Annotated in this window: 106 protein-coding genes (1 of these 106 only partly in view); 46 read left to right on the forward strand and 60 right to left on the reverse strand. The window is 56.4% G+C overall.

The annotated features are described in order from the left end of the window. Positions 1-8: the 3' portion of an aminopeptidase N gene (gene pepN, locus OSH09_RS06410; protein WP_266120473.1), read on the forward strand. 2,671 nt of this gene lie to the left of the window's left edge; only the last 8 of its 2,679 coding nucleotides appear in the window; its start codon lies beyond the left edge, outside the window; its stop codon occupies positions 6-8. Further along, entirely contained in the window at positions 5-1,030 is a 1,026-nt protein-coding gene (locus OSH09_RS06415) for a class 1 fructose-bisphosphatase (protein ID WP_266120474.1), read from the forward strand. Before pepN ends, OSH09_RS06415 begins: the two co-directional genes overlap by 4 nt. 147 nt (positions 1,031-1,177) lie before the next feature. Here the strand turns inward: OSH09_RS06415 and OSH09_RS06420 are convergent, their stop codons facing one another. Next, on the reverse strand, positions 1,178-2,164 hold the full coding sequence (locus tag OSH09_RS06420) for a quinone oxidoreductase family protein (RefSeq protein WP_266120475.1): 987 nt from the start codon (positions 2,162-2,164) through the stop codon (positions 1,178-1,180). A gap of 148 nt (positions 2,165-2,312) precedes the next feature. Between OSH09_RS06420 and OSH09_RS06425 the strand changes: the two genes are divergently transcribed. Beyond that, a complete protein-coding gene (locus tag OSH09_RS06425; RefSeq protein ID WP_266120476.1) occupies positions 2,313-3,173 on the forward strand; it encodes a DMT family transporter in 861 nt (286 codons plus the stop codon). Positions 3,174-3,177: 4 nt separating this feature from the next. Here the strand turns inward: OSH09_RS06425 and OSH09_RS06430 are convergent, their stop codons facing one another. From OSH09_RS06430 to OSH09_RS06440, 3 genes are all read right to left on the reverse strand, one after another. After that, complete coding sequence (locus tag OSH09_RS06430) at positions 3,178-4,248, reverse strand: tartrate dehydrogenase (protein WP_266120477.1); 1,071 nt, start codon at positions 4,246-4,248, stop codon at positions 3,178-3,180. 129 nt (positions 4,249-4,377) lie between these two features. Next, the gene (locus OSH09_RS06435; protein WP_207875300.1) at positions 4,378-5,316 is read right to left on the reverse strand and encodes a 2-hydroxyacid dehydrogenase; all 939 of its coding nucleotides are present in this window, start codon (positions 5,314-5,316) and stop codon (positions 4,378-4,380) included. Next, a complete protein-coding gene (locus OSH09_RS06440; protein WP_266120478.1) occupies positions 5,316-6,821 on the reverse strand; it encodes a helicase HerA-like C-terminal domain-containing protein in 1,506 nt (501 codons plus the stop codon). Before OSH09_RS06440 ends, OSH09_RS06435 begins: the two co-directional genes overlap by 1 nt. A gap of 139 nt (positions 6,822-6,960) precedes the next feature. Here OSH09_RS06440 and OSH09_RS06445 point away from each other — a divergent pair, with 139 nt between their 5' ends. The 10 genes from OSH09_RS06445 to OSH09_RS06490 all read left to right on the forward strand — a co-directional run bounded on the left by OSH09_RS06445 (position 6,961) and on the right by OSH09_RS06490 (position 14,382). Then, positions 6,961-7,692, forward strand: coding sequence for a YebC/PmpR family DNA-binding transcriptional regulator (locus OSH09_RS06445; protein WP_207875302.1), 732 nt, complete (start codon positions 6,961-6,963; stop codon positions 7,690-7,692). 47 nt (positions 7,693-7,739) lie between these two features. Then, a complete protein-coding gene (gene purD / locus OSH09_RS06450) occupies positions 7,740-9,029 on the forward strand; it encodes a phosphoribosylamine--glycine ligase (RefSeq protein WP_207875303.1) in 1,290 nt (429 codons plus the stop codon). A gap of 21 nt (positions 9,030-9,050) precedes the next feature. Beyond that, the gene (hemF, locus tag OSH09_RS06455) at positions 9,051-9,956 is read left to right on the forward strand and encodes an oxygen-dependent coproporphyrinogen oxidase (RefSeq protein WP_266120479.1); all 906 of its coding nucleotides are present in this window, start codon (positions 9,051-9,053) and stop codon (positions 9,954-9,956) included. Next, positions 9,947-10,564, forward strand: a complete 618-nt coding sequence (gene nadD, locus OSH09_RS06460) for a nicotinate (nicotinamide) nucleotide adenylyltransferase (protein ID WP_266120480.1) — start codon at positions 9,947-9,949, stop codon at positions 10,562-10,564. The genes hemF and nadD overlap by 10 nt, the downstream gene beginning before the upstream one ends. Positions 10,565-10,572: 8 nt before the next feature. Next, positions 10,573-10,977 carry a ribosome silencing factor gene (gene rsfS / locus OSH09_RS06465; RefSeq protein WP_207875306.1) on the forward strand — a complete coding sequence of 135 codons (405 nt, stop codon included), beginning with the start codon at positions 10,573-10,575 and terminating at the stop codon, positions 10,975-10,977. 147 nt (positions 10,978-11,124) lie between these two features. After that, positions 11,125-11,595, forward strand: coding sequence for a 23S rRNA (pseudouridine(1915)-N(3))-methyltransferase RlmH (rlmH, locus tag OSH09_RS06470; RefSeq protein WP_009456141.1), 471 nt, complete (start codon positions 11,125-11,127; stop codon positions 11,593-11,595). Between the two features lie 25 nt (positions 11,596-11,620). Then, on the forward strand, positions 11,621-12,232 hold the full coding sequence (locus tag OSH09_RS06475; protein ID WP_266120481.1) for a Maf family protein: 612 nt from the start codon (positions 11,621-11,623) through the stop codon (positions 12,230-12,232). Positions 12,233-12,382: 150 nt separating this feature from the next. Then, on the forward strand, positions 12,383-13,156 hold the full coding sequence (dsbG, locus tag OSH09_RS06480) for a thiol:disulfide interchange protein DsbG (protein WP_266120482.1): 774 nt from the start codon (positions 12,383-12,385) through the stop codon (positions 13,154-13,156). A gap of 20 nt (positions 13,157-13,176) precedes the next feature. Next, a complete protein-coding gene (locus OSH09_RS06485; RefSeq protein WP_266120483.1) occupies positions 13,177-13,479 on the forward strand; it encodes a DsrE family protein in 303 nt (100 codons plus the stop codon). Positions 13,480-13,611: 132 nt separating this feature from the next. Next, a complete protein-coding gene (locus OSH09_RS06490) occupies positions 13,612-14,382 on the forward strand; it encodes a MipA/OmpV family protein (RefSeq protein ID WP_266120484.1) in 771 nt (256 codons plus the stop codon). 3 nt (positions 14,383-14,385) lie between these two features. On the opposite strand, the gene OSH09_RS06495 is transcribed toward OSH09_RS06490, so the two are convergent. The 6 genes from OSH09_RS06495 to OSH09_RS06520 form a co-directional block, all read right to left on the reverse strand. Next, complete coding sequence (locus OSH09_RS06495; RefSeq protein ID WP_266120485.1) at positions 14,386-14,763, reverse strand: SUI1 family translation initiation factor; 378 nt, start codon at positions 14,761-14,763, stop codon at positions 14,386-14,388. A gap of 74 nt (positions 14,764-14,837) precedes the next feature. Beyond that, a complete protein-coding gene (locus OSH09_RS06500; protein ID WP_266120486.1) occupies positions 14,838-16,292 on the reverse strand; it encodes a YdgA family protein in 1,455 nt (484 codons plus the stop codon). Positions 16,293-16,370: 78 nt separating this feature from the next. Next, on the reverse strand, positions 16,371-17,246 hold the full coding sequence (locus OSH09_RS06505) for an NAD(P)-dependent oxidoreductase (protein WP_266120487.1): 876 nt from the start codon (positions 17,244-17,246) through the stop codon (positions 16,371-16,373). Between the two features lie 116 nt (positions 17,247-17,362). After that, positions 17,363-18,010: a maleylacetoacetate isomerase gene (gene maiA, locus OSH09_RS06510; protein WP_207875314.1), complete on the reverse strand. Its 648-nt coding sequence runs from the start codon at positions 18,008-18,010 to the stop codon at positions 17,363-17,365. A gap of 34 nt (positions 18,011-18,044) precedes the next feature. Then, positions 18,045-19,016 carry a 4-hydroxy-3-methylbut-2-enyl diphosphate reductase gene (gene ispH / locus OSH09_RS06515; RefSeq protein ID WP_266120488.1) on the reverse strand — a complete coding sequence of 324 codons (972 nt, stop codon included), beginning with the start codon at positions 19,014-19,016 and terminating at the stop codon, positions 18,045-18,047. Continuing rightward, complete coding sequence (locus OSH09_RS06520) at positions 19,016-19,492, reverse strand: FKBP-type peptidyl-prolyl cis-trans isomerase (RefSeq protein ID WP_222666961.1); 477 nt, start codon at positions 19,490-19,492, stop codon at positions 19,016-19,018. The genes ispH and OSH09_RS06520 overlap by 1 nt, the downstream gene beginning before the upstream one ends. 49 nt (positions 19,493-19,541) lie before the next feature. Here OSH09_RS06520 and radC point away from each other — a divergent pair, with 49 nt between their 5' ends. The 8 genes from radC to OSH09_RS06560 all read left to right on the forward strand — a co-directional run bounded on the left by radC (position 19,542) and on the right by OSH09_RS06560 (position 28,938). Next, complete coding sequence (gene radC, locus OSH09_RS06525; RefSeq protein WP_266120489.1) at positions 19,542-20,213, forward strand: RadC family protein; 672 nt, start codon at positions 19,542-19,544, stop codon at positions 20,211-20,213. A gap of 86 nt (positions 20,214-20,299) precedes the next feature. Continuing rightward, complete coding sequence (locus OSH09_RS06530; RefSeq protein ID WP_266120490.1) at positions 20,300-21,142, forward strand: MurR/RpiR family transcriptional regulator; 843 nt, start codon at positions 20,300-20,302, stop codon at positions 21,140-21,142. 311 nt (positions 21,143-21,453) lie between these two features. Next, positions 21,454-22,872, forward strand: a complete 1,419-nt coding sequence (locus tag OSH09_RS06535) for an MFS transporter (RefSeq protein ID WP_266120491.1) — start codon at positions 21,454-21,456, stop codon at positions 22,870-22,872. A gap of 38 nt (positions 22,873-22,910) precedes the next feature. Further along, a complete protein-coding gene (locus OSH09_RS06540; RefSeq protein WP_266120492.1) occupies positions 22,911-23,588 on the forward strand; it encodes an aspartate/glutamate racemase family protein in 678 nt (225 codons plus the stop codon). A gap of 34 nt (positions 23,589-23,622) precedes the next feature. Further along, on the forward strand, positions 23,623-24,948 hold the full coding sequence (locus tag OSH09_RS06545; RefSeq protein WP_207875320.1) for an MFS transporter: 1,326 nt from the start codon (positions 23,623-23,625) through the stop codon (positions 24,946-24,948). 408 nt (positions 24,949-25,356) lie between these two features. Further along, positions 25,357-25,623, forward strand: a complete 267-nt coding sequence (locus tag OSH09_RS06550; protein ID WP_003802796.1) for a type B 50S ribosomal protein L31 — start codon at positions 25,357-25,359, stop codon at positions 25,621-25,623. A 135-nt stretch (positions 25,624-25,758) separates the two neighbouring features. Then, positions 25,759-27,519: an ArnT family glycosyltransferase gene (locus tag OSH09_RS06555; RefSeq protein ID WP_266120493.1), complete on the forward strand. Its 1,761-nt coding sequence runs from the start codon at positions 25,759-25,761 to the stop codon at positions 27,517-27,519. Positions 27,520-27,528: 9 nt separating this feature from the next. After that, on the forward strand, positions 27,529-28,938 hold the full coding sequence (locus OSH09_RS06560; protein WP_266120494.1) for an MATE family efflux transporter: 1,410 nt from the start codon (positions 27,529-27,531) through the stop codon (positions 28,936-28,938). Between the two features lie 295 nt (positions 28,939-29,233). On the opposite strand, the gene OSH09_RS06565 is transcribed toward OSH09_RS06560, so the two are convergent. The 3 genes from OSH09_RS06565 to OSH09_RS06575 form a co-directional block, all read right to left on the reverse strand. Continuing rightward, a complete protein-coding gene (locus tag OSH09_RS06565) occupies positions 29,234-30,511 on the reverse strand; it encodes a quaternary amine ABC transporter ATP-binding protein (RefSeq protein ID WP_266120495.1) in 1,278 nt (425 codons plus the stop codon). Further along, positions 30,508-31,365 carry an ABC transporter permease gene (locus OSH09_RS06570; protein ID WP_207875324.1) on the reverse strand — a complete coding sequence of 286 codons (858 nt, stop codon included), beginning with the start codon at positions 31,363-31,365 and terminating at the stop codon, positions 30,508-30,510. Before OSH09_RS06570 ends, OSH09_RS06565 begins: the two co-directional genes overlap by 4 nt. A gap of 164 nt (positions 31,366-31,529) precedes the next feature. After that, positions 31,530-32,573 (reverse strand): ABC transporter substrate-binding protein, encoded by a 1,044-nt coding sequence (locus OSH09_RS06575; protein WP_222666954.1) that lies wholly within the window; start codon positions 32,571-32,573, stop codon positions 31,530-31,532. Between the two features lie 185 nt (positions 32,574-32,758). Here OSH09_RS06575 and OSH09_RS06580 point away from each other — a divergent pair, with 185 nt between their 5' ends. Continuing rightward, positions 32,759-33,016: a hypothetical protein gene (locus OSH09_RS06580; RefSeq protein ID WP_266120496.1), complete on the forward strand. Its 258-nt coding sequence runs from the start codon at positions 32,759-32,761 to the stop codon at positions 33,014-33,016. Between the two features lie 95 nt (positions 33,017-33,111). On the opposite strand, the gene OSH09_RS06585 is transcribed toward OSH09_RS06580, so the two are convergent. Continuing rightward, entirely contained in the window at positions 33,112-34,350 is a 1,239-nt protein-coding gene (locus OSH09_RS06585; RefSeq protein ID WP_376912137.1) for a class I SAM-dependent methyltransferase, read from the reverse strand. A 350-nt stretch (positions 34,351-34,700) separates the two neighbouring features. On the opposite strand from OSH09_RS06585, the gene OSH09_RS06590 reads away from it, so the two are divergent. The 3 genes from OSH09_RS06590 (at position 34,701) to rpmG (ending at position 36,427) form a co-directional block, all read left to right on the forward strand. Continuing rightward, positions 34,701-35,849 (forward strand): Bcr/CflA family multidrug efflux MFS transporter, encoded by a 1,149-nt coding sequence (locus tag OSH09_RS06590; RefSeq protein ID WP_266120498.1) that lies wholly within the window; start codon positions 34,701-34,703, stop codon positions 35,847-35,849. A 138-nt stretch (positions 35,850-35,987) separates the two neighbouring features. Then, positions 35,988-36,224 carry a 50S ribosomal protein L28 gene (gene rpmB, locus OSH09_RS06595; protein ID WP_121739234.1) on the forward strand — a complete coding sequence of 79 codons (237 nt, stop codon included), beginning with the start codon at positions 35,988-35,990 and terminating at the stop codon, positions 36,222-36,224. Positions 36,225-36,259: 35 nt separating this feature from the next. After that, positions 36,260-36,427 carry a 50S ribosomal protein L33 gene (rpmG, locus tag OSH09_RS06600; protein WP_003802781.1) on the forward strand — a complete coding sequence of 56 codons (168 nt, stop codon included), beginning with the start codon at positions 36,260-36,262 and terminating at the stop codon, positions 36,425-36,427. 76 nt (positions 36,428-36,503) lie between these two features. On the opposite strand, the gene OSH09_RS06605 is transcribed toward rpmG, so the two are convergent. From OSH09_RS06605 to OSH09_RS06615, 3 genes are all read right to left on the reverse strand, one after another. Further along, complete coding sequence (locus tag OSH09_RS06605; protein ID WP_243430296.1) at positions 36,504-37,070, reverse strand: DinB family protein; 567 nt, start codon at positions 37,068-37,070, stop codon at positions 36,504-36,506. Positions 37,071-37,184: 114 nt separating this feature from the next. Continuing rightward, the gene (locus OSH09_RS06610; RefSeq protein WP_266120499.1) at positions 37,185-37,814 is read right to left on the reverse strand and encodes a LysE family translocator; all 630 of its coding nucleotides are present in this window, start codon (positions 37,812-37,814) and stop codon (positions 37,185-37,187) included. Between the two features lie 45 nt (positions 37,815-37,859). After that, complete coding sequence (locus OSH09_RS06615) at positions 37,860-38,264, reverse strand: VOC family protein (RefSeq protein WP_207875329.1); 405 nt, start codon at positions 38,262-38,264, stop codon at positions 37,860-37,862. A gap of 264 nt (positions 38,265-38,528) precedes the next feature. On the opposite strand from OSH09_RS06615, the gene leuS reads away from it, so the two are divergent. The 9 genes from leuS (at position 38,529) to OSH09_RS06660 (ending at position 50,139) form a co-directional block, all read left to right on the forward strand. Then, entirely contained in the window at positions 38,529-41,186 is a 2,658-nt protein-coding gene (gene leuS, locus OSH09_RS06620) for a leucine--tRNA ligase (RefSeq protein WP_266120500.1), read from the forward strand. Between the two features lie 2 nt (positions 41,187-41,188). Further along, positions 41,189-41,821 carry an LPS-assembly lipoprotein LptE gene (locus OSH09_RS06625; protein WP_243430297.1) on the forward strand — a complete coding sequence of 211 codons (633 nt, stop codon included), beginning with the start codon at positions 41,189-41,191 and terminating at the stop codon, positions 41,819-41,821. Positions 41,822-41,823: 2 nt separating this feature from the next. Further along, complete coding sequence (holA, locus tag OSH09_RS06630; RefSeq protein ID WP_266120501.1) at positions 41,824-42,885, forward strand: DNA polymerase III subunit delta; 1,062 nt, start codon at positions 41,824-41,826, stop codon at positions 42,883-42,885. 67 nt (positions 42,886-42,952) lie between these two features. Continuing rightward, a complete protein-coding gene (locus tag OSH09_RS06635) occupies positions 42,953-44,248 on the forward strand; it encodes a glutamate-5-semialdehyde dehydrogenase (protein WP_266120502.1) in 1,296 nt (431 codons plus the stop codon). Between the two features lie 3 nt (positions 44,249-44,251). Then, positions 44,252-44,668 carry a CopD family protein gene (locus OSH09_RS06640; protein WP_035272539.1) on the forward strand — a complete coding sequence of 139 codons (417 nt, stop codon included), beginning with the start codon at positions 44,252-44,254 and terminating at the stop codon, positions 44,666-44,668. 1,585 nt (positions 44,669-46,253) lie between these two features. After that, the gene (locus tag OSH09_RS18340) at positions 46,254-47,603 is read left to right on the forward strand and encodes a THUMP domain-containing class I SAM-dependent RNA methyltransferase (RefSeq protein ID WP_407653290.1); all 1,350 of its coding nucleotides are present in this window, start codon (positions 46,254-46,256) and stop codon (positions 47,601-47,603) included. A 150-nt stretch (positions 47,604-47,753) separates the two neighbouring features. Continuing rightward, positions 47,754-48,272 carry an RDD family protein gene (locus OSH09_RS06650; protein ID WP_266120504.1) on the forward strand — a complete coding sequence of 173 codons (519 nt, stop codon included), beginning with the start codon at positions 47,754-47,756 and terminating at the stop codon, positions 48,270-48,272. Between the two features lie 43 nt (positions 48,273-48,315). Continuing rightward, entirely contained in the window at positions 48,316-49,227 is a 912-nt protein-coding gene (gene hslO / locus OSH09_RS06655) for an Hsp33 family molecular chaperone HslO (RefSeq protein WP_266120505.1), read from the forward strand. Positions 49,228-49,305: 78 nt separating this feature from the next. Further along, positions 49,306-50,139, forward strand: a complete 834-nt coding sequence (locus OSH09_RS06660) for a hypothetical protein (protein WP_266120506.1) — start codon at positions 49,306-49,308, stop codon at positions 50,137-50,139. Between the two features lie 129 nt (positions 50,140-50,268). On the opposite strand, the gene ftsB is transcribed toward OSH09_RS06660, so the two are convergent. The 4 genes from ftsB to OSH09_RS06680 all read right to left on the reverse strand — a co-directional run bounded on the left by ftsB (position 50,269) and on the right by OSH09_RS06680 (position 54,278). After that, the gene (gene ftsB, locus OSH09_RS06665; protein WP_094197272.1) at positions 50,269-50,574 is read right to left on the reverse strand and encodes a cell division protein FtsB; all 306 of its coding nucleotides are present in this window, start codon (positions 50,572-50,574) and stop codon (positions 50,269-50,271) included. Between the two features lie 45 nt (positions 50,575-50,619). Next, entirely contained in the window at positions 50,620-51,906 is a 1,287-nt protein-coding gene (eno, locus tag OSH09_RS06670) for a phosphopyruvate hydratase (protein WP_207875337.1), read from the reverse strand. A 354-nt stretch (positions 51,907-52,260) separates the two neighbouring features. Further along, positions 52,261-52,707 carry a MarR family winged helix-turn-helix transcriptional regulator gene (locus OSH09_RS06675; protein ID WP_207875338.1) on the reverse strand — a complete coding sequence of 149 codons (447 nt, stop codon included), beginning with the start codon at positions 52,705-52,707 and terminating at the stop codon, positions 52,261-52,263. Between the two features lie 2 nt (positions 52,708-52,709). Beyond that, positions 52,710-54,278, reverse strand: coding sequence for an MDR family MFS transporter (locus OSH09_RS06680; protein ID WP_266120507.1), 1,569 nt, complete (start codon positions 54,276-54,278; stop codon positions 52,710-52,712). 163 nt (positions 54,279-54,441) lie between these two features. On the opposite strand from OSH09_RS06680, the gene OSH09_RS06685 reads away from it, so the two are divergent. Continuing rightward, positions 54,442-55,167 (forward strand): SDR family NAD(P)-dependent oxidoreductase, encoded by a 726-nt coding sequence (locus OSH09_RS06685; RefSeq protein ID WP_266120508.1) that lies wholly within the window; start codon positions 54,442-54,444, stop codon positions 55,165-55,167. A gap of 132 nt (positions 55,168-55,299) precedes the next feature. Here the strand turns inward: OSH09_RS06685 and OSH09_RS06690 are convergent, their stop codons facing one another. The 8 genes from OSH09_RS06690 to OSH09_RS06725 all read right to left on the reverse strand — a co-directional run bounded on the left by OSH09_RS06690 (position 55,300) and on the right by OSH09_RS06725 (position 62,588). Next, positions 55,300-55,584, reverse strand: a complete 285-nt coding sequence (locus tag OSH09_RS06690) for a DUF1330 domain-containing protein (protein WP_153230618.1) — start codon at positions 55,582-55,584, stop codon at positions 55,300-55,302. An 18-nt stretch (positions 55,585-55,602) separates the two neighbouring features. Then, the gene (kdsA, locus tag OSH09_RS06695; protein ID WP_207875341.1) at positions 55,603-56,454 is read right to left on the reverse strand and encodes a 3-deoxy-8-phosphooctulonate synthase; all 852 of its coding nucleotides are present in this window, start codon (positions 56,452-56,454) and stop codon (positions 55,603-55,605) included. 76 nt (positions 56,455-56,530) lie between these two features. After that, positions 56,531-56,911, reverse strand: coding sequence for a VOC family protein (locus tag OSH09_RS06700; RefSeq protein ID WP_266120509.1), 381 nt, complete (start codon positions 56,909-56,911; stop codon positions 56,531-56,533). Positions 56,912-56,999: 88 nt separating this feature from the next. Next, entirely contained in the window at positions 57,000-58,646 is a 1,647-nt protein-coding gene (locus OSH09_RS06705) for a CTP synthase (RefSeq protein ID WP_207875343.1), read from the reverse strand. Between the two features lie 147 nt (positions 58,647-58,793). Beyond that, positions 58,794-60,578, reverse strand: a complete 1,785-nt coding sequence (locus tag OSH09_RS06710) for an aminopeptidase P family protein (protein ID WP_266120510.1) — start codon at positions 60,576-60,578, stop codon at positions 58,794-58,796. Positions 60,579-60,671: 93 nt separating this feature from the next. Beyond that, positions 60,672-61,325, reverse strand: a complete 654-nt coding sequence (locus OSH09_RS06715) for a CoA transferase subunit B (RefSeq protein WP_153230622.1) — start codon at positions 61,323-61,325, stop codon at positions 60,672-60,674. 19 nt (positions 61,326-61,344) lie between these two features. Further along, the gene (locus OSH09_RS06720; protein WP_207875345.1) at positions 61,345-62,043 is read right to left on the reverse strand and encodes a CoA transferase subunit A; all 699 of its coding nucleotides are present in this window, start codon (positions 62,041-62,043) and stop codon (positions 61,345-61,347) included. A gap of 122 nt (positions 62,044-62,165) precedes the next feature. After that, positions 62,166-62,588, reverse strand: coding sequence for an acyl-CoA thioesterase (locus OSH09_RS06725; protein WP_207875346.1), 423 nt, complete (start codon positions 62,586-62,588; stop codon positions 62,166-62,168). 182 nt (positions 62,589-62,770) lie between these two features. On the opposite strand from OSH09_RS06725, the gene OSH09_RS06730 reads away from it, so the two are divergent. Continuing rightward, entirely contained in the window at positions 62,771-64,417 is a 1,647-nt protein-coding gene (locus OSH09_RS06730; protein WP_207875347.1) for an electron transfer flavoprotein-ubiquinone oxidoreductase, read from the forward strand. 80 nt (positions 64,418-64,497) lie between these two features. On the opposite strand, the gene OSH09_RS06735 is transcribed toward OSH09_RS06730, so the two are convergent. From OSH09_RS06735 to OSH09_RS06745, 3 genes are all read right to left on the reverse strand, one after another. Next, positions 64,498-65,388 (reverse strand): DMT family transporter, encoded by an 891-nt coding sequence (locus OSH09_RS06735; protein ID WP_243430299.1) that lies wholly within the window; start codon positions 65,386-65,388, stop codon positions 64,498-64,500. A gap of 163 nt (positions 65,389-65,551) precedes the next feature. Next, the gene (acs, locus tag OSH09_RS06740; protein WP_207875348.1) at positions 65,552-67,537 is read right to left on the reverse strand and encodes an acetate--CoA ligase; all 1,986 of its coding nucleotides are present in this window, start codon (positions 67,535-67,537) and stop codon (positions 65,552-65,554) included. A 98-nt stretch (positions 67,538-67,635) separates the two neighbouring features. After that, a complete protein-coding gene (locus OSH09_RS06745; protein WP_207875349.1) occupies positions 67,636-68,940 on the reverse strand; it encodes an MFS transporter in 1,305 nt (434 codons plus the stop codon). 308 nt (positions 68,941-69,248) lie between these two features. Between OSH09_RS06745 and OSH09_RS06750 the strand changes: the two genes are divergently transcribed. Continuing rightward, positions 69,249-70,007 carry a C40 family peptidase gene (locus tag OSH09_RS06750; protein ID WP_407653289.1) on the forward strand — a complete coding sequence of 253 codons (759 nt, stop codon included), beginning with the start codon at positions 69,249-69,251 and terminating at the stop codon, positions 70,005-70,007. Between the two features lie 111 nt (positions 70,008-70,118). Here the strand turns inward: OSH09_RS06750 and OSH09_RS06755 are convergent, their stop codons facing one another. The 3 genes from OSH09_RS06755 to OSH09_RS06765 all read right to left on the reverse strand — a co-directional run bounded on the left by OSH09_RS06755 (position 70,119) and on the right by OSH09_RS06765 (position 73,199). Then, positions 70,119-70,454, reverse strand: coding sequence for a DUF2325 domain-containing protein (locus OSH09_RS06755; RefSeq protein ID WP_266120511.1), 336 nt, complete (start codon positions 70,452-70,454; stop codon positions 70,119-70,121). Positions 70,455-70,668: 214 nt separating this feature from the next. After that, positions 70,669-71,619, reverse strand: a complete 951-nt coding sequence (locus tag OSH09_RS06760; RefSeq protein ID WP_207875351.1) for a CysB family HTH-type transcriptional regulator — start codon at positions 71,617-71,619, stop codon at positions 70,669-70,671. Between the two features lie 86 nt (positions 71,620-71,705). Then, positions 71,706-73,199 carry a CoA-acylating methylmalonate-semialdehyde dehydrogenase gene (locus tag OSH09_RS06765; RefSeq protein ID WP_222666931.1) on the reverse strand — a complete coding sequence of 498 codons (1,494 nt, stop codon included), beginning with the start codon at positions 73,197-73,199 and terminating at the stop codon, positions 71,706-71,708. Between the two features lie 165 nt (positions 73,200-73,364). Here OSH09_RS06765 and OSH09_RS06770 point away from each other — a divergent pair, with 165 nt between their 5' ends. Next, complete coding sequence (locus tag OSH09_RS06770; RefSeq protein ID WP_266120512.1) at positions 73,365-74,258, forward strand: LysR family transcriptional regulator; 894 nt, start codon at positions 73,365-73,367, stop codon at positions 74,256-74,258. A gap of 66 nt (positions 74,259-74,324) precedes the next feature. On the opposite strand, the gene lptF is transcribed toward OSH09_RS06770, so the two are convergent. Then, positions 74,325-75,434 (reverse strand): LPS export ABC transporter permease LptF, encoded by a 1,110-nt coding sequence (lptF, locus tag OSH09_RS06775; RefSeq protein WP_207875354.1) that lies wholly within the window; start codon positions 75,432-75,434, stop codon positions 74,325-74,327. Between the two features lie 56 nt (positions 75,435-75,490). Here lptF and OSH09_RS06780 point away from each other — a divergent pair, with 56 nt between their 5' ends. From OSH09_RS06780 to epsC, 4 genes are all read left to right on the forward strand, one after another. Further along, the gene (locus OSH09_RS06780) at positions 75,491-76,984 is read left to right on the forward strand and encodes a leucyl aminopeptidase (RefSeq protein WP_266120513.1); all 1,494 of its coding nucleotides are present in this window, start codon (positions 75,491-75,493) and stop codon (positions 76,982-76,984) included. A gap of 2 nt (positions 76,985-76,986) precedes the next feature. Next, positions 76,987-77,412 carry a DNA polymerase III subunit chi gene (locus OSH09_RS06785; protein ID WP_207875356.1) on the forward strand — a complete coding sequence of 142 codons (426 nt, stop codon included), beginning with the start codon at positions 76,987-76,989 and terminating at the stop codon, positions 77,410-77,412. 81 nt (positions 77,413-77,493) lie between these two features. Further along, complete coding sequence (locus OSH09_RS06790) at positions 77,494-78,204, forward strand: Bax inhibitor-1/YccA family protein (RefSeq protein ID WP_207875357.1); 711 nt, start codon at positions 77,494-77,496, stop codon at positions 78,202-78,204. A 277-nt stretch (positions 78,205-78,481) separates the two neighbouring features. Continuing rightward, on the forward strand, positions 78,482-79,411 hold the full coding sequence (gene epsC / locus OSH09_RS06795) for a serine O-acetyltransferase EpsC (protein WP_207875358.1): 930 nt from the start codon (positions 78,482-78,484) through the stop codon (positions 79,409-79,411). A 230-nt stretch (positions 79,412-79,641) separates the two neighbouring features. Here the strand turns inward: epsC and rarD are convergent, their stop codons facing one another. From rarD to OSH09_RS06895, 20 genes are all read right to left on the reverse strand, one after another. Continuing rightward, the gene (rarD, locus tag OSH09_RS06800) at positions 79,642-80,547 is read right to left on the reverse strand and encodes an EamA family transporter RarD (protein ID WP_222666928.1); all 906 of its coding nucleotides are present in this window, start codon (positions 80,545-80,547) and stop codon (positions 79,642-79,644) included. Beyond that, entirely contained in the window at positions 80,544-81,149 is a 606-nt protein-coding gene (locus OSH09_RS06805; protein WP_266120514.1) for a PIN domain-containing protein, read from the reverse strand. Before OSH09_RS06805 ends, rarD begins: the two co-directional genes overlap by 4 nt. A 1-nt stretch (position 81,150) precedes the next feature. Beyond that, the gene (gene recO / locus OSH09_RS06810) at positions 81,151-81,741 is read right to left on the reverse strand and encodes a DNA repair protein RecO (protein ID WP_207875361.1); all 591 of its coding nucleotides are present in this window, start codon (positions 81,739-81,741) and stop codon (positions 81,151-81,153) included. Further along, positions 81,734-82,624, reverse strand: a complete 891-nt coding sequence (gene era / locus OSH09_RS06815) for a GTPase Era (RefSeq protein ID WP_207875362.1) — start codon at positions 82,622-82,624, stop codon at positions 81,734-81,736. Before era ends, recO begins: the two co-directional genes overlap by 8 nt. Then, complete coding sequence (gene rnc, locus OSH09_RS06820) at positions 82,621-83,379, reverse strand: ribonuclease III (protein ID WP_009456563.1); 759 nt, start codon at positions 83,377-83,379, stop codon at positions 82,621-82,623. The genes era and rnc overlap by 4 nt, the downstream gene beginning before the upstream one ends. Beyond that, positions 83,379-84,263, reverse strand: coding sequence for a signal peptidase I (gene lepB / locus OSH09_RS06825; protein WP_222666926.1), 885 nt, complete (start codon positions 84,261-84,263; stop codon positions 83,379-83,381). Before lepB ends, rnc begins: the two co-directional genes overlap by 1 nt. A gap of 64 nt (positions 84,264-84,327) precedes the next feature. Next, entirely contained in the window at positions 84,328-86,121 is a 1,794-nt protein-coding gene (gene lepA, locus OSH09_RS06830) for a translation elongation factor 4 (RefSeq protein WP_207875364.1), read from the reverse strand. 243 nt (positions 86,122-86,364) lie between these two features. Beyond that, positions 86,365-87,873 carry a DegQ family serine endoprotease gene (locus tag OSH09_RS06835; protein WP_207875365.1) on the reverse strand — a complete coding sequence of 503 codons (1,509 nt, stop codon included), beginning with the start codon at positions 87,871-87,873 and terminating at the stop codon, positions 86,365-86,367. Positions 87,874-87,899: 26 nt separating this feature from the next. Beyond that, entirely contained in the window at positions 87,900-88,925 is a 1,026-nt protein-coding gene (locus tag OSH09_RS06840; RefSeq protein WP_222666923.1) for a MucB/RseB C-terminal domain-containing protein, read from the reverse strand. Further along, complete coding sequence (locus OSH09_RS06845) at positions 88,922-89,416, reverse strand: sigma-E factor negative regulatory protein (protein ID WP_266120515.1); 495 nt, start codon at positions 89,414-89,416, stop codon at positions 88,922-88,924. The genes OSH09_RS06840 and OSH09_RS06845 overlap by 4 nt, the downstream gene beginning before the upstream one ends. 9 nt (positions 89,417-89,425) lie before the next feature. Continuing rightward, a complete protein-coding gene (rpoE, locus tag OSH09_RS06850; RefSeq protein WP_207875367.1) occupies positions 89,426-90,028 on the reverse strand; it encodes an RNA polymerase sigma factor RpoE in 603 nt (200 codons plus the stop codon). Next, complete coding sequence (locus tag OSH09_RS06855) at positions 90,028-90,435, reverse strand: hypothetical protein (protein WP_266120516.1); 408 nt, start codon at positions 90,433-90,435, stop codon at positions 90,028-90,030. The genes rpoE and OSH09_RS06855 overlap by 1 nt, the downstream gene beginning before the upstream one ends. Before the next feature lie 55 nt (positions 90,436-90,490). Continuing rightward, positions 90,491-91,723 (reverse strand): beta-ketoacyl-ACP synthase II, encoded by a 1,233-nt coding sequence (gene fabF, locus OSH09_RS06860; RefSeq protein ID WP_207875369.1) that lies wholly within the window; start codon positions 91,721-91,723, stop codon positions 90,491-90,493. 140 nt (positions 91,724-91,863) lie between these two features. Further along, entirely contained in the window at positions 91,864-92,103 is a 240-nt protein-coding gene (gene acpP, locus OSH09_RS06865; RefSeq protein ID WP_003800961.1) for an acyl carrier protein, read from the reverse strand. A gap of 184 nt (positions 92,104-92,287) precedes the next feature. Beyond that, a complete protein-coding gene (gene fabG / locus OSH09_RS06870; protein ID WP_207875370.1) occupies positions 92,288-93,031 on the reverse strand; it encodes a 3-oxoacyl-ACP reductase FabG in 744 nt (247 codons plus the stop codon). Next, the gene (fabD, locus tag OSH09_RS06875) at positions 93,032-93,967 is read right to left on the reverse strand and encodes an ACP S-malonyltransferase (protein WP_207875371.1); all 936 of its coding nucleotides are present in this window, start codon (positions 93,965-93,967) and stop codon (positions 93,032-93,034) included. Positions 93,968-94,013: 46 nt separating this feature from the next. Further along, positions 94,014-94,991 carry a beta-ketoacyl-ACP synthase III gene (locus tag OSH09_RS06880; protein ID WP_207875372.1) on the reverse strand — a complete coding sequence of 326 codons (978 nt, stop codon included), beginning with the start codon at positions 94,989-94,991 and terminating at the stop codon, positions 94,014-94,016. A 25-nt stretch (positions 94,992-95,016) separates the two neighbouring features. Next, entirely contained in the window at positions 95,017-96,105 is a 1,089-nt protein-coding gene (gene plsX, locus OSH09_RS06885; RefSeq protein WP_207875373.1) for a phosphate acyltransferase PlsX, read from the reverse strand. A gap of 41 nt (positions 96,106-96,146) precedes the next feature. Further along, positions 96,147-96,329: a 50S ribosomal protein L32 gene (rpmF, locus tag OSH09_RS06890; protein WP_003800968.1), complete on the reverse strand. Its 183-nt coding sequence runs from the start codon at positions 96,327-96,329 to the stop codon at positions 96,147-96,149. Positions 96,330-96,403: 74 nt separating this feature from the next. Further along, complete coding sequence (locus OSH09_RS06895) at positions 96,404-96,925, reverse strand: YceD family protein (protein ID WP_207875374.1); 522 nt, start codon at positions 96,923-96,925, stop codon at positions 96,404-96,406. A 275-nt stretch (positions 96,926-97,200) separates the two neighbouring features. Here OSH09_RS06895 and OSH09_RS06900 point away from each other — a divergent pair, with 275 nt between their 5' ends. The 3 genes from OSH09_RS06900 to OSH09_RS06910 are packed head-to-tail and all read left to right on the forward strand — an operon-like array spanning position 97,201 to position 99,344. Next, positions 97,201-97,797, forward strand: coding sequence for a Maf family nucleotide pyrophosphatase (locus OSH09_RS06900; RefSeq protein WP_207875375.1), 597 nt, complete (start codon positions 97,201-97,203; stop codon positions 97,795-97,797). 13 nt (positions 97,798-97,810) lie between these two features. Next, entirely contained in the window at positions 97,811-98,533 is a 723-nt protein-coding gene (locus tag OSH09_RS06905) for an SAM-dependent methyltransferase (protein WP_266120517.1), read from the forward strand. A gap of 1 nt (position 98,534) precedes the next feature. Continuing rightward, positions 98,535-99,344: a peptidoglycan recognition protein family protein gene (locus OSH09_RS06910; RefSeq protein ID WP_207875377.1), complete on the forward strand. Its 810-nt coding sequence runs from the start codon at positions 98,535-98,537 to the stop codon at positions 99,342-99,344. Between the two features lie 41 nt (positions 99,345-99,385). On the opposite strand, the gene OSH09_RS06915 is transcribed toward OSH09_RS06910, so the two are convergent. Genes OSH09_RS06915 through OSH09_RS06930 form a run of 4 tightly spaced genes read right to left on the reverse strand, consistent with a single transcriptional unit; the run spans position 99,386 to position 102,626 of the window. Further along, positions 99,386-99,994, reverse strand: coding sequence for a protein-methionine-sulfoxide reductase heme-binding subunit MsrQ (locus OSH09_RS06915; RefSeq protein ID WP_266120518.1), 609 nt, complete (start codon positions 99,992-99,994; stop codon positions 99,386-99,388). A gap of 1 nt (position 99,995) precedes the next feature. Next, on the reverse strand, positions 99,996-100,949 hold the full coding sequence (gene msrP, locus OSH09_RS06920; RefSeq protein ID WP_266120519.1) for a protein-methionine-sulfoxide reductase catalytic subunit MsrP: 954 nt from the start codon (positions 100,947-100,949) through the stop codon (positions 99,996-99,998). Between the two features lie 58 nt (positions 100,950-101,007). Beyond that, positions 101,008-101,661: an HAD-IA family hydrolase gene (locus OSH09_RS06925; protein WP_207875380.1), complete on the reverse strand. Its 654-nt coding sequence runs from the start codon at positions 101,659-101,661 to the stop codon at positions 101,008-101,010. Further along, a complete protein-coding gene (locus tag OSH09_RS06930) occupies positions 101,658-102,626 on the reverse strand; it encodes an RluA family pseudouridine synthase (protein ID WP_376912087.1) in 969 nt (322 codons plus the stop codon). Before OSH09_RS06930 ends, OSH09_RS06925 begins: the two co-directional genes overlap by 4 nt. A gap of 488 nt (positions 102,627-103,114) precedes the next feature. Between OSH09_RS06930 and OSH09_RS06935 the strand changes: the two genes are divergently transcribed. Beyond that, on the forward strand, positions 103,115-106,426 hold the full coding sequence (locus tag OSH09_RS06935; RefSeq protein ID WP_266120520.1) for an Rne/Rng family ribonuclease: 3,312 nt from the start codon (positions 103,115-103,117) through the stop codon (positions 106,424-106,426). The last annotated feature ends 89 nt before the right edge of the window (positions 106,427-106,515 follow it).

A 106,515-nucleotide genomic window follows, 5' to 3' on the forward strand; every position in this document is an offset into this window, starting at 1 on the left:
CTCTTTGACCTCGGAGTCTGTCTTGAAGAAAAACCTTACTCAGTATCTGGTGGAGCAACAGCGCCAGAAGAAAACGGTCACCGCCGACGTACGCTTGCTGCTGGAAACCGTAGCACGCGCATGTAAGGCCATTGGCCATGCCGTCAGCAAAGGAGCGCTGGGCGGCGTTCTGGGTTCCCTGGATTCCGAGAACGTACAGGGCGAAGTTCAGAAAAAACTGGACGTGCTGTCCAACGAGATCCTGCTGGAAGCCAATGAATGGGGCGGCAACCTGGCCGCCATGGCTTCCGAGGAAATGGACACCCTGCACCGCATCCCGGACTACTACCCCAAAGGCGAAAACCTGCTCTTGTTTGATCCGCTGGATGGTTCGTCCAACATTGACGTGAACGTATCCATTGGCACGATCTTCTCGGTACTGAGCGTGCCGCCTGAAGCTCGCGACCGCGTCATTGAAGAGCAGGACTTTCTGCAACCTGGCGTGCGTCAGGTTGCGGCCGGTTATGCCATTTATGGCCCGCAAACCATGCTGGTGCTGACCGTGGGTGACGGCGTGGCCGCCTTCACGCTGGACAAGGAAATGGGCTCCTGGGTACTGACCACCGAGCGCATCACCATTCCTGAGGACACCGCGGAGTTCGCCATCAATATGTCCAATATGCGTCACTGGGAAGCCCCGGTAAAACGCTATATTGACGATTGCCTGGCTGGCCCTGAAGGCCCCTTGGGCAAAAACTACAATATGCGCTGGATTGCCTCCATGGTGGCCGATGTACACCGCATCCTGACACGTGGTGGCCTGTTCATGTACCCCCGCGACTCCCGTGCTTCTGGCCGTAAAGGCAAGCTGCGTTTGATGTACGAAGCCAATCCCATGAGCTTCCTGGTCGAACAAGCCGGTGGCATGTCGATTGACGGCACGCAGCGCATTCTGGACGTACAACCGACTGAGCTGCACCAGCGCATTGGTGTGATTCTGGGTTCGCGCAATGAAGTCGAGCGCGTGCGTCAGTACCACGAGCAAGGCTGATTGCTGCCTGCCCAGTTCGGGTAGATAAAGCACTGCGAAATAAAAATGGCCTCCTTGTCGGAGGCCATTTTTATAAGACAAACTATTCGGGCTTAGTGCTGAACAAAGGCTATCTGCCCATCACGCGTCACCGCCCGACAATCCGTATTAATCCAGCGTCAAAACCGTAGAACCTGTCGTGCGACGACCGGCCAGATCTTCATGCGCCTTGGCAACCTGATCCAGCGGGAAGCGCTGACCAATCAAAGGCTTGATCTTGCCTTGCAGCACCAGATCAAACATCTCGTCTGCCGCTTGCTGCATGGTTTCTTGAGTAGGCACATATGCCCCCAGCACAGGGCGAGTCACATACAAAGAACCTTTAGATGCCAGGGTCGCCAGATTCACACCCGTTACCGGGCCGGAAGCATTCCCGAAGCTGACCATCAAACCACGCGGCTGCAAGCAATCCAGCGAGCGCTCCCAGGTATCCTTACCCACGCCGTCATATACAACGGGCACTTTCTGGCCATTGGTCAATTCCAGCACGCGCTTCACCACATCTTCGTGGGAGTAATCAATCACTTCCCAGGCGCCATTCTGTTTTGCCAGCGCCGCTTTTTCAGGGCTGGAAACCGTACCGATCAATTTCACGCCCAAGGCACGCGCCCATTGGCAAGCGTACAGGCCCACACCACCGGCGGCTGCATGGAACAAAATCGTCTGGCCTTCATGCACGCGATAAGTCTGGCGCAACAAGTACCAGCAGGTCAGACCCTTGAGCATCATGGCCGCGGCCTGCTCAAACGAGATGCCATCAGGAATACGCACCACACGATCCGCAGGCACGTTACGCGCCTCAGCATACGCCCCCAAAGGGCTTTGGCCGTAAGCGACCCGGTCGCCCACTTTCAGATGCGTAACGCCCGAACCCACCGCTTCCACAATGCCAGACGCTTCAAAGCCCAAGCCGTGCGGCAAAGGATTGCTGTAGAGGCCATTACGGAAATAGATGTCGATAAAGTTCAAGCCCACCGCTTTTTGGCGTATGGTGACTTCCTTCTCCTGAGGAGCAGGCAACTCTACCGAAGCCCACTGCAATACCTCGGGGCCACCATTACGTTCAATCCGTATCGCCTTAACCGTCTGCGTCATTGTTTTACTCCTTTGATGAGGGGCCCGTAGCAATGTCTTAGAATGATGCCTTACGCGTATTGCCTGCCCGACCCCGCTGCCCTATCGCTGGCTGATATAAAGCACCAGAATAGCCTAAATTTGACTCTTTTTTCTCGGATCGCTTTCCATGACGCATGGACGTGCTCTGGCTGCCATTCATGTGGCCGCCGTTCTGTTCGGACTGACCGGCATTTTTGGTGAATTGATCCAGGTCGGCGCCATGCTGATCACGGCTGGCCGGGCCAGCTTTGCAGTCCTGGCCTTGTTCATCAGCATTCGCTCTCAAGGACGCAGCTTGCGCCAAGGCATGAAGGCAGCGGACTTTCGCACTCTGCTTCTGGCCTCCATCATGCTGGCCATTCACTGGGCCACTTTCTTTGTGGCCGTCAAAGTGGGCGGTGTGGCCATTGCCACCTTGGGTTTTGCCAGCTTCCCGGCCTTCATTACCTTGTGCGAATGGGCTGTGCTGCGCGAGCGCGTCACCGTCTCTGAATGGATCATTCTGGCACTGGTGACTTTTGGCTTGCTGCTGGTCACCCCTTCCTTCGACTTTCAGGATCAGTCCACCATTGGCCTGGCCTGGGCGATTGCCTCGGGCTTTACCTTTGCCATGTTCACACTGATCAATCGACGTGCAGCCAAACACCTGTCGGCGCAGCAAGTTGCCTGGTGGGAAAACCTGTTTGTGGCCCTGATGTGCTGGCCTTTTGCCCTGCCGCTGCTGGGCGATAGCACACTGGTGGACTGGGTCTGGATTGCACTGCTGGGGGTGTTTTGCACTGCCTTGTCGCACTACCTGCTGGTCTCTGCACTCAGCGTTCTGAATGCGCGCAGTGCCGGGATTGTGATCGCGCTTGAACCTGTCTATGCCATTGCCTTTGCGGCCCTGCTCTTTGCCCAATACCCCAGCAGCCGAGCGCTGCTGGGAGGGGCCATCATGATCGGCGCCATCACATGGGCGGGCCTGCGCCCACCCAAATCAAGCTAAGCGCTTAGGCCATCGCCTCCAGCACTTGGGCGATGGCTGCACCCACTTCTGTTGTGCTGGCCTGGCCGCCCAGGTCTGGTGTGCGTGGGCCATTGGCCAGAACCTGCTCAATGGCTTGCACCACTTCTGCGGCGGCTTGCGGGTAGCCCAGGAAATCCAGCATCAAAGCACCACTCCAGATCTGACCGACGGGGTTGGCAATGCCTTTGCCGTAGATATCCGGTGCCGAGCCGTGCACAGGCTCAAACAGGGATGGGAAGACTCGTTCCGGGTTCAGGTTGGCCGACGGTGCAATACCGATGGTGCCGGTGCAGGCCGGGCCCAGGTCAGACAGAATATCTCCGAACAAGTTGGAAGCCACCACCACATCGAACCAGTCCGGGTGCTGCACAAAGTGCGCGCACAGAATGTCGATGTGATATTTGTCCCACTTCACATCAGGATATTGCTCGCCCATTGCGGCCACGCGGGAATCCCACCAGGGCATGGAGATGGAAATACCGTTGGATTTGGTCGCAGCCGTGACGTGCTTGCCGCGCTTTTTAGCCAGCTCAAACGCAAACTTCAAGACACGATCAGTGCCAGTACGGGTGAAGACGCTTTCCTGAATGACCACTTCGCGCTGCGTGCCTTCAAACATGATGCCGCCGCTATTGGAGTACTCACCTTCGGTGTTCTCGCGCACGATGAAGAAATCAATATCACCTGGCTCACGACCTGCCAATGGCGAGCGCACGCCGGGCATCAAACGCACAGGGCGCAAGTTGATGTACTGATCGAATTCACGACGGAATTTGAACAGGGACTCCCACAGCGATACATGATCAGGCACCAGATCAGGCCAGCCCATCGCACCGAAGAGAATGGCCTCAGTATCCATCAATTGGGCTTTCCAGTCCGAGGGCATCATGGTGCCGTTTTTCTGGTAGTAATCCGAGCTCCAGTCCAGCACTTTCCAATCAAAATTGATGGCGTGACGACGAGCGGCCACTTCCAGAATACGCAGCCCCTCGGGCATGACTTCCTTGCCAATCCCGTCTCCCGCGATCACGGCAATACGATGCACTTTACTCATTCCTCTTTCCTTGTGGTTTTACATGGCCGCAACGGCCTTATTCTGACAAGACGCTGTTCCGCTCTCGAAACAGCAATTAGCCTGCCAGCTCCCCTCGGTGCTGGCAGGCGGGTTCAAACTTGAAAACGATTAATAACCCTGGCTGTGATTGACCCGTCCGGTCGCCGGTTTGCCTTCTTGCAAAAGCTCGATACGCGAACCAATTTGCTCCAGCGCCAGTTCACGCACGGTAATACCCGAGATATGAGGCGTAATCATCACTGAAGGGATACCCCAATAGGGGTGATCTGCTGGTAGCGGCTCTTGCGTAAAGGCATCCAGTAAAGCGCCTGACAGGTGGCCGCTCTTGAGGGCGTCCAGCACATCCGCATCGACCAGGTGACCACCACGAGCCACGTTGATCAAATAGCCACCAGGCTGCAAATTCGCAAGCACATCACGGTTGATCAAGCCTTCAGTCTGTGGTGTCAGCGGCAAGGCGTTGACCAGGATACGGCTGGCAGAGACGCACTCTTTCAAGCCCTCTTCACCGGCATAGCACGGGAAATCGGCTTCATGCAGACGACGCGACCAGCCGTGTACGGGATAGCCCAGACTGGCGATGACATTGGCAATCTTGCTACCAATCGCCCCCAGACCCAACACGGCAACCGGCCACTGACGGCGATCAATCGGGCGATAGGCTTTCCACTTGCCTTCGCGCGACTGCTCTTCATATGGCTGAAAACGGCCCACGGCACGCAGCACACCATACAAGGCATATTCGGCCATTTGCTCGGCCATGCCCGCGTCTTCCAGACGGTACAAAGGCATCTCGGCCGGGATGGTGCCCGCTACCGCGTCCACGCCTGCCCCTAGATTGAAGGTAGCGCGCAGCTTGGGTTCCTGCTTGAACAAGACCGTATCCGGCTGCCATACCACGGCGTAGGTCGCCCCTGTGCTGGGCTGACCCGGTACAAATTCGTCAACTGTCCAATCGGGATAGGCTTTGCGGAATTCGTCCGCCCAACGTGTCGTTTCTGATGGTCGTGCTGTGGCAACAATCAAATGAGGCAGTTGCGTGGGCATTAACGTTTTCCTCCAAATAAAGAACCCAATACCCCACGCAGCACTTTGGTGGCCGCCCGTTTGGTCTCGGTTTTAATCATGCTTTGCACCAGGCCATCTTTCTTGCCACCCCGCGGTCCTGTTGATCCAAAAAGAAAATCATTCACCACTCCCATCAGACCGTCATCTTTGCCAGCAGCAGCCGCTCCGGGCTGGGTAGCCCCTGCCGCACCGTTGGCAGCCGCATCTGTGGCTTTTTTAGCCAGCACCTCGTAGGCCGATTCGCGGTCAATGGACTGGTCGTACTTCAAGCCAAACAAGGAGGCTTGTCGCACCGCCTGTCGCTCCGCATCCGTCGCAGGGCCGATCCGGCTACCGGGAGCGACCAGCCAGGCACGTTCGGTAGGCGTCGGAATCCCTTTGGCATCCAGCATGGATACCAGGGCCTCGCCCACGCCCAGCTCGGTAATGGCGGCTTCAATATCCAGGCCCGGATTAGGGCGCATGGTTTGCGCGGCTGTCTTGACCGCTTTCTGATCGCGCGGTGTAAAGGCACGCAAGGCATGCTGCACACGGTTACCCAATTGACCCAGAACAGTGTCAGGAATATCCAGCGGGTTCTGCGTCACAAAGTAAATACCCACGCCTTTGGAGCGGATCAGGCGAACGACCTGCTCAACTTTCTCCAGCAAGGCTTTTGGTGCACCCGTAAACAATAAGTGGGCTTCATCAAAGAAGAAGACCAGACGGGGTTTATCCAGATCCCCCACCTCCGGCAGGCGTTCGTACAGATCAGCCAGCATCCACAACAAGAACACCGCATACAAACGGGGCGATTGCATCAGCTTGTCCGCGGCCAGCACGTTAATCGAGCCACGACCAGAAGCATCTGTGCGAATCCAGTCCATCACATCCAGAGCCGGTTCACCAAAAAAACGGTCCGCCCCCTGGGTTTCCAGACGTAGCAAGGCGCGTTGGATGGCCCCCACACTGGCTGCCGCAATATTGCCGTACTGATTCCGCAACTCGGCGGCACGGTCCGATACGTCTTGCAGCACGGCGCGCAAATCTTTCAGGTCCAGAATCAGTTGGCCTTCATCGTCCGCCAGGCGAAAGACAATATTCAGAATCCCTTCCTGCGTGTCGTTCAATTCCAGAATCTGGGACAGCAGCAAAGGCCCCATATCGGAGATAGTGGCGCGGACAGGATGGCCTTGTTCACCAAAAACGTCCCAGAAAGTAACTGGGTTCGCACCCCAGACCGGCTCGGGCAGGCCCAGTTTTTGCAGACGTTCCTGCAATTTGGGATTGGGCTGTGCTGCCTGGGAAATCCCGCTCAGATCCCCTTTGGCATCGGCCAGGAACACGGGCGTGCCCTGACGAGAGAAGGCTTCGGCCAGCACCTGTAAAGTGACGGTTTTACCCGTTCCTGTGGCACCCGTAATACACCCATGCCGGTTGGCCAGAGCAGGCAACAGGTAAATGGGAGTATTGCTGTTCTGAGCAAGCAAAATTGGATCGGCCATGATTGTTTGTTCTCTTCCAGATAGAATGCCAAGTGCCTAGATTCTAGCGACTTTCGCCCAAGCTCGGGCCTTGTCGTCCAGACAGGTTAAAATAGATCTGTTTTTCTTTGAACGTAGTCTACTGAATTGGTAATACTTTATGGCCGGACATAGTAAATGGGCGAATATTCAGCACCGTAAAGGTCGTCAAGACGCAAAACGGGGCAAACTTTGGACCAAGATCATTCGTGAGGTCACCGTGGCCGCACGTGCCGGAGGCCCTGACCCCGAGTCCAACCCACGTTTGCGCATGGCCTGGGACAAGGCAACCGCTGCCAATATGCCCAAAGACAACATTACCCGTGCCATCCAGCGCGGTGCAGGCGGTACCGACGATGCCAACTACGAAGAGATTCGCTATGAAGGCTATGGCGTGAACGGAGCAGCCGTGATCGTGGACTGCATGACCGATAACCGTCAGCGCACAGTCTCGGATGTACGACATGCCTTTACAAAAAATGGCGGCAATCTGGGTCTAGACGGCTCGGTGGTGTTTCAATTCCGCCACTGTGGGCAGTTCCTGTTCGCTCCGGGCACCTCGGAAGACACGATTATGGAAGTGGGCCTGGAAGCCGGTGCTGACGATATCGTCACCGATGAAGAAGGCCTGATCGAAGTCTTGTGCACACCCAGCGATTACCCCGCTGTACAAGCGGCGTTCCAGGCGGCCGGATTGACCCCTGAAGTGGAAGGCGTGGTCATGAAAGCCCTGAACGAGACCGAATTGAGCGGCGACGATGCCGTCAAAATGCAAAAACTTCTGGACGCACTGGAAGGCCTGGACGATGTCCAAGAGGTCTACACCACCGCCGTCATGGACGAAGCCGAATAACCTGTTTCTGAAAACTCCTCTTTGCGGGCCCTGCCCGACTCATCACTATGAAGCTACTTGTTGTCGGCAGCGGCGGCCGTGAACACGCCTTGGCATGGCGCCTGGCCCAATCTGCACGGGTGCAAACTGTTTATGTTGCCCCTGGCAATGGCGGTACAGCCCGTGCTGAACGCATTGAAAACCTGGCTATCACCGATATCCAGGAACTGATTGCCTTTGTGAAGCAAGAAAAAATTGCCTTCACCATTGTGGGCCCCGAAGCCCCTCTGGCCGCAGGCATTGTGGACGCCTTCCGTGCGGCCGGTCTGAAAATCTTTGGCCCTACCCAGGCAGCAGCACAACTGGAAAGCTCCAAAGACTACGCCAAAGCCTTTATGGTGCGTCACAACATCCCAACGGCGGCCTACGCCACCTTTACCGATCCGGACGCTGCCAAGGATTACATCCGTCAGCAAGGCGCGCCGATTGTGGTCAAGGCCGACGGTCTGGCAGCAGGCAAGGGTGTGATTGTGGCCACCACGCTGGAAGAAGCGCTGGGCGCCATTGACGACATTCTGGGTGATGGCCGCTTTGGTGCTGCCGGTGCCCGCGTGGTCGTGGAAGAATGCCTGACCGGCGAAGAAGCCAGCTTCATCGTCATGTGTGATGGCAAGAATGTTCTGCCCATGGCAACCAGCCAGGATCACAAACGCCTGAAAGACGGCGACCAGGGCCCGAACACAGGTGGCATGGGTGCCTACTCCCCCGCCCCTATCGTCAGCCCCACGCTGCACAACCGCATCATGCGCGAAGTCATTCACCCCACCATGCAAGGCATGGCCAAAGAAGGCTTGCCTTACTCGGGCTTTCTGTATGCTGGCGTGATGATTGACGACGGCCCGGACGCCACGCGCCCCATCAAGGTGCTGGAATTCAATTGCCGTATGGGCGACCCTGAAACCCAGCCCATCATGATGCGCATCAAAAGCGATCTGACCGAGACTTTCGAGCTGGCATTAGCTGGCAAGCTGGACGAGGCCACCATCGAATGGGATCGTCGCACCGCGATTGGCGTGGTACTGGCCGCAGCCAACTACCCCGAAGAGCCTCGTACCGGTGATGCCATCACGCAGTTTGCGAAAGACACCGACGAATGCATCACCTTCCATGCAGGCACTCAGATGAAAGAGGGCACCGTGGTAACCACAGGGGGTCGTGTACTGTGTGTCACCGCCATGGCCGACTCCATCCGTCGCGCTCAGGAAGCCGCTTACGAGGCCATTTCCCAAACGCACTTCGACGGCAAGCAGTTCCGCACCGATATTGGCTGGCGCGCTCTGCCCAGCAGTGAATCCTGATTGTCGCAGCAAGGTCTTTTCATGTCTTTACCCATTGATACCGTCCAGGCTTATTTCCGTCAGTTGCAAAGCCACATCGTGGACACACTTGAGCAACTGGATGGCACGCCTTTCGAGTCGGACCAGTGGGATCGTCCAGAAGGCGGTGGCGGTCTGTCCCGCCTGCTGGAGAACGGCCCCGTGTTCGAGCGGGCTGCCGTCCTGTTCAGCCATGTCAAAGGCAACACCCTGCCTCCTTCGGCCAGCGCTCACCGTCCTGAACTGGCCGGTCGCCCCTGGGAGGCCATGGGTGTTTCGCTGGTGATTCACCCGCGCAATCCCTTTGTACCCACCACGCACATGAACGTGCGCATGTTTGTGGCTCAAGCCCAAAAAGCCGACCAGGAAGATGTGTTCTGGTTTGGTGGCGGTCTGGACTTGACCCCTTACTACCTGGACGAAGCCGATGCCCGCCATTTCCACCAGGTTTGCCACGATGCTTTGGCTGCACACGGCGCAGATTACTACCCGCGCTACAAGCGCTGGTGCGACGAGTACTTCTACCTGAAGCATCGCAATGAAACCCGTGGCATTGGCGGTATTTTCTACGACGACCTGAACGAACCCGGCTTTGACGCCAGCTTTGCCCTGACCCGTTCGGTAGGCAACTCCTTTACCGATGCGTACGCACCGATTGTGCGCGCCCGCATGGACCAGGAGTACACCCAGGCGCATCGGGACTTCCAGGCTATTCGCCGTGGCCGCTATGTCGAGTTCAATCTGGTCTTTGATCGCGGCACCCTGTTTGGCCTGCAGTCGGGTGGGCGGACTGAATCCATTCTGTTGTCCATGCCCCCTCAGGCCAACTGGCGTTATAACTGGTCGCCCGAAACAGGCACACCCGAAGCGGCCTTGGCGCAATACCTGGTACCACGCGAATGGATTTAAAGCGTGTGGGGCTACTGGGTGGCAGTTTCGACCCTATCCACAAAGCCCATGTAGCGCTGGCCGTGGCCGCGTTTGAACAGCTCAAGCTGGACCAGGTGCAATTATTGCCCGCGGCCCAGCCCTGGCAGCGCAATACGCTGGGTGCCAGTACCGAGGACAGGCTCGCCATGGCAGAGCTGGCCGCCCAAAGCCACCCTGCCCTGGTGGTCAACCCGGTAGAAATCCTGCGCGGGGGACCCACCTACACCATAGACACGGTGCGCACCTTGCCTGCCGGGTCTCAGTACTACTGGATTTTAGGCAGCGACCAATTGCATAATTTTTGCAGTTGGAACGACTGGCAGGAAATCCTTGAATACGTCGAACTGGCTGTTGCCCAGCGTCCAGGCAATCCTCTGGAAACGCCCGCCGCCTTGCAACAGGAACTGCATCGACTTGAGCGCCGTTTACATCAGATCGACTTTCTGCCCATGGACATCTCGGCGACCCAAATTCGGGAGCGAGTGCAGCGCGGTGACAACATCACCCCCCTGGTCCCGGAAAAAGTCGCTCAATACATTGACAAAAACCGGCTCTATCTTTCCCACCCACAGGCGCGCCCTGTATAGTTCTTTTTATGAATATAGAAACACTTCAACGACTCGTCATCGATGCTCTCGAAGACGTCAAAGCTCAAGACATCAAGGTCTTTAGCACTACCCACATGACCGGCCTGTTCGATCGTGTGGTCATCGCCAGTGGTACATCCAACCGGCAAACCCGCGCTCTGGCCCAGAACGTGTTTGATAAGGCACGTCAACAGAAAGTCGAAGTCCTGGCCCATGAAGGCGAGGATACCGGCGAATGGGTCTTGCTGGATCTGGGCGATATCGTGGTGCATTGCATGCAGCCCGCTATCCGCCAGTACTACAACCTGGAAGAGCTGTGGGGCGAGCGCCCCGTCGACGTCGAACTGCTGCCGCAATCGCGTCAGGTTCCACCTGCAGGCTTTTTCGCCAGCGCCGACGAAGACGAAGACTAAGCGCTTTCTCTGCCCTGTCGGCAACACCCGGGCCGCCGCTTGTGATGCGGCCTTTTTTTTACCGCCGGGCCGCCCCAAGGTAAAAACGCCCCCCTGGGGGGCAGCAAGCCGAAGGCGCAGCGTGGAGGCTTTTTTTAGCGTTTTTTCATGAAACTCATTGTCATCGCGGTAGGTCAGCGCATGCCCGACTGGGTGGAACAAGGCTGGCAGGAATACGCACGCCGCATGCCCCAGGATTGCGCCATTGAGCTGCGCGAAATCAAGGCTGAACCCCGTACCAGCGGCAAGACGCCTGCCCAGATGATGCAGGCCGAAGCCAAGCGCATTGAAGCGGCGATTCCCGCCCAGGCGATGCGCATTGCCCTGGACGAACGCGGCAAGGACCTGACCACCGTCAAGCTGGCCCAGGAACTGGAACGCTGGCGTAGTAGCGGCCAGGACATTGCAATTTTGGTCGGTGGCCCGGACGGACTGGATGCCGCCTTGAAGCAAAGCTGCCACGGCATGCTGCGCCTGTCTTCCCTGACGCTGCCCCACCCCTTGGTCCGCATTTTTCTGGCCGAACAGCTTTACCGTGCCTGGTCCGTCATGACCGGACATCCGTATCACCGCGCCTGAACCCTTTTTGCCAGTCCTGTTTCTCATGTCTTTTCAGCCTATCTATCTGGCCTCCGCCAGCCCTCGACGCCACGATCTGCTCAACAGCATTCAAATCAGCCACGAGGTGCTGAATGTCCCCAGCCCTCCCGGCGAGGACGAGCCCCGTCTGGAACAGGAGGCCGTGCTGGACTATGTACGCCGCACTGCCCGTGACAAGCTGCTGCGCGCGCTGGAATGGCGTGCCCAGAACAGCAGCCTGGATCAGGAGCGCGCTATTTTGAGTGCAGATACAACCGTCTGCATGGGCGAAGACATTTTTGGCAAACCTGCGGATCAAGAAGACGCCGCACGCATCTTGCGTGAGCTCTCGGGTCGCCGTCACAAAGTCATGACGGCCTTGTCCTTGGGCGTAGGCGGGGTGGAATTTGAAAGCATCAGCATTAGCGAAGTCAGCTTCAAGACTCTGAACGAGCAGGAAATCGCAGAATACTGCGCCAGCGGTGAACCGATGGGCAAAGCCGGTGCTTATGGTATTCAAGGTTTGGGCGGGGCGTTTATCAGCCACTTGAGTGGCAGTTATACCGGTGTGATGGGTTTGCCTGTGCATGAAACCTACCGCTTGCTGGAACTGGCGAATCTGAAGATCCGCGCATAAGGCCAGTCCCAAGCGGAGAAACAGCCCGACCTGTACAAGAATGGGGAACTATCCGGTCACGGCCCAGTCCCATTCTTTTATTTCGTTTGGATCTTAGTATATATTTTCTGGATATATACACTTACCGACTGTTTTGCAGGATTAACCACCATGCCGCTTTCCTCTATTTCGATTCGTCTTGCCCTGGCCGGTTTACTGTGTGCCAGCACCCTGGCACAAGCCGCCGACCGCCCTGCTGCCCTGAAGGCGCTGGAAGAACAAGGGCTGTCTATTGTGGGCGAGTTCGATGCGCCCGGTGGCTTGAAAGCCTGGGGCGCCTATAGCGGCAATCGCGCCTTGGCCGTCTACAGCCTGCCCGACGGGCAACACATGATGGTCGGCACACTAATCGATGCCAAGGGCGAAGAAGTCCGCCCGGCCGGTCTGGACAAGCTGGTTCAACCCGCCATCGCCAAAGACATGCTGGGCAAGCTGGAACAATCCCGCTGGATCAAGGATGGCGACGACAAAGCCCCCCGCGTGGTCTACGTCTTTACGGACCCGAACTGCCCCTACTGCATGCAGTTCTGGCAAATGGCCCGCCCCTGGGTGGAGTCGGGCAAGGTACAACTGCGCCACATCATGGTGGGTATTCTGGCCCCCAGCAGCAGCCTTAAATCCGCTGCAATCCTGGCCGCCAAGAATCCTACCCAAGCCTTGAACGAACACTCCCTGGCCATGTTGAAAGATCGTAGTGCAGGCGTAAAAGGTCTGGACAGTGTGCCCAGCGACATCGAGGCCGACCTGACCCGCAACGAAGACCTGATGATGGGTTGGGATCTGCGCGCTACGCCCGCCATGGTCTGGCAGGACGAGCAAGGTCACATTCAAATGCAGACCGGCGCCTCGCCCGACATTACCGAACGCGTATTCGGCCCGCGCTAATTTCACCAGGAACACTATCCATGAGCCACTGCGTTCTCTTGCACGCCCCCACCCCTGATGCCCTGGACCGGGCCCGCAGCAATGCTCGCAATTTGCTCAAGGATATGCCTGATGCCCAGATCCGTATCATCGTCAATGCGCAGGCCGTCAAAGCCTGCGTAGAAGGCGCTGAACACGATTGTGACGGCTATACCTATCTGTGCCCCAATACGCTGCGCAATCAATCACTAAATGCGCCTGAACGCTTCCAGACACTGGAGCAAGGCGCCATCACGGCACTGGTGCAACTTCAGGCCGAAAACTGGATTTATATCCGCGCCTGATAGGGTGTAGGGTCAGAACAACAGACCATACTGGCCGGTCATGATTCTGCCTGCCCTGACCCAAACCTTGATACGATAGCTGGGCCCGCGACAAGCGGGCCTATTTCTACCCCGTATCACAAGGAATCTGTCATGCCCACCCTCTCCCGCGCTGCTCTGCGTCCCTGCTTATTGCTGGCTTTGTGTGCTTTAGGAAGCAGCCAGGCACTGGCACAGCAAACTACGATTGGTGTGGGTGTGGGCTTTGCTCCCAAATACGAAGGCGCTGACAGCTACGATGGCCGTTTCTACCCGCTGCTCTCGCACCGCAATGGCCATTTCTTCCTAGCCCCTAAAGCGGGCATGCCTGCCATTGGCCTGCAAACCAACCTGACCGACAACTGGACTATCGGCACCTACGCCGCCCTGGCCCGAGCCCGTAAATCCGGTGATGCTGACCGCTTGTACGGCACCGACGATATTGATCGTCACGGTAATCTGGGCGTCTTTACCGCCTACCAATTGGGCAATGCCAAGATCGAAGGCAGCTACTACCAAGCCCTGAAAAGCGGTTACGGTGCCACCGCCGTGCTGGATCTGAGCTACCGCCTCTGGAACAATCAGGACAGCAGCTTCTCCCTGGGCGCTGAACTGAAATGGTCCAACGAAAAAGCCATGCGCACCTACTTTGGTGTGAATTCGCACGAAGCAGCATCCAGCAATGGCCAACTACGCAGCTACCGTCCTGATTCCGGTCTGCGCTCCTACGCCCTGTACGGTCAATACACTCACAAACTGAGCGAGAGCTGGTCTCTGCAAGGTCTGCTGGGTGTGAACACGCTGGGGGAAGAAGCCAAGGACAGCCCGCTGGTCGAGAAAAATAGCAGCGTCTTTGGTGGCGTAGGCTTGGGCTACAGCTTCTAAAGCCTAGGGTCTGCCAACCCGCTTGACCGTCAAGCCGTTGTGTTCCAGGCGTGCCTGCACAACGGCTCGATGATCACCCTGGATCTCCAGCGTTCCTTCTTTTAGCGTCCCGCCCGCTCCACAGGCGTTTTTCAGCTCCTTGACCAAAGCCTTGAGCTGCTCTTCCGGCATGACCAGCCCCGCAACGACGGTCACCCCCTTCCCCTTGCGCCCCTTGGTTTCCAAGCTCAGACGCACTGGCCCTTGAACCTGGGACAAGCTTTCCTGACGGCGATTTTCCTCGCAACGGCATTGGTTCTGCGACTGCCCACAATCCGGGCACATACGCCCTTGCTCGGTGCTGTAGACCAATCGAGACAATTGATCCGATAAGCTGGCCATGGAATCTGGCTCCTTGAATAATAAAAAAGCCCACCGAACTCGGTGGGCTTTACGCTGGACAAAGCCCAGACGAATTACATCATGCCCATCAGGACCAGACCAAGCAATTGCTCGGAGGTAAAGCGCTGGCCGTTGATGTCGAATACACGGTCCTTGCCGTCGTACTTGATGGCAGTCGACACACCGTTTTCGTCATTCTTGAGCATCTTGGACTCAGCGTAAGGAGCCACAGCCGCATCCAGAATCATGTCCAGCATGGCGGCATTGCCTGCCTCAGCCGACGTACCTTCAGCCTTGTCCATTTCGGTAGCCAGGTCACGCAGCATGGGCTTGGAGATCAGCACATCCAGTTGAGCGGCAGGAATCGCTTCCACCCACAACTCTGGGCTTTCTTTCAGCTCTTGAAGGCTGGCGTTAGGTTTCTGGAAATCCATACGCAAGGTCGCTTTGGACTCACCAGCCGCGGTGTACCAGCGCAGTGGCTCAACGCGCAGAACAGGCTTGTTCTCCAGTGCTTGCAGAACCAGTTCCATCATTTTATCGGCGGTGGCCGAGTCTACGGAATCCAGATCGTTTTGCAGATTGGAATCAGACACCAGCTTGGACAGAGCAGAAATGGCAGGAGCAGACACGCGGTCAAAGCTCATGACCAGCTCGGCCGAACCCAGCTTGATCTTGTCTTCAAACACCAAATCGGACAATTGGTAGCTGATCTTGGTATCGCTGATGGAATCTTTGGTGACAGCGTCAGAGTTCAGTGCAATCTGCTTGAAGGTAATGCCATCGGTTTCAGCGGTTTGCATCTTGATGTTATCAACGCTCAGCTTGCCCACTTGGGTGCCGTTCACATTGATGTCACCGTTTTGCTTGAAGTCCACCATAAAGTTGGAGGCTTCCAGCTTCAAGGGATCTTCGCTGATGTCATCCACAAACAGCTTGGGGAAGCTGCCTGTCACAACAATATCTTTGCTCTTGCCACCGGCTTTGGTGCGCAACTGACCACCGCTGAAATCCACCTTGATTTCGTCGCCCTGGTGCTTGATGGCTTCAAAATGCATATTGGAATCGACGGCACCATCAAAACCCACCAGGCTGTCAGCCCACAGAGGGGTCTTGTCGCCGGTCAGCTTGAACCAGCCTTCCGTGTCCTTGGTCTTGACCAGAGTGCTGTGCGACAAAGCGGCAACGGGGGTGAAGTTACCCAGTGCCAATGCCGACATGGGCAGTGGACCGTGGCTGATCTTGTCCTCGAAGGTCAACTCCAGAGGTTTCTCTTGAGCGTCAGCCGGTTTAACGGTGATAGTGTAGCGAGCGGTAGAGGAAAATACGCCACGTTGGTAGTCAACCACGTTCATGACGACCGACTCGTTCATTCCCATTTGCTGCAATTGTTCTGCGGCCAAGGTATTGAACTCGGCCACTTTACCGGACACCAGCGCTTCTGTTTTCTTGCCGGTGTACCAGGTTGAACCACCATATACGGCCGCTAACACGACAACCAGTGTGACTAGCCCTGTACTTTTCTTCATGACTTCCCTTTTGTAGACCTACAGTCCCAACTTCAAATAGCCGACATAATACCGAAACTAAGTTTGACTGATGGTAGTTTATTCCCCGTAATTGTAACTATTCACATGCGTAATGCGAGCGACATCTTGTTCACCCAAGCCCAAACGATGGGCAGCACGATAGGTTTGCTGCGCGGCATGGGCCACCGGCATACTGGTATGGCTGACACTGGCCAGCTCGGCCACGGTGTTCAAATCCTTCAACATCGTGTCTACCGACGCCTTGACTTGATTGTCTTGCCCGGTCATGCGGGGCACGAACAATTGCAGCAGAACCGAATCGGCCCAGCCACCACCCAGGGCTTCATTGATTTTGGACGCATCCACACCATTGTCATTGGCCAGGCTCAGCGCCTCGGCAATCGCGGTCAAGGTCGTCGCCACAATCGTCTGATTGCATAACTTTGTTACTTGGCCGGCCCCTACCGCGCCCATCAAGGTGACGCGTTGCGAATACGCTGCCAGTACCGGGCGGACCTGATCCAACTGCGCCGCCTGCCCACCGACCATGATGGCCAGAGTACCCTGTTCGGCTCCACCTACCCCACCTGATACAGGCGCATCCAGCCAATGGGCTCCACACCGTTGTTGCAGTTGCGCCGCCATATCGCGAGTCGCCTGCGGCGGGATGGATGAATGGTCCACCACAATACGCAAGGCTCCCGGCACACTGGCCAGACCTTGTTCGCCCAAAACAGTATCGTGCACCGCCTGAGCATCGAACACGCACAGGAATACGGCTTCACATTGCTGGGCCATTTGCGCTGGAGTATCACACCAGCTTGCTCCTGCCTCTACTAGTGCAAGTGCCTTGTCTTTGGAGCGATTCCAGATACTGACCTGATGACCCGCCCCCAACAAGCGACGCACCATCGGTTGACCCATACGACCCAAGCCACAAAAACCAATCTTCATGTTTTGTCCTTTACGCCTCCAGGCCGCCACTTGAGCGACGACGAGGCAAGAAAAACCCGCCTGTCAGGCGGGTGGATTCCGGCTAGCCCCACTTCGGGCCGCCTTCACGCTTGGCGTCAGGCTGCATCAGGCTGGCGGTCGGGAGCGGCTTCTTGAAACGCAGAGAGCTCCAGACATTTTTCTTCCACCGCCAACAGACGAGGAAAAGCCGTCAGGTCGATCTCAAAGCGACGCGCATTGAACATCTGGGGAATCAGGCAGATCTCGGCAATACCGGGCGTATCACCAAAGATAAAATGCTGATCTCTCTTGCCATGACGCTGCACCAACGCTTCCAAGCCTTCCAGCCCCACCTTGACCCAGTGGCGATACCACTGGTTGCGGGCGTCTTCCTCAGCATGCAATTCGTTCTTCAAATACTGCAAGACACGCAGATTATTCAAAGGATGAATATCACACGCCACGGTTTGCGCCATGGAGCGTGCCCAGGCACGTTCAGCCGAGGCTTTGGGCAACAAAGGCAGCTCGGGATAGCGTTCGTCCAGATACTCCAGAATGGCCAGGGACTGGGTGATGATCAAACCATCATCATCCAGAGCGGGAAGCAATTGCACGGGATTGACCTGTACATACTCTGGCTGATGCTGCTGGCCGCCGTCTTTCAGCAGATGGACGGGTTTGATCTGATAGTCCAGACCCTTGAGGTTCAAACCAATCCGCACCCGGTAAGCGGCGGAACTGCGAAAGTAGCTATACAGAATCATCTTGTCTCCTGTCCACCCTGCAAAAATCGTTTTTTTATTTGTTCAGGCTTTCAATTTTGCGCGACAGCTCTCGGGGCAGCGGGAAGGCAATGTTTTCTTCCACACCATCCAGGGCTCGCACACGACCCACACCCAGTTCCTGCAAGCGTTGAATCACCTGATTGACCAGAACTTCCGGTGCCGAAGCACCTGCCGTCACGCCAACACGCTTTTTACCCACCAGCCAGGCCGGATCAATCATTTCCGGCTTATCCAGCAAATAGGCTTCCGCCCCCTTGCGTTCGGCTACTTCGCGCAAGCGATTGGAGTTGGAGCTATTGGTACTGCCCACCACCAGAACCAGATCACACTGTGGAGCCATGATCTTGACCGCATCCTGACGGTTCTGTGTGGCGTAACAGATATCGCTTTTCTTGGGTTCCACGATAGTGGGAAAGCGCTCGCGCAAGGCCTGGGCCACCACTGCGGCATCATCCACGGACAACGTGGTTTGCGTCACAAAAGCCAGCTTGTCCGGGTCTACAACAGTCAGCCTGGCCACATCTTCCGGCGTTTCCACCAGATACATGCCGCCATCGGCCTGCCCCAGGGTACCCTCGACTTCAGGATGCCCCACGTGACCGATCATGATGATTTCCCGGCCTTCGGCACGCATACGCGAGACTTCAATATGCACTTTGGTGACCAGCGGGCAGGTTGCATCGAACACTTGCAAACCACGCTGTGCGGCATCATCACGCACCTGACGCGACACGCCATGCGCCGAGAAAATCACAATGGCACCCGAGGGGGCTTCGTCCAGCTCTTTAATGAAGATCGCCCCCTTGTTGCGCAGGTCTTCGACCACGTAACGGTTATGAACGATCTCGTGACGCACATAAATCGGTGCGCCATGCAATTCCAAGGCACGCTCGACAATATCAATCGCGCGATCAACCCCAGCACAGAATCCACGGGGCTGGGCCAGAACAACCTCAGCGTTCTGAACAGGAGTAACTTGGCTCATTACAGAATCCCCAAAATATGAACATCCAGGCGCAAGGCCACACCCGCCAAGGGGTGGTTGAAATCAAACAAGGCAGTCTTGTCGTCAATTTCCTTGAGCACGCCCGAGTAACGGCTGCCATTCGGGGCGGCAAACTCCACCATATCACCGGGTACGAATTCCACGCCTTCAGCAGCGTTGGACGCCAGCATTTCGCGAGTGATGCGCTGCAAGAGGTCCGGGTTACGGGCGCCGTAGGCATCCTCCGGGGTGATGTCGAGCTGAAAGCGCTCGTCTTCACGGTGACCCAGCAATTTCTCTTCCATGCCAGGGGCCCACTGACCATTACCCATTTGCAAGGTCGCAGGACGGCCCGTAAAGGTATCCGCAAACACAGAGCCTGCCGCCGGGCCACTGGCCAGCTCTATACGATAGTGCAAAGTCAGGTAGGAATCCTGACGGACAATTCCAAGCTCGGAACTAGCAGAGTTACTCACGATCGCTCACTATAGAAAATCATTCAATTACCGCATTTTAGCGTTTCTTATGGCCACATCCACATTACGCCGCCAAGGGCCCCGTGAGCGCATGTTGGCGCACGGCCCCGCTTGTCTGACCACCCCTGAACTGCTGGGGATTGTGCTGCGCACCGGTACGCGTGGGCGCAATGCTGTCGAGCTGGGCCAGATGCTGCTGGAACATTTTAACGGACTCAAGGGATTATTATCGGCCGATGCGTCTGCCCTGCGTCAGCTAGACGGAATCGGCCCGGCCAAATGCACGGAACTGTTGGTTATCCGGGAACTGCAACGACGCTGTGCCCTGGAATCACTGACCGGCCTGCCTGTCCTGAATCAGGCCGACAAGGTTCGCGAATACTGCCTGGCCCATATCGGACATTTGCCAGTAGAACACTGTCTGGCCCTGTTTCTGGATAATCAACTGCGCTTGATCTGCGCGGAAGAAATCAGCCGGGGAACGGTGAATCAGGCCTCGGTCTACCCGCGGGAGATTTTGCGCGCGGCCCTGCGCCACCATAGCTGCGCCATTATTCTGGCCCATAACCATCCTTCCGGGGCCGCCCATCCCAGCGCGTCCGACATACGGCTGACCCGCCATATCCGTCAGGCTCTGGCTTTGGTGGATATTCGTTTGCTTGATCACATCATCGTCACGCCCAGCGAAACTGTCTCCATGGCCGAACGCGGTGATCTGTAAGCCAGAAGGGCCAGCCGGTTTTTTGATACAGTTCGGTGAGCTTCCCCGTAAAATCCAGAACACACTCAAGCCGAGCACGGAGCGCCATGTCTGATACCGCCGTGAAGTCCTTTGTTGGACGCGTACGCGATATTCTTCACGATCTATCCCCCTCAGAACGACGTCTGGCGGAGTTCGCCCTGGACTTCCCGGGCGATCTGGCGGGCTATACCGCTTCCGAACTGTCTACCCTGGCCAATGTCTCCAACGCCACGGTTACCCGTTTCATCCGGCGTCTGGGCTATGCCAACTACGAAGCTGCCCGCAAGCAAGTACGTTCTGAAAAAAATGCGGGTTCGCCACTGCTCCTGGCGGCTACCGAGACCGAGGCCGGGCGCTCACTGACCACACACCTGCAGCAAAGCCAGAATAATCTGGCCTCAACCTACCGGCGCATCCCCGAAGCACTGCTACAGGAAATTGCCCAGGCTATTTTGGGCGCACGCAAAGTCTGGGTGCTCGGGTTTCGATCCAGCCACGCGCTGGCCAGCTACTTTCGCTGGCAAATGCTGCAAATCGTGCCCGAAGCCCAACTTATCCCCGGCCCCGGGGAGACCATGGGCGAGCATCTGGCAGGCATACAGGCAGACGATGTCGTGGTGATCTTTGCGCTGCGCCGTCGCGTACGCAGCATGGATCAGCTCATCGAGCAAATAGCCCAGCTCAACCCGAATGTGCTGCATATCAGCGATCAGCTTAGCCCGGAAAAAAGCGCCTGCCGCTGGACCTTGCGCTGTGATGTCCAATCGCCCGGCGTGCTGGATAACCACGTGGCCGTTATTGGTCTGTGCCATTTGATCCTCAGCCAGGTCATGGACCAGGCCGGTCCTGCCGGACGCCGCCATCTGGGTATGGTAGAAGCCTTTCACGACAGCTTTCTGGAGCTGTAGGTCGCCCTACGGGCCCCACAAGACCGCGCAAACAACAAGCGCAAGGGCAAGGAAACACGCTGGGGACAACATCCGGAGCAAGAACAATCGCCGCCCATTCAAGGAATCAAATAAGGATCATACGCAAAACGCGATGATCCTTATTTTATTAAAAAACCTTAAATATCAATAACCTGAAAAGCACATCACCAACACTGAAAAATCTTTCTCGTTTACCCTAGTATTGAAAATATTTTTTCATATCAATAATTACTGAAAAAATAATGTTGGGAGACGGACGTGCCATACACGTCCTGAAACGAGGAGAAACCATGTCTAGCACCCGTCAAACCTTGCCTGCTGATGCAGAGCAGGCGCAGGCCAGTTCTACGGCCAACCATCATACGGTTCAGCAGCAATTGGAAAATTCGCTGGAAACCATTGGTGTCACCCATTCGCACCGCAAGGTGCTGGCCCTGATTTTGCTGGGCGTGCTGTTTGACGTGCTGGAGCAAAATGCCGTGGGTCTGGTCGGCCCCCTCCTGCAGGAACACTGGGGCCTGACGCCTCGCGATGTCGGGTTTCTGAACACCCTGACCTTCGCTGCCGCTGCTCTGGGACGTCTGCTGTCCGGCTATATCGCGGATCACTATGGCCGACGCGTGATGCTGACTATCAATCTGGCTCTGTTTACCTTGGGTGCACTGATCTGCGCCCTGGCCCCCAGCTACGGGATTCTGGGCCTGGGCCGTGTGATTGTGGGCTTTGGCCTGGGGGGCGAGATTTCCATTGCCGTCACCATGCTGGCCGAGTTCTGCTCCTCTCGTTTTCGCGGCACCGCCGTGGGCACGATTAACGTGGCAGGCGGCGGTTTGGGCAATATGCTGGCTCCCGCTTTCGGGCTACTGGTTTTTACACTCTTTCCTGGCCCGGAAAGCTGGCGCTGGGTATTTGGCCTGCTGGTCATGCCCGCCTTCATGGTCTTGTTCTATCGCCGCTACATTCCCGAAACACCACGCTTTCTGGTGTCCCAGGGGCGTATTGAGGAAGCCAATCAGGTTCTGAATATCCTGGCCTCGGGCAAGTTGGGCCGCCATGTCGCCAATCCCTATCCGTATTTGCACAGCGGACCACAAGCACAGAAAGCAGAGCGCGTACGCTTAAGCGAGATCTTCCAAGGTCCTCTGGCCATGCGCACTCTGGTTACCGGCATTGCGGTCTGCATGACCTACGGCGCACAACTGACGGTTCTGACGCTGATGCCGACTCTGCTGGTAGAGCAAGGGCACTCTTTGGTGAAAAGCTATACCTTCACCATCCTGATGCAGTCCGGCAGTTTGCTGGGCGCCTTTACCGCCTCTTATCTGGGTTCCCGTGTTCCCCGCAAGCGTGTGTTCACCATCGGTGCCTTGCTGGCCTGCGCCAGTGGTCTGGCCTTCGGCTTTCTCAGTTTCAACATCTATTTAGTGCTGCTGTTTGGCGCAGCCTTCCAGTTCTGCGTGCTGCTGCTGAATACGACGATCTGGATTTTCTCCCCCGAGCTCTATCCCACCCGTGTCCGCGCCTTTGGGACCGCCTTCATTCTGGCACTGGGAACGCTGGCGGGTGCATTTGTGCCCACCCTGAGCGGCTGGGTACTGGAAGGCTACGGCGTGGCAGGCATGTTCACTTTAATGGCGGGTATGTATGTCACCTTTGCCGCCGTTTTGCAGCTAGCGCCCGAAACCTTTGGCCGCCCGCTGGATACCTGATTTCACTTGATAAGCCGTGTTTCTGCGGCCCTGTATTTATGTCTCATACCGTACTGCTCATCAATCCCAATACTTCCCGTCCCACTACGGACATGATGGTCGCGCTTGCCCAGGCCTGCTTCACCAGCCTGAAGCGCGACGATATCCGGGTCCGGGGGCTAACCGCCCCCGAAGGACCAGCCATGTTGACCGAAATGGATGAACTGGAACAGGCCGCTGCCATCGCTGAACACCCACTGGTATTGGCCCAGGCGCGGGACTCGGATGGCGTCATCGTCGGCGCTTTTGGTGATCCAGGCCTGCAGACTCTGGCAGAGCGGGTTTCTGTCCCTGTGATAGGCATAGGCCAGGCTTCCATGATGCAGGCCGCCAGCGCTGGCTCCCCTTTTGGCATTGCCACCACCACGCCCGGCCTGGAGCCATCCATTCTGGAACAGGTCCAGCGTTACGGCTGGGCCGAGCAATTCTCGGGCCTGCGTCTGACGGCGACAGCCCCGCTGGATCTGGCCCAAGCCCCCCGGCGTCAGGATCAGGAGCTGGAAGACAGTGTGCTGGCCTGTATCCAGAAAGACGGAGCCCGAGCCGTGATCATCGGTGGCGGCCCCCTGGCGCAAAGCGCCCAAGCCTTGCAAAGCAAGCTGGCTGTTCCCGTCATCAACCCCATTATTGCTGCCTGCGAGCTGATGGCCGACCGCCTGCCCCCAGATCAGCCTTAAGACGCTGTACCCACAACAAAAAAGGAGAAGCCCCATGACAAGCAGTATCCCCGTGGACGATGCCCGTGCCTCGCCCGCCAGCAAAAAAGAACTGGATCAGATCTACAAGAAAGTGATGTGGCGCATTTTGCCCTTCATCTTTTTGCTATGGATGCTGGCCTGGATCGACAGGCTCAATATTGGTTTTGCCAAACTGCAAATGCAGCCCGAGCTGGGCTTTTCCGAAACGGTTTACGGCATAGGCGCCGGTATTTTCTTTCTGGGTTACTTCTTTTTTGAAGTCCCCAGCAACTGGCTGCTGCTGCGTATTGGCGCACGCAAGACACTGGCCCGTATCGCCTTTGGCTGGGGCCTGATCTGCGTGCTGATGATGTTCACCAAAACAGCCGCCTATTTTTATGTCATGCGCTTTTTGCTGGGCGCCTTTGAAGCCGGTTTTCAGCCCGGCGTGCTGCTGTTCCTGACCTTCTGGTTTCCGGCCCATCGCCGCGCCAAGGCCTTTGCGGTGTTCATTTCCGCCTCCGCGGTTGCCTCTGTCATTGGTGCCCCACTGGCGGGCTTGATCATGACCCGCCTGCATGGCGTCAATGACTGGTCCGGTTGGCAATGGTTGTTCCTGCTGGAAGGTCTGCCCACAATTTTTGCAGGCATTCTGGCTGTGATCTTCATTGTGGATAGCCCGGAAAAAGCCAGTTGGCTCAGCCAGCGGGAAAAAGACCTGATCAAAGAAGAGCTGGCCCTGGATGCCAAGGCCGCAGGCCCACGCGAACACAGTTTCAAGAAAGCCTTGGGCAATCGTGATCTGTGGACACTGACCATGATGTTCTTTGGCATTGTGGCCGCCAACTCCACCCTGGCCTTTTTTGCGCCTACGCTGGTACGCTCGCTGGGCCCAAGCGATCCACTGCACGTCGGGCTATTGGTGGGGCTGGTCTATGTGTTTGGAGCCATTTTCCAACTGGCACTGGGCTTTAGCGCCGACCGTCGCCGCGAAGCACGCTTGCATACGGGCATTCCGGTCATCATCGGGGCCATTGGTCTGGCCGGTGTGGGCCTGTTCCTGGGCAATAACACGCCTATGGCCTTCATCAGCCTGATTATTGCCGTGTCTGGCACCATGGGTTGTATCCCGGTGTACTGGCAATTGCCTAATGCGGTGCTGGCGGGTTCGGCAGCCGCGATTGGCGTGGCCTTCATCAACTCGGTCGCCAACCTGGCAGGCTTTGGGGCGCCCTTTATGTTAGGTGCGCTGAAAGACTCCAGCGGCAATTTCCAAAGTGGTCTGTGGATTATTGCTGCACTGGAACTGGCGGTAGGTATCTGGATTCTGTCTTTCCGCAAGCGCAATGTAGCGGGCTGATTTTCCAGGAGCCCGCACTTGAGTCACACCCTGAAACCTGATCAAGACCCAGGTTTCAGGGTGTTTTCTTATTGTCGAAAATGCCGGACGTGCTACGGTTTCCCACGCTTTGTAGCGTGGCATCACGGTCTTTACCCCCGTCCTGTTGCACTTGTGCACCGCTTTTACGGAGTTTTCTTTGAAAAGCGGTGGCTCGATGCTAAAATCTCAGGCTTCATCGGATACGTGGCAAAAAGTCTTTAGGCATTATTCAATCGGGCAGGATGTAAAAACCCAAACCCGGTTAAAAAAACAGCCCTCTAGCTTTTTAGTGCCGGTATTTACAAGATTTGAAATCTGCGTGTGCAGCTTTGTTTTTGTAAATACATGCCTTGCTGGCGGTCCTTATTTGTCAAAACAGGAATCATCATGAAAGAAGGCATTCACCCAGAATACCGTGACGTGGTGTTTCTGGACCTGCAAACGGGCAACTCCTTTATCACCCGTTCCACTGTCCAGACTCGCGAAACCACCGAAAAAGACGGTAAGACCTACCCACTGTTCAAGTGTGACGTGACGTCCGAGTCGCACCCCTTCTACACGGGCGCTCAAACCCGTATCGTGGAAACTGGCCGCGTTGAAAAATTCCGCGCCCGTTTTGCCCGTACGGCTGGTACCGTCAAGAAAGGCGAATAAGCTCTCTTTCTCGGCATACCGCGTTCAGCGCAAAAAAGGCAGCTTCGGCTGCCTTTTTTTTAGCGTACATTTCCCGGCCAAGGCGCCCCCTTTGCATTAAGATAGGGCGAATCAACAGACTGTTTTACCCTAGACGTGTCATCCAGCCTCATACCCACCTCCACCCCTGCCCGCCTGACTGCTACCGCTGCTGTCAAACTTCCCCGACTTGTCCTGCTTGTCGTAGGGACCATTTACATTCTTGCGGGTCTGTTTTTCCGTGATCCCTGGAAGGCAGACGATGTCATCGGGCTAGCCACCATGCTGACCGCCTTGTCTGATCCCAGCGGTCAGGCTTTGCTGTTGCCGCAAGTGGGCGATCTAGCGCATGCCCAGGATGGGCCGCTGACAACCTGGCTGGGTGCCCTGTTCATTACGCTGTTTGCCCCCGCCCTGAAACTGTTTACCTCCGAGCTGAACGCCAATATTGTGGCGTCCCGCCTGCCCAATCTGCTGTGGTTCAGCATGCTGGCGGCCTCGGTCTGGCATAGCGCCTACTGGCTGGCCCGTCGCCCGGAAGCCCAACCCTTACGTCTGCCCTTTGGGGGCGAGCCCTCGCCCACGGCCTATGGGCGCATGATTGCCGACGCCACCTTGCTGCTGACGGTAGCCACGGTCGGCATTATCTGGCGCATGCACGAGACCTCGGAAGTGCCTGCCATCATTGCCTTCCAGGCACTGGCCCTGTACAGCCTGGTGCGCATGTTTGACCGCCCGGCTTCAGGTGCAATCCTGCTGGGCCTGTCTCTGGGTGCCTGCTTTCTGACCCGTGGCTGGCTGGGCGCTGGCCCCATCATGCTGGCCACTGCGCTGTGTTTTATTCCACGCGGTCCCTTGCGCCAGCACAGCCAATGGCTGGCCTTGAGCGCCGTGCTGACACTGGCCATCATCATGGCCTGGTGGATTCCGGCCAAACGCGTCAGCGTGTACTGGACCGAACAATGGCGTCTGTGGCATCTGGCCGCCTGGGGCTGGGCCGGTTTCAAAGAACAACTGGATAATCTGCGCGACCTGCTGTGGTTCTTGTGGCCCACCTGGCCCCTGGCCCTGCTGGCGCTGTGGCAATGGCGTAGCTGGTTCAAGGCACCCCATATTTATGTACCGGCCATCAGCTTTATCGTGCCCTTGATCAGCCTGCTGTTCATGCGCGATGCCTTCGAGCCAGAATACGCGTTGCTGGTCGTGCCTTGCGCTATCCTGGCCGCTTTCTCGCTGCCTACGCTGCGCCGTGGCGTCATCAATACGCTGGACTGGTTTGCCATCATGTGCTTTTCGCTGACGGCCACCACCGTCTGGCTGGGCTGGATTGCCCAGCAAACAGGCTGGCCACGTCAGATCTCGCACAATATTGCTCGCCAGACTCAGGGTTACGACACCTTTATTTCCTGGCCGGTCATGATTATTGCGGTGCTGGGCACGCTAGCCTGGATCTCGCTGGTGCGCTGGCGTCTGTCCACCAACCCTCCCGGCTTGCTGCGTGGCACTGTCTTGTCGGCGGGCGGCCTGATTACGACCTGGCTTTTGCTGGTCACGCTGTGGATGCCCTCGCTGGACTACGTGCGTAGTTACCGCGACGTCTCTGGCGAGTTGTCCGCCGCCCTGCGCGAACACAAGCAGCCCGGCGAATGCCTGCGCTCCTGGGGCCTGGGCTCGGGTCAACGCGCTTCCTTCCTGGTGTTCAACAACATCAATATCAATTTCGACAACCGCTGCTCTTTGGTGCTGGAACAGTTCTCCCTGCGCGACCTGCAAGATGGCAAGGCCCCCATTCCCGACAATGCGGTCCAGCTCTGGCAAGGCAAACGTGGGCCAGATCGTCACGAGGCTTTCCGTCTGCTGCGAGTACAAGCTCAGTAAGTTTCAATCATGTCCTCCGCGTTTCATCACAACTGGAAAAGCCAGGCAGGCCGAATCCTGCGCCAGGCTTGGCCTGTGCTGGTCGGCTCCTGGGCCGGTATCGCCTTCGGTGTCCTGGACACCGTCATGGTCGGCCACAGCAGCCCGATCGACCTGCAGGCCATGGGCCTGGGCGTTTCCATCTACATCACCGTCTTTATTGGCTTGATGGGCGTTATCCATGCCCTGATTCCTATCATTGCGCAGCAATTTGGCGCGCGCCGCCTGACTGAAGTGGGCCGCTGGTGGGGGCAAGGCGTATGGCTGGCCCTTTTGCTGACCCTGATCGGCACCCTGGCGCTGGCTTTTCCCAATATATGGCTAAGCTGGTCGGGCGACTTAAGCCCTGAGGTTCATGACCGGGTTACCTGGTATTTGCGCAGCCTGATTCTGGCCCTGCCCGCCGCCTTGGTATTCCGAACGATTTATTGCCTGGGCACGGCGACCTCTCGCCCCAAGGCCGTGATGCTGATCAATCTGTTCAGCGTGGCTTTCAAAGCCCTGTTCAACTGGGTGCTGATTTTCGGGAAATTCGGTTTACCTGCCATGGGCGCCGTGGGCTCGGGCCTGGCGACCACCCTGGTGTCCTGGCTGATGCTGGCCGCAGGCTTGTGGCTGCTGCGCGCCGACCGCTACTACAAACCGTTTACGCTGCGACTGGGCCTGCCTAACTGGGCGGCACAGAAAGAACTGCTGCGTCTGGGGCTACCTATGGGCGGCTCCTACCTGATCGAGATCTGCGCCTTCAGCTTCATGGCCTTGCTGGTTGCCCGTGAGGGGGTCTTTGCTTCCGGGGCTCACCAGATCATGGCCAATCTGGCTGCGGTCTGCTTTATGGTGCCGATGGCCGTGGGGGTTGCTGCCGCGTCGGTGAGTGCACAGGCGATTGGTGCGGGGCAATATCATCGCGCCCGGCAGGTAGGGATGTTGAGCCTGGCTATTGTGCTGGCAGGGGTCACCCTGACCATCACCCTGCTGGTTCTGCTGCGCCCGACCCTGGCCAATGCCTATACCGACGATGCTGATGTTGCACTGCGGGCTTTACTCTTGCTGCAACTGCTGCCCTTCTTCCACTTTTTTGATGCCTTCCAGTGTCTGATTTCTTATTTGCTGCGGGCTTATAAAGTGGCTTTTGTCCCTATGCTGCTGCAATTTTTTGCCTTGAGCGTGCTGGGTCTGGGCGGCGGCTGGTGGCTAGGCTTTGGACCTGCCGCCGGATCGCTGGAAGGTGTGATTCAGTGGCTGGCACCGGGAGCACCTGTGGGCGCTGCCAGCTTGTGGACCATGTCCAGCCTGGGACTGGGAGCTTCGGCCTTGCTGCTGCTGTTCTGGTACAGCCACATTCTGCGTATCTACAATCCAGCAAGGCGCAAGACTTAGCAATAAGCAAGACCAAGGCACTGGCATTCGCTCAGTTCAGGGCAGACTCAAATGTCCAGATGCTGACCACCCTGTGCCCTTTTGCTCTTTGCCCTTTTGCTCTTTGCCCTTTGCCCTTTGCTCTTTGCTCTTTGCTCTTTGCTCTTTGCTCTTTGCTCTTTGCTCTTTGCTCAGCAAAGCATCAAGAGCCTAAGAGCAAAATAGGGCAAACCCTCAAAGTGTAAACATATAAAAAAACGGGACCAGTTGAATAACTGGTCCCGTTTTCTTTATCGCCTTATCAAGACAAGTAAGCTCAGGCAGCAGGTTTACTGCCTTCAATCGCTTCCAGGACCTTGGCGGTATCCTCCGGAGCCGACTCTGCAGCCGCATCCGGCGACTGCTCAACCGCATCAATCAGCGGGCTGACCAGGTCCACCACCTTGCTGCGTGAGAGCAAGCCCAGGAACTCATCGTTCTCACCCGTCACGGCCAAAGGCTCGCTGCTGCGCAGCAATTGCCCCAGGATTTCATCCAGGCCCATGGTGGCGGGAACCGAACTCATTTCATCCACAAAACCGGAAATATCCCGAGCGCCTTGTTGCACCGCTTCTTGAGCGCTCGAACGCATCAGCACACCGGCCAGCCGCTTGCCATCGAGCACAGGCGCATAACGCACACCCCGCTCGCTCAAGCGCTCCAGCGCATGGACAGCGCGGGTACGCATGGTGAACGTCAGCGTCTTGCTGGAATCGCGCACCGCATGGGCTGCATTCAACACTTTGCTACGGTTCACATCCTGCAAGAAGGCCTGCACATAATCACTAGCGGGCGACAGCAGAATATCTTCGGGCGAACCTTCCTGGATCAGCTCGCCATCCTTCAAGATGGCAATCCGGTTACCCAGACGCAAGGCTTCATCCAGATCATGCGTAATAAACACGATGGTCTTGTTCAGACGGGCTTGCAACTCCAGCAACTGATCCTGCATTTCACGTCGAATCAGCGGGTCCAGGGCGGAGAAGGCCTCATCCATCAAGAGGATGTCCGCATCGGTCGCCAAGGCTCGCGCCAGGCCCACACGCTGCTGCATACCGCCAGACAGTTGATGAGGATACTGATTCTCGAAGCCTTGCAGGCCCACCTGCTCCAGCCAGTACGTGGCTTTTTCCTCGCGGGCCGCACGGCCCATGCCCTGTACTTGCAAGCCATACGCGGCGTTTTCCAGTACGGTCCGATGCGGGAACAAGCCAAAGCGCTGAAAGACCATGCTGATTTTTTGCTGACGAAACTGCATCAAGGCCTTGCAGTCCAGGCTCATGACGTCCACATCATCAACCAGAATTTGCCCTGCCGTCGGTTCAATCAGACGGTTGAAGTGGCGAATCAAGGTGGACTTGCCCGAACCGGACAAACCCATGATGACGTAGATACTGCCATGCTCGATGGACAGGCTGATGTCACGCAGGCCCAGCGTATGACCGCTTTTTGCCAGCAGTTCATCCTTGCGCACACCGTTGCGGGCCTCTTCCAGCCAGCGCTCGGGTTGCGAACCAAAGATCTTGTAGATATTGCGGACTTCAATCTTGCTCATGCGGCCTCCCGGGTCTGAAAGCGACGACCGAATTCTTGCGTGATACGGTCAAACAAGATGGCCAACAGCACAATCCCCAAACCAGCCATCAGACCACGGCCTACTTGCAGGCGGTTAATGCCTTGCAACACTTCGTAGCCCAGACCCCGCACACCGATCATGGAGGCGATCACCACCATAGCCAGTGCCATCATGGTTGTCTGGTTGATACCGGCCATGATGTTGGGCATGGCCAAAGGCAATTGAACGCCGTAGAGCTGCTGCCAACGGTTGGAACCGAAGGAGCGCGAGGCTTCCAGCACTTCACTGTCGACCAGGCGTATACCCAGATCGGTCAGACGAATCACCGGGGCAATGGCGTAGATAATGGTGGCAATCAGGGCGGCGATCTTGCCCAGATTGAACAGCATCACTACCGGGATCAAATACACAAAGCTGGGCATAGTTTGCATCACGTCCAGGATCGGCATCATGATGCGGCGCAGCCAGTTGAAGCTGGCCATCAGCAGACCTAGCGGTATGCCTATCAGGACAGACAAGAAGACGGCCACGATCATCAGAGCCAGGGTCTGCATGGCAGCATCCCACAGGCCGATCAAGCCGATGACAAACAACATGGCACCCATGGCTACGGAAAACAGGACGCGGCGGCTGGCAGCCCAGCCCAGCACGACCACCACCAGCACGACGGCCCACCAAGGGCTGCTGCGCAGGATGGACTCCATGAACACCAGCATATCCAGCAAAGGCTGGGTCATCGCCCGCAAGGTACTGGAATAGTTGGCAACAAGATCACCCACGAACTGATCGATGGGCAAACGTAAGGCGCGCGGATCAATCAACTCAGGAAACATAAAAAACACTCCGTAAAACTCGTGCATGCAGCGCGGGCTTGTGGCCCGGCCATGATCCTGCCGACCACACAGTGGCCAGGCAGAAAAGCGAGGTACGGCTCAGTGCCCGCACCCTCACGGGGTGCAGTCATCGAGACCGGCCTCGCCCTACAACAACACGAATACTAAAGAGCGGCTTTTACGCGCTGAGCCACATCCAGCGGCACCCACTTGGACCAGGTGTCCTCGTGCTCTTTCAGGAACCATTGCGCCACATCCTCGGGCTCACCTTCGGTTTTTTCCATATGAGCCATGGTGTCGTTCATCAGCTCCAGAGGCATGCTGACATTAGCCAGGAAAGCCGTCAGCTCAGGAGCCGTTTTGGAGAACTCCGTATTCACGGCAGTAAACACCGGATTTTCGGGGTAATCGCTAGGCTCGGGATTGGCGCAATTGGGGTCAGTCAAACACCCGTGCTTTTTCTCGTCATAAGCGGGCAGTTCCAGCTTGACCAGATCCATGGAGCCCACCAGCGGTGTGGGGTACCAGTAATAGAACACCACGTTTTCCTTGCGCTGGTAGGCAGACGTCAAGGCAGCCTTTTGTGTGGCACCCGTACCGGGCGAGAACAGGGTGTAGGTATCACCCAGTTTCAGGGCATTGAACAGATTGCCGCTGACCACTTCACACCCCCAACCAGCCGGGCAACCATAGAAGCGGCCTTTACCGGGTTCTTCGGGGTCTTTGAATTCATCTTTGAACTTGGGCAAGTCCGCAGCGGACTTCAGTTCAGGCAGGCGCTCGGCGGTGTAGCGTGGAATGAACCAGGCTTCGCCACCCATATAAATATCGCCAATACGTTTTACATTTCCCTTGGCTTCAGCCTGTTTCCAGGGATCAGCCACACTGTTGAGCCAGATTTCAGTGTTGACATCCAGGTCGCCTCGCTCCAATGCGGCCAGAGCCGGAAGCGTCTCGACCGAGATGACCTCAGTCTTGCAGCCATAACCCTTGTCAGCGATAAAACGCTCGACTTCAGTCAGGACCAGATTCGATTCCCAATTCATGCCGCCAAAGCGGACAGTGCGGTCCAGTTCGCAGGCAACCGGCGTGGCGGCTTGTGCAGCGGACGACAAACCCAGCAAAACGCTGGTCAGCACAGAGGCTTGAATCAGGGGAAAGCGGTGCAAGCGCGACTTGGCACCGGCGTGAGGGAAGTATGAAGACATGATGCTCCTCCTTGAGTTACTGGGACGCGTCCTGCATGATCAGTCGGCGCCAAGGCTAAAGGGGTGTGCGGAAGACGATGCTCTTATCGCCAATACATACCTACGTAGAGAGCGAGTGCCAGGCACTCACAAGAAACCCGGGACGATGTAGATGGGCAAAACCCTTTTTTATACCGTCCTGTGCCTTGACCGAAACAAAACGGCTGGGGCTGGGCTACACCGCGCGGGGCGATGATTTGGTGCGAAGAGAACACGCTGTTCAAGCGGTTCCGGATCGAATTGATGAATCAGACAAGGAGGCCATTCTACGGCGCTTTGCAATCAAAAACAAATTATTACCGAGCAAAACCAGTGGAAATCAGAAATATGTCAATGGTGAAAACACAACAAAACCCTTGTTTGGCGTGGTTTTAGCGATTTTACGAACTTTATTTTGTTACTAATTAATTCTCGATGAATCGGCGTAATTAAAAATCAGCCCAGAAAAGACAAATGACAAGGCATAAAAACCTTGTCATTTGTCCTTGGGCCGGGCCGATCAGGATTGGTACATATAGTCCCGCCGCCATGGGTAAACCAGGTCTGGCGCGTAATCCAGCTCCTGCGCCCGCCCAGCACTTTGTGCCTGAGCCAGAACCTGATGCAAGGCAATCCAGCCGTGCTCAAAGCCCATCGCGCAACCCGCCAGATACACCCGGTAAGCACGCAGAGATTTCTGCCCTTGCTCGGAATCCAGCGTTGCCTCGGCCTTGTCCAACTGACTCTCCAAAGCATCACTCCAGGCCCACAGAGTACGCGCGTAGTGAGGGCGCAGATTTTCAATATCCAGGCCTTCCAGACCGCCCTCGGCCAAATGCCGCAGCACATGGCTAATATGAGTCAGCTCCCCACCAGGGAAAATGTACTTTTCGATAAAGTCGCCCATGCCCGCACCGAGCTGGCTATTGTCCACACCCCCGGCGGTAATACCGTGGTTCAGGATCAAGCCACCCGGCTTGACCAGACGACGCAGCTTGTCAAAGTAAGCGCTAAGCTGAGCGCGGCCTACATGCTCGAACATCCCGACCGAGGCCAGCTTGTCATAAGGCTTGAGTTCGTCCAGCTCACGATAGTCCAGCAGCATCATGCGAGCCCGGCCCGTCAGGCCCTTTTGCTCGATCAGTCCGTTTACATAAGCGTGCTGGTTGCGTGACAAGGTAATACCTGTCACGTCTACATCGTAATTTTCAGCCGCCCACATCAAGAGACCACCCCACCCTGCCCCCACATCCAGAAAACGCTCGCCTGGCTGCAAACGCAGCTTGCGACAAATGTGGTCCAGCTTGGCTTCCTGAGCCTGGGCCAGCGTCATGTCCGGCTCCCGATAATAGGCGCAGGAATAGACCCGACGCGGGTCCAGCCACAAGGCATAGAAGTCGTCCGACAAGTCGTAGTGAAACTGGATCTGCTTGGCATCCTTCTCCTGGGAGTGACGCCAGACGGAGGTCAGGTGTTTGACAATGGAAGTCAGCCAGCCCGCCTGAGCCGCATCCACCGGGGAGCCCGGCAGGATGTCTGCGGCCAAGTGCATCAAATCCCGCATGGAGCCCTCAAAATCCATGCGCCCTTCTACGTAGGCCTCACCCAACTGCCCGGATTGCCCGGCAGCCAGTTGTGCCAATGTGGCGTTGTCTTTGATGGTCAGATGAACCGAGGCATTGGCCGCCCCGACTTGCTCGCCGTTGGGCAAAGTCAGCCGAATCGGAACACTGAGCTGATCTAATTTGGCCTGAACCATTGATGAAATTGAACTCAACTTCGCCTCCTTGTATGTAAACAAACAAAGATGACAATGTGTCCTGCACATCGACACACTGCCCGTAAGCTGTCAATCCTGTAGCCTACTGCATTCAAGCCCTCAATCCGTTGCGTCAAAGTCACGAATCATGTGCTTCATACCTAAAGCACATAGACCGGAATTGACATTACCCCATGCTAAACTGCCTGCCTTTGGCCCTTTGCATCGGTTTGCATTGATGCGCGGCGCGGGGTAGTCGGTCTAGGCTCACAGTCAGGATCTGCCCCACCTTAATACTTGGCCCGATGACACGCAACCACTCCCCTGCATTTCCTCCCTGGCTCGTTTTGATGGGGCTGCTGACCGCCCTGGGGCCCCTGGCCATCGACATGTACCTGCCCGCCTTCCCGGCAATGGCAGACAGCCTGAACACTTCAGCGGGCATGGTCGAACGCACACTGGCTGGTTTCTTGTTGGGTGTGGGCCTTGCCCAGTTGGTCTATGGCCCCATGGCCGACCGCTTTGGTCGCAAGCCGCCGCTCCTGCTGGGCGTTCTTATTTTCACCGTGGCTTCCTTTTTCTGTGCCCGTGCCAGCGATATTGACGAGCTGACCGTCTGGCGTATCGTGCAAGCCTTTGGTGGTGCCGCAGGCATGGCCATCCCCCGTGCCGTTATCCGCGATCGCTTTGAGACTCGCGAAGCGGCACGCGCCCTGTCCATGCTGATGCTGATCATGGGCGTCATGCCCATTCTGGCACCCCTGATCGGCGGGCAGATTCTGCTCTTTAGCGACTGGCGTGGCATCTTCTTCTTCATGGCAGCTTGCGGTGTGCTGCTGTGGCTGCTGACTTTTTTCACCATGAAAGAGTCCCTGGCCCCGGAACGGGTCTTGCCCTTGCAGCCCAAACTGATTGCACACAATTACAGTGCTCTGCTGCGCGACCGGCCCTTTATGTTTTATTCGCTGGCCGCTGGTTTCAGTTCCGCAGGCATGTTTGCCTATATCGCCGGATCCCCACGCGTCTTTATTGAATTATTTGCCGTGGACCCACGCCATTTCGGTTTTTATTTCGGCGCCAATGCGGCCTGTCTGATTGTGTTCTCCCAAGTCAGCGCCCGTTTACTGAATACCTACAGCCCGCCCACCTTGTTGCGTATCGCACAAGGGCTGCAAGTTATCTTTACTGTGCTGGGTGCCATCCTGACGCTGGTTGGCGTGCTGGACCTGACCTGGCTGATGGTGACTCTGATGGGCTTTATGGCTTGCCAGGGCTTTGTGAACCCCAACTCTGCTGCCCTGGCTCTGTCCGAGCAGGGGCATCGTCTGGGAACAGCATCGGCCCTGATGGGAGCATTGCAAATGCTGTGCGGTGCGCTGGCCGGTTTTGCTGTCAGTAGTTGGGCGGCTTCCGATGCTTTGCCATTGACGGCTGTATTAGCCTGTTGCGCTGTCTTATCGTGGCTGTTTGGCCGCAATGCAGCGACAAAAGCACGGTAAAACTTGATCTAAGTGATTTTTCCATATTAGAATAATCTTCTTTCGACCCCAGCTTGGGGTTAACACGATCCTAATTTTACAATCGCCCGCGGCTTTTTCGTTTAGCGGAGGCAGATTTAGATCTCAAGGGGTATGACCATGGCACGCGTATGCCAAGTGACCGGAAAAGGCCCAATGTCGGGCAACAATGTTTCGCACGCCAACAATAAAACAAAGCGTCGCTTCCTGCCAAACCTGCAGTCCCGTCGTTTCTGGGTTGAAAGTGAAAACCGTTGGGTTCGCCTGCGTGTTTCCGCTAATGCTATCCGCACCATCGACAAGAACGGTATCGAATCCGTTCTGGCCGAAATGCGCTCCCGCGGCGAAAAGTTCTAAGCTGCGCTTCTTAAACATTTAACCAGGAGCTCATCATGGCAAAAGGTATACGCGAAAAAATCAAACTCGAATCGTCCGCCGGTACGGGTCACTTCTACACCACCACCAAAAACAAGCGCAACATGCCTGAAAAGATGGTGATCAAGAAATTTGACCCCGTCGTTCGCAAGCACGTCGAGTACAAAGAAACCAAGCTGCGTTAATCCGCAAACCCGCTGCTACAGCGGACTGGTTTTAAAAAAGCCTCTGCCCTGCAGAGGCTTTTTTATTGCCTGCTCTTTAGCAAGCTTGATCTCGCAGGAACACCGGCAAATCATTGGACTCCGGTGTAAATGGCACTTGATACATCATGTCGCTGACAAAACCTCGGTGATACGTGCTGTGGTTCACGACATGCAGAATGATTTGTTCGCGCGTCATGGCCCCTTGCCCACCACCCACAAATTCAAAATGAATGACTTTCGCCAAGTCCTGACAGGGCCAGGCCTCCACACAGTCCATGTACCAGCGGTCCATCTCCTGCACAGCCTCCCATAAGTCCGCCAAAGCAGGCGTCTGATCGGTATTGCGCGATGTGTACGCGTGCTTTTTCCCCTGCAGGTGGTGCCTGAAAATATCATCGACCACGTAAATGTGATTCAGGGTGTGCACCATATTGCCAAAGCGGGTAGGTCTAGGCTTTAAGGCTTCGCCTGCAGGCAGCTCCATCACATTCTTGAAGGTCAGGGTATTGGCCCACTGCTTGTAACGCAGCAGCATTCTCAAGGTGTTTGCTACTGACGAGGAAGACCCGGCTTGATCGTCCGTCTGCTTGAGAAGAGAGGGGTCATGAGAAACGGTATTCATGCTTTATTCCTGGTCTGTTATCAAGATTCCCTGCCATTCGCCCATTGCACGCGGGGACCTTCCCCCGAGCAACGCTGACAGGCGCACCGACGAGTGCCACAGTAGAGAGCGCGCTTAGTCCGGCGAGCTCAGTAGCTTCAATCCTGCCGCCGCAAATGTTACCGACAGCACACCCTCGATCCAGCGGCGCGCTCTTGCATAGAGCGTAATCATCATGGCTGTTGAAAAGGCAATGGCATAGCTGCTGAACACCATGATGCCCAGCAAGACACAGCCGCCCACAATCATGGCCAAGCCTGCGCCTGCGGTCTCCTGGCCAACTCCCAGCGAGATAATCGCTACCCAGGCCATCAAGGCTTTAGGATTGCCCATATGCATGAGCACACCCTGCCGATACAGTGCGCGGTAGCGCGGCGTCTTGTGCCCCTGACTTTTCCCCACCAGACCAGAGACGGGGCTCATTGCCGACTTGCCCGCCCGAAAAGCCAGGTACAGAAGGTACAGGCCGCCTGCCATCTTCAGAAAGACCAAGGCTTGAACATGCGTCGCCAGCAAAGCAGAAACCCCGCTGGCCGCCAGAATCGCCCAGAACATCGAGCCGGTCACCACCCCGGCGGCCAAAGCCAGCGCAGAGCGACGGCCATCACGCATGGCTGTGCCCATAATGGCCATATTGCTGGGCCCTGGACTGGCGGTGGCAATCAGATAGGTTCCGTAAACAAGTGCAAGCTGGCTGGCGATCATAAGGGCAGACTCCGGAAATCCAACAAATCGTTTGCAAGCGCCACGCTAGGGCAAAAGGTCAGCACGATAAACAAGATGAATCTTGTTGCCATCCGGGTCACGCAGGTAGGCACCGTAATAGCCATTGCCATAATGGGGACGCGGGCCTGGGGCACCCTCATCACGACCACCATGAGCCATACCGCCTTCATAAGCCGTGTGGACGGCTTCTTGCGAAGGAGCCAGAAAGGCCACCATGCTGCCATTACCCACACTGGCCAACTCCCCATCCAGGGGGCTGTAAACGTAAAAACGCGGCAAAACGGCTTGCGTACCCACCCAGCACAAGGCGGCTGGCCCGCCATCGGGCGTGACCATTCGGCGTTTCAAGCCAAGCGGAATCAGGACCGCATCATAAAACTGAGCAGCGCGCTCCAGATCACGCGATCCGACGGTAATGTGGCTAAACATCAAGCTCTCCTGCCTGGCCGTCATCCCGACCAGGTCTCTTGCGCCAAGGAACTGCCGTTAAGTGGCATAAATTCTAACGGTATACCAATTTCGAGCGGCTGGCTGACTGAATTTTCAGAGACTTTCCACACTCGCCTCGCGGCCCGAACATCGGCCTGATTCTTCTACTGACGACACAGCCCACCTTGCAAGCGTCCACATCGACATTTGCCCCGTATAATGGCGGATACTCCTTTACTTCTGTCTAAAACGGTATTGCCACTCATGCAGGAACGTTACAACCCCAGCGAGGTTGAACAACTCGCTCAGCAAAACTGGACCGATCGGGACGCCTATCGTGCCGTCGAAAACGCCACCGCTCCCGATGGCTCGCTCAAACCCAAGTTTTACGCATGCTCCATGCTGCCCTATCCTAGCGGCAAGCTACACATGGGTCACGTGCGCAACTACACCATCAACGACATGATGGCGCGCCAGCTACGCATGCGCGGTTTCAACGTTCTCATGCCCATGGGCTGGGATGCTTTTGGCATGCCCGCTGAAAACGCCGCCATCAAATCGCAAGTCCCACCCGCCAAGTGGACCTACGACAACATCGCTTACATGAAAAAGCAGATGCAGGCGATGGGTCTGGCAATCGACTGGTCGCGCGAAATGTGCGCCTGCGATCCCGAATACTACAAATGGAACCAGTGGCTGTTCCTGAAAATGCTGGAAAAAGGCATTGCCTACCGCAAGACCCAGACCGTGAACTGGGACCCGGTAGACCAAACCGTTCTGGCCAACGAACAGGTTATTGAAGGCCGTGGCTGGCGCTCTGGCGCGCTGGTTGAAAAGCGCGAAATTCCTGGCTACTACCTGCGCATTACCGATTACGCCGAAGAGCTGCTGGACACCGTAAAAACCGGCTTGCCCGGCTGGCCCGAGCGTGTGCGTCTGATGCAGGAAAACTGGATAGGCAAGAGTCAGGGCGTACGCTTTGCCTTCCCTCACGATATTCGTGACGAGCAAGGCCAACTGATTCAGGACGGTCGCCTGTACGTGTTCACCACCCGCGTGGACACCATCATGGGCGTGACCTTCTGTGCTGTTGCCCCTGAACACCCGCTGGCTGCTCTGGCTGCCCGCAGCAATCCCGAGCTGACGGCCTTTATTGAAGAATGCAAGAAAGGCGGCACCACGGAAGCCGATATGGCTACCCGTGAAAAAGAAGGCTTGCCTACCGGCCTGACCGTCAAGCACCCACTGACTGGCGCGGACGTTCCTGTCTGGGTCGGTAACTACGTCTTGATGAGCTACGGCGACGGTGCCGTCATGGGCGTGCCTGCCCACGACGAACGCGACTTCGCCTTTGCGCTGAAATACCAATTGCCTATTCAGCAAGTCATTGGCGTTGAAGGCAAAGACTACGACGCCACCCAATGGCAAGACTGGTACGGCGACAAGCAGCAAGGCCAAACCATCAATTCCGGCAAGTACGACGGCCTGGCACACGTCGCTGCCGTGGATACGATTGCCGCCGACCTGAACGCCAAAGAACTGGGCGAAAAACAAACCACCTTCCGTCTGCGCGATTGGGGTATTTCCCGTCAGCGCTACTGGGGCACCCCTATCCCTATCATTCATTGCGATGATTGCGGCCCAGTTCCTGTTCCAGAAAAAGACCTGCCCGTGGTTCTGCCTGAAGAGCTGATTCCCGATGGCAGCGGTAACCCGCTGAACAAGCACGACGCCTTCCTGAAGTGCGCCTGCCCTTCTTGCGGCAAACCTGCGCGTCGTGAAACCGACACCATGGACACCTTTGTGGACTCGTCCTGGTACTTCCTGCGCTACACCACGCCTGCGCTGAACGACTCCATGACTGATCCACGCACCGATTACTGGATGCCTATGGATCAGTACATCGGTGGTATCGAGCACGCTGTGCTGCACTTGCTGTATGCACGCTTCTGGACCAAAGTCATGCGCGACATGGGCCTGGTCAAGATTGACGAGCCCTTTACCCGCCTGCTGTGCCAGGGCATGGTGCTGAACCACAGCTATACCCGTCGCACGCCACAAGGCGGCATCGAATACTTCTGGCCTGAAAACGTCGAAAACATTTACGACGAAAAAGGCGCGATTGTCGGTGCCCGCTTGAAGAGCGATGGTTTGCCCGTGCAGTACAACGGCATTGGCACCATGTCCAAGTCCAAGAACAACGGCGTGGATCCTCAGTCGTTGATCGACTCGATGGGCGCCGACACCGCCCGCTTGTTCATCATGTTCGCCAGCCCACCCGAGCAAACTCTGGAGTGGTCAGATTCGGGCGTGGACGGAGCCAACCGTTTCCTGCGCCGCCTGTGGTCCTTCTGCTACAACCACGCCGACGCCCTGCGCGCCGGTAATGCCCAGGCGACCGACTGGAGCGATCTGGACGCGGCTGCCAAGCGTACCCGTCTGGAAATCCATTCGCTGCTCAAGCAAGCCAATTACGATTACGAGCGTATTCAGTACAACACCGTTGTCTCGGCTTGCATGAAGATGCTCAACACCCTGGAGCAGACTCAGTGGGAAGATACGCCTGCTGCGCAACGCGCCCTGGCTGAAACCACCTCCATCCTGTTGCGTGTGCTCTACCCTGTGGTGCCGCACATCACCTGGCAGTTGTGGCGTGAGCTGGGCTGGGCCGACGGTCTGGGCGATATGCTGGATGCCCAATGGCCTGAAGTCGATGAGCAAGCCCTGATTGCCGACGAAGTCGAACTGATGCTGCAAGTCAATGGCAAGCTGCGTGGTTCGCTGGTCGTACCTCAGGGAGCGGAAAAAGCCGCCATTGAACAAGCTGCCGCCGAACACGCGGCTGTGCTCAAGTATCTGGAAGGCCGCCCCGCCAAGCGCATCATTGTGGTGCCTGGCAAACTCGTTAACGTCGTAGGTTAATCATGCATTTAGCCCGCCTGTTTCCTTCTGCCTCTCTGTCTGTTCCTGTACTCGGGCCCTGGCGACTGGCGGGCCTGATCATCCTGCTCAGCTTCGTGTTGACGGCCTGCGGCTTTCACCTGAAAGGGGTGGCTCCGCTGCCGTTCAGCACGATCTACACCAATATTTCGGACAACAGCGCCTTTGGTGCGAACCTGCGTCGAACCTTGTCGGCCAGCTCACCCCAAACTCGCTTTGTTGAACGCTCGCAAGATGCACAAGCCATTTTGCAGCAGTTGTCCCACAGCCGTAACCAACGCGAAATCTCCATCAACGCCAAAGGCCAGGTGGAAGAATACGAACTGCAACTGAGCTTTGTCTTTGAACTGCTGGATGCCAAGGGCCGGGTTGTTTTACCGCCCACGACGCTGAACGTGATTCGTGAGGTCCCTTACGACGCCGAAGCTGTCCAGGCCAAAGACAGCGAAATTGAAATGATTTTCCGTGACATGGAACAGTCGCTGATCAATCGCATTGTGCGTCGCTTGAGCTCGCCTGATGTAACCAGCGCCTACCATTTCATGAGCAGCCAGCCCGACGCCAGTTCTCTGGAAGACATGGAACTGCTGCCCACTCGACAGCAGGCCCCACTGTAAACATGGGACGCAGGGCCGACCACGACACCTTGCTGCGCGAACTGGCCACGCCATCCGCAGCTTTCCAACCGCTTTATGTGGTGTCCGGTGACGAGCCCCTTTTGCTGGTTGAAGCCGCCGATGCCGTGCGCGCCCGCGCCCGCCAGGACGGCTTTACCGAACGCAGCAGCTTTACTCTGGATGCCCGCGCAGACTGGTCGCAATTGTTTGCTGTCGCCCAGAACATTTCCTTGTTTGGCGATCAAAAACTGGTTGATGTGAGCATCCCCAGCGGCAAACCCGGCAAACCGGGTGGCGATGCCCTGCAAAAGCTCTGCGAGCTCATCAGCGGCGGGCAAATGGACGGCACCAGCTTTCTGATTCAGCTTCCTCGCCTGGATAAAGCCACGCGCAATAGCAAATGGTGCCAGGCCCTGGAGCAGGCGGCCTACTGGGTCGAGATTCAGCCCATCAACCGCAATTCGCTGGGCGGCTGGATTGCCCAGCGATTGAAAGCCCAGGACCAAAGCCTGGAACGCAACAGCCTGGAATGGATGGCCGACAAAGTAGAAGGCAACCTCCTGGCCGCACATCAGGAAATCCAGAAACTGGCCCTGATCTACCCTCCTGGCCAACTCAGCCAGGAAGAACTGGAAAACGCCGTCCTGAACGTGGCACGCTACAGCGTGTTTGATCTGCGCGACTCCATGCTGGCCGGTCAAAGCCAACGCGCCCTGACCGTACTCGATGGCTTGCAGGCAGAAGGCGAAGCCCTGCCCCTGGTCTTGTGGGCCGTAGGCGAAGAAGTTCGTACCTTGGCTCGCCTGTCGCAGGCGCGTCAGCAAGGACAGGATCTGTCCAACCTGTTTCGCCAGTACCGTATCTTCGGCCCGCGCGAAAAACTGGTACGCCAGGCGCTGGACCGCATCCCACCTCAGAGCTGGCCCGCGTCGGTGCTACATGCCCACGATATAGACCGCCTGATCAAGGGTCTGCACCCCAACGGACGCCAGCAGGACCCGTGGGAAGAAATGCGCCGCCTGACCATGCGTATCGCGGTCGCGACACAAGCACCTCGCCGCTAAGCGTCCGATACCCCTTAACTCTTAATTGTTGCGATAATGCTCTCTTGAACCGGAGAGTTACACGGCTATGAACGATATCACCCAGTCCTCTGTCGCCACCCAGGTCGGCGATCTGTCTTCCATGATGCAAGATTTGGGCAAGCGTGCTCAGCTTGCCGCTCGTCGCATGCGCGCCGCTACTGGCAAAGCCAAGGCCGACGCCCTGCGCTATATGGCTGATGCCCTGATTGAGCAAAAAGCCCAATTGCAAGCGGCCAACGAGCTGGACTTGCAAGCAGCGCGTGAACGCCAGATTGCCCCGGCCATGATCGAGCGTCTGGCTTTGTCAGACCGCGCCCTGGAAATCATGACCACAGGCTTGCGTCAAATTGCAGATATGGACGATCCGGTCGGCCAGATCGGTGCCTCGCGCACCCGCCCTAACGGCATGCGTGTGGCCCAGATGCGCGTCCCTTTGGGTGTCATCGGCATCATTTACGAATCCCGCCCCAACGTCACCATTGACGCAGCGGCCCTGTGCCTGAAGTCCGGTAACGCCACCATTTTGCGTGGCGGCAGCGAGGCATTTCACTCCAATCAGGCCTTGGCACAGATTATTTCCAGCAGCCTGGAAAAAGCAGGTTTGCCCAAGGACGCCGTGCAAGTGGTGCCCACCACGGACCGCGATGCTGTTGGTCTGCTGGTTACCATGAACGACTACGTGGACGTCATTGTCCCTCGTGGTGGCAAGAGCCTGATCCAACGTCTGAGCGCCGAAGCCACCGTGCCGCTGATCAAGCACCTGGATGGCAACTGCCATATCTATGTGGATGAGTTTGCCGATCTGGAAAAAGCCACACGCATCACCTTTAATGCCAAGACGTATCGTTACGGCATTTGCGGTGCCATGGAAACCTTGTTGGTTCATCGCAGCATTGCTCCCGCCTTTCTGCCTGAAATTACCCGCCAATTGCAAGAAAAAGGCGTGGAACTACGCGGTTGTGAGCAGACCCGTGCTCTAATCGCCAACGTGGCACCTGCAAGCGAGGAAGATTGGGAAACCGAATTTGCAGCGGCCATCCTGGCGATCCGCATTGTGGACTCCATGGAGCAAGCCATGGACCATATTGCCCAGTACAGTTCCGAGCACACGGAATCCATCGTGACAGAAAACCTGAGCCTGGCCGAACGCTTCCAGCGTGAAGTGGACTCCAGCTCCGTCATGGTGAACCTGCCTACCTGTTTTGCTGATGGCTTCGAGTACGGCCTGGGTGCAGAAATCGGTATTTCCACCAACCGTCTTCACGCCCGAGGCCCAGTGGGTCTGGAAGGTTTGACGACCTACAAATGGGTCTTGCATGGCAATGGCCAAATGCGTGGTTAAATCATGCTTTGGCTAAAAACATTTCACATCTTGTTTGTGACCTCCTGGTTTGCGGGGCTGTTCTACCTGCCTCGCATCTATGTGAATCTAGCCCAGGAGCAAGATGCCAAGACCTATGAAACGCTCTTGGGCATGGCCCGGCGCCTGTATCGCTTTATGGCCCCTTTGGCCATTTTGACTTTGCTGACAGGCCTGGGATTGTTTTTGTATTACGGCATAGGCAAAGGACAGGGTTGGATGCACGCCAAACTGACCCTGGTTTTGATCCTGTTTGCCTTTCACGGTGTGTGCGGACGCTATCTGCGGCAGTTCCAGCAAGGGCAACAAAGCCGCTCACACGTATTCTTCCGCTGGTTCAATGAAATTCCGGTCATCGTTCTGCTGCTGGTCCTCATCCTGGTGGTTATAAAACCCTTCTAATACCTAATTCATGTCAGACCAATCTGAACGCAAGACCCTAAGCCTGGCTACAGGCCCTAAAAAGAAATCCAGCAATGCGGAACCCCGCGTGCGCTCGGGTGCGCGCGCACGTGCGGCCAGCCTGCAGCAAGACCGCCAAGGCGGCCCAAAACGCGAATCCCGCCCCTACGCAGAAAAGCGTGACCAGGACCGCCGTGAGCGTCCCGCATTCGACCGCAACCGCGAAGGCGGTCGTCCTCAATCGGGCGAGCGTCGTGAGTTCTCCGGTGAACGCCGTGAACGTCCAGCGTTTGACCGCAATCGCGAAGGCCGCCCTCAAGGCGACCGTCCAGCGTTCTCCGGTGAGCGCCGTGAACGTCCAGCGTTTGACCGCAATCGCGAAGGCCGCCCTCAAGGCGACCGTCCAGCGTTCTCCGGTGAGCGCCGTGAACGCCCAGCATTTGACCGCAATCGCGAAGGCCGCCCTCAAGGCGACCGTCCAGCGTTCTCCGGCGAGCGTCGCGAACGTCCGGCATTCGACCGCAACCGCGAAGGCCGCCCTCAAGGCGACCGTCCAGCGTTCTCCGGTGAGCGTCGCGAACGTCCGGCATTCGACCGCAATCGTGAAGGCCGCCCTCAAGGCGATCGTCCAGCGTTCTCCAGCGAGCGTCGCGAACGCCCCGCATTCGACCGCAACCGCGAAGGCCGCCCTCAAGGCGACCGTCCAGCGTTCTCCGGCGAGCGCCGTGAACGTCCCGCATTCGACCGCAACCGCGAAGGCCGCCCTCAAGGCGACCGTCCTGCATTCTCCGGTGAGCGTCGCGAACGTCCCGCATTCGACCGCAACCGTGAAGGCGGCCGTCCACAATCGGGCGAACGTCGTGAATTCTCCGGTGAACGTCGTGAGCGTCCCGCATTCGACCGCAACCGTGAAGGCGGCCGTCCGCAATCCGGCGAGCGTCGCGAATTCTCTGGTGAACGTCGTGAGCGTCCCGCATTCGACCGCAATCGTGAAGGCGGCCGTCCACAATCGGGCGAACGTCGTGAATTCTCCGGTGAACGTCGTGAGCGTCCTGCATTCGACCGCAACCGCGAAGGTGGCCGTCCGCAATCCGGCGAGCGTCGTGAGTTCTCCGGTGAACGTCGTGAGCGTCCCGCATTCGACCGCAATCGTGAAGGTGGCCGTCCACAATCCGGTGAGCGTCGCGAATTCTCCGGCGAACGCCGTGAGCGTCCCGCTTTCGACCGCAACCGTGAAGGTGGCCGTCCACAATCGGGCGAACGTCGCGAATTCTCCGGTGAGCGTCGCGAGCGTCCTGCATTCGACCGCAACCGCGAAGGCGGCCGCCCACAATCGGGCGAGCGTCGCGAATTCTCCGGCGAACGCCGTGAGCGTCCCGCTTTCGACCGCAACCGCGAAGGCGGCCGTCCGCAATCCGGCGACCGTCGCGAGTTCTCCAGCGAACGCCGTGAGCGCCCTAGCTTTGATCGCAACCGCGACAGCCGCCCTCAAACCGGAGAACGCCGTAATTTCTCTGGTGAGCGACGCGAACGCCCTGCGTTCAAAGGTGACAGCGAATCTTCGGACCGTACCCCTGCCGGAAAAATGCCTAGTGGCTTGTTCAAGCCCGCCGGTGACTCGGATGCATTTCCGCAATACGTGTCTCCTATCCAGCGTGTAGACAGTCCCCAGGCCCCCAAGCCTGGGCAGCGCCTGCCCGACAGCACGATCGAGGAAAACGAGCGTGTTCAGGTCAAGGCCTTGCAAGGCGAGCGCTACCGTCTGTTTGCTCCCTGCCCTCAAGGGCTGGAGGAAGCACTGTCTTTGGAACTGCAAGCTCTGGGTTACGAAAACGTGCAAACAGGCCGTGCTGGCTGCCACTTTGACGCAGACTGGATCGGCGTCATGCGTGCCAACCTGTCCTCGCGACTGGCCACACGCATTTTGCTGGAAGTCTCACACGCACCAGTGACCAACGAAGAAGACATTCTGGCCCTGGCCCGTGTCACTCCGTGGGAACGCTGGTTTGGCCCTGAGCAAACACTGCGTGTCGATACATCGGCCGTACGCAGCCCGATGCAAAGCCTGCAGTACTGCAATCTGCGTGCCAAAGACGGGATTTGTGATCGCCTGCGCGATCTGGAAGGCGCTCGTCCTTCTATCGATACCGTGCGCCCTGACGCCAAAGTCCATCTGTTCCTGGACGAGACCAGTGCTACCTTCTATCTGGACACCAGTGGCGAGTCTCTGTTCAAGCGCGGCTGGCGTCACGACAAGGGCGATGCGCCTTTGCGTGAAAACCTGGCGGCTGGCCTGCTGGCCCTGTCCGGCTGGGACCCGACCAAGCCTTTGATCGATCCTTTCTGCGGTAGCGGCACCATTCTGATCGAAGCGGCCTGGATGGCACTGGGAGCTCCTCCCGGTATCTGGCGTCCATTTCACTTTGAGCGCCTGCGCTGCCACGATCAGCGTTTGTGGCGCGATATCAAAGACGAAGCGCGTTCATTGATCGCCCCACGTCTGGATACACCTCTGATCGGTTACGACATCAACCCCGCCGTTCTGGATGCCGCTCGTTCCAACCTGGAGCGCTCGCACCTGACGCTGGAGACGATTCGTTTTGAGCAAGGCGACGCGCTGAAGATTCGCCCCGAAACAGAAGCGGGCTGGATTGTGACCAACCCGCCCTACGGCGAGCGTCTGGAACATCAGGACGAGGACTTCTGGCCAAGCTGGGCCAGCAACCTCAAGCAAAACTTCGCCAACTGGAGTGTGAATATGATCAGCAGCGATCTGGAGCTGCCACGTCATATGCGCCTCAAGCCCAAGCGTCGTTTCCCGCTGTACAACGGTGCGCTGGATTGCCGCCTGTTCTGCTTTGACATGGTTCCAGCCAGTTATCGCAATAACGAAGCGGCCCCGGACGCCAGCGAAGACGCTACCAGCGCCGAATAAGCGTTAAACAGTCTTGCGCATGCCCACAAGGGCCAAGTCCATCTCAATGGCTTGGCCCTTGTTTATTGGGATAGGCACCCCATATAAGCAGCATTCCGTTAGGCAGCGATATACGCGATAATGGAAGTCTTCCCTGTCTCAAGACGCACAATGACACCCTCTTTCACTACTCCTGGCCGCTGGCGACGCTTTGCCTGCATGATGTACGAATCCATCCTGCTGTTCGGCGTTATTTTTACCACCGGCTATCTGTTTGATACCTTGACCCAAAGCCGTAGCGGCCTGGATCTGCGTCATGTGCGTCAGGTCGTTCTGTTTATTGCGCTGGGGATTTATTTTGTGCTGTGCTGGCGTAAAGTCGGCCAGACCTTGCCCATGAAGACCTGGCACATGCGTCTGGTTAATGAGCAAGGCCAGATTCCTGCCCTGCGCACCTTGCTGCTGCGTTATATTTTGCTATGGCCCTTGCCCTTGATGGGTGCCTTGCTGGTTCAGCTTCTGTCTGGCTACACAGGCTATGCGTCCACGGACCTTCTTATCGTGTTTACGCCTTTTCTGAACTTTATCTGGACCTGGTTCGACAAAGACCAGCAGTTCCTGCACGACCGTCTTAGCAAGACTCGTCTGATCGATGCACGCCCTACTCGTGTTACGTCGGCAGCCACCTGAACAGACACGCTGCCTCTTCATTTTTTAGTAGTACAACAAAGTCATGACCGACATTTTAAAAAAATACCTGTTTGCCGACCAAAGCACACGAGCCCAGATGGTTCACCTGGAGCAAGCCTGGCAAATGGGGCTGGAACACCAGCACTACCCAGCCTGCATCCGCGACTTGTTGGGCGAACTGGTTGCTGCCTCCGTGCTGCTGGCGGGCAACCTTAAATTTGACGGCTCCCTGATTCTGCAAATTCAAGGCGATGGCCCCATCGCCTTGCTGGTCGTGGAATGCACATCGGACATGGATATACGCGCAACCGTTTCTCTGCGTGAAAACCATCCTGTGCCCCAAACCGGCACACTTCAAACCCTGCTGAACCCACAAGGCCAAGGTCGCTTTACCGTGGTGTTGGCTCCACGCCAAAGTAGCAAGGACTTCCGCCCCTATCAGGGCGTGGTTCCACTAGAAGGCGAAACCGTGGCCGAAGTTCTGCAAACCTATATGCGCACCTCTGAGCAGCTAGACACCCATCTGTGGCTGGCCGCGGACGAGAACCGCTGCGCAGGCCTGCTGCTGCAACGCATCCCGCCACAAGGTGGTCACAATCTGGCGCAGAACCTGGATACCTGGGAACGTGCCTTGGCCCTGGGCTCCACCGTTCAAAGCCAGGAGCTGCTGCAACTGGATAGCGACACCCTGATTCACCGCCTGTTCTGGGAAGAAGACCTGCAAGTCTTTGAACCTCAGGCTGTGCGCTGGCATTGCCCCTGTTCCCGTCAACGAGTCAGCAATATGCTACGCATGCTGGGCCGGGAAGAAATTGAGCAAATGCTGACAGAGCAAGACACGGTCAATGTGTCCTGCAACTTCTGCGGCAAGCCTTATCAGTACGATGCCATTGACTGCGCCTCTCTTTTCGTCGACAAGGGCGATACCCAGCCCGGTGACGACACACTGCACTAAGTCAATTAGCTAAGGGCAAATACGCGAGTACAAGCCCTTCTATCCGCCTGATCCGCACACAGCCATGATGGAGACATCATGGCTGATTTTTCTGGTACTCCCCATCTGCAATCTGGCTTGGCAGGCTCCCATATTCTGGGGGCTCTGCTGGCTATCCTCCTGCTGAGCTTTCTGGCGCTGGATGTGCTCACTCTGTACTCACTACGGGTACGCCTGCAGCACAGTTTGCTGCAGGCCGCCCGTCAGGCCAGCGTGCATCAGGCACGACCTGAAACCATCGCCCAGACATTCAGCCAGGGCTTGGCTGCCGCCAAAGTGCCGCGCCACGATCAATGGCAAATACAGATTGTGTCGCCCTCCTCCCAGGCCTTTGCCTGGCATGGCAGGCCCTCGTCTCAGCACGAAGGACGGCCCGCCATTACCCAGGGCTGGCAAGCCTTGCAAGCCGAGCAGGCAGACCGCAACAGCCCCAGCATCTACCAGGCGAACACGCTACATCTGTACCTGGTGTATGCCCATCAGGCTGGACCACTATCCTTGATGCGTTTGATGCCCCAGCTTCCGGCTAGCGTAGCGAATCCCCTGAACTCTGCAGTCGTTTGGCTACGCCTGGAAATCAAGCACCCCATGCAGTCCGATGCCGTGCAATGGGATGATTTACCGGATGGCCGGGTGATCTATGCCCGGCAGACAGAAGATCAGGCTGCCCTGGCTGTCTCTCAAGCAGATTGGCCTGCTCCCCTGGACTCTCCGGACCTGCCTTCCCCAAGTGGAAACGACCCCCTTCCAACCTGGGATGGCAAGACACAAGAACCACAGGACGGCTTGGTGCCACCCAACCCCGCTGACACTGGTTCAGGTGAAGGAAATGGCACCCCAGACTCCTATGCCCCTAATCCAGCCTGCTACTGAGGCCAAGTACTAGCCTCAGAAAACAACAGGCACGGACAAGCCTGGATAATTCATCCATCAATAAAAAGGGGGGAAATCAGAAATGAACCGGCTAGCTTGCCGTTTCCATAGCGCCTTGCGCGCTACTTCTTAACGTGGACTGGCTGTGGTGGCAGCCGAACCACCGGGAGGCACAATCTGCACGAAGATCTCGCCTTCACGCATCATGCCGAACTCGCTACGAGCGCGCTCTTCAACGGCGTGAGTCCCTGAACGCAAATCCTGAACTTCGGCCAGCAAGGCGTTGTTACGCGCCGTCAGGGCTTCATTGGTTTCTTTTTGCGCGACCAGCTTGGTCTGCATTTGCCGTACATCCAGCCAACCGCCTTTGCCCCACCATAAAGCGTAATGGGTTACCAGGGTCAAACAGAGCAGGAGCAGGACGATAAGGCGCATGGTGGCGTAAGAACCGGGTCTCTCGACCCGGTTCATCAAACAGAATTAGCGCAGATTATAGAACGCTTCGCGACCTGGGAAGGTAGCAACTTCTGCCAATTCTTCTTCAATACGCAACAACTGGTTGTACTTGGCCATACGATCGGAGCGGGACAGGGAGCCCGTTTTGATCTGCATGGCGTTCGTCGCCACAGCGATGTCCGCAATAGTGGAGTCTTCGGTTTCGCCCGAACGGTGCGAAATCACAGCGGTGTAACCGGCACGTTTGGCCATTTCGATGGCAGCAAAGGTTTCGGTCAGGGTGCCGATCTGGTTGATCTTGATCAGAATGGAGTTACCGATACCCAGTTCGATACCCTTCTTCAGGATCTTGGTGTTGGTCACAAACAAATCGTCACCAACCAACTGGATCTTGTCGCCCAGTTGCTGGCTCAGAATGCGCCAGCCGTCCCAATCGTCTTCGGCCATGCCGTCTTCGATGGAGATGATGGGGTACTTGTCGCACCAGTTAGCCAACAGATTGGCAAAGTCTTGCGAGCTCAGGGACACGCCACCTTCGCCAGCCAGGTGGTATTTACCGTCGCGGTAGAACTCGGAAGCCGCGCAGTCCAGGGCCAGAGCAATCTGGGTGCCGGGCTCGTAGCCAGCTTGTTCGATAGCGCGCAGGATCAGTTCGATAGCCGCTTCGTGGTTGGCCACGTTAGGAGCAAAACCACCCTCGTCGCCCACAGCGGTGGACATGCCTTGATCGTGAATCAGGCCTTTCAGGGTGTGGAACACTTCTGCACCCATACGCAGCGATTCGCGAAAGCTCTTGGCGCCCACGGGCATGATCATGAACTCTTGCAGATCCAGGGTGTTGTTGGCGTGTGCACCACCGTTGATGACGTTCATCATCGGTACAGGCATGGCCATGGCACCACTGCCACCGAAGTAGCGGTACAGGGACAGACCCGAATCATCAGCAGCGGCACGGGCCACAGCCATACTGGCAGCCAGCATGGCGTTAGCGCCCAGGCGGCTCTTGTCTTCGGTACCGTCCAGCTCGATCAGGGTGCGATCGATAAAGGTTTGTTCTTGAGCATCCAAGCCCATCAAGGCTTCGGAGATTTCGGTGTTCAGGTTTTCGACCGCGCGCAGCACACCTTTGCCCAGGTAACGGCTCTTGTCACCATCACGCAGTTCCAACGCTTCGCGAGCGCCAGTGGATGCACCAGATGGAACGGATGCACGCCCCATAGCGCCCGATTCGAGCAATACATCACACTCCACCGTTGGATTACCACGGGAGTCCAGAATCTCGCGGCCAATAATATCTACGATTGCACTCATGATTTTGACAGTCCTGCCTGAAGTAGCATTAAGCTAGATAAGTTAAACAATCCTGCTGCCGGGCGTATCACCGTAAACCGGTCTGAAGACGGGCTTGAAAAGGTGCTTGGCCTGGAAGTCGAAAAGATCAGCAAGCGCGACAGCTATAGTGCAATCAGCGCCCCCTGCCCTCCTGCTAAAACAGGATTGTACCTGCCCATGACACAGCCGTGCCATGTCTGGTTTCGAAAGCTGGAAAAAAGCCTGGATTCAAGCCCTTGCCCCCTTCCTGATCGAAACCGGCACGTCTTTATTATCACCAGAAATTCCGAGACTAGGCGGCGTCTCTGTAAATACAAAAAGTACCGATACGTCTCAAAGTAAATCTTTGTCGCCTGCCTTTAACAGCGCACTTTCCCAATTGCCCAGCAAGGTAATCAACTGCGACAAGTCCTGATCGGAGAAGTCCTGCAACATGGCCTCGACCAGACGGCGACGGCGCGGCAAGGTGGCCTCGACCAGCTCACGACCCGCAGGGCTCAGGCGCACATTGGTCAGCCGGTTGTCCTGCTCATCGGTGAAGCGTTCGATCAAGCCCAAAGACTCGATGCTTTTAAGCTGGCGCGTCACCGCAGCCGGATCAATGCGCAATAAACGCACCAACTGCTTTTGAGACAGGCAGCCATCCTCTTGATGCAAACAGATCAGGACACGCCAGCGCGGTAAGGGCATGCCCAATTGCTGGTCAAACGCCGCCATCAAGCTGCGATACGTGCGCCCCAACTGCTGAGCCGCTTGAAGTTGTGGAAATTCATTCATCATGTTCAAGACTGTTCTTGACGATTAAATCGTATGGGCGGCACTTTGCGTACCCAATAAAAACACCAGACTATCAACAGCAAGGTAATGGCCATACCCATATTGACAGCATGCGCCAGGGCGTCGCGGGCCAGGCCCAGATACATCTGCCCATCTTGTCCCGCCTGCTCCAGAAACTGCGTCTGCTGACTCACACTCATCAGCACTTGCGGGTCTTGCAGGGAATGGACCAGAGTAGAGGGCAAGGCCGTTAATTGCGTGCGGATGGCTTCACCGTACTGGTAGTTGATCAGGGTGCCAACGACCGCGGTACCCAACATGCCACCCACCATGCGCATGGACTGTAGCATGGCCGTGGCAATACCCAGCATGGAGCGCTCTACAATTTCCTGCGCAAAAACGGTCAGATTCGGCATGATGCAGCCTATGCCCGTCCCGGCCAGCGTGGCATACATCACAAAGTGCCAATACGGATCAGTTTTCTTGATGAACACCATGCCCAGGCAGGCAATACCCAGCAGTATCAGCCCCAGATACAACATGCGATTGGGGTGGCGCAGTCGCGTAATAGTACGGCCATTAATAATACTGCCCACGGTAATGAATACCACCAGGGGCGTAATCAATAAACCGGCTGTTTGCGGGCGCAGACCATAGCCACCTTGCAGCAACAAAGGCGCATAGAACAACAGCCCAAACAGAATAAAGCCCAAGCCAGCCGACAGAATCAACAAGGACAACTGGGCAGGACTGCTAAACAGAACCAGCGGCAAGAGCGGCTCGTCGACACGGCGCTCCCAGGCCACCAGCAGAACAAAAGCTCCCAGACTGCACAGTCCGAGCAAAACCATCACATAGCTGCCACCGTATTGAGGCAACAACTCTACCAAGAGCTGAATACACGCCAGGCCCACCATGAGCAAAAAGGCACCCAGCCAATCCAGACGCACCTTAGTCTGACGAAAATGGCGAATCTGCGGCAAGTAACGATAGACAAAATACAGGCTCAGCAAACCAACGGGCAAATTCACATAGAACACCGAGCGCCAGCCGTAGTGTTCCGTCAGAATCCCACCCAGAAACGGCCCCACGCCATTGGCGATACCAAATGAAGCACTGAGCATGACCTGCCAGCGCAAGCGCACACGTGGATCAGGAAACAGATCGGGCACACAGGCAAAAGCCGTGCCTACCAGCATGCCCCCGGCGATCCCTTGCAAAGCGCGGGCCAGAACCAGTTGCAACATGCTTTGCGACATGCCGCAAAGCACAGACGCCAAGGTAAACAAGACAATGGACACCAGCACAAAACGGCGGCGGCCATAGAAATCTCCCAGACGGCCGAAGATAGGCACAGTAATCACCGAGGTCAGCAAATACGCGGTTGCGACCCAGGCATACAGTTCAAAGCCGTGAAGCTCGGACACAATCGTGGGCAAGGCGGTCCCCACCACTGTCTGATCGATCGCCACCAACATCACCACAAAGCACAAACCCATCATCGCCAGAATGGATTCTGTGACGGATAAAACGCGCCCCGGTGTCTTTTGTGATGTTTCTGAGAGGTTTACCATTTTCGTTGACCATGCAATTATTGCCTAGTCAATCATTTTACGAGAGCGATAAAAACCTGACAAGCACTGCCTGAATCAAACCCTGCCCCGCTATCCCGGTACACAATAGCGATCATCCAGAAAGCATGGCTTTCCAAACGAATCTGCCCCACAGGAAAAACGTATGAATATCATGATTGTTGGTGCCAGCATGGGTCTGGGACGCGCCTTGATGGACGGCTTGGCCCAGGATGGCAACACACTGTATGGCGTGGCCAGACGGCCACCTAGCTCCTTGGGCAGCTCTCTAAGACCGGATCCCAGCTCCAATCAGCACTGGATATGCGCCGATTTGTCCCAGCCGGACACCGCCAGCCAATTGGCAGCCGCCTGCCCGGACTCGCTGGACGTACTGGTCTACAACCTGGGGATTTGGGAAGACACGGCATTCAGTGATGAATACGATTTTCTGTCACAAAGCGATCAGGCCATTCGCCGTCTGGTCGACGTGAATCTGACTGGGGCCTTGTTGGTCATACGTCACTTGCTGCCCCATTTATTGCGCAGCAAACAGCCTCGCTTGATTCTGACGGGGTCGACCTCGGGTCTGCGTCAAAGCGGACGACCAGAAGTCGCTTTTGGCGCGACGAAATTTGCCTTGAATGGTTTGGCTGACAGCCTACGCGAAGGCTATAGAGATCAAGGGCTGGCAGTAAGCTGCCTGCAACTGGGCTATCTGAATACGGAAGATGGCCTGGATGTTCCCTTGCGCACGGCGGCTGAGCGGGATCAGGGCGAGACCATCCCGGTCCATGACGTGCTCACCATTGTGCGCAGCCTGCTGCAACTGTCTGCGGCCAGTTTTATACGCGAGCTGATCCTGCCTGCCCTGCGTGATCCACGCTTCTAAACATCAAAACAAGCGGATCCCGTTCCTGAGATATTGAACAAAAAGCTTGGACTCTATACCTGGGCCCCATAAAAAAAGGGAGTGTTTTCACACTCCCTTTTTTCTGCCTGACTGCGTGGCATAGCCCGCTTTTTACAGACCTTGCACCACGTACATGGTCATTTTGGCAGCGCCTTCACGTGCTTTACGGGCACGACGGTATTCCTCGGAATCGTGGAAAGCCTGAGCCTGTTCCAATGTGTCGAACTCCATCACCACGGTACGCAAAGGCGCATTGCCTTCCAGAGTGACCGTTTCACCGCCACGCACCAACACTTTCACGTTGTGGGTTTTCATGGCGATGCTGGAAAACTCCTGGTACTGCTTGTACTGCTCGGGGTTGGTAACTTCGACATTAGCAATCAAAAATGCGGACATAGTGTCTCCAAACTACGTTTAATAGCCGTGCTGCAAGGCACCGCTGTTTTTAACAATCGAATCGATCTGTTGCAGTGTCCGCAGCAAATCTGCCATCTGCGACAGAGGGACAGCATTCGGGCCGTCAGACAAGGCCTTGTCCGGATCAGGGTGGGTTTCCATGAACACGCCCGACACACCCGCTGCGACAGCAGCACGCGCCAGAACAGGCACAAATTCACGCTGACCACCCGATGTCGTGCCCTGCCCGCCTGGCAACTGCACCGAGTGCGTGGCATCAAACACGACCGGGCAATCCGTTGCACGCATGATCGCCAAGGAGCGCATGTCGGACACCAGATTGTTGTAGCCAAAGGAAGCACCACGCTCACACACCATGATGGTGGAGCCATCCCCGCCCATTTCCATCGCCGCTGCACGGGCCTTTGCCACCACCTGCACCATATCCTGAGGAGCCAGGAACTGGCCCTTCTTGATATTCACGGGTTTCAGGGTAGCGGCACAAGCCTGGATAAAGTCGGTCTGACGGCACAGAAAAGCGGGTGTTTGCAGCACATCCACGACGGCAGCCACATCATCAACCTGATCTTTATCATGCACATCGGTCAGAACCGGCACTTTGTAGTGCGAGCGCACATCCGCCAGAATTTGCAGACCTTCCGCCATGCCGGGACCTCGGTACGACTTGTCCGAACTCCGGTTGGCCTTGTCAAACGAGCTTTTGTAGATAAAGGGGATACCCAGGGCCGAGGTAATCTCGGCAAGTTGACCCGCTGTATCAAACGCCATTTGACGCGATTCAATCACACAAGGGCCAGCGATCAGAAAAAAGGGCCGATCCAGGCCAACGTCGTAACCGCATAAATCCATAATAGACCTCGTTTCAGTATTGCTGCATTCTCCCACATTCCTGACGGCGATGCTGCACTGCAGTGCAGCATGCCTGTCAGCCCAATCGTTCGGAGATTTCGATCAGGTTCAAGTCCGGGTCGCGCACATAGACAGAGCGAATCGGGCCAGTAGCCCCCGTACGCTGCACCGGCCCTTCAATAATGGGCCAGCCTTGTGACTGCAAATGCTCGATTACCTGCTCCAGCGGAATGCTGGCGATAAAACACAGATCCAGCGCCCCCGGCACCGGTAAATGCGCCTTGGGCTCGAACTCCTGCCCGCGCACATGCAAATTGATCTTTTGCGAGCCAAAGCTGAAAGCAATCCGCCCTTGCCCAAAGACTTCCTGCTTCATGCCCAACACGTGCGTATAGAAATGGGTGGTGGCTTGCGGGTCGGTACAGGTCAGCACCAAATGATCCAACTGTTCGATCATGCTTACTCCCAGGAAGGCGGGCAACACATTCTGTCACCCGGAATGAAAAAGCCCGCATAGCGCGGGCCTTTCCAGTCATACCAAATTATCAAGCCGACTTTTTCTGGCGTTCCAGAGCCGCTTTGATATAGCTGGTAAACAGCGGATGGCCATCACGCGGGGTGGAGGTGAATTCCGGATGGAACTGCACGCCCATGAACCAGGGGTGATCTGGCAATTCCATGATTTCTGGCAGGTTCTCGGTAGGAGTACGAGCCGAAATCACCATGCCCACTTCTTCCAGACGTGGCACGTACAAGGTGTTGACCTCGAAACGGTGACGGTGACGTTCGTTCACTTCAGGGCCATAAATGGCTTCAGCACGCGAACCGGGTTTCACCGGGCAACGCTGGGCACCTTTACGCATGGTGCCGCCCAGATCGGAGGAACCGTCACGATGCTCAACCTTGCCTTCGCGGTCAGCCCATTCCGTAATCAGAGCGACAACGGGGTGCACGGCAGAGGGATCGAACTCGGTGGAGTTCGCACCCACCAGATTACCCACATTGCGGGCAAACTCGACTACGGCCAACTGCATGCCCAGGCAGATACCCAGGAATGGCACGCCGTTTTCACGAGCGTATTGAATGGCGCGAATCTTGCCTTCGGTACCACGTTTACCAAAGCCGCCCGGCACCAGAATGGCGTCCAGACCTTTCAGGCAATCCGTACCTTCGTTCTCGATAACCTCGGAATCCAGGTACTCGATATTGATACGGGTACGGGTGTGGATACCGGCGTGAACCAGGGCTTCGCTCAGCGACTTGTAGGACTCCGTCAGGTCTACGTACTTGCCGACCATACCGATACGCACTTCGTGCTCCGGATTTTCCAAGGCTTGTACCAGACGATCCCACATGGACAGATCCGCTGGTGGAGGCGACAGCGCCAGTGCATCACACACCAGGCTATCCAGACCTTGCTTGTGCAGCATGGCCGGAATCTTGTAGATGGAATCCGCATCCCAAACCGAGATCACGGCGTCCATGGGCACGTTGGAGAACAGCGAAATCTTGGCCAGTTCGTCATCAGGAATGATGCGATCAGCACGGCACAGCAAAGCGTGGGGGTGGATACCGATTTCACGCAGTTTCTGTACGGAGTGCTGAGTAGGCTTGGTCTTGAGTTCACCGGCCGATGCAATGAACGGCACCAGTGTCAGGTGAACAAAAGCGGTGTTGTTGCGGCCCAGGCGCAGATTCATCTGGCGGGCAGCTTCCAGGAACGGTTGAGATTCAATATCACCCACTGTGCCGCCAATCTCGACGATGGCAACATCGGCTTCGCCATTGTAAGCAGCCTTGGCGCCACGAATGATGAAGTCCTGGATTTCGTTGGTGATGTGCGGGATAACCTGCACGGTCTTGCCCAGATAGTCGCCGCGACGCTCTTTGCGCAGCACGGATTCGTAAATCTGGCCCGTGGTGAAGTTGTTGACCTTGCGCATGCGAGCGGAAATAAAGCGCTCGTAGTGGCCCAGGTCCAGGTCGGTTTCCGCACCATCCTCAGTAACAAACACTTCACCGTGCTGGAAGGGGCTCATGGTGCCCGGATCTACGTTGATGTAGGGATCCAGCTTGAGCATGGTCACGCGCAGGCCGCGGGACTCCAGGATGGCAGCCAGGGATGCAGCCGCAATACCTTTGCCCAGGGAGGACACAACGCCTCCCGTTACGAATACATATTTGGTGGTCATTATAAAAGGCGCCTGAGGTCAAATCAGGCGATAGCGGGAAATTTGGATTATAACGGCAAGCGCCCATGCTTGGCGACCTGACAAGTGGCATTTCACAGCGGAAATACCACTTGCCTTGCAACTATTGACAACAGAGAGAGCTGGCGATCAGATCGCTTGCGTCCTTTGCTCAAGCCACTTGCGTGCATCACCCTGAACACGCGGCAAGAGGCGTTCACGCACTTGTTGATGATATTCATTGAGCCACTTGCGCTCGGCCACCGTCAGTAGTGCGGCATCTATACAACGCGTATCGATAGGACACAGGGTCAGGGTTTCAAAACGCAGAAACTGCCCGTACTCGCTACGCATGGCCGGGACAGCAGCGACCAGATTTTCGATCCGTATGCCCCACTGACCGGGACGGTACAGCCCGGGCTCATTGGACGTAATCATGCCAGCACGCATGGCGGAATGAGGCCCGATGCGACCGCGCCAGGAAATGGACTGCGGGCCTTCGTGCACATTCATGAAGTAACCCACGCCGTGGCCGGTGCCGTGACCAAAGTCCAGGCCCTGCTCCCACAAAGGCTGACGAGCCAGCACATCAATTTGCTGACCGGCAATGCCTTCGGGAAACACCAGCATGGACAAGGACGCCATGCCTTTGAGCACCAGCGTGAAATCACGAATCTGCTCGACAGATACCTGACCTACCGGCACCACACGGGTAATGTCGGTCGTCCCACCCTGATACTGCCCACCCGAATCGATCAACAGCAAACCATTGCCATCAATGCGGGCATGCGACTGCTGGGTAGCCTGATAGTGCGGCATGGCACCATTGGCGTTATAGGCGGCAATCGTGCCAAAACTGGGGCTGACAAAACCTTCCTGACGGGCACGGGCGGCGCAGATATGTTCATCCACGTCCAGCTCATTCACTTCGCTTTGCTGTTCAAACCAGGCAAAGAACTCGCACAAGGCAGCGCCATCTTTTTCCATGGTTTCACGCACATGATCCAGCTCCGCTTCCGTCTTGCAGGACTTGAGCAATTGAGCGGGGTTGATGTATTCGACCACATTCAAATGCGCTGCCAATTGCGCCACCCAAGCTGTGGTCCGCGCCATATCCAGCAGGATAGGCATGGACGCTGGTAAAGCACGCATGAAGGAGGACAACTCTGCGTAGCCTTGAACCTGGACGCCGTCCAGAGCCAGTGCTTCCTGAATGCCTGCCGACAGCTTGTTGCTATCAACAAACAGGAACGCCTGATCCGGGCCAATCAACAAGTACGACAAAAACACCGGGTTATAAGATACATCGCTGCCGCGCAGATTCAAGGTCCAGGCAATATCATCCAGCGCGCTGAGCAAATGCCAGTGAGTGCCCTGCTCCTGCATGGCAGCTCGAGTACTGTTCAGGTTTTCCTGACGAGTGCGGCAAGCAAAAGGAGGTAAATGCTCCACCACCTGGCCGACAGGCGCTGCAGGTCGGTCTGCCCAGATTGGACTGAGCAGATCGGCTTCCAGGACCCATTCCAGTTCCTGCTCTTGCGTGGCTGTTTTCCAGGCCAGCAAGCTTTGCGCCGAGACCGACTGACTATCCAGGGCCACACGCGACTGGGCGGGCAGATTATTCGCCAGCCAGTCAGCCGGTTCAGGTACACCGGCATCACCCGCACGTTGCAATTGAATGCCACTGCCTTCCAATTCCTTGGCCGCCTGCTCCCAGTAGCGGCTATCGGTCCACAAACCGGCCCAATCTGCCGTCACTACCAAAAGGCCCGCCGAGCCCACAAAACCACTGAGCCATTGACGGCTCTTCCAGCGATCTGGCAGATATTCAGACAGATGGGGATCTGATGTAGGCCAAATGCTGGCCTGCACCGACTGAAATTGCATTTGTTCGCGCAGCGCCTGCAAGCGTGCGGTAACGGGGGTATGGGCCATGCCAACTTCCTTTACATAGACAGCGTTCACGCACCGATCAAACATAAAAAAAGCTCCGACTCGCGCCGAAGCTTTTTTAGCCAGAGAAACCGATCAGGCCACAGCGCTGACGTCCAGCGGGACGCCTGTCTTGGACTGAATGTACTCAAGGCTGACTTCTGGTGCCAACTCAAGCAACTTTAAACCATTTTCCGTCACTTCCATCACTCCCAGATCGGTAATGATGAGGTCAACCACACCCACGCCCGTCAGGGGCAAGGTGCAAGCAGGCAGAATTTTCAGGTCTTCAGTACCGTCTTTCTTGGTGGCTACGTGCTCCATCAGAACCACGACGCGGCCAACGCCAGCGACCAGGTCCATGGCACCGCCCATGCCCTTGATCATCTTGCCGGGAATCATCCAGTTGGCCAGATCGCCCTTTTCCGACACCTGCATGGCGCCCAGAATCGCGATATTGATCTTACCGCCACGAATCATGGCAAACGAATCTGCCGAGGAAAAAATGGACGAGCCGGGCAAGGTGGTGATGGTTTGCTTGCCAGCGTTGATCAGGTCAGCATCAATCTTGTCCTCAGTTGGGAACGGGCCGATACCCAGCAAACCGTTTTCCGACTGCAGCCAGACCTCAATACCCGCAGGCACGTGGTTGGCAACCAGCGTAGGCAAACCGATACCCAGGTTGACGTAAAAGCCGTCCTGAAGCTCCAGAGCGGCGCGTGCCGCCATTTGATCTCTATTCCAAGCCATTATTATCTTGCCTCGCTAATCAGGAAGAACGAACGGTACGCTGTTCAATGCGCTTTTCGGGCTGGGCATTGAGCACGATACGGTGCACGTAAATGCCGGGCAAATGCACATCATCGGGGTCCAGGCTGCCGGTCTCGACAATTTCCTCGACTTCGACAATGGTGATTTTTCCTGCCATCGCCACGTTCGGGTTGAAGTTGCGTGCTGTTTTGCGGAACACCAGGTTGCCACTACGATCGGCCTTGTAGGCTTTGACCAGCGATACGTCCGGCACCAGCGCCTCTTCCATCACATATTGTTGACCGTTGAACTCTCTGATTTCCTTGCCATCGGCCACGATGGTGCCCACACCCGTTGCGGTGAAAAAGGCCGGGATGCCCGCACCGCCAGCACGCAGCTTTTCAGCCAGCGTACCCTGGGGGGTGAAATCCAGTTCCAGTTCGCCCGCCAGATACTGGCGCTCAAACTCTTTGTTCTCGCCCACGTAGGAGGAAATCATCTTGCGGATCTGGCGCGTTTCCAGCAATTGCCCCAAACCAAAGCCATCCACCCCGGCATTATTGCTAATGCAGGTCAGGTTTTTGACTCCACTATCGCGCAGCGCAGCAATCAGCGCTTCGGGGATTCCGCACAGGCCGAAACCACCCACTGCGACTGTCTGTCCGTCGGCAACGACTCCCTGCAACGCCTCCTTGGCGCTTGGATAGACTTTATTCAATTGACTCTCCAATGACTCTTTAATTGGCCTAAACAGCAAACTTTGTCCAATAATGCCGCTGCGCACCATTGGGCGCTATCAGGCATTCTACGACTTGACTATGCTTTCCGTATACGTAAAGCTTAACCCTGAAAAACCGAGTGTATCTGTTTACGCTCATCTTCGGTCCAAGGTTGTGAACCGCCTTGGGGGTTAATGGACACCAGCACGCAACGACCGCGCGCATAAATGACATCGGCTTGATTTGCATCACATACAAAGACTTCCAGCTCAATGCTGCTACCACCGACCTTCAGCAATTTGTGCACAATCCGCACAGTGGCCGGATACAGGATCGAGCGCTGGAAATCCAGGCTGGCATGGGCCAGCACCCCGGTACGTGGCGAAGGTGGCACCATGCCCAGCTTCATCATTAACTGAACACGGGCTTCCTCGATATAGCGGAAGTAAACCGTATTGTTAACATGATTCATGGCGTCCAGATCACCCCAGCGCACGGCAATATCAAAAGTGGCTCCAGCACCAGAATCTACAACTTGTGTCATTACATGCTCTCCTTACTGATATTTACTGATGAACCCAGAGGCAGCCAGATACCGGCTTTTGCCGCTGAACTCAAAACGGGATTGCTCAGACTACAATACAATCGACCGTACGCACAGTACACGAATTTCACCCGCCAACAATCAAGAACAAAGCGCTAAGCCGTAATAGGAGATCAGCAGCAATGTCTGAACGTGAATCGATGGAATATGACGTTATTATCGTCGGCGCTGGCCCTGCAGGCCTGGCTACCGCGATACGTCTGAAACAGCTCGCCCAAGAAAAAGAACAAGAAATCAGCGTCTGTATCCTGGAAAAAGGCGCTGAAGTAGGCGCCCATATCCTGTCTGGCGCCGTGATGGATACGCGCGCCCTGGATGAACTGCTGCCCGACTGGAAAGCGCAAGGCGCTCCCATCTCGGTAGAAGTCACCGAGGACAAATTCCTTTTCCTGACCGAAAAAGGCGCACGCAGCACGCCCATGTGGTTGCTGCCTGACTGCTTTAAAAACCATGGCAATTACATTGTCCGCCTGGGCAATGTCGTGCAATGGATGGGTGAACAGGCCGAGGCCCTGGGCGTGGATATTTTCCCCGGCTTTGCCGCTGCCCACATTCTGTATGACGACAACGGTGCGGTACGCGGCGTCTTGACGGGCGATATGGGTGTGGCCCGTGATGGCACCCACACCGCCCACTACCAGCCCGGCATGGAATTGCTGGCGTCCTACACGATTTTTGCTGAAGGTTCACGCGGCCACCTGGGCCGTCAGTTGACTGAACGCTTCAAGCTGGACGAATCCCGCAATGCCCAAAGCTACGGCATTGGCATTAAAGAGCTGTGGGAAGTGGACCCGTCCCAATCGCAGCCTGGCCTGGTGATTCACACCGCTGGCTGGCCGCTGGATTCGGATACCTACGGTGGCTCCTTCCTGTACCACCTGGATAACAATCTGGTCATGGTCGGTATGGTTGTAGGCCTGGATTACGCCAACCCCTGGTTGTCTCCCTTCGAGGAATTCCAGCGCTACAAAACTCACCCTGCCCTGCGTGCCACCTTTGAAGGCGGCAAGCGCATTGCTTACGGGGCTCGCTCCCTGACAGCGGGTGGTCTGCTGGCTCTGCCCAAGCTCAGTTTCCCCGGTGGCGCTCTGGTCGGTTGTGATGCCGGTTTCCTGAATGCCTCGCGCATCAAGGGCAGCCACGCCGCCATCAAATCCGGCTCCCTGGCCGCTGAAGCAGCCTTCGAGGCTTTGCAGGCTGGCCGCAAGCAAGACGAGTTGTCCCAATATGCAGAGGCATTCAAACAGTCCTGGCTGCATGCCGAACTGGACAAGGCCCGCAACTTCAAACAGTGGTTCAAGAAAGGTCGCTCGATTGCATCGGTCATGACCTTTGTGGAGCAAGGTCTGCTCAAAGGCAAAATGCCCTGGACCCTGCGTAATAACAAACCCGATCACGCCTGTTTGCAGCCTGCCGCCGAGTGCGCACGTATCGACTATCCAAAACCCGATGGCAAGATCACCTTCGATCGTCTGAGTTCCGTGTTTATTTCAAACACCAACCACGAAGAAGATGAACCTGTTCACCTGACGCTGAAAGATCCGTCCGTACCTGTGGCGGTGAACCTGGCTCGTTACGGTGGCCCGGAAGCCCGCTTCTGCCCCGCTGGCGTGTACGAGTTCATCAAGACGGAAACCGGCGACGACAAACTGCAGATCAATGCGCAGAACTGCGTACACTGCAAAACCTGTGACATTAAAGACCCGACCCAGAATATTGTCTGGGTGCCCCCTCAGGGTGGCGAAGGTCCGGTGTACAGCGGCATGTAAAAACAAATCTGGCCTTGGTGCAATCGCCAAGGCCAGATGTTTTTTTGCTGATAAAGAGCCACCCCAAACGGGTGGTTTTTTTATGCCTTGCGACGGGAGCGTGTCGGCCAGTTCACGACAAACAAGCCCAGAAGAATCAAGCCTGTACCCATCAGTTCCAACTGCGTTGGCCACTCATCCAGAATCAGCCAGGCCAACAGAACGGTCAAAGCAGGCACGCCCAGACTGGACATTCCAGCCAGGGTTGCACTGACCCGGCTGACCACCGCCATCCATAGCAGCCAACCCACTCCGGTGGCGATAATCCCCAAATACAGCACACCGCTGAACATCTGCCATTCCATCACAATGGGACGCTGGGGAATCAGGAAACTCAAAGGCAGCACAATCACAATACCCAAAAGGCACTGCCACACTGTGGCATTTAGCAGCTCCACTCGGTGACGCTCAAATAGCTGCTTGGAGAAAACCGCCCCCAAGGCCCAGCTCACGCCACTCAAGGTCGCCAGAACGGAACCGAGTATGCCGCCCATCCCTTCCCAAGGCGCGATCAGGAGCATCAACCCCAGGATGGCAGGCACCATGCCCATAATGTGGCGTTTTTGGGGACGTTGGCCCAACATGGGCCAGGACAAGAGCAAAATCCAGATCGGCATAGTGTAGGCCAGAGCCACCATTTTCCCTGCTCCACCCGCCTGCAAGGAAAACTGGCTCAGCAATTGGAAACCAGTGGTCTGAAAAATAGCGACGCCCAGACTCAGCTTCCAGGGCGTAGGCCGTAAATGCCCGCCTTTAAGACGCAGCACCAGCCATAAAAAAACGAATGCCACCGCATAGCGGGCTGCAATCAGATCGACTGGCCCAATGTAGACGGTCATCGCCTTCATCACGACCCAGCTCATGCCCCAGGTCAGTACCACCAAGCCCATCAGCGCCAAAGCGCCCCTGTCTGCCTGCTGTTCCCCGCTCAAACCTTTCCCCTTTTTTTGAATTCTTGGACCGATGTTTTGACCATGGACTCAATGCTAGGCTAATTCCACATCGAGCAGGTTTTCAGTAACAAAATAATCAAAGGAAATAAAAAAACCCTGGCTCCGAAAAGAAACCAGGGTCAAACAGGAACTACCAAAAAATTTAGTGTGCTTCGGACAACTGATCCAGAATGGCTGGATTTTCCAGTGTGGAAACGTCTTGGGTGATAGGTTCGTTATTGGCGACAAAGCGCAGCAAACGACGCATGATCTTGCCCGAACGTGTCTTGGGCAGGTTTTCACCAAAGCGGATTTCACGTGGTTTGGCGATAGGACCAATTTCCTTGCCCACCCAGTTACGCAGCTCGGCGGCAATCTTGTCGGCTTCTGCGCCCGAGGGCAGATCACCATTCAGCACCACAAAGGCCACAATAGCTTCACCAGTGGTCGGATCTGGCTTGCCGACAACAGCGGCCTCCGCCACCAGCGGGTGTGCCACCAGGGCCGATTCCACTTCCATGGTGCCCAAGCGGTGACCGGATACGTTCAGCACGTCATCGATACGGCCCATGACCCAGAAGTAGCCATCCGCATCACGCTGTGCACCGTCACCAGCCAGGTAATAGCCTTTCAGCTCTGGTGGGAAGTAGCTTTTCACGAAACGGTCGGGATCGCCCCAGATGGTGCGAATCATATTGGGCCACGGTTTGCGAATGACCAGGAAACCACCATTGCCACGTTCAGCTTCGCCACCCACTTCGTCCACAATGGCCACGTCCATGCCGGGGAACGGCAGACCGCAAGAACCGGGTTTCAGGGGTGTTGCACCAGGCAGAGGGGTAATAACGTGACCGCCGGTTTCTGTCTGCCACCAGGTATCCACAATGGGGCAACGCTCGCGACCCACGTTCTTGTAGTACCACATCCAGGCTTCGGGGTTGATAGGCTCACCCACCGAACCAATGATGCGCAAGGTATCCAGATTGTATTGCTTGGGGTGAATGGCCTCGTCCGCTTCGGCCGCCTTGGTCAGCGAACGAATAGCGGTCGGTGCGGTGTAGAACACCGTTACGCCGTGACGCTCAATCATGTTCCAGAAACGGCCTGCATCCGGGTAAGTGGGCACGCCTTCAAACACGACTTGCGTCACGCCAGCAGCCAGAGGGCCGTAGGTGATGAAGGTGTGGCCGGTTACCCAACCGATGTCGGCGGTACACCAGAACACATCGCTGTCTTTGGCGTCGAAGGTCCACTGCACGCTCAGCATGGCACCCAGCAGATAACCTGCCGAGGAGTGCTGCACGCCTTTGGGTTTGCCGGTGGAGCCAGAGGTGTACAGAACAAACAGAGGGTGTTCTGCATTCACGGACACGGCGGGGCAATCGCTGCTTTGACCCTTGACGGCATCTTCCCACCACAGGTCACGACCTTCGTGCCAGGCAACGGGACCGCCTGTGCGCTTGTACACGATCACGTGACGCACGGCTTCGCAGTCGCCGCCGCTCAGGGCTTCGTCAACCGCATTTTTCAGAGGAATGGCACGGCCACCACGACGCTGTTCGTCAGCCGTAATAACCAGGCTGGCGCCTACGTCCACAGCGCGCTCGTGCAAGCTCTTGGCCGAGAAACCACCAAACACGACGGAGTGGGTAATACCCAAACGGGCACATGCCTGCATGGCCACAATGGCTTGCACCGACATGGGCATATAGATCAGGGCGCGTTCGCCGGTTTTGTAGCCCAGGGCTTTCAAACCATTGGCAAACTGACAAACTTGTTCGTACAGCTCGCGGAAGGTCACTTTAGTGACTTCACCACCGTCGGCTTCAAAAATCAGCGCGGTTTTGTTTTCGGTGGGAGTGCCCAGGTGCTTGTCCAGACAGTTGGCCGAGACGTTCAGCTCGCCATCATGGAACCACTTGTAAAACGGGGGCTTGCTGTCGTCCAGAACCTGAGTGAAAGGCTTGGTCCAGACCAAACGATCGCGGGCCAACTCCGCCCAGAAGCCGGGATTGTCCTGCTCGGCTTTCTGGCAAAGTTCCTGGTAGGCCGCCATGCCAGCAATGCTTGCTTCGCGTTCCAGCTTGGGGAACACGGGAAAGACTCGGCTTTCCGACAGGACGGATTCAATAGACGTTGGACCGCTCATGGTGTTGGCTCCTTTATTTTCCAGATTTGGTGTTTTTTATGGGCTGTGCATAGGACAACCCAGCTTAATTTTATATAAACGTAACGCGCCTTACTTACTCAATCCTGACAACTGAGATTGGCTTGATTCTTGGCCAAAATGCCACGTTCAAAATTCAAACGCGACAGGATCAGCAGACCGGCCAGAAAGAACAAACCAGTGCATGCCAAGGCCAAACGATGGTTGCCTCCACTGAGCCAGGTCACCAGACCGTAAGACAGCGGACCACATACAGCGGCCAGTTGAATTGCGAAGGTCCACAAGGCAAAAAACTCGGCCAGACGGCTTTTCGGTGCTAGCAAGCCCACCATTGCCCGGCCCGCACTTTGGCTACTTCCTATACACAAGCCCGCAACGGCAGCCGCCGCCCAGAAACCCGCCAGTGATCGTGTGCTGACTGCAATGGTCACCATCACCAGCCAGGCACATAAGGTCAGCGCCAGCGCTCGGCGATGGCCGATGCGATCTTGAATATGTCCAAACAGCAAAGCCCCCACTGCTGCCGCAATATTCACGGTAAAAATCAGCGTCATGGTTTGCGCCATCGTGAAACCCATGGCCTCTGTCGCATAGACGGCGGACAAAGTAATAATGACGGCAATCCCGGCCTGATAGGCAGCACCGCACAGCAATAAGGTGCGGAAGTCGGGAAAATGCTGATGCACATCGCGCGCCGACGCAATCAAACGGGACAGCATCCCTTGCTGCTTTGCCCCGCTAGGCGCGCTGCGCTCCCGCAAAAACAGAAAAGATGGCAAGGCGGACAAGGCAAACAGAGTGGCGGTAATCAGGGCAATACCCGGCACGTACTCCTGAGCCGTCCAACCCTGCGAGGTCGCCCAGGTCAGAAAAGCCAAAGACAGGCCCAGGGCCAACATGCCACCAAAATAGCCAAAACCCCAGCCCCAACCCGAGACCCGACCCAAGGCTTCAGGCCGGGCGATTTCCGGCAAGAAAGCGCCGATGATGGACTCGCCTATGCAGTAGCAATAATTGGATAAAGCGATGAAAACCAGGGCCCAGACAATGTCATTGGGACCGGCCCAATACAGCATCACCGTAGCCAATACACAACCTATGGTGCTGCTAAACAAAAGCCGCCTTTTGCCTTGACGTGCATCGGCTTTTGCACCGAGCCCAGGCATGGTCAACATGATGCTCAAATAAGAAGCAGATAAAGCCAAGGTCCACGCCAAGGTAGCCCAACTGCGGCCTTCAGCGATAACGCCCACAAAATACGCGCTATAGACACTGGTCAAAATGACGGTGGTGTAGCCAGAGTTTGCGAAATCATACATAGCCCAGGCCCACAACTCGCGCAGCCGAACTCCCTCGTTTAGGGCTTTCCCTAGGGCTTGTCCCATAAATCGCATCATTCAATCCCTATAAATAGTAAAACTTCGCTCTATTTCGCTTATTTTCCGGCAAATCATCAACAAGAGCACTGAACCCATGTACAGAGCCTGAAAACCGCTCCCGACCGCACTTTGAAACAGTATGATTCAATCGCAAAATACCCTGCCACAATGCTTTACGGTGCAATTATCCTCCGGTACACTGCCTAACAATTCAACGTACAGCAACGCCCGGCAAGGTATGCGCTTTTAGCCATACTTACAGCCCTGATACCCATCAATTGCTGCTAATTTCAGCAAAAATAGGCATCAAGGTTGTGCTGCTGCCCACCAAGTCCTTGAAAAAGCCCTGGTTCATGCCGCCACATTACCTGAATCCACCTGCACTTTTGCACATTACCTATCGCAGCGCCAAGTATCTTTTGTTAGCTGGCGCGCTAGCCCTGACAGGGTGTGCCACCACTGGAACTCAACAGTCCAGCCAGGACAAAGATCGTGCGGAACTGGATCACGGCTATTACGCCGATTACGAATTCCAGACCGAGTCCGACCCGCTGGGTACTTATCTGGCCAACCGCGCTCGTAACGACATCAATATTGCTTACAGCAGCGATCGTCGCCAGGGGCGTACCGAAAGCCGCAGTAGCCAAGGTTCTTCCTCTACCCATGGCCTTGCCAACGCCGCCCTTAACTTTCTGGGCGTGAAGTACAGTTTTGGTGGCGACGCCCCCAGCACTGGCTTCGATTGCAGCGGCCTGGTGTCCTACGTGGCTGAAAAATCCCTGGGTTTGAAACTGCCCCGCCAATCCAAAGATATTGCCAAAGAAGGCACCTCGGTTAACCGTAGCGAGCTGCGCAAAGGCGACCTGGTCTTCTTCAATACTCGTGGCGCTCGCTTCTCTCACGTAGGCATTTACTTGGGCGATGACAAATTTGTCCACGCTCCTCGCACGGGTGCCGTTGTACGCGTCGAGAACATGGAAGTCGGTTACTGGAAAAAACGCTATAACGGCGCACGCCGTCTGGCCGCTGCTGATACGCAGCAGTCCGAAACGCGTCTGCGCAGCGTCAAGTAAGACTGCCCTGCTGCCATTTAGGCAGCCCACAAAAAAGCCACTGTTATGAAACAGTGGCTTTTTTTTAATCGGTAAAGATTCCTTCTTGCCCCAGTAAGTCATGCAGCCAGTCTAGTGGCCCTTGGTCTTACCGAGAGGACAAGACTCACAATAACCGCACTGGGTTAAAGCTTGCTTCATGCTACAAACCGAGCGACGGCAGGCGACCACACGAATACCGGACTTCAAGGCAGCAGCACGGAATGTTTTCATGACGTTGTGACCGAGGAAGTCAGTCAGCAAAATCAGCAAATCGGTGCCGGAAGGCAACTGCAGGGTTTTTTTCTGATGAGCAGGATCACGCCCGCTAATATGGTGTTTGATCGAGATATTGTGGATCTTGAGCAAGTCGGGAATATTACCCAGACGGTCTGCTCCAACCACGACAGCACTGACATATTGAGACACGGGAAGCTCCATTGGCTAAGAAAGTTGGATAATGATAATCATTCTTATTATCATAGTCAATTGAGTCGATAGCTTGTTTCAATTTTTACTTATAGCCTTTCTCAATAAGTCCTCCAGCGCTCAAGAAAGGCACTCCAAACGCCCCAACAACAAGGGCCACCGTGATACCACGGTGGCCCTTGTTTCTACCCAAACAGGTGCTGTGAATACCGCCTTACAGCGAGCCACTACCCTGTTTTTCGTCCAGAGCGCTTAGCACGACATCCCGGGTCAATTCCGGTGCCAGCATCTCCAGCAATTCAAAAATATAGTCACGCAGGAAGGCACCGGCTTTCACCGCCACCTTGGTATGGTGAGCACCGAACAAATGCCCCGCTGGCAAGCCCACCAGGCCCTTGTCACGGCGTGGATCAAACGCAATCCCCGCGATGATGCCAATCCCCAGGCCTACGTCCACATAGGTCTTGATCACGTCAGCATCAATGGCCTCCAGCACGATGTCCGGAGTGATCCCGTGTTTGGCAAAGGCCTCATCAATCGAACCTCGACCCGAGAATGCGTGGTCATAGGTGACGATGGGATATTGCGCCAGGGTTTCAATGGATAGCTGTTTGTTGGCAGGCAGATCCGCCAGGGGGTGATCAGGTTTGACCACCACCGTGTGTTCCCAGGTGTAGACCGGCAAAGCCACCAGGCCCGGCGTCAAGGCCAGGGTCTCGGTAGCAATCGCCACGTCAGCCTGTTCATGAATCACCATCTGGGCCAGCACCGGCGGGCTGCCTTCGGCCAAGGACATATGTACCTTGGGAAAGCGGCGGCGGAACTCGGGGATCACCTTGGGCAGCAAATATCGTGCCTGGGCGTGCGTACAAGCAATCACCAAGGTGCCTTCATCGCGGCGGGCGAAGTCGTCGCTGACACGCTTGAGGTTGTCGATCTCGCGCATGATGCGGTCAATCACCTCGGCGACGGCTTCTCCCGGTCGGGTCAGGCCCTTGATGCGTTTACCATGACGTTCAAAAATCTTGATGCCCAGCTCATCTTCAAACTCGATGATCGCTTTGGATACTCCCGGCTGGGAGGTATACAAGGAACGAGCGGCTTCAGTCAGATTGAAGTTACGTCGGATGGTCTCTCGGACAAAGCGGAATTGTTGAATATTCATATGTTAATAGCCCCAGGTACAGGGCTATTATATGTAATAAGAAACGCTTCGCTTATTGCATTAAGTTATATATTTAGATTGAACGATTACGTCATGCTGATTGTTGTATTCATCGTATTGGCATGAGCCTGCCAGCGAGCCGTCACGGTTTTGGTCTGTGTCCAGAACTGAACGGCTTGTTTGCCGTTTGGACCCAGATCGCCCAGCTTGGAAGCACGCGAGCCCGTGAAGCTGAACCAGGCCACAGGCACAGGGATGGGGATGTTGATGCCAATCTGGCCCACATCAATACGGTTCTGGAAGTAACGTGCATGGCCACCATCCTGCGTAAAGATGGACACACCATTGCCGTTGGGGTTGCGGTTGATGAACTGCACCGCTTCTTCCAGGGTGTTGACGCGCACAATGCAGAGCACAGGTCCGAAGATTTCTTCTTCGTAAATGCGCATCTCGGCTTTCACATCGCTAAAGACGGTAGGACCGACGAAGTTGCCACTTTCATAGCCGGACACTTTGACGCCACGGCCATCCAGCAAGAGCTTGGCTCCTTCCTGTACACCAGCTTCAATCAAGGATTCCACACGCTGGCGAGCGCGTGGCGAGACCAGGGGGCCCAAATCAGCCTGACGGTCTGTACCTACATTGACCTTCATGGTGGCGGCGCGTTTGACCAGCTCATCAATCCACTCACCGCTTTCACCCACCATCACTGCGACCGAGATCGCCATGCAGCGCTGACCGGCTGCACCAAAGGCCGCACCCAGCAGTTGGTTAATCGCCACATCGCGATCGGCATCAGGCATCACGATGCAGTGGTTCTTGGCACCCATCATGGCTTGCGAACGCTTGCCAGCTTCAGTGGCGCGGCGGTGAATCTCGGTCCCGACGGCGGTCGAACCAATAAAGGAAACGGCTTTCACTTCTGGGTGGGTCACCAGGGCATTGGCGATATCAGCACCGCCATGCACCACGTTCAGCACACCTGGAGGCAGACCCGCTTCCAGAGCCAGCTCAGCCAACATCAGGCTGGCGCTAGGATCTTGCTCGGAAGGCTTGAGCACAAAGGTATTACCGCAAGCCACGGCCAGCGGGAACATGAAGCAAGGCAGCATAACGGGGAAGTTGAAGGCCGTCACGCCTGCACACACGCCCAAGGGCTGGATCAGGGTGTAGACATCAATACCGCCCGCGGCGTTTTCTGCGTATTCGCCCAACTGCATCGAGGCAATTGAACACGCGTATTCGATCACTTCCAGACCACGGCCCACTTCGCCCTCAGCATCAGGCATGGTTTTGCCGTGCTCACGCGAAATGGCTTCAGCCAGCTTGGTGCTGTTCTCGCGCACCAGGCGCTGCAGATTCAGCATGACGCGCATGCGAGCGCCCTGGCTGGAATGGCGCCAGCTTTCATAGGCTTTGGCCGAGCTGGCAATAATGGTCTCCAGCTCTTCCATCGTGGCGTAAGGCACTTGGGCTACCACTTCCTGGGTGGCTGGATTGAGCACATCGTCCCAACGGGTGCTCTTGGATTGAACATGTTGTCCATCGATCAGCAAAGGTACACGAACCACTTCCGTCATAGCATGTCTCCAATGAATTGCTCAGGCGGCTAAGCCTTGTTTGTTATCCCACTTGTATGAGGGTTCTCATCGAGTGTAGAAGCCTCAAGACCCGTTTACCATGTTGAAAAATGCACAGGAGCTGGGCATTTATGCACAAGTCTTTTTCAAGGCGGGCTCATCAGGATGGACTGGGATAATCTGCGTTATTTTCTGGAAGTGGCTCGCTGCCAACGGATCAGCGTGGCAGCCCAACGGCTGGGGGTGCAGCACAGCACGGTCGCCCGCCGTATCCAGGCCCTGGAACAGGAACTGGGCTTACGCCTGTTTCATAAGTCCACCGTCAGCGGCTATAGCCTGACCAGCGAAGGACAGAATCTTCAGCAACGTATGGAGCCGGTGGAAAGCCGCTTGCTGGCGGCTCGGGATGCGATTACTGGCAAGGCACGGCCTTTGACCGGCAAGCTGCGTCTGGGTTGTACCGAAGCCTTTGGCAGTTATGTTCTGACGCCTTTATTAAGCATTTTTCAGACTCAGTACCCGGAGCTGACTTTAGAGCTGCTGCCCGTCCCCCGCCCGATCAGCTTGTCTCGCCGCGACGCGGATTTGGCGATTGCACTGGAGCGCCCCCAACGTGGGCCGTACTGGTGTACGCGCCTGGCGGATTACAGCTTGCGGCTCTATGCACATCAGGACTATCTGAATGCCCACCCTCCTATCGAAAACGTGCAGGATTTGTCCCAGCATCGCTTTATTGCCTATGTGGATGATCTGGTGTTCAGCGACAGCCTGCGCTATCTGGAAGAAATCGTCAGATCAGCCGCTGTGCGCTTTCGCAGTACCAGCGTGATTGCGCAGTACCAGGCTACCTTGCAGGGGCAAGGGATTGCAGTGCTGCCCTGCTTTCTGGCGAAAACCGATCCTCGCTTGCGCTGCGTTTTACCGAATGAGGTGGAGCTGCGACGCCGTTTCTGGATGTTCTGCCATGAAGAGCAGCGTCAAAACCCTAGCCTGACCCGGCTCTGGCATTTTCTGAAGCAATCGGTGGAAGAGCGGCAAGACCTGCTGGATGGAGCTTAAGCCGCCAAACCGATCAACAAGTCATTCGACAGGAACAAAAAAGGGGCTGAATGCCCCTTTTGCCGATCAAGTTGTTGCTGGCGGTTTCGGTGCCTTGATGCGCAATTTACGCCACATCATGAAGACCATGATCAGCAGGAAGACCGCGTGGACCAGCCACAAACCGATCTCGAAGCCCAATTGCCCGTTACGGATCCAGCCACGCGACAGGTTGATCAGGTTCATGTAGAGCAGACCCACCAGACCGGCCACCAGAATATTACCGGAGCGGCCCATACGCGGGTTCACCGCCCCCAGGGGAATAGCCAGCAATGCCAGATTCAAGGCTGCCAACGGCAAGGCCACGCGCCACATGATTTGCGAGCGCGCCTCGGCATCGTCATCATTGAATAACAAGGTCGTTTGACGCGCCTTGATCTGCTGTTCAGCACGGGCACGGATAGTTTCGGCGGTGTTACCTGCATCACGGCTTTCCAGCCGCATGCCATAGCTTTCAAAGTCCACCATGCGGAACTCGGCCTGGCCAGGCTTCAAGTCGTAGCGATGGCCTTCACTCAAAACCAGGAAGCGGTCGCCATTGGGCTGCTCTTCCATGCGGGCGCTTTGCGCTGTCACAATGCTTAGCCATTGCGGGTCAATCACGCGGGCAATGACATTACCCAGCTCATCGCCGTCTTTCTCGGGCGAATCTGCATAAAACACGCGGGCACCGTCGTCAGACTCGATAAACTGCCCGGCGGTGACTTTGCTCAGATCGGAGCGCTGCTCAAAACGCTGACGGTACTCGGCAATCTGGCGATACGCCCAGGGAGAAGCCTGCAAGGTCAGGACGGCAATCAGGATGGCTGTCGGCACCGCGCACTGCAACACAGGCGTTACCCAGTTTTTCAGGGACAGGCCACTGGCAAACCAGACCACCATTTCAGACTCCCGAAAACTGCGCGTCACGGTCGTCAGCACGGCAATAAACAGGGAAACGGCCAAAATGATCGGCAAAGCGGTAATACTGGAAAAGGCGGCCAGACCCAGCACCACATCAGGCCCAATCGTGCCGTTGGCCGCTTCGCCTAACAAACGCACCAGAAGTACACTAAGCCACACAATCAGCAAAGTGGACAGTACAACGCCACTGTGACTTAAGATTTCGGATACCGCAGAGCGTTTAAATAGAGACATATGAGAATTTGCGAGATAATCGCAGGTACGATTTGCGACACACTGAGGATAGTTGAATGGAATTTAGCACACAGACATCCGCTTCTTTGCACCAAATTAAGACAGCCGCGCTAGGCGTGGGCGTCTTTGCCGAGGGCATTCTAAGCCCCGCAGCGGAACTTATCGACCGCGCCAGTAACGGAGCTGTGAGCGCTGCCGTCAAAGCCGAGTTTAAAGGCAAGCCTAACACCCATCTGGTGCTGCGCAATCTGCCTGGTATTAAGGCCGAACGCGTTATTTTAGTCGGCTTAGGCGCTCAAGAGGAATACAAAGCAGCAACTCATACGCAAGCACAAGCTTGCCTGGCTGCTTATTGCCTCAAGGCTGACCTGAAAGAAGCCGTTTCCGCCCTGGCCAGCATCGATTGCAAAGGCACCACCTTGCGCAGCCGCGCACAGGATGCTGCCGTGGCAGTATGCCGCGCCAGCTACCGCTACACGGCCACGTTCAGCAAGCCAGAACCCGCTCCTCAACTGAGCCAGTTCCTGCTGTGGACAGCCCGCACACAAGCCAGCGAAGCCAAGGCTGGTCTGGAACAAGGCCAGGCCATTGGTAACGGTGTGAACCTGACCCGCCTGCTGGCTGACCTGCCCGGCAATATCTGCACCCCTACCTACCTGGGCAAGACCGCCAAGCAGTTGGCCAAAGAATTCAAGACGCTGAAAGCCGAAGTGCTGGAGCGCAAGCAGATTGAAGCCCTGAAAATGGGTTCTTTCCTGTCGGTAGCCAAAGGCTCGGACGAGCCACCTGCCTTCATCGTGCTGCGCCACACACCGAACACCAAGACCAAACACGAGGACGGCCCTATCGTTCTGGTCGGTAAAGGTCTGACATTTGACTCGGGTGGTATCTCCATCAAGCCAGCCGGCAATATGGACGAGATGAAGTACGACATGGGCGGTGCTGCCAGCGTTCTGGGCACCATGCGCGCCATTGCCGAACTGAATATCGACCGTGAAGTCATTGCTGTGGTCGCTTCGTGCGAAAACATGCCCAGCGGCAGCGCCAACAAACCCGGCGACGTCGTGACCAGCATGTCCGGCCAGACCATCGAAATTCTGAACACGGACGCCGAAGGCCGCCTGGTTCTGTGCGATGCCCTGACCTATGTGGAGCGTTTCAAACCTGCTGCTGTCATCGATATGGCCACCCTGACCGGCGCTTGCGTGGTCGCTCTGGGCCACATCAACAGCGGTCTGTTCTCCACCGACGACGAACTGGCTGAAGAGCTGCTGCAAGCAGGCAAGCAAACGGGCGACACCGCCTGGCGCATGCCTATGGACGACGCCTACCAGGAGCAACTGCGCTCGAACTTTGCAGATATGGCCAATATTGGTGGCCCACCCGCCGGTTCGGTCACCGCCGCTTGCTTCCTGGCCCGCTTCACCAAGGCCTACCGTTGGGCTCACCTGGACATCGCAGGCACCGCCTGGCGTGGTGGCAAGGACAAGGGCGCCACTGGCCGTCCCGTGCCTTTGCTGGTTCAGTACCTGCTTAATCAGTGTCGCTAAGCATGACGACCCGCGTCGATTTCGCTTTCGGCGCACCAGATCGCTTGCGCATGGCCTGCGAGGTCGTGCGCAAGCACTACGAGGCGGGCCGTCAGGTGGTGGTGTATCTGTCCGATGCCCGCCAACTGGCCCGTTTCGACCGTCTGCTCTGGGGTTTTGAATCCACGGCGTTTGTACCCCATGTGGGTGTGGAAGACCCCCTGGCAGCCAGTACCCCTATTTTGCTGACCAGTACGGCCCCTGTGCCCTCCGGTGAGCAAAGCTGGCTATTGAATCTGGATGCCCAATGCCCACCCGGTTTTGAACAATTCCCACGAATTTTGGAAATTGTGTCTGAACGGGAAGCCGACCGTACCCAGGCTCGCGAACGCTGGCGTGTGTACCAGACACAGGGCTGCCAAGTGCATGCTCATAAACTGGGGGCTTGAATAATAAAGAAGATTCTTGATTATTCAGGTAATTGTCAGTTATTCTTGACCACTGATCTCTCTGTATTCTAAGGACTCATCATGAGCGAATTTCGTCAATCAAGCTTGCCTGAGCATAACGGCACCCTGGGCGCCCAGTCGCTGATTGCTCGCAATCGCGTCCTGCGCAACACCTACTGGCTGCTGGCCCTGTCCATGATTCCCACTGTGTTGGGAGCTTTGCTGGGACTGTCTTCCGGCATTAACCGGGTTATGGGCGCCAGCCCAGGCCTGAGCGCCATTGTTTTCCTGGTCGGTGCCTTTGGCCTGATGTTCCTGGTCGAAAAGAACAAGAACAGCTCGCTGGGCGTTGCCCTGCTGATGGCTTTCACCTTCTTCATGGGCATCATGTTGTCCCGCCTGCTGGGCTTTGTCCTGGGCATGGGTAATGGCGCACAACTGATCATGCTGGCCTTTGGCGGTACCGCGGCGGTCTTTGGCACGATGGCTACCATTGCCAGCACCACCAAGCGTGATTTCTCCGGCATGCAGAAATTCCTGTTTGTCGGTGCCGTCATCTTGCTGGTTGCCGCCTTGGCCAACATCTTCCTGCAACTTCCTGCGCTGATGCTGACCATCTCCGTGATGGCTATCGGTATCTTCTCGGCCTTCTTGCTGGTTGACCTGCAGCGTGTCATCAACGGCGGTGAAACCAACTACGTGTCGGCCACCCTGGCGATCTACCTGGACGTCTACAACATTTTCAGCAACCTGCTGATGCTTTTGGGCGTGCTGGGCGGTAACCGCGAATAAGATCGCGAATCCCGCACTCCCCAAGCCCCCTTCTCGAAGGGGGCTTTTTTTATACGGCCAATCCAATGATCCCCCTCTTGGAAAACGCCTCTAGCACCCCATCTTTCAAGTCTTGCTTTCCATTGTTCAGGCCCACCAGACACAAGTCTGGCCCTGTTCAGCACTCCCCATCTGCCAGGATTAATCACCCTGACGAAGCGCCCTGTTTTTCGTGTCCTTGCCAGGACGCGCGGGTATAGTAAACCTTATAGAAAAATTTCCCCTCTGGAGAACACTGGTGGCCGTCTTTGAAACTCAACATATTGTCGATAATCTGCGTGGGGCCCGCGAAGAATGGCGACAGGCGCATCAACGCTTGAATGAGCTTGAAGGCCAGGAATTTCCATCGGTACAAGCCTTGATTCAAGTCACCGAGCAGCTCAAAGGCATTTTGTTTCCCATGCGCCTGGGCAGCCCGGAACTGCGCCGCGAGTACGAAGACCACTTTGTTGGCCACCACCTGGGCCAGGCATTGAACACGCTGCTGCAACAAGCCCGTATCGAACTGCAGCGCGCCGCCCTGCTCAACGGTGCCAAGTACGACCGCGAAACTATTGAAGACCAGGCCCACCAGGCTATTCAATCCTTTGCCAACAAGCTGCCAGAGCTGCGCCGCACGCTGGATCTGGATGTGGTCGCGGCCTACCAGGGTGACCCGGCTGCCCGCAATGTCGACGAAGTGCTCTTGTGCTATCCCGGCCTGCTGGCCATGATTCACCACCGCATTGCCCACGCCCTGACCAATCTGGGCTTGCCCCTGACCGCCCGCATTATTGCGGAACTGGCCCATAGCCAGACCGGCATTGATATTCACCCCGGTGCGCAGATTGATCACTCCTGTTTCATCGACCACGGCACCGGCGTCGTCATTGGCGAAACCGCCATTATCGGCAAGCGGGTACGGATTTATCAGGCTGTTACGCTGGGTGCCAAACGCTTTAGCAAGGATGAAAAAGGCTTGCTGCTCAAAGGCCAGCCTCGTCACCCGATTGTGGAAGACGATGTGGTCATTTACGCTGGTGCCACGATTCTGGGCCGCGTGACACTGGGCGCGGGCTCCACCATTGGCGGTAATGTGTGGATTACCGAGGACGTCGCAGCGGGTTGTTCGGTAACCCAGGCCAATTTGCTGCGTAACCAACCTGACTGCCCGGAGAAACTGCGCTAAGCAGATCACTACGCTTTTAGGCTGCTGAAGCTAACAGGCGATGGCCCCTCTTCTGCACAACGTCTTCAAGTGCAAACAAGAGAGCGCATCCAGGCATAAAAAAAGACTCCTGCTATCAGGAGTCTTTTTTATTCGGGCTCTGGCACAGCCCCGGATTCATCCTGACGGCCACACGAAGCCGTACAGGCGAAAAACTTGGTGTAGACCCAGGTAGGCCCCAGGCCCGAGCATCAAGCCTTGGGAAGCGGCGCAGGCGGCCCTGCTCGCCACATCTTGATGAACCCTTCCACAGCCATCAAGGCAATAGCAACCCAGATCGGGATATAGGTCCACCACTGATTGGCACTCATGGGCTCATCCAGCAGCAAATACGCCACCCAGAACAAGAGCACCGGCTCCACATAACCCAGAATACCGAACAAAGCCAAGGGCAACTGACGACTGGCAGACAGATAGCTGACCAGGGCGACAGAACTGATCAAACCCAACACAGGAACCTGCCAGAACAGACGCGGCTCTGTGGTGAACATGCCCCACATCTGAGTGTCCTGCACAAACAGCAGCCAGCAGGCGGGCAAAAACAGAAAGCTCAGATCAAACCATAAAGACGCCAAGGAGCCCAGGCGCAGATAACGGCGCAGCATGAAGTACGGAGGATATCCCACCACCACGACCGCTGTCGCCCAGGACACACTGCCCACCCGAAACAATTCGTGCAGCACACCCAGCCCGGCCAGCACAACAGCAATCCACTGAATGGTGCTTAATCGGTCCTTGTAGATCACGCGCCCTACCAGCACCATCATCAAGGGCAAAAGAAAGTAGCCCAGGGAGACATCCAGCGCCATTTGATGCAAAGGAGCCCAGACAAAAATCCAGAGCTGCACACCGACTAACACCGCAGCCAATAGCAACAGGGCGAAATAACGCCAGTTCCCCGGCCAGTGGCGCAAGACCCAACGCACTTCCCGCCAACGTCGAGCGCGGGTGATCACCAGCGCCAGAGCGGGCAAGCCCAGCACAATACGCCAGGCAAAAATCTGTTCACCACTTAGCGGATGCAAGACCGTGGCGTAGTAATACAGGCAGGCAAATAAAGCCGAGGCCAGAACAGACAGCAGAACCCCTTGCTTCATGAATGGACCTCGTCCATTTTCTGACGCCGCAAATAGGCCTGCCCCACACTGAACAAACGATCACGTTTGAGCAAGATGTGCGTATCCAGTGCCTGAGCTTCGGGCGTCAGCATCAAGGCAGGCAAACCGTCCAGCAAGCGCTGCATCAGTTCAGGCTGAGCCGCCATATACAGACCCAATAGCTGATCCGGCTCCCACAGGCTGATTCCCAGACGTCGCAGTTCTGAACGATTGAAGTCTTTCAGATTACGGGTCAGGATACCCACCGGCTGATCAGGATAGTGTTGCTGCGCCAAACGGGCGGTGGCGATCACATGCCAGTCCTTGGCATCGGAATAGCGCAAATTCTTCTTGAACTCGCTGCTATCGCCCAAATCCGCCTCGGGGTAACGCTGCTGCAGCTCCTCCCACTGCTCCTCAATGGACGTGGGCATGACCTTCCAAAGGCGGCCCGCATTGCGACGCCATTCATCCCCGATAACCGGGCTCCAGGCAGGTTTGAAAAACTGCTCGTCAGCCAGAGCCAGCAGCAAGCGGCGCAGCACATTGGAGATCAGTACGCAGGTGTCGAGCACCAGCACGGAAGGAAGGGAGACGGCCATATCAGTAGCGTTGCAACTGCATAAGAACGGAGCGGGTGTGGAGAGGACGGCCTAGCAGGCTGTTCAAGCGTTCACGCAGACGTATGCGCAACTCGGGCTCGCCCACAGGATCATTGAAATCGGGGGTTGCTTCATCAAAGCCGTAGCCGGTTTCTGTCAGCAGCACCCATTCAAAGCGCCGCAGTGCCCCCGCAACAGGAGGACGAGGAACTTGGGCCAGATGCACCAGGGCCTCTTCGTAAGCATCAAATAAAACAGGGTGCGGGTCTTCACGCGGTAGCAGACGAATCAATAACTCGTTCATGTACCAGGCCGACATCAAGGCCCTGCCTTTTAAAGGACGAATCCCGGCACAGTCGGCCCTGATCAGTGTTTTAACTTCGTTCTTGCCCGACCAGGCCAATAACAAAGGCTGAAACACAGATAAAGCAGGCCGCAAAATGGAATGCGGCCTTTTGGCGCCTTTAGCGACCAGGGGCACTAGCCCGTGGTTGCGCGTAAAGGCATGACAGATCAGGGACGTTTCACGCCAGGCACTGGTGTGCAGTATGTAGCCCGCTTCGTCCTGAAAGCGATGACGGGGATTACTCATACCCCAGGTCGCGCAGGACCGCTTCACGATCAGACCAGCCCTTGCGCACCTTGATGTACACATCCAGGAACACGGGCTTGTCGATCAGTTTGGCAATATCTTGGCGAGCCTCGGTCGCGATACGCTTCATGTGCATACCACCGGCTCCCAGCAGAATCGGGCGGTGGCTTTCACGCTCCACCACCACGCAGGCGGCAATACGGGCGCCCTGCTCGTTCTCGTCCCATTGTTCGATCACAACGGTACAACCGTAAGGCAGCTCGTCACCGACCAGACGGAAGATCTTCTCGCGCAGCAGCTCGGAAGTAATGAAGCGCACCGAGCGGTCAGTAATCGTGTCCGCATCGAACATGGCTTCGCCCTCGGGCAAGCGACCAGCGATCTCGTTGAGCAAGTTGTCCAACTGCAAACGCTTGGCAGCGCTGACGGGAATCACGGCACCGTAATCGAACTCCTGGGACAGGCGTGCGATGTAGGGCAGCAACTCATTCTTGCTTTTCAGGGCATCGACCTTATTGATGACCAGAATCGTTTTGCCACCTTTAGGCAGCAAAGGCAGCAGCTCGGCATCCGAAGCCGACCACTTGCCTGCTTCCACCACATGCACCACCACGTCCACATCGGCCAAGGCCTGAGTCACGACGCGGTTCATCATGCGGTTCATGGCACCGCCGTGCTTGGTCTGAAAGCCGGGGGTGTCCACAAACACCATTTGATCGTGATCACGGGTCAACACGCTATTGATGCGGTGACGCGTGGTCTGCGCCTTGCGCGACACGATCGAGATTTTGCTGCCGATCAGGGCGTTGGCCAGCGTGGACTTGCCGACGTTCGGTCGTCCAACAATAGCCACGAAGCCGCAGCGGAAAGGGGTCTCTGTCATTCTGTTTCCTGCGACACTGCCACGGGCAATGTCAATTGTGAGGGGCGACGATGGCGACTGGCGCGCGTCGTCTTGGCTGGAAATTCAGCTTCTAAAATAGCAATGGCCTGTGTTGCGGCAGCTTGCTCAGCAGCACGACGGCTGCTGCCACTGGCACGCACATGGATATTGAGCTTGGCGATCGTGCATTCGATATCGAAGAGCTGATCGTGGGCTGCACCATGCGTGGCCACCACGGTGTACACGGGCAAATCCAGCTTGCGACCTTGCAGCAGCTCTTGCAGCAAGGTTTTGGGATCTTTCCCCAGGGTCTTGGGGTCCACATCCACCAGCATCGGTTCATAGAGCTGGGTGATGACGGTTTGGGCTTGCGTAAAGCCCGCATCCAGAAAGACAGCGCCGAAAATCGCTTCCAGCGCATCCGCCAGGATGGAAGGACGGCGGAAACCACCGCTTTTCAGCTCCCCTTCTCCCAGACGCAAATAATCCGACAAACCCAGACGGGTTGCGATTTCGGCCAGGGCGGCCTGTTTGACCAGGTTCGCTCGCAGGCGCGACAAATCGCCTTCATCAATGCGCTGAAAGCGGTCGAACAACAAGGCCGCAACCGTGAAGTTCAAGACCGAGTCACCCAGAAACTCCAGCCGCTCGTTGTGACGAGCGCTGTGGCTACGATGGGTCAAGGCCTGCTCAAGCAGGCCTGTGTCTTTAAAGGAGTAGCCGATAGCGGCTTCAAGCAGAGCAAGACGTTTCATTAATGGAAGCGACCTATACGGCTAAGTTCGCGGAAATTCATCCAGATAAAGAAGGCGCGTCCCACAATATTCTCATCGGGCACAAAGCCCCAATAACGACTGTCCAGACTATTGTCGCGATTGTCACCCATGACGAAGTAATTACCCTCGGGCACGACACAAGAGACGCCGTTGGAGAAGTACTCACAGGAATCACGATGGGGGAACGCCACGATAGGCATCAAACCCTGAGGCTGAGTCTTGTTCAGCAAGATGTTGTGCTGCACTTTGCCCAGCTCTTCCAGATAACGCCCAATGTAGGCGGAGCGATCCGGTTCGTAGTAATCGCCACTGCGTACTTGAGTCACCACCTGCCCGTTCACGGACAGGACTTTGTCACGGTATTCCACCCGATCACCCGGCACGCCAACAACGCGCTTGATGTAGTCCACGGTGGTATCCACGGGATAACGGAATACAATCACATCGCCACGCTCGGGATGGCCCAGTGGCACAACCTTGGTGCCACTGACCGGCAGGCGGATGCCGTACTCGTATTTATTGACCAGAATCAGGTCGCCATTTTTCAGCGTGGGCAACATGGAGCCCGACGGAATACGAAATGGCTCGATGATAAAAGAGCGCAATACGAACACAAACAAAATGACTGGGAAGAAACTGACGCCATACTCAATCCACCAGGGCATGCGATTGGCCTGGTCATACGCGTCCTGGCGCAATTGCTGCAAATGCTCGGGGTCTTGAGCCGCCGTTTCCGGTACTGCCTGCATCGCGGCCTGCGCACGCGCCAGTCGGCGGGAACGCAGGGAGAAACGATCCAAAAACCAGATTGCGCCGGTCAATAGCAGCAGTACAAACAAAATCAGAGCGAAATCCCAGCTCATCGGTTTCCTTTAAAGAAATTAAAGCAGTCCTGGCTGTGGTCGGCTGGGGTTGCCGACCATAGCATTACTTATCCTCGACCTGCAAAATTGCCAAAAAGGCTTCCTGCGGAATTTCCACGTTACCCACTTGCTTCATCCGCTTCTTACCGGCTTTTTGCTTCTCAAGCAGCTTTTTCTTACGAGAGATGTCGCCGCCATAACACTTGGCCAGCACGTTCTTGCGCAGTGCCTTGACGTTTTCGCGAGAAATCACCTCAGCACCAATCGCGGCCTGAATAGCAATATCAAACATCTGGCGCGGGATCAAGGAGCGCATCTTGGCGACCACTTCGCGGCCACGGTAACGGGCGTTGCTACGGTGCACAATCATGGACAGGGCATCGACCCGGTCGCCGTTGATCAGGATATCCACCTTGACCACATCGGCCGAGCGGTATTCCTTGAACTCGTAGTCCATCGAGGCGTAGCCGCGCGACACAGACTTCAGGCGATCAAAGAAGTCCAGTACGATTTCGGCCAGTGGCATTTCATAGACCAGATTCACCTGACGGCCATGATAGGTCATATTTAACTGCAAACCGCGCTTGACTGTACACAGCGTCATGACCGGGCCCACGTATTCCTGCGGCATTAGCAGCGAAACCACAACAATAGGCTCGCGTACGTCTTCGATATGAGAGACCTCCGGCATGCGGGAGGGGCTTTCAATCATCAGAACTTCGCCATCACGACGTTCGACCTCGTACACCACCGACGGCGCGGTAGTGATGATGTCCATGTCGAATTCACGTTCCAGACGCTCCTGAACGATTTCCATGTGCAGAAGGCCCAGGAAACCGCAACGGAAACCAAAGCCCAGTGCCTGAGACACTTCAGGCTCGAACATCAGGGACGAGTCGTTCAGCTTCAGTTTTTCGAGCGAGTCGCGCAATTGGTCGTACTCACTGCTTTCCACCGGATACAAACCAGCGAACACCTGGGGCTTCACTTCTTTAAAGCCGGGCAAGGCTTTTTCAGCAGGCTTGCCAGCCAGAGTGATGGTGTCACCCACCTTGGCGTGTTCCAGCTCTTTAATACCGGCAATGATGAAACCCACCTCGCCTGCGGACAGGTGAGGACGGTTTTCCGATTTAGGGGTGAACACACCAATGTGCTCGACCAGGTGCGTGGCGCGGGTGGCCATCAGCAGGATTTTTTCCTTGGGCTTGAGCACACCATTGACGATGCGCACCAGCATGACCACGCCCACGTAGTTGTCGAACCAGGAGTCGATGATCAGGGCTTGCAGCGGAGCCGCTGGGTCACCGACTGGTGCCGGTACGCGGGCCACAATGGTCTCCAGGATATCGTCGATACCCAGGCCGGTTTTGGCACTGGCAGCAATCGCATCGCTGGCATCAATACCAATCACGTCTTCCACTTCCTGGCGTGCTGCATCGGGATCTGCCGACGGCAAGTCCATCTTGTTGAGCACGGGAATCACTTCCACGCCCTGATCCAACGCGGTATAGCAGTTGGCAACCGTCTGTGCTTCCACACCTTGGGAGGCGTCCACTACCAGCAAGGCACCTTCACAGGCCGACAAGGAACGGCTGACCTCGTAGGAGAAGTCAACGTGGCCGGGGGTGTCGATCAGGTTCAGGTTGTAAACCTTGCCATCCTGAGCCTTGTAATGCAAAGCGGCGGTCTGGGCCTTAATCGTAATGCCACGCTCTTTCTCGATGTCCATCGAATCCAGAACCTGGGTCGACATCTCGCGGTCGGCCAGGCCACCACAGCGTTGGATCAGGCGGTCAGCCAAGGTCGATTTGCCATGATCGATGTGGGCAATAATAGAGAAATTGCGGATGTGATCCATAAACCCGTTAATAAACAAAGAAAATGTTGAGGCGCAATGCCAGAGAGACGGCACAAGAAAGGGGCGCCCATGACGCCCCTTTTCAGTCCACGCGCCTGAAACGCAAGACCCGTCCTGTCAGACGGGCGCACGTGGAGCCATTATCCATTCGGGGCAGACTGCAGCTCCGAATGGTGGCGGAGAAACTCCGGCCCGTGGCCGGAGTTCATCAATGGCTACCATTTTAGCCGTTTTACAGAATTTTTATTTCGATGGCGTAATCAAAACCCATTGCGACTGGCCTTCACGCAAAACCAGCAAGGCTGCTGCTTTGGATTTATCCAAGGAAGCCACCATTTTAGCGTATTGATCCGGGGTCCCTACGTCTTTATCGTTGACTCGCAAAATAAGGTCGCCCGGCTGTAGACCGGCTTCGCTGGCAGGGGCCGTGGCCTCTGTCACCTGAACGGCACTTTCCACACCCAGACGCTTCAGATCGGCGGCTGGTACTGCCGTCACCTTCAAGCCGAATGCGTCTGCACTGCTGGCGGCTGGACTATTTTTCTCGTCCTTGCTGGCAGTATTGGTATTGCTGGAAGGGATCTCATCAACCTCGATCTTGACGGTCTGTACCTTGCCCTTGCGCCAGATTTCCACCGTAGAGCTTTGACCTGGCTTGGTGCCACCCACAATACGGGGCAGATCTGTCATCTGATTAATGCTGCGATCGTTAAATTTCAGGATCACGTCACCGGACTGGATGCCGGCCTTGGCGGCTGGACCACCCTCTTCCACACTGCTGACCAAGGCACCCTTGCTGTCTTTCAGACCCAGGGCGGTAGCAACATCATCGGCGACCGGCGTGATTTGAACGCCAATACGGCCACGCGTCACTTTACCGTCAGACTTGAGCTGCTCGACCACGCTCATGGCTTCGTCAATCGGAATCGCCAGGGAAATACCCATGAAACCGCCACTGCGCGAGATGATCTGCGAGTTCACACCGACCACTTCACCATTCAGATTGATCAGTGGACCACCGGAGTTACCGGGGTTCACCGCGACGTCTGTCTGAATAAAAGGCAGGTAATCACCCGTTTCGCGATTGATTGCGCTGACAATCCCGGACGTCACCGTCGACTCCAGGCCGAAAGGCGAGCCAATGGCCAGAACCCACTGCCCTTTCTTGAGCTGTTTGGAATCACCAATCGCCATGGGCTTCAAATCTTTGGCTTCGATCTTGATCAAGGCCACATCAGTGCGTTCGTCCGTACCGATGATCTTGGCAGGGTATTCCTTGCCATTGCTCAGGGTCACGAAAATACCGTTGGAATCCGCCACCACATGGTTGTTGGTCAGGATGTAGCCATCAGCAGAAATGATGAAACCCGAACCTACGCCACGCGGCACCGTGCGCTCTTGTGGCTGCTGACCTTCATTACCGCCGCCACGGGGACGCTGAGGAGCCATGCCAGGAGGCATGAAATCCGGCCCGAAGAACCAGCGGAACATATCGTAGGGGTCCGAACCCGGGCCCATGGCAGGGGAACGCACCTGCACGGCCTCGGTAGTGCGGATATTGACAACCCCATCCTCGGTCTTGGCAACAACACCGGTGAAGTCAGGCAAGCCCAGGGTCGTGCTCTGGACTTGCTCGCCCGTCTCTACGGGCTGGGCCTGAGCGTGGGCCATGGGCGCACCGGCCGCAAACAACACGGCAGCCGTCAAAGCCGAAAGAACAGGAATACGCATTTTTAGACTCGATTTTTCCATTCTCAAATACTCCTGGTGGACGATCGTCAATGTGTCCGGGATAGAGGGGTGTACTGTGTACCTTCCAGCAAAGCGCGCAAGGTCTGTACTGGGACCGCGCCCGTGCTCGTCAAAACATAATCATTAATGCGACTGCGGTACATATTCATGGAACCACGGTGAAATGCCCCCAAGCTGTTTTCCTCGGCTTCCGGGGTTCCTACCCGTTCCAGAAAGACCGAAATCGCAGCCAGACCGTCAGACATCATCAAGTGCGTTACCTGACGCCCGGCCCGCATGGGTCTGAGCATCTCGGAACGCAAGCTAAAACCTGCAGGCATGGCCAGATGCCACCCCAGCTCGCTCAAATCAATTTTCTGGACCTCGGGTTCGACCACTTCCCACTTGCTGGGGTTCCAACTGGTACGCAACTCTTGCAGGTCCACCTGCTCGCCAAAGGCGACCGAGGCAAAGGCAATCTGGTCCACTACGACTTGTTGTGGGTCCAAAGTTTGCATTTTCAACAATAAATGGTGATCGGTATCAGCGCAGACCCGATAGCCATAACGCTGCTCATCCTTGGGCACCAGCTCGATCAGGTCGCAGGGCCGCCCGGCAACCCGCTCCGGAGTAGGCAGACGCCGCATGTCGTAGAAATTGGGGAGCTGGCTGACATCACCGACCAGAAAACTGGGAAAACGCTCGTTTTCACGACGTTCGATCACCACCATTTTCTTTTCGGGAATCAGACATTGCGTCACTTCGTTTTGACGCAGGAATTCACGCGGTTCGCCATCCAGAATTTCCAGACGCTCGCGCTCGCCCGTACCGTCAATGATATGAACCAGCTTCATGGACTGGCTGGACTGATCCTGGGTGTAAATAATGACCCCGGAATAATCCAGATCGCGAGCCGCTTTATGAACTTTCTGCAGCCAGGGCAAATCCAGCGGTTCAACCCCGCTAGCGTCCTGAGCCAGTACAGGTGTACACAGCATCGCCAGCGAAAAGGCAAACAAACCCTTGTAGAGACGTGCCAGGGCCACCTGCGACGGCATACGTACAGACCTCATTGACCCAGGGCTCCACTTTCAAAGGAAACATGGCGTACCGGACCGGTACCAACAAAGTCGCGGTGCAAATCCGCGTAATCATTCCAGAGCTGATCGTCCTGAACGCTGGCGACCAATGTGCCGGGCACCGAGCTGATGCCCATATAAGGCAGACCGACCCACAAGGCAGCCGCCACCGCCGCCACCACGGCCAGGCCGCTGACACCATAACGCTGCACCAGAGGCCGTTTCATGGCATTGGGTGCGAGCACGGTAGGCTCTTCATCAATCGCTTTGGACAGGCGCGCGTAAAAGCGATCCGAGGTACGGATCGCCAGCGCGTCGGTACGCATGACGTCGCCAATCAAATGATAGGTATCCCAGACTTGTCGCCCATAAGGGGAGTCCAGTTCCTCGGGGCGTATTTCAGCCTCGCCATCCACCCAGGAGGACACAGCGGCCTCCCAGGCATTGAGTTGGTCTTCATCGGAATGGGATTTCAAGGCTTGCATCATCAATCCTTACCACCGTCGTTCACTATCATCACCATCCAGTATGGGGCGCAATTGTGCAGCAATCGCGTCTCGGGCCCGAAAGATGCGTGAGCGCACAGTTCCTATAGGGCAGTCCATGGTTTGAGCTATGTCTTCGTAGCTCATACCTTCTATTTCACGTAGCACGATAGCCGTCCGCAATTCTTCCGGCAGCGCCTGGATTGCTGTATTCACAGTCTCAGCAATCTGGCGACTGACCATCATGGATTCTGGCGTGCTTATATCGCTTAGGTTGTCGATTCGGTCAAAAGTTTCACCTTCTTCAGTTTCGACGTTCTGCACGGTATTGGGACGTCGTGCTGCCGAGGCCTGCCAATTACGGGCTGTGTTGATCGCAATGCGATACAGCCAGGTGTAAAAAGCACTCTCTCCCCGGAACTGGGGAAGCGCTCGGTATGCTTTGATGAAGGTTTCTTGTGCCACGTCCTCGACTTCGGACGGGTCACGCACCATGCGGCTGAGCAGACGCATGATCTTGCGCTGATACTTCAGTACCAGCAGGTCAAAGGCTCGCTTATCCCCACGCTGAACACGTGCAACTAGTTCGGCATCGGTATCGCGTTCACTCATTAAGAATCCTTGTTCTGAGCACGGACCTGATGGGACAGCCGGTTAACGCATAGACACAATGCCCACCAGGCCTGCTTAGTCTGGGCACCCCGCCATAGAGTCACGGTACAGGGCCCGGTGCTGGCTTGATCCCCCAGCAGACGCAAGGTCATAAACCAGGGAGAGCGCCAGACCTGCTCGATCCGCACGGCTTTATCTACTGACCCGGCGCACTGCAAGGAGTATAGCCCTGCACAATGAGCTAGTGTAGCGTGCTCGTTCCATGCCCGACGACTGCGAGCATACAAAAAATAAGCCCACAAAGCACCTGTTGAAATCGCCAAGGCCACAGGCAATTGCCAGCTATTCATTGTCCAGGCCAAACTCAAGGCCACCAAGGCACAGATAAAAACGCCCAGTCGGCGCATCGGAGCCGGAGCTCCAATCGACCAGGACTGGGCGTTACGAGTGGGGCAGTCTAGCTTAACGAAGACGACGAACCACCATCGAACCGTTGGTGCCACCAAACCCGAAGGAATTGGACAAGGCCACATCAATCTTCATATCACGCGCTTGATTGGCGCAATAATCCAGATCGCAAGCAGGATCCTGATTGAAAATATTGATAGTAGGTGGCGAGATCTGGTTGTACACCGCCAAGGTGGTGAACACCGCTTCAATACCACCGGCCGCACCCAGCAGGTGACCGGTCATGGACTTGGTGGAGTTCACCACCAGCTTGTAGGCGTGATCACCAAAAGCCAGTTTCAAGGCTTCAGATTCGTTCACGTCGCCCAATGGCGTGGACGTGCCGTGAGCATTCACGTACTGAACTTCATCCGCATTGATGCCACCGTTGCGCAAAGCGTTGGCAACACCACGACGAGGACCATCACGGTCTGGCGAAGTAATGTGATGCGCATCGGAGCTCATGCCATAGCCGGAGAACTCACCGTAAATACGTGCGCCGCGTTTCTTGGCGTGTTCGTACTCTTCCAGTACCAGCACACCTGCGCCTTCGCCCAGCACAAAGCCGTCGCGATCCACGTCCCAAGGACGCGATGCCGTTTCCGGATCATCGTTACGGGTGGACAAAGCACGCATGGCGGCAAAACCACCAATCCCCAGGGGGGACACGGTGGATTCCGCACCACCGGCCAGCATGACATCCGCATCGCCGTATTCGATCAGGCGTGCTGCATCACCAATGGAATGCAGACCTGTCGTACACGCGGACACCACGGCATAGCTAGGGCCTTTCAGACCCAGACCGATAGACAGTTGGCCCGATACCAGGTTAACCAGGGATCCAGGCACAAAGAACGGGGAAATCCGACGTGGACCCCGATCCAGATACTCTTTTTGGGTTTCTTCAATACGGGGCAACCCACCAATCCCCGAGCCGACAATAACGCCGACGCGCTCTGCATCAATGCTATTGATATCCAGGCCACAATCCTGCCAAGCCTGCATGCCAGCCACCACGCCATAATGGATAAAGGTATCCATTTGCTTGGCTTCTTTGACTGAAATGTAGGGTGCTAATTCAAAACCCTTGACCTCACCCGCTATTTGGGCGGTTAGGGCTGAAGGATCGAAACGGGTAATACGCCCGATGCCCGAACGCCCATTGACGATGTTATCCCACGCGGTAGGAATATCGTTGCCGACCGGGGAAACAATACCCAGCCCGGTAATCACGACACGTCGTTTCACGGATGACTCCTAAACACAAAAAAAGCGGTTTAAAGGGAATAACTGCGTCTTGCAAGCTAAAGCCGCCGGGCACAAGCTACTCTCTGGAAACCGCTCTGGAGCGAGGGCGTGCACAATGCCGCCCACCCTCTTAATTGAACTTACTGCTTGCTGTGAGAATTGATGTAGTCCACAGCTTGCTGGACCGTCGTGATTTTCTCAGCTTCTTCGTCTGGAATTTCAGTTTCGAATTCGTCTTCGAGCGCCATCACGAGCTCGACCATGTCGAGCGAGTCGGCACCGAGGTCGTCGAGAAAAGAAGATTCGTTTTTGATCTCGGCTTCGTTAACGCCAAGTTGTTCAGCGACGATCTTCTTGACGCGCTGTTCGATGCTTTCCATGCAGATTCTCCAAGTTGGGAAAAATTCCCGCAAATTATAGCCAATCCATACTGCTAAGAGGGATAAGCTATGACAAAAAACGGCGTTCTTGTATGAGGCCCAACGTTATTCTTACAACGCCGGCTCAAGCAATAGGCCCCAAATAATCCCGCAATTTTACCTCAGCCGGGCGCGATGCCAAGCCTTACATGTGCATACCACCATTCACATGGATGGTACTGCCCGTAATATATTGCGCTTGCGACCCGGCCAGGAAGGCGACCGCGTTAGCGATGTCCTCAGCCGCACCCAGTCGTCCCAGGGGGATTTGCGACAAAATAGCCGCCGACTGCTCAGGAGTCAACGAGCGTGTCATGTCCGTATCGATAAAGCCCGGAGCGACACAATTAACTGTAATGTTACGGCTACCCAGTTCGCGCGCCAAGGCACGGCTCATGCCAGCTACGCCCGCTTTGGCAGCAGCGTAATTGGCCTGGCCGGGGTTACCGCTCTCGCCCACCACCGAAGTGATGCTGATGATGCGGCCCCAGCGGGCCTTCATCATGGGGCGGATAACAGCACGCGACAGGCGGAACACCGCGCTCAGGTTCGTCTGGATAACGGCGTCCCAGTCTTCGTCTTTCAGACGCATGGCCAGGTTATCGCGGGTAATCCCGGCGTTATTGACCAGAATGTGCGGGCCGCCATCTTCTTTGCTCAGTGCCGAAATCAGCGCTTCACAAGCGGCAGGATCGTCCACATTCAACATCTGGCCGTAGCTGCCGTTCTGATCCAGCACAGCAGAAATTGCCTGCGCGCCCGCTTCAGACGTAGCCGTACCCACAACCTTGGCACCGCGTGCCATCAATTCTTTGGCAATGGCCTGACCGATACCACGCGATGCGCCGGTTACCAGGGCAGTCTTGCCACTAAGATCCAATTCTTGCATTTACGCTCCCTCCAGGGCTTCTAAGGTGGCCTGCAAGGACGCAGGGTCGCTGATCGACAAGGCGACCAGGTCACGATCAATACGCTTGATCAAACCGGTCAACACTTTGCCAGGACCACACTCAACCACGTGGGTGACACCCTGGGCCTTCATGGCCTGAATGGTCTCTACCCAACGTACGGGATGCCAGGCCTGACGGACCAGCGCATCTTTGATCTGCTCTGGGTCGGTAGGCGCGGCAACGTCCACGTTATTGATCACGGAAACAGCAGGTGTCTGCACTTGCACCGAGGCCAAAGCCTGGGCCAGCACAGCAGCCGCCGGTTCCAGCAAGCTGGAATGGAACGGAGCCGACACAGGCAATACCAAAGCACGCTTGGCGCCTGCCTCTTTGGCCAGCGCACAAGCGCGATCCACCGCTTCCACATGACCCGCAATCACGACCTGAGCCGGTGCGTTGTAATTAACAGCCTGAACCTGTTGACCTTCAGCAGCGCGAGCACACACATCACGCACCTGATCATCATCCAGACCCAAAATGGCGGCCATTGTACCGACACCCAGGGGTACCGCGGCTTGCATGGCATCCGCACGTACACGCACCAAGGGAACGGCCTGCTCCAGGCTCAAGGCACCGGCAGCCGTCAAGGCAGAGTATTCACCCAGGCTATGTCCGGCCATTACGGCAGGAACGGGGCCACCAGCCTGAATCCAGGCCTGGTACATGGCCACGGCGCTAGCCAGCATGACTGGTTGAGTATTGGTGGTCAGGTTCAGCGCATCGGCAGGACCCTGAGCCATCAACTGGGCCAGATCCTGACCCAGCGCCTGGCTGGCCTGTGCAATGGCTTGCTGTACAACAGCCGACTCGGACCAGGCATCAAGCATGCCAACGGACTGCGAGCCTTGTCCTGGAAAGACAAACGCAATTTTCATGGTAGAAAAACCCAAAGAGATGAGGCGGTAATCCGGATCGCGCTACTTAGCAGCGGACCAGCACCGAACCCCAGGTAAAGCCGCCACCCACGCCTTGCAACAGCGCCAGATCCCCGGCACGGATACGACCGTCCCGGCGAGCAGCATTCAGGGCCAAAGGCACACTGGCTGCCGAGGTGTTGGCATGTTGATCAACCGTGATAACCACCTTTTCGGAGGGGATACCCAGCTTACGACCTAGAAAATTGATGATGCGAACGTTGGCCTGGTGAGGAACCAGCCAATTGATATCGGACAAGGAAATGCCCGCCTGTTCACAAACTTGATTGGCCGAGGTGGCCAGAGAGGTAACAGCCAGCTTGAACACAGCCTGACCGTCCATGCGCAGGAAGGGATCGCCCACCACCTGGCCATGCGAGACATTGCCTGCCGCGCACAAAATACCCATTTGGCTGCCATCTGCATTGAGTTGAGCGGCCAAAATACCGGGCTCATCGCTGGCTTGCAGAACCACAGCGCCCGCACCGTCGCCAAACAGGACGCAGGTAGAGCGGTCGTTCCAATCCAGGATGCTGGAGAACACTTCAGCGCCGATGACCAGCGCATTACGCGCACGGCCCGCCTTGATCATGGCGTCAGCCGTTGTCAGCGCATAGACAAAGCCGCTGCAAACCGCTTGTACGTCGTACGCAGCAGCGCCTTTGTTGCCCAGTTCCGCCTGTACCAGACAAGCCGTGCTGGGAAAAACATAATCGGGAGTAGAGGTAGCCACCACGATCAGGTCCAGATCCTGGGCAGCAATGCCCGCATCTTCCAGTGCCTGACGCGCAGCGTGTGTCGCCAGATGACTGGTACGAACACCGGGATCGGCAAGATGACGCTGGTGAATACCGGTGCGCTCGACAATCCACTGATCGGAGGTTTCGATACCCTTTTGAGCCAGCTCAAGCGCTAGATCATCGTTAGACACAATCCGAGGAGGCAGGTAGCCGCCTGTACCGATAATCTTGGCAAATATCGTCATTTTATGTTCCCGATCAAGCCCGTTCTTATGAGGACGAGGGCTCTGAAGTATGGCGTGTATCTGGTTCGCCGCTTTGCGCATCTTGCAAGCTCACGCTTTGCATGATGCGTTCGACTGCCTGGCTGGTGCCGCTGAGCAGACCATTGAGCACCGCATCGCGGGCCCGCTGCAAAGCATAACCGAAAGCATAGGCATCGGCAGAACCATGACTCTTGATAACAATACCGCGTAAACCCAAAAGAGCCGCACCGTTATGTCGACGATTATCCACCCTGTCGCGGAAACGATTCAAGACCGGGCGAGCCAGTAAAGCGGATACTTTGCTCAAGGGGTCACGGGTAAATTCGTCGCGCAGCATGCTGCCGACCATTTTGGCCAGGCCTTCAATGGATTTAAGGACCACATTGCCCACGAAACCGTCGCACACGACCACATTGACGGTACCTTTGCAGATATCGTCGCCTTCTACGTTGCCGTAAAAATTCAGTCCGCTGGAGCGCAACAATTCAGCCGCCTTCTTGACGACCTCGTTGCCTTTGATGACCTCTTCCCCAATATTGAGCAAGCCCACAGTGGGACGCTCGTGGCGATCCACGATACTGGCCAGCGCAGATCCCATAATGGCGAACTGCAAAAGGTGTTCTGCGGAGCAATCCACATTGGCACCCAGGTCCAGCATGATCGTGGCCCCGCCCTTTTGGTTCGGGATGGACGTGGCAATGGCTGGGCGATCAATCCCATCCAGAGTTTTGAGTACGTAGCGCGAAATTGCCATCCATGCGCCGGTATTACCTGCAGAAATGCAGGCATCAGCTATCCCGTCCTTGACGGACTGGGCAGCCACTCGCATGGAGGAGTCTTTTTTGCGGCGCAGGGCCACCTCGACCGAATCGGCCATGGTGACAACTTCGGATGCGGGAAGAATGTCGTACCAGGAGGTATCGACATTACCTTGCGCACGCAATGTTTGCTCGATGGCCTGAGGCTCGCCAACCAATAAGCAGTGCACATCCGGATAGCGCTTGGCAAAAAGCAGCGCTGCAGGGACAGTGACGGATAAACCGATATCGCCGCCCATGCAATCGATGGCAATACGTATTTTTTTGTTAGACATCAAGCATGCAACCTATGTTGCTTGCAACGACAAGGAGACTATTACTCGTCGTTCTTTGTCTTCAGCACTTTACGGCCACGATAGATGCCGTTGGGGCTGATGTGGTGACGCAGGTGCAGTTCGCCAGTCGTAGGCTCGATAGCCGTCGAAGGACCAGTAAGCGCGTCGTGCGAACGACGCATGTTACGCCGGGACGGGCTCTTTTTATTCTGCTGAACAGCCATGATGACTCCTGTAGATGGACAACCCCGAATAAATGGGTGCAGCCCGAAAAAATTAACGAATTAGTAACAAACAATCAAGACTTCTTGAGCGAGCCCAGTACAGCAAATGGAGACGGCCGCTCGAAAGCGGATTCATCCAGGTCGTCAGACTTGGCTTCCATGGACAAGGACTGCGCGTCGGGGCAAACCTCATGGCGCGGCACATACGGCACGCTAAGAATCAGTTCATCCTCGACCAGCCCCAGGACATCCAACTGGCCTTCACACAAGATGCGATCAGGACCTTCCGTATCGTCATCGTCCAGCTCCAGTTCTTCCTCGGTTGCCACAATCTGTACTTCATTAGAAATATCGATGGGCCACTCAAAAGGCTTTACACAGCGCTGGCATTCCAAAATGACGGTGCCTTTGGCCTGCACATGCACAAAACGACGCCGGGCAGAATCTTCCCGACCCGATACACTCCATTCAATGCGCAAATCGCCTTGATCGGGCAAATCGGATACCAGACGAGACATATCTTCCACCAGCACCTGACCCGCCATTTCCTGGGGGGCACGAGCTAGATTCAAGGTGTCGATATACTGTGTCGTCATAGATATGTAAGGCATCAAGCCAGGCTGTACCAGAACCCTGATGCTGTTTTGTTTGTTGCTCGTGTTACTTGTTTTGCTTGTTTGACTGCTTTGCTTTGGTATCGCTTGGGCGCTCTACCACTTTATTTCTTTTTCCTGCCCTTCGCTATTGACGCCTGCAAAGCAAACCCGACAAGCGCCAAGTAAGTCCGCAACCATTTCAATAACGAAGAAAACATTAGATAATACCGTGCTAAGCACAAGGCAGTCAAACCAAAGCACAGCTAAAACACACTATGCGTCTCATCCTTGCATCAAGCTCAGTCTACCGCCGCGCTATGTTAGCGCGTTTGGGCTTGCCTTTCACCTGTCAGTCTCCTGACATTGATGAAACCCCACTTCCCGGAGAGGCTCCAGCCGAGCTCAGCCTGCGTTTGGCCCGCGAAAAAGCGGCCCGCATCAGCCTGCTCAACCCAGGCGCACTGGTGATAGGCTCCGATCAGGTCGCCACCTCCGGCCAGGACGCCATAGGCAAACCTGGCGACCATGCCGGTGCGCAGAAACAACTGCGTCGCCTGAGCGGTCAGCTCATCGATTTCCATAGCGCTTTATGCGTGACGGATGGACAGGAATTCCTGTGCAGCGATATTGTTACTAATTGTCGTTTTCGCGCATTAAGCGATGAGGAAATTGAGCACTATCTGCTTCAGGAACAGCCCTACGACACCGCAGGCAGCGCCAAGGCCGAAAGCCTGGGCATTGCCCTGATGGAGTCCATGCGCTCGGATGACCCGACCGCCATTATTGGCCTGCCTCTGATCGAACTGTGCACCATGCTGCGTCACTTTGGTCTGAACCCCTTGCGCCCCAACCTTCTGACCCCTTCCGTTTAGGACTGATTAGCCCATGCCCCAAGCCGCCCCCTTGCATCTGATTCCCGTTGGCTTAAGTGAGAGCCCGATCAGCGGCTGGCTACCTGCCGATGTACGCGCGCTGACACGCGAACTGACTGTCTTTATTGCTGAGAACGCCAAAACAGCCCGCGCCTTCCTGAAGTTGATTGAACCTGTGGTACCCCTGCAAGAAATCACGATCCACACACTGGATAAACGCGGCAATAAGCCTGGTGAAATGCGTGAATGGCTAAAACCAGCCCTACAAGGCCAAGCCATTGGTCTGGTTTCAGAAGCTGGCTGCCCGGCCGTGGCCGACCCTGGCGCGCTGGTCGTGGCCATGGCACACGAAATGAAGATTCCGGTGCGTCCACACGTGGGCCCCTCTTCCATTTTGCTCAGCCTAATGGCCAGCGGCCTGGACGGCCAGCAGTTTGTGTTCCATGGTTACGCCCCGGTCGATGGCAGCGCCCGCGCCAAGCAGCTCAAGCAATGGGAAAACCAATCCCAAAGTCTGAAGCAAACCCAGATTCTGATCGAAACCCCCTATCGCAACCAGGCCATGTACAGCACTTTGCTGCAGGCTTTGAAGCCCACCACTCGCTTATGCCTGGCTCGTGACTTGACGGGTTCGCGCGAACTGATTCAAACCGCTACGGTAGAACAATGGCGCGAGCGTCAGCCCCCTGCACTGGACAAAACCCCGTGTATTTTCCTGTTTCTGGCTGGCCGCTAAGATGAGCCCCCTGTCTTGCCTCACCCCTGCCTTGAAACGCAGTGTCCAGATCGGCGTCCTTAGCCTGACGGCATTATTAGCCGCCTGTGGCAGCAGTGGCCCTATCAAGTTTGATGATAGCTATAGCGCTCAAGGCCAGAACAGCCGCGTGCGCTATCTGGTTCTGCACTACACCGCAGGCGACCATGCCACCTCGCTGAAGGTGCTGACCCAGCGCGATGTCAGCGCCCACTACCTGATCAGCGACGAGCGCCGCCCTACTGTCTACCGATTGGTGCCTGAAGACCGCCGTGCCTGGCACGCCGGGCTGGGCTCCTGGTATGGCTTCACTGACCTGAACACCGGCTCGATCGGGATTGAGATCGTCAATATGGGTCGTTTGGGCAATGGTCGTTGGGAGCCCTACACTCAAGGGCAAATCAACACCTTGAAAGTCTTGCTGAAAGACCTGGCGCAGCGTCACAACATCTCGCCACGCAATATTATTGGTCACAGCGATGTCGCTCCACAGCGCAAGACAGACCCCGGCCCTCATTTCCCTTGGAAAGAACTGGCTCAGGATGGCATAGGCCGCTGGTACAAGGAATCACAGGCTCGCGCCTTGCAGGCTCAATACGCAACACGCCCGCTGCCCTCTGCCTCTCAAGTTCAGGCCTGGTTGCGCAAGGCTGGCTATGAAACACCGGAAAGTGGCATGTTCGACAAGGCCACACAAAACGTGATCGCCGCCTTCCAGATGCACTACCGCCCTGCCCGCTACGACGGCATTCTGGACGCCGAAACCGCTGCCATTCTGCAAAGTCTGGATTGATAAAAAAACAGGTAATGAGCACCCAGCCCATTACCTGTTTTTTAATGTGCCGTCTTATTCAAAGCAGGCCAACGGCGCAAAATCAACAGCCCCGCCAGTACCAGCCCATAGACGAAAACTTCCACCACATCATTCTTGCCGGTACGGATCAGGTAAAAATGCAGGACGGATAACACCGCCGCCACATACACCGTCTGATGCAAACGACTCCAACCACGCCCCAACCGCTTTTGCCAGCCTTGCGTGGATGTCAGGGTCAGCGCCAATAAAATCAGCACTGCCACTACGCCAATAGCAATCAAGGGCCGCTGCAACACATCCTGCCACATGGATAGCCAATCGCCCGAGCGATCCCACCAGGCCCAGGCCAAAGTATGCAAGGCCGCATAAAAGAAGCTGAACAAACCCAACATGCGTCGCCACCGAACCAGGGCGGGCTGAGCCAGCAAGCGTCGCACCGGACTGAGCGCCAACGTCACCAACAAAAGCACCAAAGCCCAAACTCCACTGGAGCGGGTCAGGAACTCAGCCGGATTGGCACTTAAGCCGCTCGTAAAACCCAGCCAGATCCAGCGCCCCAGTGGATACAAGCCAAATAAAAACACCAAAGGTTTGAGACGATCTAGCTGCGCCGCTTTCCAGGTTGCCATATTAGTAATAGCGCCTTAAATCCATATCGGCATACAAAGCCGCCACATCATCGGCGTAACCATTAAAAGGCAAGGTCGGCTTTTTAGTCGCAAAAAAGCCCGAGCCTATGACTCGCTCCGTGGCCTGACTCCAGCGTGGATGTGGCACTTCCGGGTTCACATTGGCGTAAAAACCGTATTCATGGGGTGCTACGCTCATCCAACTGGATTGGGGCATGGTATCCGTCAAAGTGATACGAACCAGGGACTTGGCAGATTTGAAACCATACTTCCATGGCACGATCAATCGTACCGGTGCACCGTTCTGAGTCGGCAGAGCCTTGCCATACAAGCCTGTCGCCAGGAGTGTCAGCGGATGCATGGCTTCATCCAGTCGCAGCGCCTCCACATAAGGCCAGTCCAGAATACGGGACCGCAGGCCCGGCATGGTTTCAGAGTCGGCCGCCGTTTCAAAGCGCACAAAGCGAGCCTGCCCCATCGGTTCGGCTCGTTGCAGCAAGGCAGACAAGGAGTACCCCACCCAAGGCACCACCATGGACCAGGCCTCGACACAACGCAGTCTGTAAATTCGCTCCTCCAAAGGAGCCAGCTTCAGAATCTGGTCCATATCCAGAGTCAGAGGCTTGTTCACCAAACCGTCTATCTGCAAGGTCCAAGGCTCTGTCTTGAAGGCAGCCGAATTCCGGGCAGGGTCTTCTTTACCAGTGCCGAATTCGTAGAAATTATTGTAGGAGGTGATGTCCGACTCGCTAGTCAGCGCATCGTCCAGCTTCCAACGCTGGGAAGGAGTGGCCTGCAAAGGCTGGCCCACCGGAACAGCCTGAGCCCGACCGGGCAGACTGGCCGCCAGCGCCAAGGCACCGGGAGCCTGCAAAAGTAGACGGCGGCGAGCGCGCCAGACCGACTCATCGGTAATTTCAGAGGGGCGCGGGGCTTGCGAGCGTGATTTGAACATCTCCATCTCCTGTCCTGAAACTAGCTGGCAAGATGGCTACGCAACCCGCTTGCCTCTATTAAATACGTGACAACACCCAATCGCGCATCTGCGCCACATTGTCGACCATCACCGTTGGCTCGGCCTTGGCCAGTGTTTGCGGATCATGCGCGCCGTAGGTGACAGCCACACTATCCATACCAGCATTGCTGGCCATATGAATATCGTGAGTCGTGTCGCCCACCATCAAGACCTGCTCAGGCTCCAGCATCAACTCAGCCAGCAATTGATGCAACATTTCCGGGTCCGGCTTGCTGCGAGTTTCGTCCGCACAGCGGGTGGCATCAAAAAAAGTACTGAGATTGACTTGCTGCAGCACCCTGTCCAGACCTTGGCGGCTTTTACCGGTTGCCACTCCTAAGGCAATCTGGCGACCACGAAGTTCACCCATGAAAGGCAAAATTCCGTCAAATAGCTTGATATGGGGATCTCGCTGCATGAAATGATAGCGATAACGCTCCAGAAACAAGGGCATCTGCTCGGCCGTCAAATCCGGCACGGCACGATACAAGGCACTTTCCAGAGACAAACCAATGACCCAGCTAGCTAACTGAATCGAAGGCACGGGCAATTCCAGATCCGCACTGGCCAACTGAATAGAACTGGCAATTGAGTACGTCGAATCCATTACTGTGCCGTCCCAATCAAACAGAACGGCGGCATAGCGCGTCATAAGGACTTCTCCAAACGATCAAGAAGGGCCTGACAGGCGGCAGGCATGGCGGCCTCCAGAACCAGAGGCTGTCCGGTGACAGGGTGATCAAACTCCAGGCGTCCTGAATGCAGGAACATGCGCTTGAAGCCCTGGCGCGCGAATTGTTCGCGCAGGGCATCGTCACCATACTTGTCGTCACCCACAATTGGAAAGCCCGAATGGGCCAAATGAACCCGGATCTGGTGGGTACGGCCCGTTTTCAGCTCCGCCTGCACCAGGCTGAAGCGGCCAAAACGACGCTGCATGGTGATGATGGTATGCGCAGGCTTACCCGTAGGGTCAACCTTGACACGCCGCTCACCACTTTCTGTCAGCCAGCGTAGCAAGGGAAAGCGAATGTGCTGACGATCATTGACCCAATCGCCCTGCACCAGCGCCCAATAAAACTTGCGGGCACGAATTTCACGGAACATATCATGCAAGCCCACCAGGGCGGCACGACGTTTGGCAATAATCAACAAACCGGATGTGTCCCGGTCCAGGCGATGGGCCAGTTCCAGGAATGGCTCTTGAGGACGAGCGGCGCGCAACTGTTCGATCACGCCGAAAGACACACCGCTGCCACCGTGCACCGCCACACCGGCGGGCTTGTCGATCACCATCAGATGCTCGTCCTCGAACACCACCGGAAAAACAGCGGCAGGGACATGACGGGGCTGCTCGGGCTCGGGCAGACGCAGGGGCGGAATCCGCACCATATCGCCATCCTGAAGACGGTAATCACTGCTGACACGGCCTTTATTGACCCGTACTTGCCCGCCGCGAATGGCTTTATAGATGTGGCTTTTTGGCACCCCTTTACATTCGCGTAACAAAAAATTATCTATACGCTGACCCGCCCGCGTTTCATCAATGCGTAGTATTCGCACTTGGGGGGCAGATCTTTGTGATTCATGAGGTTTGCACATAACAAAAAGGGGCATATAATCGCTTCAGCCTATGGAAGCTGAGACTGGGTCCAGCGTAGAGATGCAAAGGGTGCGTCTCCGTTGGATGACCAAGGACTGATAATTGTATCCTTGAGTTCCAGCTTCCGGGTCATAAGGTCGCCGGGGTGAGTCCGAAATAGCGAAAGTCGTGTGGCAAGAAGGCCCGCTTTCCAAGAGATGTTTTCCTCCCGCGTGCCGCGCTGAATTCCTGCACAGATTGTCCCGCTCTTTTGCACCAGCCGCATGATTTATGCAGCTGCCGTTCCCCAGCAATTTTATATTCGTCAAACACACATCGTGACCCTGACCCCCCTGCTGATTGAACTTCGCGCTTTGGCGCGACTCGTGCCTCCCAGACTATAAGCCGGTAGGCCGATTTTGCCTGCCTGCACCAAACTGATGCAGCTATAGCGCTACACACCCTGTGACCCGCGGTCGTGCGCCGATATTTCGGTGCTCCATGACAACGGAGATCCACACTCATGAAACGCATGTTGTTCAATGCGACGCATCAAGAAGAACTACGCGTCGCCATTGTCGACGGTCAAAAACTGATTGACCTCGACATCGAAACAGCCGGGCGCGAACAGCGCAAAGGCAACATTTACAAAGGGGTCATCACCCGCATCGAACCCGGCCTGGAAGCCTGCTTCGTCAGCTACGGTGAAGAGCGTCACGGCTTTCTGCCTTTCAAAGAAGTGGCTCGCAGCTACTTCAAAGAAGGCGTTGATGTCCGTACTGCCCGCATCCAGGACGCCCTGGTCGAAGGCCAGGAACTGATCATCCAGGTTGAAAAAGAAGAGCGTGGCAACAAGGGCGCTGCCCTGACCACCTTTATTTCCCTGGCTGGCCGCTACCTGGTTCTGATGCCCAACAACCCTCGCGGGGGTGGCGTATCGCGCCGTGTTGAAGGCGAAGACCGCCAGGAACTGCGCGAGGCGATGGACCAACTGGACATCCCTCAAGGCATGAGCATCATTGCTCGCACTGCAGGTATCGGCCGCAGCGTCGAAGAACTGCAGTGGGACTTGAACTACCTGATGCAGTTGTGGACCGCCATTGACGGCGCAGCCCGCGACAACGCCGCTCCCATCCTGATTTATCTGGAATCCAGCCTGGTTATCCGGGCTATTCGCGATTATTTTTCGCCCGATATCGGCGAGATCCTGATCGACACGGATGAAATTCACGAGCAGGCCGCCGCTTTCATGAGCGTGGTCATGCCCGACAATCTGCATCGCGTGAAGATGTACCGCGATGACATCCCCCTGTTCTCGCGCTTTCAGATCGAACACCAGATCGAAACCGCCTACTCGCGTACCGTGCAATTGCCTTCGGGCGGTGCTGTCGTTATCGACCACACCGAAGCTCTGGTTGCTATCGACGTGAACTCGGCCCGCTCCACGCGTGGTGCCGACATTGAAGAAACCGCCCTGCGCACCAACCAGGAAGCCGCCGACGAAGTGGCCCGCCAGTTGCGTCTGCGTGACTTGGGTGGCCTGATTGTTATCGACTTCATCGATATGGAAGACAGCAAGAACCAGCGTGCTGTCGAACAACGCCTGCGTGATGCCCTGCACCTGGACCGCGCCCGCGTCCAGATGGGCAAGATCTCGCGCTTTGGTCTGATGGAACTGTCCCGTCAGCGCCTGCGCCCTGCCCTGAACGAAGGCTCCCACATTACTTGCCCACGATGCACCGGCACTGGCGTGATTCGCGATGCCGAATCCAGCGCCCTGCACGTACTGCGTCTGCTGCAAGAAGAAGCCATGAAAGAAGGCACCGCCGCCCTGCACGCTCAAGTGCCGGTGGATGTCGCTACCTTCCTGCTGAACGAAAAACGCGCCGACATCACCAAGATCGAATCGCGCTTGAACATTGCCCTGATCCTGATTCCCAACAAGAATCTGGAAACTCCGCACCACATCATCGAGCGCCTGCGTCACGACGATCCTCGTCTGGACGAACTGCGCAGCAGCTACGAGCTGGTTCAGCAACCTGAACAGCAAGACAGCCTGGTGCCGCACCGCAGCCACGAAATCAAGCCTCGTCCAGAAGCCCTGGTCAAGAGCACCACACCGGCCCAGCCTGCTCCCATGAGCAAGCCTGCCGCTGCGGCCGCCGCCAGCGCCGCTGCCAAAGACAATCAACCCGGCCTGCTCAAGCGCCTGCTGAACTGGTTGTCCGGCAAACCCGCCGAACCGGTTGCGGAAGCTGCCAAATCTGACAGCAGCAAATCCTCCTCGGGTCGCCGCCAAGGCCGTCCTGGCCAGTCCAACAGTGGTCGCGGTCAAGGTGGACGTGGTCGCCGCCAGTCCAACCGCCCCGAAGCCGCTCAGGAAGAAAAAGCCAGCACGGAGAACACCAGCAACAATACGCGCGGTCGCCGCCGTAACGCCTCTGCCGGTAACGACTCCGCTCTGGAAACCCCACAAAGCGCCAACGCCGCACCCGCTACAGCCACCACAGACGAAGGCAGCAGCAACAGCCGCAACCCACGCAATCGTCGTGGCCGTGGCCGCCAACGTCGCGAAGAAGGCAGTGCAGAAAACGTTGAGCTGAACAAAGACGTCGCCAGCACGGACGCCCAGCCAGAACAGGCTGCAGCAGCCGTTGCCAGCGTCGCCGCAGTCGCTGCCATTTCCGCCACCAAGCAAGAAGCACAAAACCGTGCCGAACAGCAGGCAGAGGCCGATAACGCCGACACCAGCGATAGCTCGGATGTGGATACAGATGACAACAACGAAAACGGAGCCCTGGACCCAGAGCGCAAGCGTCGTCGTCGTCGCAGCCGTCGTGGTCGTCGTAGCACCGACGCCAACGCCGTAGCCGAAAACGAAGAGAACAACGAAGAAGGCAACTCGGGTGCCTACGTTGCTCACGAAACGCCTAGCTTCAACCCTGCCGCCCTGAATGCTGAAGAACAGGCTGAACAGACTGCCCAAGCCGCTGCAGCAGAGCCTGCACAAGCCCAGGCAGCCGTAGAAGCACCAGCCGCCCAGGAAAGCACTCCAGTCGTCGCCAACACCGCTCAGGAAAGCCCTGAAGCCGCCCCTGCTCCAGTGGCTGCCCAGGAAAGCGTCCCTGCACAGCAAGTTGAATCGACTGCAAGCGCAGTTAGCGAAGCAACACCAGCCCAAGAGCCAGCAATCGCTACCGCTCCTGTAGCTGAACAAGTGCAGACCCAGGTCGTTGCAGAAACAGCTCCTGCTGTTGAAGCCCCTGCCGCTGAAACCCCTGCCATTGAAACGCCGGTAGCAGAAAGCCGCGACACTGAGATTGCTCAGCAAGCAGAAGAAGCCACCAGCACTCAGCCAGAACCTGTCGCTGCTGACGCAACTCCTGCCCAGGAAGAAGCTGCTGCCCCCGTTGCAGAAGCCGCTCAAGAAACACCTGCTGCTGAAGAAGTAAAAGCTGAAGCCGCAGCCCCTGTTGCAGAGCCTGTACGTGAAGAAGCTGCAAACGTACAAGCAGAGCCTGCCGTTGAAGCTGCTGCTGAAGTAGCTACCGCTGAAGTCGCTCCTGTAGAAGCAGCTCCAGTCGAAACCGTTACAGAAGTCGCAGAAACACCTGCCGCTGCTGTTGAAACATCGGCACCTGCTGCCGAAGCTCCAAAGCCAGCCGCAGCCCCTCTGGACGCTGTCCTGAACGCAGCCGGTATCGAACTGGTAGAAACAGCCCGCTCGGCAGTGCAGGACGATTACCAAGCGGCTCCCGTCCGTTTGGGTCGCCCACGCAAACGCCCAGCTCAGACTGAAGCCAACGAACCGATGCAACAGGTCGAAACGCAGTAAAAAGCCAGACTAAAAACGCCGCCCTCAAGGGCGGCTTTTTTTTATGCTCGTTATATTTATTGATAGCAATCGCCCGAGAGCCACCACCA

This window comes from Alcaligenes parafaecalis (assembly GCF_026344135.1).
Lineage (GTDB): Bacteria > Pseudomonadota > Gammaproteobacteria > Burkholderiales > Burkholderiaceae_B > Alcaligenes > Alcaligenes parafaecalis.

Coding starts and splice junctions, on each gene's coding strand:
- OSH09_RS06485 (WP_266120483.1), top strand. CDS start 13,177: ATGAGCCACTGCGTTCTCTTGCACGCCCCCACCCCTGATGCCCTGGAC.
- OSH09_RS06915 (WP_266120518.1), bottom strand. CDS start 99,994: ATGGCAACCTGGAAAGCGGCGCAGCTAGATCGTCTCAAACCTTTGGTG.
- OSH09_RS06445 (WP_207875302.1), top strand. CDS start 6,961: ATGGCCGGACATAGTAAATGGGCGAATATTCAGCACCGTAAAGGTCGT.
- OSH09_RS06690 (WP_153230618.1), bottom strand. CDS start 55,584: ATGTCCGCATTTTTGATTGCTAATGTCGAAGTTACCAACCCCGAGCAG.
- OSH09_RS06505 (WP_266120487.1), bottom strand. CDS start 17,246: ATGAAGATTGGTTTTTGTGGCTTGGGTCGTATGGGTCAACCGATGGTG.
- OSH09_RS06760 (WP_207875351.1), bottom strand. CDS start 71,619: ATGAATATTCAACAATTCCGCTTTGTCCGAGAGACCATCCGACGTAAC.
- dsbG (WP_266120482.1), top strand. CDS start 12,383: ATGCCGCTTTCCTCTATTTCGATTCGTCTTGCCCTGGCCGGTTTACTG.
- OSH09_RS06640 (WP_035272539.1), top strand. CDS start 44,252: ATGCTTTGGCTAAAAACATTTCACATCTTGTTTGTGACCTCCTGGTTT.
- ftsB (WP_094197272.1), bottom strand. CDS start 50,574: ATGCGCCTTATCGTCCTGCTCCTGCTCTGTTTGACCCTGGTAACCCAT.
- rpoE (WP_207875367.1), bottom strand. CDS start 90,028: ATGAGTGAACGCGATACCGATGCCGAACTAGTTGCACGTGTTCAGCGT.
- OSH09_RS06530 (WP_266120490.1), top strand. CDS start 20,300: ATGTCTGATACCGCCGTGAAGTCCTTTGTTGGACGCGTACGCGATATT.
- leuS (WP_266120500.1), top strand. CDS start 38,529: ATGCAGGAACGTTACAACCCCAGCGAGGTTGAACAACTCGCTCAGCAA.
- OSH09_RS06745 (WP_207875349.1), bottom strand. CDS start 68,940: ATGGGACAAGCCCTAGGGAAAGCCCTAAACGAGGGAGTTCGGCTGCGC.
- OSH09_RS06765 (WP_222666931.1), bottom strand. CDS start 73,199: ATGACGGAAGTGGTTCGTGTACCTTTGCTGATCGATGGACAACATGTT.
- OSH09_RS06710 (WP_266120510.1), bottom strand. CDS start 60,578: ATGGCCCATACCCCCGTTACCGCACGCTTGCAGGCGCTGCGCGAACAA.
- recO (WP_207875361.1), bottom strand. CDS start 81,741: ATGAGTAATCCCCGTCATCGCTTTCAGGACGAAGCGGGCTACATACTG.
- OSH09_RS06905 (WP_266120517.1), top strand. CDS start 97,811: ATGCCCCAAGCCGCCCCCTTGCATCTGATTCCCGTTGGCTTAAGTGAG.
- OSH09_RS06560 (WP_266120494.1), top strand. CDS start 27,529: ATGTCCTCCGCGTTTCATCACAACTGGAAAAGCCAGGCAGGCCGAATC.
- OSH09_RS06840 (WP_222666923.1), bottom strand. CDS start 88,925: ATGAGGTCTGTACGTATGCCGTCGCAGGTGGCCCTGGCACGTCTCTAC.
- lepA (WP_207875364.1), bottom strand. CDS start 86,121: ATGGATCACATCCGCAATTTCTCTATTATTGCCCACATCGATCATGGC.
- rlmH (WP_009456141.1), top strand. CDS start 11,125: ATGAAACTCATTGTCATCGCGGTAGGTCAGCGCATGCCCGACTGGGTG.
- ispH (WP_266120488.1), bottom strand. CDS start 19,016: ATGAGCCAAGTTACTCCTGTTCAGAACGCTGAGGTTGTTCTGGCCCAG.
- OSH09_RS06500 (WP_266120486.1), bottom strand. CDS start 16,292: ATGAAGAAAAGTACAGGGCTAGTCACACTGGTTGTCGTGTTAGCGGCC.
- OSH09_RS06785 (WP_207875356.1), top strand. CDS start 76,987: ATGACGACCCGCGTCGATTTCGCTTTCGGCGCACCAGATCGCTTGCGC.
- eno (WP_207875337.1), bottom strand. CDS start 51,906: ATGAGTGCAATCGTAGATATTATTGGCCGCGAGATTCTGGACTCCCGT.
- rarD (WP_222666928.1), bottom strand. CDS start 80,547: ATGAAGCAAGGGGTTCTGCTGTCTGTTCTGGCCTCGGCTTTATTTGCC.
- OSH09_RS06910 (WP_207875377.1), top strand. CDS start 98,535: ATGAGCCCCCTGTCTTGCCTCACCCCTGCCTTGAAACGCAGTGTCCAG.
- OSH09_RS06570 (WP_207875324.1), bottom strand. CDS start 31,365: ATGTTTCCTGAGTTGATTGATCCGCGCGCCTTACGTTTGCCCATCGAT.
- rsfS (WP_207875306.1), top strand. CDS start 10,573: ATGAATATAGAAACACTTCAACGACTCGTCATCGATGCTCTCGAAGAC.
- OSH09_RS06895 (WP_207875374.1), bottom strand. CDS start 96,925: ATGACGACACAGTATATCGACACCTTGAATCTAGCTCGTGCCCCCCAG.
- OSH09_RS06585 (WP_376912137.1), bottom strand. CDS start 34,350: ATGGTTCAGGCCAAATTAGATCAGCTCAGTGTTCCGATTCGGCTGACT.
- OSH09_RS06545 (WP_207875320.1), top strand. CDS start 23,623: ATGACAAGCAGTATCCCCGTGGACGATGCCCGTGCCTCGCCCGCCAGC.
- OSH09_RS06565 (WP_266120495.1), bottom strand. CDS start 30,511: ATGAGCAAGATTGAAGTCCGCAATATCTACAAGATCTTTGGTTCGCAA.
- OSH09_RS06425 (WP_266120476.1), top strand. CDS start 2,313: ATGACGCATGGACGTGCTCTGGCTGCCATTCATGTGGCCGCCGTTCTG.
- OSH09_RS06770 (WP_266120512.1), top strand. CDS start 73,365: ATGGACTGGGATAATCTGCGTTATTTTCTGGAAGTGGCTCGCTGCCAA.
- OSH09_RS06790 (WP_207875357.1), top strand. CDS start 77,494: ATGAGCGAATTTCGTCAATCAAGCTTGCCTGAGCATAACGGCACCCTG.
- lepB (WP_222666926.1), bottom strand. CDS start 84,263: ATGAGCTGGGATTTCGCTCTGATTTTGTTTGTACTGCTGCTATTGACC.
- OSH09_RS06540 (WP_266120492.1), top strand. CDS start 22,911: ATGTCTCATACCGTACTGCTCATCAATCCCAATACTTCCCGTCCCACT.
- OSH09_RS06495 (WP_266120485.1), bottom strand. CDS start 14,763: ATGGCCAGCTTATCGGATCAATTGTCTCGATTGGTCTACAGCACCGAG.
- OSH09_RS06615 (WP_207875329.1), bottom strand. CDS start 38,264: ATGTTTAGCCACATTACCGTCGGATCGCGTGATCTGGAGCGCGCTGCT.
- OSH09_RS06590 (WP_266120498.1), top strand. CDS start 34,701: ATGGGGCTGCTGACCGCCCTGGGGCCCCTGGCCATCGACATGTACCTG.
- fabG (WP_207875370.1), bottom strand. CDS start 93,031: ATGCAAGAATTGGATCTTAGTGGCAAGACTGCCCTGGTAACCGGCGCA.
- OSH09_RS06660 (WP_266120506.1), top strand. CDS start 49,306: ATGGCTGATTTTTCTGGTACTCCCCATCTGCAATCTGGCTTGGCAGGC.
- hemF (WP_266120479.1), top strand. CDS start 9,051: ATGTCTTTACCCATTGATACCGTCCAGGCTTATTTCCGTCAGTTGCAA.
- OSH09_RS06880 (WP_207875372.1), bottom strand. CDS start 94,991: ATGACGATATTTGCCAAGATTATCGGTACAGGCGGCTACCTGCCTCCT.
- OSH09_RS06575 (WP_222666954.1), bottom strand. CDS start 32,573: ATGTCTTCATACTTCCCTCACGCCGGTGCCAAGTCGCGCTTGCACCGC.
- OSH09_RS06610 (WP_266120499.1), bottom strand. CDS start 37,814: ATGATCGCCAGCCAGCTTGCACTTGTTTACGGAACCTATCTGATTGCC.
- OSH09_RS06935 (WP_266120520.1), top strand. CDS start 103,115: ATGAAACGCATGTTGTTCAATGCGACGCATCAAGAAGAACTACGCGTC.
- OSH09_RS06440 (WP_266120478.1), bottom strand. CDS start 6,821: ATGGCCGATCCAATTTTGCTTGCTCAGAACAGCAATACTCCCATTTAC.
- OSH09_RS06475 (WP_266120481.1), top strand. CDS start 11,621: ATGTCTTTTCAGCCTATCTATCTGGCCTCCGCCAGCCCTCGACGCCAC.
- OSH09_RS06430 (WP_266120477.1), bottom strand. CDS start 4,248: ATGAGTAAAGTGCATCGTATTGCCGTGATCGCGGGAGACGGGATTGGC.
- maiA (WP_207875314.1), bottom strand. CDS start 18,010: ATGATTCTGTATAGCTACTTTCGCAGTTCCGCCGCTTACCGGGTGCGG.
- OSH09_RS06605 (WP_243430296.1), bottom strand. CDS start 37,070: ATGAATACCGTTTCTCATGACCCCTCTCTTCTCAAGCAGACGGACGAT.
- OSH09_RS06435 (WP_207875300.1), bottom strand. CDS start 5,316: ATGCCCACGCAACTGCCTCATTTGATTGTTGCCACAGCACGACCATCA.
- msrP (WP_266120519.1), bottom strand. CDS start 100,949: ATGTTCAAATCACGCTCGCAAGCCCCGCGCCCCTCTGAAATTACCGAT.
- OSH09_RS06705 (WP_207875343.1), bottom strand. CDS start 58,646: ATGACCACCAAATATGTATTCGTAACGGGAGGCGTTGTGTCCTCCCTG.
- OSH09_RS06855 (WP_266120516.1), bottom strand. CDS start 90,435: ATGCGCCGACTGGGCGTTTTTATCTGTGCCTTGGTGGCCTTGAGTTTG.
- OSH09_RS06550 (WP_003802796.1), top strand. CDS start 25,357: ATGAAAGAAGGCATTCACCCAGAATACCGTGACGTGGTGTTTCTGGAC.
- OSH09_RS06685 (WP_266120508.1), top strand. CDS start 54,442: ATGAATATCATGATTGTTGGTGCCAGCATGGGTCTGGGACGCGCCTTG.
- holA (WP_266120501.1), top strand. CDS start 41,824: ATGGGACGCAGGGCCGACCACGACACCTTGCTGCGCGAACTGGCCACG.
- OSH09_RS06490 (WP_266120484.1), top strand. CDS start 13,612: ATGCCCACCCTCTCCCGCGCTGCTCTGCGTCCCTGCTTATTGCTGGCT.
- OSH09_RS06805 (WP_266120514.1), bottom strand. CDS start 81,149: ATGGCCGTCTCCCTTCCTTCCGTGCTGGTGCTCGACACCTGCGTACTG.
- acs (WP_207875348.1), bottom strand. CDS start 67,537: ATGAGCGGTCCAACGTCTATTGAATCCGTCCTGTCGGAAAGCCGAGTC.
- OSH09_RS06835 (WP_207875365.1), bottom strand. CDS start 87,873: ATGGAAAAATCGAGTCTAAAAATGCGTATTCCTGTTCTTTCGGCTTTG.
- OSH09_RS06725 (WP_207875346.1), bottom strand. CDS start 62,588: ATGACACAAGTTGTAGATTCTGGTGCTGGAGCCACTTTTGATATTGCC.
- rpmG (WP_003802781.1), top strand. CDS start 36,260: ATGGCAAAAGGTATACGCGAAAAAATCAAACTCGAATCGTCCGCCGGT.
- OSH09_RS06845 (WP_266120515.1), bottom strand. CDS start 89,416: ATGCAAGCCTTGAAATCCCATTCCGATGAAGACCAACTCAATGCCTGG.
- hslO (WP_266120505.1), top strand. CDS start 48,316: ATGACCGACATTTTAAAAAAATACCTGTTTGCCGACCAAAGCACACGA.
- OSH09_RS18340 (WP_407653290.1), top strand. CDS start 46,254: ATGCCTAGTGGCTTGTTCAAGCCCGCCGGTGACTCGGATGCATTTCCG.
- rpmB (WP_121739234.1), top strand. CDS start 35,988: ATGGCACGCGTATGCCAAGTGACCGGAAAAGGCCCAATGTCGGGCAAC.
- lptF (WP_207875354.1), bottom strand. CDS start 75,434: ATGTCTCTATTTAAACGCTCTGCGGTATCCGAAATCTTAAGTCACAGT.
- rnc (WP_009456563.1), bottom strand. CDS start 83,379: ATGAAACGTCTTGCTCTGCTTGAAGCCGCTATCGGCTACTCCTTTAAA.
- OSH09_RS06700 (WP_266120509.1), bottom strand. CDS start 56,911: ATGATCGAACAGTTGGATCATTTGGTGCTGACCTGTACCGACCCGCAA.
- OSH09_RS06650 (WP_266120504.1), top strand. CDS start 47,754: ATGACACCCTCTTTCACTACTCCTGGCCGCTGGCGACGCTTTGCCTGC.
- era (WP_207875362.1), bottom strand. CDS start 82,624: ATGACAGAGACCCCTTTCCGCTGCGGCTTCGTGGCTATTGTTGGACGA.
- radC (WP_266120489.1), top strand. CDS start 19,542: ATGGCCACATCCACATTACGCCGCCAAGGGCCCCGTGAGCGCATGTTG.
- rpmF (WP_003800968.1), bottom strand. CDS start 96,329: ATGGCTGTTCAGCAGAATAAAAAGAGCCCGTCCCGGCGTAACATGCGT.
- OSH09_RS06680 (WP_266120507.1), bottom strand. CDS start 54,278: ATGGTAAACCTCTCAGAAACATCACAAAAGACACCGGGGCGCGTTTTA.
- OSH09_RS06715 (WP_153230622.1), bottom strand. CDS start 61,325: ATGGCTTGGAATAGAGATCAAATGGCGGCACGCGCCGCTCTGGAGCTT.
- OSH09_RS06535 (WP_266120491.1), top strand. CDS start 21,454: ATGTCTAGCACCCGTCAAACCTTGCCTGCTGATGCAGAGCAGGCGCAG.
- kdsA (WP_207875341.1), bottom strand. CDS start 56,454: ATGGATTTATGCGGTTACGACGTTGGCCTGGATCGGCCCTTTTTTCTG.
- OSH09_RS06420 (WP_266120475.1), bottom strand. CDS start 2,164: ATGACGCAGACGGTTAAGGCGATACGGATTGAACGTAATGGTGGCCCC.
- fabD (WP_207875371.1), bottom strand. CDS start 93,967: ATGAAAATTGCGTTTGTCTTTCCAGGACAAGGCTCGCAGTCCGTTGGC.
- nadD (WP_266120480.1), top strand. CDS start 9,947: ATGGATTTAAAGCGTGTGGGGCTACTGGGTGGCAGTTTCGACCCTATC.
- OSH09_RS06635 (WP_266120502.1), top strand. CDS start 42,953: ATGAACGATATCACCCAGTCCTCTGTCGCCACCCAGGTCGGCGATCTG.
- OSH09_RS06780 (WP_266120513.1), top strand. CDS start 75,491: ATGGAATTTAGCACACAGACATCCGCTTCTTTGCACCAAATTAAGACA.
- purD (WP_207875303.1), top strand. CDS start 7,740: ATGAAGCTACTTGTTGTCGGCAGCGGCGGCCGTGAACACGCCTTGGCA.
- OSH09_RS06900 (WP_207875375.1), top strand. CDS start 97,201: ATGCGTCTCATCCTTGCATCAAGCTCAGTCTACCGCCGCGCTATGTTA.
- OSH09_RS06925 (WP_207875380.1), bottom strand. CDS start 101,661: ATGACGCGCTATGCCGCCGTTCTGTTTGATTGGGACGGCACAGTAATG.
- acpP (WP_003800961.1), bottom strand. CDS start 92,103: ATGGAAAGCATCGAACAGCGCGTCAAGAAGATCGTCGCTGAACAACTT.
- OSH09_RS06730 (WP_207875347.1), top strand. CDS start 62,771: ATGTCTGAACGTGAATCGATGGAATATGACGTTATTATCGTCGGCGCT.
- OSH09_RS06625 (WP_243430297.1), top strand. CDS start 41,189: ATGCATTTAGCCCGCCTGTTTCCTTCTGCCTCTCTGTCTGTTCCTGTA.
- OSH09_RS06675 (WP_207875338.1), bottom strand. CDS start 52,707: ATGATGAATGAATTTCCACAACTTCAAGCGGCTCAGCAGTTGGGGCGC.
- OSH09_RS06930 (WP_376912087.1), bottom strand. CDS start 102,626: ATGCCCCTTTTTGTTATGTGCAAACCTCATGAATCACAAAGATCTGCC.
- plsX (WP_207875373.1), bottom strand. CDS start 96,105: ATGTCTAACAAAAAAATACGTATTGCCATCGATTGCATGGGCGGCGAT.